A 115,343-nucleotide genomic window follows, 5' to 3' on the forward strand; every position below is an offset into this window, starting at 1 on the left:
ATAAATGAAGGCAAAATAAGCCGTTCTTTTTGTTCTTGATTCACCGACTGAATGTGTAAGTTCATGCCCCGTTTTATTACTTCTTTTTCGATGCTCAAATAAATTTCTCCAAAAAAATTTTTAAAAGAAAATGTTAAATCCGAAGCGATTAATCCAATGTTTCCCGTTTTTCCTTGTTTCTTTTTCTTTCGCGGTCCTGGATATTGATACCCCATTTCCTCAGCAACGCGCTTGATCAGCTGTCGTGTTTCCTCGCTGACTCCCTGTTTTCCCCTTAATGCTTGTGATACGGAGTTCTTCGATATATTTAATCGATCTGCGATATCTTGCATCGTTACTCTCTTTTTCATCTTCACACCTACTATTCTTATAAAACATTCCATGAACCAAAGTATTCCATTTGCTTTCAACTAATATTGTAATAAGAATCAACCAAATTGGAAAGAAAAGAAACCATCCTTCCATCCATGACAAAACGGAGTTTTTTCGTCATCTTCACATGATTCCCGGTCTCAACGAGAAATAAACCAGCCAATGAATACGAATTATGTAACATTACAAAAGTTACATGATTTACATTACATTTGTAATATACATATATTTTTTTGTTCAGGCAAGCTTTTTATTTTTGTATAGAAATTTAGGAAGTTCAAAGTTTTGTAATGTAATTTATAAAAAAGCTATTGACTACAAGAATGAAAGGTGGAATAATCTTCTTGTGAAGTTACAAAGCCAAAATTACATATTTACAGATAAAAAATGTAACGTTACAACATTTTGATGCATCTGCATCCTCTTTTTACACCATCATTTTAAAGCGTTTTCATAATAGCGCGCATCTAACATAGGATTTTTCAAAGGCAAAGATGCGAGACGATGCCATTCGTTTTTCGTTTGTTTTATTCCTCTGGCGGGAAGGAGGATTCGTTCGATTCTTTCATTGCTATAAGTTTATCAATCAATAAAAAGGTTGGAGGAGATTTATGGTGAGAGTCAATCGTTTTCTGGAAAATCCGTTAATCACTCCGAACGATGTGAAGCCATTTCACCGCGACCATGAAGTGATTGGGGTTTTTAACGCCGGGGTCGCCCAATACAATGGCGAAGTGCTGTTATTGCTTCGCGTCGCTGAACGCCCGATTAGCAAAGATCCGAATATCGTCAAAGCTCCTGTCATTGATTTTTCAAGCGGAGAAGGAAAACTGAAAGTGGTCGAGCTGCGTAAAGATGATTCGCGGTTTGATTTTTCTGATCCACGTGCGATTCTTTACAACGATTCGCATCGCAGAGTCGCTTATCTTACGTCTTTGTCGTATATTCGTATTGCCCGCAGCAAAGATGGCCGCCGCTTCACCATTGATGAGAACCCTTTCATCTATCCGGGAACGGAACGGGAAGCATGGGGGGTTGAAGATCCGCGCGTGACGCAGATCGATGATACCTATTACATTCAATATAGTGCGGTGTCGGCCGAAGGAATTGGCGTAGGGCTTGTATCAACAAAAGATTTTGTGACTTACGAACGCCACGGATTGATTTTTCATCCGGAAAATAAAGATGTGGCCATTTTTCCTGAAAAAATTAACGGAAAATACTATGCATTGCATCGTCCAGTGCCAAAAGGAATTGGCCGACCCGAAATTTGGATTGCTGAATCAGACAATCTTCTTTATTGGGGAAATCATCAATATTTGTTAGGCCTTAGCGAAGAAGGCTGGGACAATGGCCGCATTGGCGGAGGCGCGGTTCCGTTTAAAACAGATAAAGGCTGGTTAGCGATTTATCATGCCGCTGATAAAAATGACCGCTATTGTTTAGGGGCTGTGCTCTTGGATCTTCATGACCCGGCCAAAGTTCTCGCCAAAACAAAAGAGCCTATTTTAGAACCCGAAGCGGATTATGAAAAAAATGGTTTCTTTGGCAATGTCGTGTTTACTTGCGGTGTCGTTGTAGAAGGAGATACCGTTCGAATCTACTATGGTGCGGCTGATGAATCCATGGCCGGCGCAGAGCTTAGTCTGCAGGAAATCATGTCGAAATTAACGTATTTATAATAACGATGAAGCATAGCGGCGTTTTTTATGGAAAAAATATCATCTGGCGGATGATGGGGGTGAAAATGCATACTCGGAATACAAAAATGTACAGAAACCATTCTAATTGTCAAACCAATCACCCATTTTGGTATGCTTTTATTGTATAGGTTCATTTAAGCTTGAATAAAGGGGGAGTAAAACATGAAAAAGAAAGGGTTTACGAAACTCATCGCCGCTTTGCTTGCCGTGGCTCTCGTCGGCACGGGCTGCCAAGGGCAAAATGGAAATGAAGGAAAAAATGCCAAAGACGGTGGGGCAAACAATGTGGTGGAAGTGGATTTCTGGGCCGCGCCTAACCCTACCCAACAAGCTTTTTGGAAAAAGATGGCTGATAATTATATGAAAGAACATAAAAACGTGAAAATCAAGGTTTCGCCAATGCCGGAAAGCCCTTCTTCTGAAGCCGGGATCCAATCCGCCATTGCGTCAGGGAATGCGCCTGTGATCTCTGAAAATATTTCTCGCGGTTTTGCCGCCCAGTTAGCAGCGAATCATGCGATTGTGCCATTGGACGAGTTTAAAGGTTTTGATGAGTTAATTAGCAAACGCCAAATGAAGGAAACGATTGCAAAATGGAAGTTTGCCGATAACCATCAATACGTTTTACCTATTTATTCCAACGCGATGTTGTTTGGCTGGAGAATGGACATTCTCAAAGAGCTTGGATATAATGCGCCGCCAAAAACGTATAGTGAGGTTATTGAGCTTGGCAAAAAATTAAAGAAAAAGTATCCTGACAAGTTTCTATGGGCGCGGGCTGATTTAGTGCAACCAACCTGGTGGGCAAGATGGTTTGATTTCTTCATGTTGTATAATGCCGCTTCGAATGGAAACAGCTTCGTAAAAGGAAATAAATTTGTGGCGGATGACGAAGCAGGTGTAAAAACCCTTCAATTCTTTCATGATTTAAGCAAAAATGATTTGCTGTTGACTAGGAAAGCAACGGACCCATTTGAAAATGCGACAGCCATTATGGCAGATCTGGGGCCATGGACATTCCCGTATTGGGCTGAAAAATTCCCAGAAATGAAATTTAATCAAAATTATGTCTTATCTTTGCCGCCTGTGCCAGATGATGTAGATCCGAAAAACGCCAAAACATTCGCAGATACAAAAGGTCTGGTGATTTATGCTTCTGCCACGAAAGAACAGCAGCAAGCAGCATTCGACTTTGTGAAGTGGGTATATTCAGACGCAAATAACGATTTAGCTTGGTTCAAGCAAACCAATTTACCGCCTGCGCGTGATGATTTATCAACCAATAAAGCGTTTGCGTCTTATCTGGAGGCAAACCCGCAATTAAAACAATATGCGGAAAATATTCCAAACGCGATCCCGCCTGTGGATAACGAAAAAGTAGTAGACATTCAAGAATTGATCGGCAAAGAAGCATTAAATCCGGTTGTCAAAGGCCAAAAAACCGCTGAAAAAGCCTGGAAAGATATGAAAAATGCCATTAACGGGGTGTTAAAGTAAATGAATAAAAGCACGGCAAGGTTGGGGTGGCTTTTGGCCAGCCCATACCTTATCTATTCGCTCATCTTCTTTCTGTTTCCGCTGCTATGGGCCGTTTATTTGGCTTTTACCAATTGGAACTTAATTGCTCCTGATTATGAAATGGTCGGACTGCGAAATTTTATCGAAGCGTTTTTTAGTGAAAGCGTCCGAGCTGCATTTTGGGTCACTTATAAATTTATGTTGATGTTTGTTCCTATTGTTATTGCGGGTTCTCTCTTTTTGGCTTTGATTATCCATTCTTTGCCTAGGCTGAAAGGATTGTTTTCTGTAGGATATTTCTTGCCTTATTTGGCATCCGGAGTGGCTTCGGCCATTGTTGTCAAGGGGATATTATCTTACAACAGCCCGTTAAACATTTTTTTGAGGAACTATTTGGGCTTAGATATTGATTGGCTGGATTCTCCGATTTTAGCGCCGTTGATCATCGCTCTAATGATGGCATGGAAATTTATGGGCTACTATGCGCTGTTGTTTTTATCTGGTTTAGAAAGCATACCGAAAGAAGTCTATGAAGCGGCTGAAATAGATGGCGCCGTCGGATGGAAAAGGTTTTGGTACGTCACCATTCCGATGTTGTATCCGTCATTTTATACTGTCACCATTTTAGCGGTAGGCCTGATGTTTGGAATCTTTACGGAACCGTACGTATTAACGGGGGGCGGACCGGATTATTCGACACATACATGGCAGTTGGAAATTTATAATCAAGCATTCGAAAAATTAAGTGCCGGGTATGGAACAGCGATAGCGATCATCAACTCGGTGGTGACATTCGTGTCAGTTCTCGTGTTTAGAAAGGTTTTGGAAAAGTGGGGTGCAAAACATGGTTGGGAGTAAAAAAATAAAAACCACGCTGTTATACGTGTTGGCTTTTGTTGTTCTGATCATCATGGTGTTTCCTTACATATATATGGTTTTAAGCTCTCTAGCCCCATGGGAACAAGTGGACCGTAAAATTATCCCAACTAAACTGACCCTGCGTTCATATGAGTGGCTGTTTACCGGCGGGAATGGCGTTATCCCTAGACCTTGGCTGCGTGCCTTTTTTAACAGCATACTGGTCACCTTATCTTCTACTGCGCTCATGCTGGTGACGGCGGTTTTAGTAGGATATTCTTTAGCGAAATTAAAGTTTAAAGGCAGCCGTTTGATCAACAATGTCATTTTGTTTCAAATGTTTTATCCGGCGATTATCCTATTGATTCCGCTCTTTTTGATTGTTCGTTACTCTGGAATGTATGACACATATTGGGCCATGATCCTGCCAAAGGCTGTGAATTTGTGGGCAATATTTATGTATACGAACTTCTTCCGCAGCATACCTGATGAGCTGATTGAAGCGGCAAAAATGGATGGGGCAGGGCAATTAACCATCATTACAAGAATTGTTTTGCCAATGTCTAAGTCCATCACAACGATTATATTCCTGTTCCTCTTTATGGAAAGATGGGTAGAACTTTTATGGGATATGCTAGTGGTTAGAAATGAAAAATTGCTGACGCTAAACGTATTGCTGGCGCAAATGTTTGGCCCGTATGGAGCATATCCGGGGCCAATGTATGCGGCTTCGGTATTGCTGACATTGCCAATTCTTATCCTATTCATTATCTTTAGCAAAAACTTTAAAGAGGGAATGCAGTTTGTATTGAAGTAATGGCTGGCCAAAAATGCCCAAACGGCGTTGTAGGCCGGCTGCGATAAAAAATTCTTTATATAAGAGACCGCCTGTGAACGATGAATAAGATTCGGTCTCTTTTTCTTTGCGATGATAAGGGGGGAGTGAGCCTTGCTAATCAATCAAAATTGGAAAATACAATATTTTGACGTAGGACAGGCAAACGATTTGACGATTGCGGATCCAAACTATATTGATCACTTTTGGATGTCCGCAAAGGTGCCGGGAGACGTACATTCGATTTTGCGGGAAAAAAATTTGATTGATGATCCCTTTTTTGGCCATAATGACTTGAAATCGAAATGGGTGGAAGAAAAGGTTTGGTGGTATCGTACGGAATTTACCTTTGAAAAAAACTTAGATCAAGATGAACGGCTGGAGTTGATTTTTGAAGGGCTGGATACTTTTGCGACCGTTTATTTAAATGGAGTGGAATTAGGATCGACGGAAAATATGTTCATTTCCCATACTTTTGATGTTACTAGAGAAATCGTGGACGGAAGAAATGTTTTGGCGGTGAAATTCAATCCTGTCTCCTATCAGTTAAAGGATAAGGAGAAGAATTATTGGGCTGGATTCGGCAAAGACCGCATATGGGCGCGCAAGGCTCAATATCATTTTGGCTGGGACTGGGGTCCGCAAATTTTAACGGTAGGAATTTGGAAAGAGGTGCGTTTGGAAAAAAGAAAAATCGCCAAAATCGAAAGTGTTTACGCAAGAACGCTGGATATTCAGGATTCCCGGGCGCTTGTTCAAATGGATATTTACACAAAAAGCTTTGTTAAGGGAAAACCGTTGCGCGCAGAGATTACGTTAAAAGATCAAGAACAGCAATTTTTCCAAACCGTAAATATGGAACAAGACCGGGCGACGCTTACATGGAACATCGACCATCCAAAACTCTGGTGGACGCATGATTTAGGAGAACCAAATCTTTATCAGTTATCTGTCGTTTTAAAATGTGAAGATGAAGTTCTTGATACGTATCAAACAGAAATCGGGATTCGGACGATTGAAGTCATGCAAAGAGATCGCGAAGGGAATCCGCGGTTTACCTTTGTGTTAAATGGAGTAGAGATTTTTGCCAAAGGGGCGAACTGGATTCCTGTGGATAGCTTTTTAGGATCTGCCCCGGAATCGCGCTATCGCCATCTTATTCAACTGGCGAAAGAAGCGAATATGAATATGCTGCGTGTATGGGGCGGAGGGATTTATGAAAAAGACATTTTTTATCAGGAATGCAATCGTCAAGGGATTTTAGTTTGGCAGGACTTTATGTTTGCCTGTGCATTATACCCGGATTACAACCGCAATTATATGGAAAATGTCCGGGAAGAAGTGGTTTCGGTGATTAAGCGGCTGCGGAATCATCCTTCCATCGCTTTATGGTGCGGAAATAACGAAAACGATTGGTTATATGAAGTGGAGCGTGCTGCCGGGAACATTCATACTCCTTTTTACGGGGAAAAAATCTATCATGAGTTAATTCCTGAACTATTGGAAGAATTGGATCCTTCAAGGGTTTACTGGCCAAGCTCGCCATATGGCGGAAATGACCACAACTCGGAAGAGGAAGGCGATCGTCATAATTGGCAAGTTTGGCATGGAAATGTCGAACCCCGGAAATTTGGCCAGAATTTAGGGCAAAACATCAGTGTGGAGGGGGTTTCGTTTCGAAATTATAAGAAGGATCGCACCCGGTTTTGCAGCGAGTTTGGCATGCATGCTTCTGCCAATCGCTATACGCTGGAAAAAAATCTGCCTGAGGGAACTTTTTATTGGGGCAGCGATGAGCTGGCATATCGCAATAAAGATTATCATCATATAAAAGGGATTTTATTAATGGAAGGGTATACCGGCATTCCAAAAAATGTGGAGGAATACATGAATTATTCGATGCTCACGCAAGCCGAAGGTTTAAAGTATGGAATGGAACATTATCGCCGTAATAAACCGCAAACAAGCGGAGCTTTAATCTGGCAATTGAACGATTGCTGGCCTGGAACAAGTTGGTCCATGATTGACTATTACCTTTTGCCAAAAGCTTCATATTATTATAGTAAAAAATTTAATGCTCCACTTTTATTTACGCTTGAACATGACCCTGGTGATGATTTGCATCTATGGATTGTGAATGACCGATTAGAAGATGTGGAAGATATACTGGTGTTTGAAGTGTTTCGTTTTAATGGCGAGTTAGTGTATTCCAAAGAATTTTTTATCGATGTGAAAGGGAATACTTCGACTCGCATTGCTTCCTTAACAGAAGCGGAGGTTTTGCAAGGCCAACCTGCGGAACAAGTGGTTGTCCGCTTAAAATCGCTGAAGAAAAAAGCAGAAGAAAATTATTATTACTTGAGAAATCATAAGGATCTTCAGCTCCCTAAAGCGAAGCTGCAAGTCAAAGTGATCCCGGAAAAACAAGAAGTAGAAATTCGTACGGATTGTTTTGCCCGTTTTGTAAAACTGGAACTTCCGGCTGAAAAAATTATTTTTTCTGATAATTTCTTTGACTTGCTTCCTTCGGAGCGAAAGATCATTAAGATAAGACATTTAGATGGCAAAACCATTTCTTTAGACGGTTTAAGCGTATCAGCCATCAACGGCGGTGCTTGATCGGATGATTTTTTATCCAAGATTAGGGAATCGGTCTTGCCTGCTCCTTTCTTTTTCGACTAATATTTGTAATGTTGCATTTAATTTCTGTAATGTTCGCATAGTAATCTGGAGAAATAGAGGATGATATGATCCTTAAACTGCAAAAATACGAATAAATGGCGATAATTCGTGAATAAGGCAAAAAATGATGATTGACTAAATAAGTTAGGAATGTAGAATTAATGTTATAATTCTTGCTTGTAATTTTGGAGATGGTGTAAAGCGAAGGAGTTCGTTTGAAAGCATGTTTCCACATTTGTTTCATCAAAGCCATCTAGAAATCATCTTATTTGGGAAAGCCTGAATGGGGGGAGATGACTCGCCATTCATTCTGAACGGTTATAGTCAGGCAAACGAGAGCATGGAATATAATCACATGCATCATGTATAAAACATCAATGGCAGGGAGTTGGGGGTTAGCTTTTATGAGGTTGAAGAAAACGGATGCCAAGACATGTGCCATGTTATTAAAAGAATTCGAAAATGCTCCGCAGCCTTTCAATCCGGAAAAATTGATTTTCAAAGGTATAGGGGACCGCGATGTTTATAATATTTCAGCGCCGTTTGAAGATGAAGGGGAACTTGTCATTGCCGGCCGGGTAGAACCTCGGGACAGCGAACATTCGGAAGTATACTTTTTCGTGAATCGCAATGGGGAATGGATACCAAGGGAAGGCGCACCGGTATTTCAGTTACAAGATCCTTTTTTCACCAAAATTGGCGGTGAATTAATCTTTGGAGGGGTTCAAACCTTTTCTAATCCAACAATGGAAGGTTCCCTCGGATGGAGAACTGTCTTTTATAGAGGAAAGCGTATTGCGGATTTAAAAGAGTTTGCTAAAGGTCCAGATGGTATGAAAGATGTAAGGCTTATCGAGCTGAAAGACGGATCGATTGGCGTGCTTACACGACCACAAGGTGAAAAAGGCGGACGCGGTAAAATTGGATTTATCCGAATTCCATCGCTCGATGATTTTACTTGTGAGGTGATGGAGAACGCTCCGCTCTTAGAAGGCCAGTTTATCGACGAAGAGTGGGGAGGAGCAAACGAACCACACTTGCTTTCCAATGGCCTGATTGGCGTGCTGGGGCATATCGCTTGTTTTGATGAAGAGGGACACCGCCATTATTACCCGATGGTGTTTGTTTTGAATCCGGATACGATGGAGTTTTCCGATATTGAGCTTATCGCAACGAGATCTCATTTTTTAGAAGGTGTTTCGAAGCGTCCGGATCTTGCGGATGTCGTCTTTAGCGGCGGCTTAATTCGCAAAGGAGATGGAACGGCTGATTTATATGCGGGTATCAGCGATGCGGAAGCACAAAAAATTACCATTATGGATCCGTTTATCAAATACGAAAGAAATGAGATATATCAGGAAGAAAATAGATTTATAGCAGCGGAAGTATAAGTTAGAAAATATAAGTTTTTCGAGGATGTCCCAAAAGTGTTCGCATAGCGTTCGCTTTTGGGACACTTTTTTGGATAAAAAAGAAGAAAACCGTTCCTCTTTTGGTATAATAGAGTCACCACAACCCTACCAAAGAAAGGACGGTTTTCTTATGTACATTTATTATAACCGAGATCAACTCATTTTGCCAATGGATCTTGAAATTTTCATTCCCAAACATCATCTTTGCCGGATTGTGGATCTGGCAGTGGAAAAAATGGATCCGGCTCTGTTCGTTTCCCTCTATCCTGGCGGAGGGCGTCCAGCCTATCATCCGAAAATGATGTTGAAAGTCATCCTGTATGCCTACGCCAATCGGATCTACTCCTCTCGCCAAATCGCCAAGCAGTTGAAAGAAAACATTTACTTTATGTGGCTATCCGGCCATCAAACACCGGATTTTCGCACGATCAACCGATTTCGGTCGGAACGGATGAAGGACATCATTTACGAAACGTTTTTCTCCATTGTCGATCTTCTGCGTCAAGAAGGGTTGGTCAAGTTAGAGGATTATTTTCTGGATGGAACGAAAATCGAGGCCAATGCCAACCGATATACATTCGTTTGGCGCAAATCAACGGAAAAGTACGATCAGAAACTGGAGGAGAAATTCCGGAAAATCGTTGCCTCGATCGAACAGGTGACGAAAGAAGATGAAGAGGCGGAACAAGAGGGGGATTTTCAAGAAAAGCTGGAAGCTTCACCGATCACGTCCGAAAGGATCGAAGCCGTCATCGAACAAGTGGAAGAGCGCCTAAAGAAAGAGCCGAAGAATCGTACGTTAAAGAAAGCCAAACGGCAATTGGAACAAGATCTTCTCCCCCGTAAGAAAAAATATGAAGAATACAAAGAAAGATTAGGCGAACGGAACAGTTTTTCGAAAACGGATCCGGATGCCACGTTTATGCGGATGAAGGACGACCATATGAAAAATGGCCAGCTCAAACCGGGGTACAATGTGCAGATTGGGACAGAGAACCAATTCATCACTGGATTTAGCGTGCATCAACGGGCAGGGGATGCCGGATGTTTCATTCCGCATTTGGAGCAATTGGCCGCCTATGGGCGTCCAATGCCTAAACAAGCCATTGCGGATTCCGCCTATGGGAGTGAGGAGAACTACACGTACTGTGAGAAAAAGAAGATAGTCGCCCTGATCAAGTACAACACGTTAGATCGGGAACAAACGAAAGCGTGGGCGAAGGAGATCGGCCGAATCGAGAACATGACGTATGATGAGGAGCTGGATGAGTGGATTTGCGCTAAAGGGGAACGGTTGGTGTTTGTGTATGAACGGAAGGAAACGACCGACAACGGGTACGTTACCGTCAAACGGACGTATCGTTGTACGGCTTGTGCCGGATGTCCGTTTCAGGCGACATGCGCCAAAGGCAAAGACACGAAAACCATCCGCGTTTCCTTGAAAAATCAACAACAACGGCAAGAGATCCGTAAACGGCTGTCCACGGAAGAAGGGGCGGCGACGTACCGAAAACGACAAATCGAAAACGAGCCGGTGTTTGGGCAAATCAAGCACAACCAGCAATTTCAGCGCTTTTTGTTAAGAGGGCTCCCAAAAATTACCTTGGAATGGGGGCTTATTTGTGCTGCTCACAATTTGAGAAAGTGGGCGGCCACAACCGATCCAACAAAGAAAAAACAGGATAAAATTCAGAAATAAGGAGAAATTCCTGCTTCAAAAAAGGAATAAATAACCAAATAGTAAAGAAAAGAAACAGAGGCTGTCCCCAAAAGGTCGGTTTAACGACCTTTTGAGACAGCCTCGTTTTTTTATATTTCAAGCAAAAATAACTGTTTTATATCGTAATAGCAAACGAGGATAAGTTAATGGAGCGCTTAAATAAACGAAGCGATGGCCATGTAATAGATCGCTCTTTATTCTTGCCAAAAAGTTTCTTTTCCTCGTTGTTTGTTCCTTGTCAAATTTTTTTCGGAAAGTATTAACCTAATATTCAAGAACGAGATGGGTTTTTCGCTGTTTGTTTTTTTACAATAATTTAGTGGCGTAGCGGGTGAGAGTTGGTATTGTGACCGATGTAACAGCAAGAAATGGCAAGTTTTTATATGATAAGTGACAAAAAGGGTGTAGAGAAACATGAAGTGGATTCCATCTCGATTTAACGCGATTTCGCAAACCAAAAATGGTGAGCTTATTCTTTACAACAGTTATACAGGGGCGGTCGGCGTTGTTGCGGAGGAAGAGAAAAAAACGGTGCTGCAAGCGTTAAAGCCAAGCGGCATCGACCGTGACTTATTGCCTGTTGAAAAAACGCTTGTCGAATGCGGGTTTCTCGTCGCAGAGAGTGTAAATGAAAAACAGCGCGCCCAGTTTTTGCATCAAACTTTACATCGGACGGATGTAATGCATCTGATTGTTCTTCCGACAGAAGCGTGTAATTTCCGCTGTACATACTGCTATCAAGATTTTTCGCGCGGAAATATGAGCCGCGATGTCGTCAATGGGTTAAAACGTTTTTTGGAAAAGAAAATTCCGAGGCTCGAGCATCTTACGGTCAGCTGGTTTGGCGGCGAACCGTTGCTGGCGCTGGACATTATCGAAGAGTTAAGCGAAGCGATCGTCGAATGGACGGAGCGGCACGGCGTCACGTATCAAGCGGAAATGTCCACGAACGGCTATTATTTATCCAAAGAAACATTGCAGCGTTTATTGAAATATAAAGTGAATCGCTTTATGGTGACGCTGGATGGAAGCAAAGACGTGCATGATTCACGCCGGGCCCTTGCGAGTCGGGGGCCGACATATGAGACGATCGTCAATCATTTGCTCGATATACAGACGTTAGATGATTCGTTTGAAATTTACATTCGCATTAATTTTGATGAAGACAATCTTTCCCGTGTTTCAGCGTTTTTAGAAGAGTTGGCCCGTTATTTTGCCGGAGACTCGCGCTTTCAAATTTTCTGCCGTCCTGTTGGAAAATGGGGCGGAGCAAACGATGAAGCGCTGCCGATCTGCGACCATCGTACCGCAGAAACGAAAATATGGGAGTTTACGGAATTAGGGATCAACAAAGGGCTGCAGATGAGCTCGATCATTGAGTCGATGCTCATGCCTTCTGGGGCGGTTTGTTATGCGGCCAAGCCGCATTCGTTCGTCATTGGGGCCAACGGTCAAGTGTATAAATGTACGTGTTCCCTTGACGAAGAATATAACCATGTCGGATGGCTTCATGCCGATGGAACGATGGACATCGATTTTGATAAATTGGCCTTATGGGTTACGTCGGGAGAAGAACAAGATGAAACGTGCCAAGCCTGTTTTTTTCGCCCGGCGTGTCAAGGGAACCATTGTCCGTTGTACCGCATACGTAAAGGAAAGCGTCCTTGCCCTTATGAAAAACGAAAAATAAAACAAGTGCTGCGTTTGATTCATGCGCAGCAATCGGAAATCCAGTGACATCGGCGCGATGATGCCGCGCCGCTAGGCGATTTGAATGCTTAACGGGATGGCAAAACGTTAGCGGCAAAGGAGGTGGTGAAACGATATGCGCATTTTACGCCCAGCGGTATCGCCAGTTGCGGCGTCCAATTCGGGAAGACTTTCTAAATCCGTTCCGGGCAACTTAAAATAACAAATGCCTGGTTTTCCCCCGAAACTTGTCGGAAGAGCGTTGCCGCGAAGGCGGTACGCTCTTTTTTTATTTTTTATTTGGTAAATTCTTTAATTAGGTTGTTTTTGGTGGAAAGTAAGCAATTCTTTGGACATTTTTTGATATGTTTTTTCTGTTCCTGCTATTTAATTCATTTATTTAATTCATTGCTGCCTATCTTTCTAATAGGAAACCGCTTTATTCTTCAAAAAATAACCCAATTTCCTATTTTTAAACGGACAGGAAAATATTTCGTGATATCGAAATATATAGTAGACGGAAATGAAGAGGGGGAGTAAGAAAGGTTGAGTCGTTTACATATAAGATTAGTAGTTTCCTTCCTTTTGGTGTCTATCATTTTTTCCTTTTTTCCGCCTGTTTTTCAAGGGAGAGCAAAGGCAGACAAGGTGATCGTGCAAGGGGATCATTTGAACGTCCGGACAGGGCCGGGGACGTCGTACCGTGCCTTCGCAAAGCTTGATCAAGGCGAAACGTATTACGTCCTTGATAAGAAAGGGAGCTGGGTCAAATTACGGTTGAATCATGGCGAAACTGGTTGGGTGGCGAAGCAATATGTTATTGGTGTGCGGAAGAAGGCAGTGGTGACGGCTGATCGTCTTCGCGTTCGTTCCATCCCAAGTAGCCATGGAAATATCATTGGCTATCTTGTGCAAGGCCAAACCGTTCACATAGCAGAAACAGAGGACGGATGGGCAAAAATTGTAGCACCTTCGTTCGTCGGCTGGGTTTCCTTGGCTTATCTCGCTTCGGATGGTCAGCAGGAAACAGAGATGAGACGAATAGGATGGGTAACGGCTGATTCCTTGAACGTAAGGGCAAGACCGTCGTTGCAGGCAGAACGTGTGGAAAAAGTGACATACGGACAACAAGTGCAAATTATGTTGAAACGAGGAGAATGGTATCAAATTACCACAGAGGATGAAAAGATCGGCTGGGTGTCTAGCGATTATATATCCATTGTTTCTCCTGCGACTTCGCAATGGTTGACGGTATTGTATGACGATGTGAATATTCGTTCGGCTCCTTCGTTGGATGGGAACGTGAAAGCAACAGCGCGGTATGGAGAGCGTTACCGGGTGCTAGGGAAGATCGGCAATTGGTATGGAATTGAAATTCCGGGACGAGGAATCGGTTATATTGCCGGCTGGCTTGTTTCCGTTAGTGCTGATGGCAAGTCGGAGTCCAAAACATTAAAAGGAAAGACGGTGGTAATCGATGCCGGACATGGCGGCAAAGATAGCGGTGCGAGAAGTGTGAACGGAACGATGGAGAAAACCTTAACTTTACGAACGGCAAAGCTGTTAAAGGAAAAGCTGGAACGATACGGGGCAAACGTCGTGCTGACGCGTTCCACTGATCGATACCTTTCCTTGCCCGAGCGTGTGCAAACGGCGTATCGCTATCAAGCCGATGTGTTTATTAGCATTCATTATGATAGTTCGAAGGATCAAAATGCCAAAGGAATGACCGTGTATTACTATGATATGTTTTCCGACTATTTGCTTGCATTGTCGCTTGAACATCCGTTTTCCCGCATCATGTCGATTCCGTTTCGCGGGGTGAGTTTCGGAGATTATCACGTTATTCGTGAAAACAAGCTTCCGTCTGTACTAGTGGAACTTGGATATTTAAGCAATCCGACAGAAGCGGACATCATTGCGACAGACCGTTACCAGCAGGAAGTGACCAATGCGATTGCCAACGGCCTACGCAATTATTTTGGATAATGTCATGAGTGAAAAGGAAGGGAGTTGAATCCCCTGCCTTTTTCTATCTTTTTTGTTATAAAAGTGCAAAGAGGAATGAATAGAAGAATACTTCGATTGGAAAATGGGTTTCTGCCGTTCAAGCCGAAAACGGATGAAGATCATTGTTGGAGTTTTCATATCGAATTCCATGCGATTGATTGGTTGCCGTTTATGGTAACAAGGATGCGGGGAGATTGGGATGAAAGATATTTATCTATAAATGCCACACCAATGATAATAAAAGGAATATACTATCGCTATTGGTGTGAAGACTCCATCTCCCTGCCATATATGGATGACGACTCTCGCGCTTCTTATCGGTTAGGGTGCGGCATAGAAGGGGGATATTCCATTTTTTCTCCCCGCTTTCCGCCAGCTTCATAAAAAAATGTCCACGCGACGGATCGCTGCCCTTCGGCAATGCGCTCATACTAGGCTTTTTTCTATTGTCTTGATTGACGAAATGGCAGAAAAAATGTAATATTAAAAAAGTCGTAATTATACAAAAATAGTAAGTCTTGGTGCAAACCGGGATAAACGACTTCATTTTCGGAATATTTTAAATATCATATGTGGAGGCATCTTAGATGAAGAAAAAAGACATTTTCTTTACGGGGTTGATGCTTTTTGCTTTATTTTTCGGGGCAGGGAACTTAATTTTTCCGCCATATCTTGGCATGGAAGCGGGGAAAGCGGTTTGGCCGGCGATTTTCGGGTTTGTCGTTACAGGGGTGAGTTTGCCGATTTTGTCTGTTGCCGCGATTGCGCTAGCGAAAGATGGGATTCAATCGATTGGCAATTATGTTCATCCTCTGTTTAGTTTATGCTTTTCGCTTACCGTCTATTTAGCGATTGGCCCATTTTTCGGTATCCCGCGAGGAGCGAGCGTCACTTATGAAATGGGAATCAAACCGTTTTTCGACGGGAATAGCGGCGCGTTCTCACTATTGCTATTTACCATTATCTTTTTCGCGGCCGTTTATTGGTTAAGCTTAAATCCGTCAAAGCTGGTCGATCGCATTGGGGAAATATTGACACCTGTTTTGCTTCTTTCTATTGCCGTTCTTTGCGTTGCAGGGATCATCCAGCTAAAAAATCCGCTGCAAGCACCGACGGAAAAATACGCTTCCGTCCCGTTTTTTAAAGGGTTTATGGAAGGATATTTAACAATGGATGCGATCGCGGCGCTTGCGTTTGGGATTGTCGTTGTGAACGCGTTAAAAGATAGAGGCGTACATCAGCAGTCAACAATGGTAAAAGGCACTATTCAAGCAGGATTGATTGCGGGAATGGGCTTGGCGTTAGTTTATATAGCGACTGCGTTGGTTGGGGCAAAAATGTCTGTAAACGGTCCATTTGCCAATGGTGGAGATCTATTGTCGAGTACGGCTGCGCTTTTATTTGGCAGCGGCGGAAAGCTATTGCTTGGCGTCATTGTCGCTTTAGCGTGCTTAACGACCTGCATCGGGCTAACCGCGGCATGCGCGCAATATTTTCATGAAGTGACGCCAAACATATCGTATAAAACCTATGTGACGATTATTACGATTTTTAGCTTAGCCGTTTCTAACTTAGGGTTGAATCAACTGATTTCGATTTCCGCTCCGGTGTTAACGATGATTTATCCTTTAGCTATTGTGCTTGTGATTATGTCGTTTTTCCATCGCTTCTATCAAGGTTCGGCGAAAACGTATGGGATGGCCTTGCTGTTTACCGCCGTGTTCAGCATCTACGACGGCTTGAACGCGTTTGGCATAAAGGCCGAGTGGCTGAAGGCGTTATTATCTTGGTCCCCATTTTTCTCGGTTGGATTAGGATGGGTGGTCCCTGCCATCATAGGAGCAATCATTGGCTTTGTGATGGACAACGTTGCCTTGAAGCAGCATAGGACAGCGCAAAAAAGAAGCACGGCGTCTGCCGTTAAGAGATAAACGAGAAGGAGAGCTTGCCACGGTCAGAAGTGAACGGCTCTCCTTTTTGTCTTTTTTTAGAATCGAAACCGTTCCCATCATACCCACGTAATCGTTGTAAATGAAAGGGAAGTTCATTATAGTTTATAATAACATCATATATGTACGAGAAATAACGTAAATGATCCGATGGTTTGACAGAAATGATGCTTGGTTAGGGAAATGTGTCATTGGATTGCCGCATACTATATTTTTCCTGACATTAGGCACGTTTGGGAACAGAGTAAACAATCAAAGGTGTGATGAAATATGGATATTGCCGTAGCGGGTGCAGGATATGTAGGACTCGTCACGGCCGCGTGTTTGGCGGAAAAGGGGCACAGGGTGGCATGCGTGGATGTCGATATTGAAAAAGTGATGCTGCTTCAGCGCGGAATGTCTCCGATCTATGAGCCTGGTTTGGAGGAGTTAGTAAGAAAAAATCGTGAGCGGTTGTGGTTTACGACCGATTATGCGGCGGCGTATCGGCGGGCAGATGTCATTATCATCGCTGTTGGCACCCCGGAAGAGCGGGATGGATCAGTGAATTTGCGCTATGTGTGGGAAGCGGCAAAGCAAATTGCACGGACGGTGGAAAAAGACTGTGTGGTGGCGGTAAAATCTACCGTTCCCGTCGGTACAGGCGATGAATTGGCGCGCTGGATCGCTGAACATCGCAAACACCCCGTGCATATCGAGGTTGTCGCTAATCCTGAGTTTTTATCGCAAGGAACGGCGGTCAATGATACGCTATACGCGTCGAGGATCGTGTTAGGAGTCGAATCGTCCCATGCCGAGAAGGTAATGAGAAAAGTGTACGACCCGTTTACGCTTCCGTATGTGGTGACGGACCGGAAAAGCGCGGAAATGATCAAATACGCTTCCAACGTCTTTTTGGCATTAAAAATCTCGTATATCAATGACATTGCCAATTTGTGCGAAATCGTTGGCGCTGATATTGAGGCAGTCGCTGAAGGAATGGGGATGGATCCGCGCATCGGCCCCCGTTTTTTGCGCGCGGGGATCGGCTACGGTGGATCTTGTTTTCCGAAAGATACGAAAGCGCTGTGTCACCTTGCAAGTCGCTGCGGCTATGAACTGAAAACGGTACGAGCCGCGATCGACGTGAATGAAAAGCAAAAGCTCAAATTAATAGAAAAGGCGAGAACGTATATTGGCGATTTTCACGGGCGGGAAGCAGCGGTGCTCGGGTTGACGTTTAAGCCGGGGACGGATGATATAAGGGAAGCTCCTGCCCTTGCCAATATTGCAGCATTGCTCGAAGAAGGCGCCAACGTGAAGGTATGGGATCCGGTTGGGATGGATAACGTCAAGCGTATCTTTGCCGAGAATTTGACGTATTGCGCGACGATTGAAGAAGCGATTGCGAACGCCGATTTATGCTTCATTTTCACGGAATGGCCAGAGATTCGGCAATTTGATCTGTGCCAGTATGCTGCTTTAATGAAAACGCCGCTTGTGTTCGATGGACGGAATTGCTATGACCTTGAAAGTGCCCGCAAGGCGGGAATCCTCTACGAATCGATTGGGCGGAAGCAGGTGGGCGCAGCGGAAAGTGCTGTTTTGGTGGAAACGGATGAGCGGTAAAGGGAAAAAGCCCTTGCTGGCCTGCCTTATTTTCGCTTTTTGCCGCTAGAGAGGAGATGATTTTGATAGAATAAGAGAGTAAGAAAAAGGCAATCATGAGGAAAAACAATGTAGTTTGCGGGAAAGGGGACGTCCTGTTCGTGTGATTGCTATCACGGGCAAACATGCTGCAAACAAGGGGAGGGACCAATGATTCGCATCCGGCTAGGAATATTGGGGGCAGACGATTCGTTAAACATTATTCAAACGATTGCGCAGGAATATAAGGAGCTTGACTGTGTGCCGGTTGTCTATTGGGATGAAAGCGAAATTATGGATCTTATTCGTCCGTTGCTTCCTAAAGTCGATATGTGGCTGTTTTCCGGACAGGTTCCGTATTCGATTGTCAAGGAATCAGGCGAGGTCGATGTACCGTTGTTTTACGTCCCGCATACAGGTGCAAGCTTATATCGGACGCTCTTGCAGGCTTATTACGAGCGGCAAATTCCGGTTCATCAGCTGAGCTTTGATACGTACCATCCATCGGAGATCGAACGGCTGCTTGAAGAGGTCGGGATTCGGGACCCCGTCGAGTACGTGAAGCACTATCAAGGCGGGATCTCCGCTGAAGAGTTGGCGGAGTATCATTATACATTATGGAAGCAAGGAAAAATAAAAGCAGCGGTAACCTGCTTGCGGACGGCTCATCTGGAATTAGAAAAGCTTGGCGTTCCGGTGTATCGGGTGCTGCCGGCGCGCGCCACCGTCGAGTCGGTCGTGCAAATGATCATTCGTACGGGTGAAATGCTTGACATTCAAAATGCGCAAATCGCCGTGCAAATGATGGAAGTGGATTCTTTGTCCGCGCTCAACACGGAAGCGTTTTCGACGGATGAAATTTACAAGATGGAAATGAAAGTGACGGAAAAATTGCTTCAATATGCAAAAAAAATCCAAGGGTCGCTAAAATGCGCGGGGCCTGGGCGGTATGTCATTTTTACGACAAGAGGCGCGTTAAAAGAAATGACAGACCAATACAAAACCGTTCCGGCCGCGGATGAAATGGAACACATCCATGATGAGATCGCAACGTGCGGCATCGGCATCGGAAGGACGGCATATGAGGCTGAGATTCACGCCGGAAAAGCGTTTCTGCACGCAAAAAAATATGGAAAGGGCGCTTGGATGGTCGTCTTTGATGATGGGACGATCGCCGGTCCGTTAGGGCGCGCCGAACGGATACATTATTCGCTAGACAGCGAGGAGCTGCAGCAGCTTAGCCAACAAACGAATTTGAGCGTCGCCACGCTAAGCAAGCTGCGCGCCATTTTACGGAAACTGGGGAAAAACGAGATTCAGGCGCATGAGCTGGCTAGGTATATGCAAATTTTGCCGCGCAGCGCGAGACGGATTTTAAAGGAACTCGAGGACGCCGGCATCGCTGAGGTGATTGGCGAAACGAATCCGTATCCGCGCGGACGGCCGCGGAAAGTATATCGTATTTTTTTATGATGTAGGTGAGGCTGGTTCCATATCGTTTTTTGAACGATGTTGGGCCAGTTTTTTTATTGGATGGAGAAGATAAACATCATGGTTCATAATATGTTTTAATAAATTTTAATAAATAAAATAATTTAAAATTTTTCATAACTATATTATAATTAAGGACATAACCGAAATTCACCCGTAAATCGCAATCATGGTGAAGGGAGGGAATGCCGTGATTCAGGAAGAACGGCTTTGGCAGCGGCTCATGGAATTAGGGGAGATTGGCCGGCAGCCGACGGGCGGGATTACGCGTTTGTCGTTTACGAAAGAGGAGCGCGCGGCAAAAGAAAAGGTTGCGGCCTATATGAAAGAGGCGGGGCTTTTTGTCTATGAAGATGCAGCCGGAAACTTAATTGGGCGGAAAGAAGGAACAGACAAAGACGCGCCGGTCGTGCTGGTCGGTTCTCATCTGGATTCGGTGTACAATGGCGGCATGTTTGATGGCCCGCTTGGCGTGCTTGCCGCTGTGGAAGTAGTACAGACGATGAATGAAAACGGGGTGGAAACCAAACATCCGATTGAGGTTGTCGCATTTACCGATGAAGAGGGGGCGCGCTTTCGCTTCGGGATGATCGGCAGCCGCGCTATGGCGGGGGCGTTGTCAACAGACGAGCTAAACTATCAGGATGCAAACGGCGTGTCGGTTGCCGAAGCGATGCAAGAAGCGGGGCTGAATCCGCATCACATCGGAAAAGCAGCGCGAAAACCGGGATCGGTCAAAGCCTATGTGGAACTACATATTGAACAAGGACGGGTGCTTGAAGAAGCGAATCTTCCGGTTGGCATCGTCACCGGCATTGCCGGACTCGTGTGGGTCAAATTTACGGTGGAAGGAAAAGCGGAACATGCAGGGGCGACGCCGATGCCGCTGCGCCGCGATCCGCTTGTGGCGGCAGCCCAAATCATTGAAGTAATCGAGCAAGAGGCGAAAGAAACGGGAACGACCGTCGGCACCGTCGGACAGCTGCACGTCTTTCCGGGCGGCATTAACATCATTCCGGAGCGGGTTGAATTTGTTCTTGATTTGCGGGATTTGGACGCGGCAGTGCGCGATAACGTATTACAGTCGATTAACGAACAAGCGCAAAAGATTGGCAAAGAGCGAAACGTGAAGGTCACTACCGAGCTATTGCAAGAGATGCCTCCTGTATTATGTTCCGAACTTGTACAAAACGCAGCGAAAGAGGCATGTCAAAAACTTGGTTTAGATGTTTTCTCACTTCCTAGCGGCGCTTCCCATGACGGAGTGCAGCTAGTGGGGCTTTGTCCGATCGGGATGATTTTTGTCCGCTCGCAAGATGGGGTCAGCCATAGTCCGGATGAATGGAGCACGAAGGAGGACTGCGCGGCCGGAGCGAATGTTTTGTATCATACGGTGCTGCGTTTGGCGACGGGAGAATAAGCGAGAAAAAGGGGGAAGAACGCATGACCAATGAAGAAATCAAACGGCTTGTCGATGAAGTGAAAGAGGAAGTGATTGCCTGGCGCCGCCACTTGCATGCGAATCCAGAGCTGTCGTTTCACGAAGAAAAAACGGCGCAGTTTGTTTATGACACGCTGCAATCGTTTGGGAATCTAGAACTCTCGCGGCCGACCAAAACGAGCGTGATGGCGCGGCTGATCGGGCATCAGCCGGGGAGAGTGGTGGCGATTCGCGCCGATATGGACGCGCTTCCGATTCAAGAGGAAAACACGTTTGAATTTGCTTCAAAAAATCCGGGCGTGATGCATGCGTGCGGGCATGACGGACATACGGCCATGCTTTTAGGGACGGCGAAAATTCTTTCTAAACTGCGCGATCAAATCCAAGGAGAAGTCCGCTTTCTTTTCCAGCATGCCGAAGAATTGCATCCAGGCGGCGCGGAAGAAATGGTGCAGGCCGGCGTGATGGATGGGGTGGATGTCGTGATCGGCACCCATCTTTGGTCGCCGCTTGAACGCGGCAAAATTGGCATTGTGTACGGGCCGATGATGGCGGCTCCGGACCGTTTTTTCATCCGCATCCATGGCAAAGGCGGGCACGCGGCGATGCCGCACCAAACGATTGACGCGATTGCGATCGGCGCCCAAGTGGTCACCAACTTGCAGTATATCGTTTCGCGCAATGTCGATCCGCTCGAGCCGCTTGTTGTTTCGGTGACGCAATTTGTTGCGGGCACGACGCATAACGTCATTCCGGGAAGCGTCGAAATTCAAGGGACGGTGCGCAGTTTTGATGAAACACTACGGAAAAACGTGCCGAAATTAATGGAGCGGATTATTAAAGGCATTACCGAAGCGCACGGCGCGACATATGAATTTGAATTTGAATACGGTTACCGTCCGGTCATTAACAACGACGAGGTGACCCGCGTGATGGAGGAAACGGTGCGCGAGGTGCTTGGCGAAGAAGCGGTTGACCATATGAAACCAAACATGGGCGGCGAAGACTTTTCCGCTTTCTTGCAAAAAGCGCCGGGAAGCTTCTTCTATGTCGGCGCGGGAAACAAAGAAAAAGGCATCATCTATCCGCATCACCATCCACGCTTTACCATCGACGAAGATGCGCTGGAAATTGGCGTGCGCCTGTTTGTCCATGCGGCGTTTAAATTATTGGCGGAAGCCCCGTAAAAGCTTCCGCTTCCTAATATTCCATGGGGGAGGAAATAACGATGAAAGGAATTCGCTGGCTGATGGTGCTGCCGTTTCTTGGCATAATTGGCGGCATTCCGTTTGCCAATAAAGTGACTCCATATGTGTTTGGCATGCCGTTTATTCTCTTTTGGATTGTCGCTTGGGTGATTCTCACTTCCGTCATCATGGCGGTTGTCTACCGCTTTGATCCGGAAGTGCGGGAGGAGGAGCGTACATGAATGGGGCGCTAATCATTATTTTTGCCTTTCTGCTTCTCTCTTTATATTTAGGGGTGCAGGCGCGAAAAGGAAAAGATATGAACTTGGAACAGTGGACGGTCGGCGGCCGCGGATTTGGCACCATCTTTGTTTTTCTTCTCATGGCCGGCGAAATTTATACGACATTCACCTTTTTGGGCGGAAGCGGCTGGGCTTACGGCAAAGGCGGACCGACGTTTTACATTATCGCGTACGGCTGCTTGGCGTACGTGCTGTCCTATTGGATGCTTCCGAAAGTATGGAAATATGCGAAAGAACATCAGCTTATGTCCCAGTCTGACTTTTTCGCCAGTAAGTACAACAGCCCGCTGTTGGGGGTGCTCGTTTCCCTGGTCGGGGTGGTTGCGCTTATTCCGTATTTGGTGCTGCAGTTAAAAGGGTTGGGCATTATCGTTTCAGAAGCTTCATACGGCACGATTTCGTCGACAGCGGCGATTTGGATCGGCGTCCTTGCCGTTACGGTGTACGTGATGATTTCAGGAATTCACGGCTCGGCGTGGACAGCGGTAGTGAAAGATATCATGATTCTGGTTGTTGCGGTCTTTTTAGGTCTTTATCTTCCATTCCATTATTATGGTGGAATCGAGCCAATGTTTACGGCGATTGAAGAAGCAAAGCCGGGATTTCTCGCCTTGCCGGATAAAGGCATGAGCGTGTCTTGGTTTATTTCCACTGTGCTGTTAACGGCGCTTGGTTTTTATATGTGGCCGCACACGTTCGGTTCGATTTATTCGGCGAAAAGCGCCAATGTTTTTCGGAAAAATGCGATGATTTTGCCAATTTATCAGTTAGTGCTGCTATTTGTCTTTTTTGTCGGCTTTGCGGCGATTTTGCAAATTCCGCATTTGGAAGGCTCTGATGCCGACCTGGCGTTATTGCGCTTGTCCATTCAGACGTTTGACCCTTGGGTCGTCGGGCTGATCGGCGCGGCCGGGCTGTTGACGGCGATGGTTCCAGGTTCCATGATTTTAATGACGGCGTCGACGCTGCTCGCGAAAAACGTCTATAAAGTGTTTTCTCCTTCCGCCACCGACGAGCAGGTCGCGAAACTCGCGAAATATCTCGTTCCTGTCATTGCCCTCATTTCGTTATATTTTACGTTCCGCGGCGGAAATACGATCGTTGCTTTGCTTCTCATGGGGTACAGCCTTGTGACGCAGCTGTTCCCGTCGCTTGTGCTCAGCCTGATGAAAAACAACTTTGTAACGAAGCAGGGAGCGTTTGCCGGTATTATCGCTGGGGTTGTGACGGTAGCTTATATTACATTATCCGGCAGCAGCATCGGCACGTTGTTCCCTTCCTTGCCGCAGGCAGTGCAAGATCTGAATGTCGGAATTATCGCGTTGATTGTCAATATCGTTGTCACGGTGGTGGTGAGCTGGATTCCAACCCGCTCCGTCAGCGTTGACACGGAAAAAAGCACGATGTAGGGAGAAGAAAATGCTGTTGTTCGTACTGGACATGGTATTGGCGGTAGGAAGCCGATAGGGATAGTGAAAAAGAAAGGAGACATGAGTCGAAACATTCATGTCTCCTTTTCGGGTTTTTTCTTATTTGTGGATATATCTTCTTGCGCCGGCGAACTCTTCGCCATATCCAGGAGCTCGGTAATCATCAATGCGTACGGTTGTGCTGGTGTTTGGCGAGTGGATCATTTTGCCGTTGCCGATATACATGCCGACGTGGTGGATTTTCCCTTTTCCGTTATTATACGCAAAGAACAGGAGATCCCCCGGCTGCAGTTCGCTTTCCGGGACAGGTGTACCGAATTGGGCCTGTACGGACGAATCGCGGGGAATGGTAATGCCGTGCGCTTTATAAATCGTATGGGTAAACCCGGAGCAGTCAAACCCAAATCCGGATGTTCCTGCCCATAAATAAGGCAAGCCTAAAAACTGTTTTGCGGTATTTACTAAGTCTTCTCCGGTTGGTGCCGGAATGTCTGCTTCCGTCCGGAAAATTTGGACATCCTCTTTTTTCAGCCATTTGGCACCATCACTCGGTGTCATCACTTTGACTGCGTTTTTGGTTGATTGAATCACAGGAAGGCGAGTGTTAAAGCTGATTTCCATAAATTTATGGTTCCCTTTTGGATCTTTGTAAAGCCATGCAGTTGGCGAAGTGACTTGGGCAAATGGTTTCGATTGAAATTTTGCAAATGCGTTTCCTTTGGTCAGTTGGCGAATTGGCACCCAGCCTGGATATCCAAGCGGATGGCGCGGCGTCGGTTGACCATGGACGACAACTTTCGCCCAATCTCCTTGTTTTTCTAGTATCGTGACTTTCATGCCGTATAACGCTTGTGTTTCGAGATTCCCCACTAACCATAGTTTTTCTTCGTACGTCATGCTTTTTGTCCACTTCCACATATCGACCGGGTTGGATAGCGATGGACTGTCAATGTCTCTTGCAATGTTCGGTTCTGTCCAAAGCGTTGCGACAGAAACGTCAATATAAGCCGTTTCCTCCTTGTTCGTTTTGGCACTTGCTGGTGAAAGAAAGACGAAAACCATGCAGAAGCAAAGGAATGCGGTGAAGTACCTTTTCCATTTTTTCATTGCTAATCTCCTTTCTTATGATCAATGATTGGGTATATAAGGAACATAACCAATACCCGGTAAGTCAGGAACGTGAATCTTGCTTCCTTGAAAGAAAGAACGGCTGCTGTCATCGTCTATCCATAGAGGGGCATCCAAATCGATTTTGGTAATGTTCGGATGAGCCATGGCTAAATGGGTTGCTGCCAATACAGAAAGAGTTGGTTCCATCATGCTTCCGATCATGCATTCGATGCCAGCTGCTTCCGCCAAACTAGCAATTTTGTAAGCTTCCCGTAATCCTCCCGTTTTCATCAGTTTAATGTTGATCAAATCGACAGCGTGATGACGGATCAGTTCTAGCGCATCTCGCGCAGAAAATATACTTTCGTCCGCCATAATCGGTATGTTGACTCGTTCACGGATAAACTGAAGACCTTTTATGTCGTATTTAGGAACAGGCTGTTCAATAAATTCGATCGGAAGTTGAAGTTGTTCCAGCGATTGAATGATTTTCACCGCTTCTTTCGCTGTCCAGCCTTGATTAGCGTCGATGCGAAGTGAAACGTTTGGACCTACTTCTTCATAAATTCGTTTGATTCGTTCGATATCTTTTTCGGCTTCTTTTCCTACTTTAATTTTTAAAATCGAAAAACCTTTTTCTGTGACTTTTTTTGCGTCATTGACCATTTCTTCAACACTATTTACGCTAATGGTCATATCGTTAACATGGTGGTTCGTTTTTCCTCCGAATAATTGATAGAGCGGAATGTTTAGCAGTTTGCAAAGCGCATCGCACATGGCCATTTCTAATGCCGCTTTTGCACTCGTATTTCCAACGCAGCTGGTTTGAACATCTTTATCGTTTTTTGCTATTTCTTCGATTTCTTTACCGATGATTTTAGGGATGAGTACATTTTCTAAAATACCGATGATTCCTTGTTTCGTTTCTCCTGTGATAGCTTCGGTCGGGACGGCGGCCCCATACCCTTCCATTCCGTTATCCAGCGTGATTTTTACGACGATGCTTTCCATTTGCGTAGCCGTCCGCAGTGCCGTTTTGAAAGGTTTTATTAATGGAGTTGATTGTGTGGCGATGGCTGCGTCTTTGATTTTCATGAATAGACATCCTTTCGGTTACAGTGATGATAAAATATGAGCGGTGAGCAATCCGTAATAGGTTCCAAGGAGATTGCCTAGTAAAGCTGTCAATATGCCGACAGGAATGAGTGACTGATGATATGCGCCCGCAAGAATGGGAGTGGAAGCTACTCCGCCGATATTTGCCAGGGAGGTTACCCCCATTGTAAATAAATCAAGTTTGCATACTTTGGCGATCATTAGCATTAATAATGCGTGAATCAAAAGAATAAGAAACCCCGAGATGATGTAAATGGGAGCTTGGAACAATTGAGAAAAGTCTGCTTGCGACGCGATTAATGCGATGACCACATAAAGCATGACTTTCGATACATCGTTGGAGCCGGGAATTTTCGCTATTTTTGTCATCGCCAATACTAAACCGATGACGGTTGCGAATACAATCGTCCATGTGGTTCCATTAAATACGGCTCCCACCTCAGGCAAAGCATTTCCGATTTCCGTACAAATCGTCGATAAAAGAATGCTGAATCCAAGCAAGACGATTAATTCGGTAAATCCCATTTTTCCTTGATGATTTTCGTTGGTTGCCGCTGCTTCATCGTTTGTAATGGGTATATCTACCATTTTTGCCTTTGTCCAACGGTTGAATCTGTCGGCAAACGGTACAAGCCAAAACATAAACATGACCCAAATAGAATAGTTGACCGTATCCATCATTAAGGCGTAGCCGAAAATGTTTTCTGGAACATCTAAAATTTTTTGCAGAATAACCATGTTGGCCGACCCGCCTGTCCAGCTGGAGCTGAGCGCGGCAAAGGCCTTCCATGTATCTTTCGCGTAGAGTTCTTTGAATAGCAGATACGTAATGGTAAATCCAATAATGATCGTGAAAGATGCCGCAAAAAAAGTAAGAAGAATTCTTGGCCCCATTTTGATGATCTTTCGCAAATCGCAATGCAGAAGCATAAGAATGAGCATGGCAGGAAGCAGTACGTTTCGAACGGTATTGTACGTATTGTCGATCGAATCCGTTTTCCCGAAAACGCCAAATGTTTGCATCAGCGCTCCCCCGACATAAATAAAAATAATGCCGGGGACGACTTTAAAAAGTTTGGATTTAGACTTTTGCTCTGCAAAAGCAATAAGTGCGACGTAAGCTAGTAAAATACTTAAGAAAACAACGCCGTCTTGAATCATTGTTTCTCCCCCTTATTTGGTTTATAGAAAATACAAAACCCAGCAAATAGAGAGAAACAATCGCTCTATTCGCTGGGTTTCATCTGCGTGATGAGGGTACAGATGAAGCAGCTGACGAAACGATATTTTGATATTTTAAGCTGGCGTTTTTAAAAGCGACGATTAACGCCTTTTGTGAAGAGCCGAAATAGCGGGTTTGAATTTCTTTTTTTACTGTGTCAATATCCAATATCGATCGGCCGACCAATAAACTTTTGACAAAGGATTTCGTCAGCTCAATCGTCGCTGAGCAATCTGCATCAACAATGATACCGCTTTCTTTATTGACCACTAATCCGATGAAAAACGCGTTATATTGCTGGGTAATCGGATTGTTTGAAGGCGCTTTTGCGTCCCCGATGATATATACGGTATTATTCTCAAACATGCTAATCCTCCAACCAAATACAGCTATTACGAGGGGCATTTATGATAGACATCATAAATGTTGCTCGTAATATGTATTTGTTTTCAAATTTTATTATATTAAATAATTCAGAAAATGGTCAATAATTTTTATTTTTCTTTTGTCAAAAATTAGCTCGAGTGTAGAAAGGATAGAGATAGATTAAAACAGCGTCTGTAAAAATAATCTATAAGGAAGCTGAATAGCTACAAATAGCGAATGTAAAAAATTTTCATTGTGAGTTTTCGTAAATTTTTGTATAATGTATGTAACCGGTTACAGATGAGAAATGGAGACGAATAATGATGGCAACGATTAGAGATGTGGCAAAGTTGGCAGGTGTGTCTGTGGCGACTGTTTCCCGCGTGCTAAATCAAAATGGTTATGTGAATGAAGAAACGGAAAAGCGCGTGAGACAGGCGATGAAAGAGTTGAATTATAAACCGAGTGAAGTGGCACGGGCACTGTTTAAAAAGACATCGAAAACCATCGGGTTAATCGTGCCGGATATAACCAACCCGTTTTTTCCAGAGCTTGTTCGCGCTGTGGAAGATGTCATGAATATTTATGACTATACCGTGATTTTATGCAATTCTGATGAGAAGACGGAAAAAGAAAAAGAGTATATGGAAGTGCTTAAACAAAAATATGTGGACGGCATTATCTTAACGACCAATCAATTAGAGTTGGAGGAAGTATCGGAATGGGACATTCCGATAGTCGTGCTAGACCGTCCGCTAAATCATGATTATCCGTCGGTCATTGCCGATAATTATGGAGGAGCCCGGTTAGCAACGAAACATTTGTATGACATCGGTTGCCGTAAAATTGCCCACATCCAAGGACCTCTTCACGTTGTGAACGCGATGGAGCGTTTTCACGGTTACCGTGATGAAATGATGGCACTTGGCCTTTGGGATGAGAGGCTTGTCATTCTTGGAAACTATCAGTTGAAGCAGGCGAAAGAAGCGGTGATCGAAGCATTGAATAAATACGATATCGATGGTATTTTTGCTGGAAATGATGCGATGGCAGTGGGAGCGTTGAAAGCGGTTCAACAGCTGGGGCTGCGCGTTCCAGACGACATTGCGATTATTGGATATGACGGTATTCCGCTGACGGAAATGACGACACCGGAACTATCGACGATTTCCCAACCGATTTATGAGATGGGTGCAATAGCTGCGAGAATTTTAATCAAACAAATAGAAGGGAAACCGCTTGAGAAGCTTCATTATGTGCTTCCGATTGAACTAGTGGTACGACAATCGACGCGTAAGGGGGAATGAAAGTGGCAAAACCAGTGATTACCGTAGTCGGCAGTATCAACATGGACCTTGTGACGATTGCTTCTCGCTTTCCGTCACAAGGGGAGACGATTTTAGGGGAGGAGTTTCATCTCGTTCCTGGCGGGAAAGGAGCAAACCAAGCGGTGGCGGCCGCTCGTTTAGGTGCTGATGTACATATGATTGGAGCGGTCGGAGTGGATGCGTTTGGAACGGAGTTGCTTCGCTCATTGGAGCGGGAAGGTGTTCATATCGATAATGTGAAACCGGTTACAGATAAAGGGACCGGCATTGCTTCGATTACGATTTCGGAACAAGATAACCGAATTATCGTTGTTCCGGGGGCAAACCATGCGCTTCGTCCAGAAGACATCGATCGATGCGAAGAAATGATTGCCAAAAGTGACGTATGTGTACTCCAGCTGGAAATTCCGCTTTCCGTTGTAGAAAGAGCCGTCTTTTTAGCGAAAAAACATCATGTGCGTGTCATTTTGAATCCTGCGCCAGCTCAGCCGTTGCCGCAGGAATTGATGGAGGCAGTCGATTTTCTCACACCAAACGAACATGAGCGGGAGATTATTTTCCAACAAGTCGAGGTGAGCTCGTTTGCTGATAAAGTGATTGTCACCGAAGGAGCACGCGGCGTAACGATTCGAAAGGATGGAAAATCAGTGCTTATCCCAGGGTTTCGCGTTCCGGTCGTTGATACGACAGGAGCAGGAGATACGTTTAACGGAGCATTGGCGGTAGCGCTAAGCAAAGGAATGAGTTTAGAAGATGCATGTCGTTTTGCCAACGCGGCGGCGGCGCTATCGGTGACAAAGCTAGGCGCGCAAGGTGGGATGCCGAAGGAAGAAGAAGTGGAGAAATTTTTGCAGGAAAAGGAAGGGTGTTCATCATGAAAAAACGGGGTATTCTCAATAAAGAGTTAAGTACGCTATTAGCTTCTCTCGGTCATACCGATACGATTGTCATCGCGGACTGCGGCCTGCCGATTCCGAATGAGACGACCCGGATTGATTTATCACTGGTGAAAGGATTTCCACCGTTTTTATCCGTGCTGGATGCGATTTTAGAAGAGTTAGAGGTGGAAGCAGTCACATTGGCGGAAGAAATCAAAACAGACAACCCTGCGATATATGAAAAAATTCAGCAAAGATTGAGCGATGCACCGATGCAATTTGTTCCACACGAACAATTTAAAGAGATGACAAAATCAGCGAAAGCAGTCATTCGTACGGGGGAAGCGACGCCTTACGCCAATATTATTCTTCGCTCCGGTGTGAACTTTTCGTAGCGTTCATTTGAAAAAAAGGAGGGAGAGCGATGACGAAACCGTTTATTGAGATGCGGGGCATTAAAAAAGCATTCCACCAGCATGTCGTCTTAAATGGCGTCGATTTTGAAGTACGAGCCGGTGAAGTACACGCGCTCATGGGCGAAAACGGCGCCGGAAAATCGACGTTAATGAAAGTATTAACCGGCATTTATGAGCGCGATGCCGGGACGATCTTGGTGGATGGCCGAGAAGTCCATTATCGCCATCCGAAGGAAGCGGAACGTGATGGGATTTCGGTCATTCATCAGGAGCTTACTATCATTCCTACGTTGTCGGTCGCAGAAAACATTTTCCTTGGGCGGGAGAGCACAATTGGCCGGACAGGTATTATTCGATATAAAGAAATGGAGAAGCAGGCAGAAGTCTATTTGAAGAAGCTAGGGATCCATATTGACCCTAGTGAATTGGCAGGCAATTTATCGGTGGGAAAACAGCAAATTGTTGAGATTGCAAGGGCGCTTTCTACCAATGCGAAATGTTTAATTATGGATGAGCCGACCGCGGCTTTGACAGAACGGGAAATTCAAACGTTATTTGAAGTAATTCGAACATTAAAGAAGCAAGGGGTTGCTATCGTCTATATTTCACATCGGATGGAGGAGATTTTTACGATTTGCGACCGTATTTCCGTACTTCGGGACGGACAGTTTATCGGCACGAAGCGCATCGCTGAGACAAACTTTGATGAGATTGTTCACATGATGGTCGGTCGGCAAATTGGAGAGCGCTTTCCAAAACGGAATGCAGTCATTGGCAAGGAACGGCTGCGCGTGGAAGGCTTGACACAGGAAGGTGTCTTTGAAAATGTCTCGTTCTCTGTACGTGCCGGTGAAATTCTCGGTGTGGCAGGATTGATGGGATCAGGACGCACCGAAATTATGGAGGCGATTTTTGGAGCGAGAAAAACGAACAAGGGAACGATTTATATTGATGGCCGACCAGTTCATATTACATCGCCAAGACAAGCGATTGAGCACGGCATCGCAATGATTACAGAAGACCGCAAACAAAAAGGGCTCATTTTAAGTATGAGTGTGCGGGAAAATCTAACGTTGCCAAAATCAGAACAATTGGCAACAGCCGGTGTCATTCAGGCGACGAAAGAGCAGGAGTTAGTTTCGTCGTTAATTAAGAAATTAAACATTAAAACGGCATCTCCAGAATTAGAGGTAAAAGCGTTAAGCGGAGGGAACCAGCAAAAAGTCGTATTCGGAAAATGGCTGACAATGGAGCCGCGCATTCTCATTTTAGATGAACCAACGCGCGGGGTTGATGTTGGGGCCAAAAAAGAAATTTATGAAATTATGAATGAACTGACGGCTCAAGGGGTCGCAATTATTATGGTATCGTCTGAGCTCCCGGAAGTACTTGGGATGAGCGATCGCATTATGGTCGTCCATGAAGGGAAAGTTCGCGTTATTTTGGAGAATGAAGGAATTGATCAAGAAACGATTATGCGTGCGGCAACAGGGGGGAACGCATGATGGAAAACAAATGGAATTTTGATATAAAAAAGCTTGGCCCGCTTATCGGCTTCTTCTTGTTATGTATTGTGCTGTCGATATTAAGTGACAGTTTTCTAACGGTCAATAACTGGATGAACGTTTTACGCCAAGTATCGATTAATGCGTTAATCGCGTTTGGGATGACATTCGTTATTTTAACGGGAGGCATTGATTTATCCGTTGGTTCTGTGTTAGCGCTCTCAAGTGCGATTACTGCGGGAATGATGGCAAGTGGAATGAACGGCTTTACCGCCATCATCATCGGATTGCTTGCCGGATTTCTCATGGGTGCGATTAACGGTGTGGTAATCACGAAAGGACGCGTTGCTCCGTTTATTGCCACCTTAGCAACGATGACAATGTTTCGTGGGTTAACCCTTGTTTATACAGATGGCCGTCCTATCACTGGTTTTGCCTCAGACGATATTTTGTTTCAAATGATGGGACGCGGATACTTTCTAGGTATTCCTGTTCCAGTTGTATTTATGCTCATTGCGTACGCTGTTCTGTACTTTGTGTTAAAGAAAACGACGTTTGGCCGCCATACGTATGCGGTTGGCGGAAATGAGGAAGCGAGTCGTTTATCCGGGATTCGCGTCGACCGTTTAAAAATTTGGATTTATTCTTTAACAGGCGGATTATCTGCATTAGCGGGAATCATTTTAACCTCCCGCTTAAACTCGGCGCAGCCAACGGCAGGAACAGCATATGAATTAGATGCGATTGCTGCTGTTGTTCTTGGAGGAACCAGTTTATCTGGCGGACGCGGTTGGATTTTCGGGACGTTGGTTGGTGCGCTCATTATTGGTGTATTGAACAACGGGCTGAACTTATTGAATGTATCTTCATTTTACCAGCAAGTCATTAAAGGGGCAGTCATTCTTCTTGCGGTGCTCCTTGACCGCCGCAAAGAAGCTTGATGAATAAAAAAATAATAAAATGAAAGGAAGAGGGCGATGAAAAAGTTAGCTAGCATGTTGTTGGCGTTTTTGTTAGTTGTAGGCGTATTAGCAGGTTGTTCGTTAGATAACGGCGCAACCGGTGACAAAAAAGAAGAAGCGAAAAAAGACGGGAATATGAAAATTGGTTTATCGATTTCAACGTTAAATAACCCATTTTTCGTGACATTAAAAGAAGGAGCTGAAAAGGCGGCGAAAGAAGAAGGTGTGGAATTAATCGTTGTCGATGCGCAAAACGATTCTGCGAAGCAAATTAATGATATCGAAGATTTGATTCAGCAAGATGTTGATTTGATTTTAGTGAATCCAACTGACTCCAGTGCTGTCACATCGGCAATTGAATCGGCTAACAGCGCAAATATTCCTGTGATCACTGTTGACCGTAGCGCGGATGGTGGTAAAGTAGTCACTCACATCGCTTCTGATAACGTTGCTGGTGGAAAAATGGCAGGAGAGTTCATCCTTGAACAATTAAAAAATGGTGGCAACATTGTAGAACTTGAAGGAATTCCAGGTTCATCAGCAGCTCGGGAACGTGGAGAAGGATTCCATCAAGTCATTGATAAAGCATCCAATGTGAAAGTAGTAGCGAAGCAAGCAGCGGATTTTGATCGTGCTAAAGGGTTATCTGTCATGGAAAATATTTTGCAAAGCCATAAGGACATTCAAGCTGTATTTGCCCATAATGATGAAATGGCGCTAGGAGCATTAGAAGCTTTAGAGGCACGCGGTATGAAAGATGTGATCGTCGTTGGCTTTGACGCAACGGAAGACGCCGTGAAAGCAGTAAAAGAAGGAAAAATGGCGGCGACCGTCGCTCAGAAGCCAGAGCTTATTGGAGAGAATGCAGTAAAAACCGCGTTGAAAGTATTAAATGGAGAAAAAGTGGATAAATTTATTCCTGTTCCATTGGAGTTAGTAAAAGGAAACGAATAATCGATTGATTTGCCTTCTGTCCATGTACGGGCAGAAGGTATTTTTATTTATGTTGCCACGGTTTCATAAAGATAGTAAGGTAAATAACAGGTGATGAAAATGAAGGGAAAAATTCAACGCTGGATCCCCGTCATCGTTTGGTGCATGATCATTTACTGCTTCAGCGAATTTTCTTTGTTTACCGGGGAGAATACCAAACTCATTTTAGATATGATCCTGTCGTACTTGCCGTTTGGCGGTGGCAAAGAAGAAGGACCGTCTTTGCTGAATTTTATCGTTCGGAAGCTGGCGCACTTAACCGAGTATGGCATATTGGCGGTGCTTGTCTGGCGGGCGCTGTCGCCAAAGCGGACGGCGTATGCCGGCGCCTGGCTGTTTGCGACGCTGTATGCGATGACGGATGAATGGCATCAATCGTTTGAGCCGGGGCGCACCGCTACGCCGAAAGATGTGGCGATTGACTCGTGCGGCGCGCTGTTGGCCGTTATCGGTGTTTTTCTTTATACACGTTGGACGAAAAAGAGGCATGATCCGGTGAAATACGACGTATCATAATAGAAAACAAATTGCTGGCTCTCCCAAGTATGTTTTTCGACCGAAAAGGAAAGAATGGGAATAGCGAGTTTGCGAGAAAAGGGAGAGGGCGCCAATGGTTTTGTTTATCGCTGGAATGTTTGTCGGATCGCTTGTCATGCTTGTTGTCATGAGCATGATGTTTGTCGCTAAACAGGCAGACGAGAAGAGTGCCAATTGGCAGAAAGAATGGCAGAAGAAATGAGAAAGCTTCCTGCGAGCATGCAGGAAGCTGTTTTTATTGATCGGCAGGAAACACGATTCCCGTTTGTTTGCGGGCTTCTTCCATCAAGGCAATCGTCAGCAGCGAATGCTCATGCGAATTGACTTCGGATTCGCGTTTTCCGTTTTGGATCAGCTCGATAAATTCTTTCGCTTCATAATACATCGGGGGCTTCTCTTGCGGGACGGTAATGTCTTCTACGCGCCCATCGCGGTAGCGGATTTCCACTTTCGTCGGCGTGTGGATTGCGTCGATGAGCATGCTTCCGTCCTCCCCTTGAATTTCCGCGGGCAGATAGGAGTTTGTAATTTTCGAGTACATAACGACGGCGTCCATATTCTCATAAGTAAAGATAATCGTCCCTTCGCCATCCACGCCTGATTCGAGTTTCAAGCTGCTGGCTTGCAGGCGGTTTGGTTTTCCAAACAAGACGACCATCGGGTAAATGCAATAGACGCCGATATCCATTAACGCGCCGTTGGAAAAGGCAGGGTTGAACGCATTTAATACGGTGCCTTGTTTATACGCGTCATAGCGCGACGAATATTGGCAATAGCTTGCAAAATAGCGGCGGATTTTGCCAAGTTTATGCAAGTGCTGGCGGATCGCCTGAAAGTTCGGGAGCAGCGTCGTTTTCATCGCTTCCATCAACACGACGCCGTTGCGCCGCGCCGCCCCGATCATCGCCTTCACTTCTTTTTCGTTTGATGCGAGCGGTTTTTCGCATAGCACATGTTTGCCGTGGTTCATGAGGAAAACCGCCTGCTCGGCGTGCAGGGAGTTCGGGCTGGCGATATAGACGGCGTCGATTTCATTGCTTTTCGCCAGTTCTTCTAGGTCGGTAAACGTGCGCGCTGCCCCTGTTTTTTGCGCAAATTCCCGCGCTTTCTCCTCCGTCCGCGAATATACGGCGGCGAGGGTGAAATCTTCTACTTCTCTAGCCGCTTCAATAAATGCCTCCGTAATCCAGTTCGTACCGATCGTCGCAAATCGAATCATGCTTGTCCCTGGTTACTAAAATCTATAAAAATCGACTCATCGCGATGGAACCAGCCAAACTGCTTGCCGCTCAGGAAACACCCGAGTTCCATCAGGAAGGGAATTTCCCTTGTCATTCACCTGCTGTGAAAGACACCCCGTGGATCGCTGTCAGCGACGGCACCTGCCGTGCACCATTCCTTCCATCGGTCAGTACACGACAACGATTTTAGCAACCAGGTCTACACCTCCTTCAGTTGAATTTGGTACTGGTTCAGCCAACAACATTTGCGCAAGATATTCCATAATGACCATTCATGTTCCTCTTTGAAGTTCTCTATCTTTTTCAACATCATACCTAGATATTGCCGTTGTTTTGTTCCGCTTTTCGATTGCTTATAGGATTCTTCCATCGACCCTAACACAGCAACCAAATGGCGTTTCACTTTCGTTTTTATGGTGTCCATGAGTTCTTTTGGCAATCGTTCCTGATACCCTAATCCCCGTCTGCCAATCACCAAAGCGGCGCTTTCATGAACGGATAAACCGTATTTCTTCATATACTTAAAACGCCCGATGACACTTGTGTACGCCGGATTCACTTTTTTGACGCGAAACCCAAGCCGCATCCCCCGGCGAAGGATGGTGTCAGTCAGTTTTTTCTTTTTGAAATGGTGTGCCAAGCGATTGAATCGTTTGTCCGTATCGTGCCGCTGTCTGAGTTGGATGTTTTCGATGACCACTGCCCCAACATTCTCTTGAAGCAGCCAATCATATACATCTCGTACGGTTTCTCCAACGATGTTGTTTCGTTTATTCGCCCGCACATATTCGAGTTCATGACAGTAAAATACTTTCGATTTAATGAAGTTTCCTTGTTTCGAAACAATGCTTACGGCGATGCGGTCAATATTGATGTCAATCCCTGCGATTCGTTCCGCTTGAATTGGTTCATCGTAGGTAAGTTCCCTGCCATATACCTCTTCTTCATAGATGAGTTGGACATAATATTCCCCGTTTTTGCGTTGGATTTCGACGGTGTATGGTTGATATTCGATTATCGGCTTGCCTTTTGCGCTTACTCCGACTTGTTCTCCCATGACGACATCGATGATTTCCTCTTCATATTTTTCAGGAACAGACACAGGAAATCGTAAACGGGGAGCGTGTTTTCCTTCTTGTTGTCCAAGTGGATTCGCAATTTCTACATAACATTCATCAGTGTGATCGTCATACAGGAGGCGAATATTTAAATTTCCTTTTTTGCTTTTATCGCCTCTGGCGTACAACTGATTCGAGCGTAAGTCTTTCCATTCTTCGTTCGTAATTTTTCCTTTCAAGCGCTTGTAAAAGTTTTGTTTTCCGCCAAAAATCACACGTGGAATCGTCCCATGGTCGAGATGGTGCTTTAGCTCGGCTTCTTTCGCTTTGAGCTTCTCTAACCGTTGGTGCAATCCACCTAGACATGTTGGAAGATCGACGTTCTTCGGTGTTTTTCTTCCATGTTGGTACTCATCGATTTTCTTTTCGGTTTTTTCGATTTTCGCTTGCACATCCTCCAGCCTTATTGGAAGCAACTCACGTTGGGAAGAAATCAGCGATTGAGCAAGCAGGACCGCGTCTTCGGCATACCGTTTGTTGAGCCGAAATTGGTGCGGAAGGTGCTTGATGATTTCTTTTGCGTTCCTTCCCTCCAGCAAACGGTTGAACGCGTATCGCTTCGCGGAACAAAAGACGCGCATTAATTCATCCAATGAACGAAGTTGCGATTCGTCATGAGAAACGATTTTCATCACTCGAACCGTTTTCATCCCCTTGCCTTCCCCCTATGTTTGGATCCTTTAGAACATATATTCGCCAACTCTTCTTCATTTCCTTTTTAAATGAGGAAGGAATGATTTTTTAGCACAACTAAGGGGGGAAGGCTCAGAAAATAGTCGAAATCCATAGATTCAGGGAAAAAAGTAAGAGATATTTACATAGTTTGATACATTTTTGTTGATTTTAAATGAACTGGTTATACCTCCTTTGTTTTGGTAACTACCTTATTTTACCGCTCATACAACTCAATCGGCAATTCATCCGGATCGCGGAAAAACGTGAACCGCTTTCCTGTAATCGGGTCAACGCGGATTGGCTCCGTCTCGATGCCGTGCGTATGCAAATAGGCGATTGCTTCCTCGATATTTTCGACTTCCAAAGCGAGATGGCGCAGCCCGCATGCTTCCGGATGGCTTGGCCGCTTCGGCGGATGTTCAAAGGAAAACAGCTCGATTTGCGTATGTTCGCCGACTTGCAAATCCAATTTGTACGAGCGGCGTTCTTCTCGATACTGTTCGTGAATGACTCGGAATCGGAGTATGTTCGTATAAAAATGTTTCGACCGTTCATAGTCGGAACAAATAATGGCGATATGGTGAACGCGAGTGAAGTGCATCGTTTTCCTCCTTGTCGGTAAGCTATTTTGCAATAAAAATAGATTTGCGGCAGTCCGCAAGCTTTGGCGGGAAAAATGTCTTCCCTATCTATATTGACATGGAACAAAATGTATATTATCATGAAAACAATAAGCGATACAATTCAGAATATTTATGCTAATTTGTTTTATTAAAAAAATATCTGTATGGATGAAACCGTTTGCTTCAACAAGCTCCTTCCATCTAGCAAAGCCCCAAAGCATATCTGCACCAAGTGCTGCCCGCATCATATTGCTTCTAGAATTATACTACATCATTTTCCAATGAAATAGTAGAAAGGGAGAAGGGGATATAGTCATGCGCTATGAATTTAAACTGCCCGATATCGGCGAAGGATTGCATGAAGCGGAGATTATCCGCTGGTTGATCCAAGAAGGCGACGAGGTGGCGGCTGACCAGCCGATTGCCGAAATTCAGACGGATAAGGCGATGGTGGAAATTACAACGCCGGTGGCCGGAAAAGTGGTGGCGCTTGCCGGACCGGAAGGCGCGACGGTGAAAGTGGGAGAAGCGCTGATCGTCGTTGAGCAGGAGACTGGCAGTGCCGGTCAGCAGGAGGCGGATAGCGTGGAGCCTGCGCCGCTTCAGCGGAAAAAACGGGTGATTGCCGCTCCGTCCGTACGCAAGCGGGCGCGGGAAATGGGCGTTCCGATTGAAGAAGTAGAAGGAAGCGGGGAAGGAGGCAGGGTGACGCTCGCCGATTTGGAGCGGTATGTCAAAGAACGGGAGTCGGCGGCCGCCGCGGCTGCTCCTTCGCTGGAAACCGCCAAGCCATCGGCCGGCGGAAACGACGGCGCCGTGAAAGAAGAACGCCTTCCGATTCGCGGGCTGCGCAAAAAAATCGCCGAGAAAATGGTGAAGTCCGCCTATACGGCTCCGCATGTGACCGGAATGGACGAAGTCGATGTCACGAAACTGGTGGAAATCCGCACTGTCCTTGCCAAACAGCTGGAGTCGGAATCCATCAAGCTGACGTATTTGCCGTTTGTTATTAAGGCGGTGACGCGGGCGCTGCAAGAGCATCCGATTTTTAACGCCATGGTGGATGAAGAAACGAATGAAATAGTCTTAAAGAAAGAGTACCATATCGGCATTGCGACGGCGACGAAAGAGGGGCTTGTCGTTCCCGTCATTAAGCATGCCGATCAAAAATCGATTCGCGAGCTGGCGATGGAGATTGCCGACCTTTCGGAAAAAGCGCATCGGCACACACTGCGCATCGATGAGCTGCAAGGAAGCACCTTTACGATTACAAGCACCGGCGCGGGCGGCGGCTGGTTCGCGACGCCGATCATCAACTATCCGGAAGTGGCGATTTTAGGCGTTCACGCGATTAAGCGCCGGCCAGCCGTCGTCGGGGATGAGATTGTGATCCGTAATATGATGGGGCTGTCGCTGACGTTTGACCATCGCGTCATTGACGGCGAACCAGCCGGACGGTTTATGCGGACGGTCGCTCGCATTTTAGAACATCCGGAACAGCTGTTATTAGATGTTCGCTAAACGGAGGGGAGGAAAAAACGATGTTTGATCAAAACGAATTGCGATTTGAGATGGTGCAGCTGCTTGATGAAAATGGGAATGGGGATGAACAAGAGCTGGCGTCTTTCTCCGATGAGTTTCTCGTGACGCTGTACCGCTGGATGCGCAAAGTGAGAGTCATCGATGAGCGCCTGCTAAAAATGCAGCGGCAAGGGCGGATTGGTACATACGCGCCATTCAGCGGCCAGGAAGCGGCGCAAATCGGCAGCGTGCTGGCGCTGAGAAAAGACGACTGGATTTTTCCAAGCTATCGGGAAATCGCCGCCTGCTTGGCGCATGGGCTTCCGCTCGCGCAAATTTTTCAGTATGTCCGCGGCCGCGTCATGGGCAGAAAAATGCCGGAGGATTTAAATATTTTTCCGACTCAAATCATTATCGGCGCCCAGACGCTCCACGCGACGGGATGCGCATGGGCGACGAAGCTGAAAGGGGAAACGCAAGTATCGGTCTGCTATTTCGGCGATGGTGCGACATCGGAAGGAGACTTCCATGAAGCGTTGAACTTTGCCTCCGTTTATCAGGTTCCCGTCATTTTCTTCTGCCAAAACAATCACTATGCGATCAGCGTTCCGGTGCATAAGCAGACAGCGAGCCGGACGATCGCGCAAAAAGCGCTCGCCTACGGCATGAAAGGCGTGCTGGTGGACGGCAATGACGCGCTTGCTGTGTACAAAACGATGAAACAAGCGGTGGAGGCGGCGCGCAACGGCGAGGGGCCGATGCTGATTGAAGCGCTGACGTATCGTTTAGGGCCGCATACGACAGCGGACGATCCGACGAAATACCGCAATGCCGAAGAGGTAGAGCAGTGGAAGCGGAAAAAGGATCCGCTTCATCGCCTGCGGGTGCTGCTAGAGAAGCGGGGGCTGTGGACGGAAGAAAAAGAGGAAGCATGGGTCGAGCAAGTGAATGAGGAAGTGACGGCGGCATATGAGGAAGCGACGGCGAACGAAACCGGGTCGATTGTTGATGTATTTGACTACGTATACGGCAAGCCAAGCAAGCTCTTGCAGGAGCAGCAGCAAGAAGCCGCGCGGCGGAAACAACGGAAAGAGGTGAGGTAAGATGGCGGAAATCACGATGATTCAAGCGATTAATGAGGCGATGCGCCAAGAAATGGAGCGGGATGAGCGCGTGATCGTCTTAGGCGAAGACGTCGGCACCAACGGCGGCGTGTTTCGCGCCACCGATGGCTTGCTGGAACAGTTTGGCGATCAGCGCGTGTTTGATACGCCGCTTGCCGAATCGGGCATCATCGGCACATCGATTGGGCTCGCGGTCAACGGCTTCCGCCCAATTGCGGAAATTCAGTTCCTCGGCTTTGTCTATCAGGCGATGGATCAGCTGGCAGCTCAGGCGGCCCGCATTCGCTTCCGTTCAGCGGGGCGGTTTACGTGCCCGATCGTCGTGCGCAGTCCATATGGCGGCGGGGTGCGCACGCCCGAATTGCATTCCGACGCGCTGGAGGCGCTGTTTACGCATTCGCCGGGGCTGAAAGTCGTCATGCCATCGAACGCGTATGACGCGAAAGGGTTGCTGATTGCTGCGATTCGTGATGAAGATCCGGTTTTGTTTTTAGAGCCGATGAAATTGTACCGCGCCTTCCGCATGGAAGTGCCGGAGGAGCCGTATGAAATTCCGCTCGGCAAAGCGCGCATCGTCAAAGAAGGGGAAGATGTGACGATCATTTCATGGGGGGCGACCGTTCCGCTTGTCGCGAAACTCGCCGCAGACATGAAAGCGCAAGGCGTGGATGCGGAAGTGATCGATCTGCGCTGCCTGCAGCCGCTTGATATCGATACGATTATGCAATCGGTCGAAAAGACAGGCAGGGTGATGATTGTCCATGAAGCGGTGAAAACGAACGGATTCGGCGCGGAAATTGCCGCGCTCATCAGTGAGCGCGCCTTGTTCTCGCTGTCGGCGCCGATCGTGCGCGTCACTGGCTATGATACACCATATCCGGTGCCATCGGTCGAAGATGATTGGCTGCCAAACGCCGCCCGCATCGTCGAAGGAGTACAAACGCTCATGCGCTACTAATGAAAAAAGGAGGTATAAGCAGTTTGTTAAATATCTACATGGGAGAACCAGTCGGAGTGAATGCAAAAGGCAAGCCGATTATCGAATATCGACCATATACCGTCGAAATCAAACGCAAAAACGGGGAATATTACATTCATCTCATCTATGAGGAAGAGGTATATGGCAGAGAACTTACTTACGATGAACCGATTCAAGCGGAACGAATCGCAGGGATGGATATCAATATTGACCGCATCGCCGTAAGCATCGTTTCAAAACAAGGAAACTTTCTTCAATCAAAGGTGTTTTACTGTCATGAACTCGAATATGTGAAAGCGAATAAGCGAAACAACATCGTTGGCGAAACCGTACGAGATGTGTATGACTGGCTGCTTCAAGAGAATGTTGGGGCAGTGGTCATTGAAAACATTCAACTAAGACAGCAGCACGATACGGACAAACGATTCAATCGTTTGACACACCATTTCAAAAAGAGAAAACTGACTGACACCATCATTCGCTGGGGGATGCGGCTTGGGTTTCGCATTAAAAAAGTGAATCCGGCGTATACCAGTGTCATCGGACGTTTCAAGTATATGAAAAAGTATGGGTTATCCGTTCATGAAAGTGCCGCTTTGGTCATTGGCAGGCGGGGATTAGGGTATCAGGAACGGTTGCCAAAAGAACTCATGGACACCATAAAAACGAAAGTGAAACGCCATTTGATTGCGGTGTTAGGGTCGATGGAAGAATCCTACAAGCGATCGAGAAGCGGAACAAAACAACGACAATATCTAGGTATGATGTTAAAAAAGATAGAGAACTTCAAAAAGGAACATGAATGGTCATTATGGAACATATTGCACAAATGTTGCTGGCTGAACCAGTATCAAATTCAACTAAAGGAGGTGTAGACCTGGTTACTAAAATCGTTGTTGTGTACTGACCGATGGAAGGAATGGTGCACGACAGATGCCGTCGCTAACAGCGAACCACGGGGTGTCTTTCACAGCAGGTGAATGACAAGGGGATTCCCTTCCTGATGGAACTCGGTGAGAATCCGAGCGGCAAGCGATGTTTCCTGGTTCCATCGCGAGGAGTCGATTTTTATAGATTTTAGTAACCAGGATCGCAATGGGACTGTATGAAGATTTGCTGGAACGGATTGGCGACCGCGAACGGGTGACTATAAACGAGACAATTCTTGAGCAGCACAGCAAAGGCATCGCCTATCATGCACCGCGAAAGCCGGATGTCGTCGTGTTTCCGAAAACGGCGGCGGAAGTAAGCGCGGTATTGTCCTACGCCAATGAGCGGCGCATTCCGGTGACGCCGTTTGGCGCCGGAAGCAGCCTTGAAGGGCATGTGATTCCGGTTGAAGGCGGCATTACCCTTGATTTTACCATGATGAACGAAATTATCGAGATTCGCCCGGATGACTTTCTTGCCATTGTCGAGCCAGGAGTCACACGGATGCAGCTGAATCAGGCGCTGAAACAATACGGCTTGTTTTTCCCGGTCGACCCGGGCGCCGACGCGACGATTGGCGGAATGGCAGCGACGAATGCGAGCGGCACGAATAGCGTCAAATACGGAGTCATGCGCGACCAAGTGCTTGGCTTGGAAGTCGTATTAGCCGACGGAACGACCATCCATACCGGCGGGATGGCGGTGAAATCGTCAGCGGGCTATGATTTAACAGGTCTGTTTGTCGGCTCGGAAGGAACGTTAGGAGCGTTTACGCGCATCATTGTCCGTCTGCAAGGCATCCCGGAAGCGACGAACGCGATAAAAGTCAGTTTCCCGACGCTGGCGGAAGCAGCGCAGGCGGCAGCGTCGATTTTAAAGGCGGGGGTTTCGCCAGGGAAAATAGAGCTGGTCGACGAACAAACGATCGACGCCGTCAACCGATATAAAAAGACGGATTACCCAGTGAAGCCGACATTATTTATCGAACTAAGCGGCAGCGCCGCCAGCATCCAAGACGGCACCGCGCTGGTCAAAGAATTGTGCGAGTCGGAAAAAGCGGTAGCGTTTGAGGTCGAAGACGATTCCGTCGCCAGGGCCAAACTATGGGAGGCGCGCCACCATGCGGCGTTTGCCATTCAAGCGGCCTACCCAGGGAAAGCGATGCTATCCACCGACGTATGTGTGCCGATTTCCAAACTGCCGGCGGCGATTGCCGAAACGCGCAAGCTTGTCGATGAATACGGCATGACGGCCGCGATTTTCGGCCATGTCGGCGATGGCAATTATCATACCGTCTTAGCGTTTGACCCGAACGATGCGGAAGAAATGAAACGGATCGAAGAAGTAAATGCCCGCATCGTCCGCTACGCCTTATCGCATGGCGGCACGTGCACGGGCGAGCACGGCATCGGCATCGGCAAGCGGCGGTTTCTATACGAAGAACATCGCGATTCCGTTCCGTTGATGAAAGGGATTAAGCAGCTGTTTGACCCGAACGGTATTATGAATCCAGGAAAAATTTTCTTATAATGATGTTCCCCCACTGATTCCTACTCAGTGGGGAATTTTTTTGAATCTATCAGAGTAACATATTGTTACGCGTATGAAACAAATTTTTTTCGTTTTGTGCGAATTACGGAATTTTGGCAACATATTTACTTTTTGTGGGGAAACCCGTTTATTTAGTAAGCAGGGAAATAATGAAAAAAAATAATGAAGAAAAGGAGGAAAAAGAGATGGAACATAAGCAATTGCGCCCATTCCCCGACGGCTTTTTATGGGGCTCCGCCTCGGCTGCATATCAAGTCGAAGGCGCATGGAATGAAGACGGAAAAGGACCGTCGGTTTGGGATGTCTTTGCCAAACAGCCAGGCAGAACGTTTAAAGGAACGAACGGCGATGTCGCGGTCGATCATTATCACCGCTATAAAGAAGATGTGGCATTAATGGCGGAAATGGGGCTAAAAGCGTACCGCTTCTCTGTCGCGTGGAGCCGCGTATTCCCAAACGGGAAAGGGGAAGTGAATGAAAAAGGGCTGCAGTTTTACGACAATCTGATCAATGAACTGTTAACGCATCATATTGAACCGATTATCACACTGTATCATTGGGACGTTCCGCAGGCGCTGATGGACGAATATGGCGCATGGGAGTCGCGGCAGATCATCGATGATTTTCATGATTATGCGGTGACGCTGTTTCAGCGGTTTGGCGATCGCGTCAAATATTGGGTGACGCTCAATGAACAAAATATTTTCATTACGTTCGGCTATCGGTTAGGGCTGCATCCGCCAGGAGTCAAAGACGTCAAACGCATGTATGAGGCGAACCATATTGCCAATTTGGCGAACGCGAAAGTGATTCAAGCGTTCCGCCATTATGTGCCGGACGGCAAAATCGGCCCGAGCTTCGCCTACTCGCCGATGTATCCATATGATTGCCGGCCGGAAAATGTGCTGGCGTGGGAAAATGCCGAAGAATTTCAAAACCATTGGTGGATGGACATATACACCTGGGGCACGTATCCGCAAGCCGCTTGGAACTATCTCGAACAGCAAGGATGGGCTCCGACGATACAACCCGGCGATATGGAATTATTGAAAGCAGGAAAACCGGATTTTATGGGCGTCAACTATTATCGATCACAAACGGTCCAATACAATCCGCTTGACGGCGTCGGCGAAGGGGTGATGAACACGACCGGGAAAAAAGGAACGTCGACGGAAAGCGGCATTCCTGGGCTATTTAAAATCGTTCGCAACCCGTATTTAGAAGCAACGAATTGGGATTGGGAAATTGACCCGGTCGGGCTTCACATCGGATTGCGCCGCATCGCCAACCGCTACGGGCTGCCTGTTTTCATTACCGAAAACGGCCTCGGCGAATTTGACAAGCTGGAAGATGGCGATATCGTCAACGATGATTACCGCATTGACTATCTTCGCCACCATATTCAAGAAATCCAGCGCGCGATCACCGACGGCGTCGATGTCATTGGCTATTGCACATGGTCGTTTACCGATCTTCTCAGCTGGCTGAACGGCTATCAAAAGCGGTACGGGTTTGTGTATGTCAACCGTGATGACGAATCGGAAAAAGATTTGCGCCGCATTAAAAAGAAAAGCTTTTACTGGTATAAACAGGTGATTGCTTCGAACGGCAAAGAGCTTTAAGCGTTTGCCGGCTGTTTTCTGCATTATGCAAGCGGCTCGTTCAGCATCCGGTACATCTCTTTTGCCAGGCTTTCCAGCAAGTAAATGACCGGGATTTGCGTCGTGACATTCGTTTGTTCGACAAATTCGGTATTGACGTAATACGTCAAGTTGTAATCCGACATTTTCGCCAGCGAACAATGTTTGCGGTTGGTGATGCTGATGATGGTGCTCCCTTTTTCTTTTAAGCGGTGGACCTGCGATAGCGTATAGGACGTTTCGCCCGATACGGATAAAGCGATGGCTACGCAGTTGTTGAAATAATGGCCGTAAATTGGGAAAAACGGATCTTTAATGTAAACGGAAAACTTTTTCAGCGCGGAAAAATAGCGGGAGCCGTATTCCGCCAAAATGCCGGAGCTGCCGGAACCGACGAAAATGACGTTGTCGGCGCGGGCGATCGCGGCGGCCGCTTCGCGAATCGTCTGCTGGTAATCGGTTTTTAAGGTCCGCTCAAAAAATTCGACGAGCGTATCTTGGGCGTTGGTGATAAAGGACCGCTCGTTTTGCTGCAAATATAGTTTCAGTTTCGTTTTAAACTCGGAAAAGCCGTCGCAGCCTACCTTTTTGCAAAAGCGCAGAATTGTCGGCGGCGAAACATGCACCGCATCCGCGAGCTCGCGAATGCGCATATATACTACTTCATTGGCGTGTTTCGTGACATAGTTGTAGATGATATAGTCCAGTTCAGAAAAACGGGCGATTTGTTCGGGCGTAAACATAATGACACCTCGGTTTGTTTGCTTTAAGCGGATTATTTTTATTCATTATAGCATGCCGAGCGGCCGCAGGCGCATTTAGCAAATCAAATCGTTCGAACGTGTCGCAGCCGAAGCGGCGGTAACCGGCGATTATTGAACAGCGCTTGTCGCGATGGCCATTAATCCGCTTGTTCCGTCGGATACGGCCGCCAAACAAATTTTCGATGAAATGCTGGAGGCCCATAAAGAGGATTTGCCGCAATTTTTCCAAAAACAAGCGGCAGCGTTAAATAACTAGCCTTTATTAGAAGCTGGCTCAAAAGCCATAAAATATGGCCTTTCGAGCCAGCTTTTTTGTCCTCTTTTCCGCTTTTGCTTGGAAAAAGAGGTTAGACCGATGGCGCAAAAAGCATGTACAATAACATTAGATCATCATGTCTTATCAAAAAGGGAGGTTGCCTATGCGGCAATGGTGGAAGTGGGTCATTTATGCCGGCAGCATCGCCGCGCTTGTTGCAAGCGCTTCCTTTACGATTTATTGCGCGTGGAAAGTGTATGCCTATCATCAGCCCGGTGAAGGGGCAACAGTGAGAACGGAAAATAATACGTATCATTTTGTCCTCGTTCCGGAGGAGCTGGATAACGATTATTGGCGGCTCGTAGAAAAAGGAGCGAAAGCGGCCGCAAAGGAATTGGGGGTAAACCTTGAATATGTCGGGCCGCGGCAGGCTAACATGGATGAGCATATTCATATTCTTGAAAAAGCGGCCGCTTCCAAAGTAGATGGAATTATGACACAAGGATTAACGGAAAAAGAGTTTACTCCGGTCATCAATCATATAGTGGAAAAAAATATTCCGGTGGTGACCATTGACACCGATGCCCCAACAAGCCAACGCACGGCGTATATAGGGACGGATAACTATTACGCCGGTTTTATCGCCGGACGGGCATTAGCCGAAGATATGCACGGAAAGGCGAATGTGGCGATCATTACCGGCAGCCTTACTGCCTCCCACCAACAGCTGCGCGTGCAAGGATTTAAAGATGCGGTGAAGAGAGAAAAGGGAATTCGCATCGTCGCCATCGAAGAATCGCATATTACGCGCGTGCAGGCAGCGGAAAAAGCGTACAACATTTTAAAAAAGCATCCGGAAGTCAATGCGTTTTATGGGACAAGCGCGCTCGATGCGATTGGCATCGCCAAGGTCGTCGAGCAGTTTCGCCGCGAAAAAGGAACATATATTATCGGATTTGATACACTGCCGGAGACGATTCACTATTTGCAAAAAGGAACGATTCATGCGACCGTGGTGCAGGAGCCGTACGAAATGGGGTATCGCGCGGTGAAAATGATGGTCGATATTAGGAAAGGAAACGATGTTCCATCGGTCACGAATACGGAAACGAAAGTGATTCGCAAGCAAGATTTGCCGCTGCGGCCATCCCGCAACTACGAGGTGAAACATGATTAAAATCCGCACGAAAGTATTGCTCTATTTTAGCATTTTCATTGTGCTGCTAAACGGCACGGTCTTCTTTTTCTACCAAAGCAGCGAAGATATTGTGACCGACTATGACTACAGCATGCGCCGGCTGCTTTTGTTTAATGAAATTTCGCAGCGGACAAACCGGCTGGTAGAACAGTTGAACGCTTATTTGACGGAAAAAGATGAGCGCTATTTTCGGGAGTATGAGCGCCAATACCGGTGGCTGCAGCAGCACCGCAGACAAGCAGGCGAGGCGCTTTCCAACCGGAATAATCGCCTTTTGGTGGAAAACTACCAACATATGATTGAAAGTTTGCTAGAGGAAGGAGTGCTGACGGTTTACCATTTTCAAGCAGGCAATATTAGCTTGTATTCTTCCCATCTTCATGAAGCAATGAAGATCGCTTCGTTTATTCAAGAGACGACCCTTTCCCTCATTGACGAGGAGTTAACAACCTATCAACATTTTTATAATGAAGTAGAAGCGCGGAATCGTTATTTTCGTTATATGGGAATCGGATTGTTTATGACGACGTTTTTGCTTGGCGTCCTTTTAGCTGTGTGGTTTTCCGGGGGGCTGACAAAGCCGGTTGCGCGCCTTTCCCGGGCCGCTCGGGAAATCGCCAGCGGAAAGCTGGATGGCCCCGATGTCATCAGCGCCACCAATGATGAATTGAAGCTGCTGACTGATACGTTTAACGATATGCGCCGCAACCTGAAGCGGCTGATCGAGGAAATGAAGCAAAAATCAGAGCTGGACCGGCTTGTCAAAGAGTTGGAGTTAAAAAGTTTGCAAAGCCAAATTAATCCGCACTTTTTATTTAACACGTTAAATGCCGTTGCGAAAATGGCGTATTTAGAAGAAGCGAATCAAACATCAAGGCTGATTGAAGCGATTGCCGCCATTTTGCGCTATAACTTGGGAGATTTGCAGCGAACGGTCACGTTGGCCGACGAGGTGCACATCGCGCACGAGTACTTTTTTATTCAACAGACGCGTTTTTTTGACCGCATTAAATTTTCCATGGATGTAGAGGAGTCATGTTTATCGCTGCCGATTCCGCCGCTGACGTTGCAGCCGCTCATTGAAAATGCGTTTATTCATGGAATTGAATCGTATGAAAAAGGAGCGGTGCTTTCGTTAAAAGTGGAAAAAAGGAAGGATCTTGTAGTCGTTGAAATAAGAGACAACGGAGTGGGGATGAGCGAAGAAGTGAAAGAAAAGCTAACCGCCTTTATCAAAGGGGAAGAAACGGATTCCATTTCTCATGGAAAAACGCACGGCCACTCGACTGGCATTGGGATGCGGAACGTCATTCGCCGGCTGCAGCTGTTTTACGGGATACAAGATGTCATCGAAATTGAATCAGCGGTTGGCAAAGGAACAACGATCCGCTTGCTTTTGCCAATGACAAAAGGGGGGAAAGACGCATGAGGATCGCCATTGTCGACGATGAGGCGCTGGAGCGGAAAGCGTTGCAAAAAATGATTCGCGACCACTTCCCAACGATGGAAGTGATCGCGGAAGCGGCCAACGGAAGAGAGGCGGTGAAGGTTGCTGATCAATATAAGCCGGATGTGATGTTGATGGATATTAAAATGCCCGGAATCGACGGGCTTGAGGCGATCGAATGGATTCGCCGAAAGCATCCGGATATCAAGTTTATTATCGTTTCCGCGTTTGATACGTTTGACTATGCGAAGCAAGCGATGCGGCATGGGGTAAAAGAATATTTATTAAAACCAAGCCGAAAAGAAGAAGTGATCGGCGCGCTGCGGCGGGTGTATGACGAATTAATGGAAGAGCGGCGGAAAGAGGAAGAAAATCGGGAATTACAAAAGCGGGTGCACCAATTGCAAAAGCTGGTCGAAAAAGAGTGGCTATCCGTGCTTATGTTAGAAGAAGTGTCTTCAGAAGAATGGAAACAGTGGGAGGCGCTGCTTCCGTTTTCGATCGACTCAGGAATGTTTATGGTGATTCAGTTTCCAAGCGGCGGAAAAAGGGAGGATTGGAAGCACTGGATCGAGCAGACGCTTGGCGAAAAAGCGGCGGTGCGTTATGTCATTGGCAAAATGATGGACGGGCAAATGCCGGTGTTGTTTTTTCATGATGCCGCGGATAAAGCATTTCCATGGAAGCCGATGATCCAGTCCCTCTCCCTCGAACTGATTCAGCAGTTCGAACAGCAGTATGGACAAACGCTTTATATTGGTCTTGGCTCCCCAGCGTCTCAACTAGCGGGATTACGCCATTCCTATTATGAAGCACTTGCCGCTGTGCAATATTATGCCTTGCAAAAAAAGGCAAAGAGCGGGTTCCTGCCGAAAAAAGCGGTATTCGCATCGGCAACCATCGATCAAACGGAAAGAGAAAAACGATTGTTGGATGCCGTGCGCCAAGGCGATTTGGAGCAGGCGCTTCCGCAATGCTTCTCGTATATCGAGGAGGCCGCCGCCCATCATCCGCTTTCGGTCGTGCAGCAGAAGCTGGAGGAAACGTTTATTTTGCTTGGCCGCATGTTGGCCGATTTCGGCATTGCGTATGAGCGGACCACCACTTTTCATTCATGCCGTTCCCTTGAAGAATTGAAAAAAACCGCTGCGGAGCAGCTGCAGCACATGACCCGCCATATCCAGGCGTGGCGCCACCAGCAGGCAAACGGAAAGCTTGGCAAGGCAAAAGAGTATATTGACGAACATTACCATCATCCGCTGACACTGGAAGAAGTGGCGGAATATGTCGGCATCAGTCCATACTACTTTAGCAAACTATTTAAAGACCGCTTCGGCAAGACGTTTATTGACTATGTGACCGATGTGCGCATCGCCCGCGCGAAAAAGGAAATGGCCAATCCAAATAAAAGCCTCAAAGAAATTTGTTTTCTCGTCGGCTATAATGACCCGAATTATTTTAGCCGCGTTTTTAAAAAGCATACGGGCATGTCCCCGAGCGAATATCGGAAAAAGCTCCATTTGGCCACGTGATCGTGGCCAGGAGCTTTTTTTTGCTGATGGACAAAAAAGTGAAGAAGATCGCAAAAAAGTACAGGGATTTATTCGCGGAAACGGCGCAAAAACATGCTACATTCATATTGAAAGGGTTTTCAATGATGAAATGAGGGGGAGGAGAGCGTGAAGAAAAAAGGATTATGGTTGTCTTTAGCGTTAGTGTTTGGTTTAACGTTATCTGGCTGTAATTCTGATTCCGCATCCAACAATAACAATAAAGAAGATCAAGGCGGAAGCAAAGGACATGAGAAGCTAGAAATATTCAGCTGGTGGACGGGCGCCGGCGAAGAAGATGGATTGAAAGCGCTGCTCAAGCTGTTCCAAGAAAAATATCCAGATATTCCAGTGGAAAACGCGGCGGTAGCCGGAGGAGCGGGAACGAACGCGAAAGCGGTACTAGCGAGCCGCATGCAAGGAAATGACCCTCCTGCGACATTCCAAGTGCACGGCGGTGCGGAGCTCAATGAAGGATGGGTCGCCGCTGGCAAAATGGAACCGCTCAATGATTTGTATGAAAAAGAAGGCTGGATGGATAAGTTTCCGAAATCATTGATCGACATGGTCAGCAAAGATGGAAAAATTTATTCCGTTCCTGTCAACATTCACCGCGGTAACGTACTTTGGTATAACAAAAAAATCTTTGCGGAAAACGGCCTCGAGCCGCCAAAAACGTTTGATGAGTTTTTCCAAGTTGCCGAAAAGCTGAAAGCAAAAGGCATTACGCCGCTTGCGTTGGGGGATAAGGAGCCGTGGACGGCAACGCATATTTTTGAAACCGTTTTATTGGGCACACTCGGTACGGAAGATTACAAAAAGCTTTGGACAGGAGAATTGTCGTTTGACGATCCGAAAGTGAAAGAAGCGGTCAACACGTTTAAGAAAATGTTAAATTACGTCAACGAAGACCACAGCTCCCGCAACTGGCAAGATGCCGCTCAATTGGTCGGCAAGGGCGAAGCGGCGATGAACATTATGGGAGATTGGGTCAAAGGCTATTTTGTCAATGATTTGAAATTAAAAGTGAATGAAGATTTCGGATATGTGCCGACGCCAAACACAGAAGGCAAATTCATGGTCATTACCGATACGTTTGGCTTGCCAAAAGGCGTGAAAAATCCGGATGATGTGAAGAAATTTTTAGCGGTGCTTGGTTCCGTGGAGGGACAAGATACGTTCAACCCTCTCAAAGGCTCGATTCCGGCTCGCATTGATGCGGATCTATCTAAATATGACGAATATGGAAAACAAACGATCCAAGATTTCAAAACGGCGGAGCTGGCGCCAAGCTTGGCGCACGGATCGGCGGCTCCGGAAGGATTTGTGACAAAAGTCAATCAAGCGGTCAATATTTTCGTGACGCAAAAAGATACGAAAACGTTTATCGATACACTTGTATCAGCTTCGGCAGAATTGAAGAAATAAAGAAGAAAAGGGGGACGGGAACCATTCTCTTCCCCTTTTCGTGTTACGACGGGAGGAATCAAATGTGGAAACGGTAAAGACAGTATCGGAACGAAGCGTGACGGTCGTACCGGCACCGCGGAAAAAACGGAAATGGACCGTGGACCATTGGCTTGCGGCTGCGTTTCTCACGCCGTCGGTTGTGCTTATTTTCATTTTCGTCTATGGCTTTATCGGCTGGACGGGATATGTCTCCCTCAGCAACTGGAATTCACTTGTACCCGATTTATCGTTTGCCGGGTTGAAAAACTATATTTATTTGTTTCATGATTTCCGCTTCCAGGCCGATTTGCGCAATACGCTGGTATTTACGATCCTGTTTATCGGCGTGGTGATTGTGCTTGGCCAATTGTTGGCGATTTTGCTGGATCAAAAACTGCGCGGAGAGTCGATTTTCCGCAATATTTTCTTTTTCCCGATGGCATTATCGTTTGTGGTGACGGGGGTTGTCTGGCAATGGTTATTAAACCCGTCAACCGGTGTCAACTTGTTTTTAAAAAAGTTTGGATTGGACTCGAAGTGGTACACGGATACAACGATTTTAGGAGGTTTCCACTTAGGGAACATTGAATTTGGCGTGCCGGTGGCGATCGTGGCGGTGGTGATTGCCGCCGTATGGCAAATGACAGGATTTGCTGTTGCCATGTATTTGGCCGGATTAAGGGCGATTCCGGAAGAAGTGCGCGAGGCGGCGCGGATGGACGGCGCGACGGAGCTGCAAATTTACCGCAAAATTATTATTCCATTGCTGCGGCCGATCACCGTCAGCGTCATCATCATTATGGCCCATATTTCGCTGAAGATTTTTGACCTGATTTACGCGATGACGGGCCCTGGGGCGAACTTTGTTACGGACGTGCCGGGGGTATATATGTTTGAGACGACGTTCCGCGGCAACTATTATGCGAACGGAGCGGCAATTGCAATGATCATGCTCCTTTCTGTCGCCATTTTTATCGTTCCATATTTGATTTCCAGCCGGAAGGGGGGATCGTGATGAGACAACGGGCATGGTCGAGGCTGTTGTTATACGTCATTTGTATCTTCATGAGCCTGTTTTTCTTAATGCCGGTCTATGTGATGCTGGTGACAAGCGTCAAGCCGCTTGATGAAGTGACGCTCGCCGATATGTGGAAGCTTCCAACTACCTTTGATTGGAGCAACTATCAAACCGCGTTTGCGAAATTGGCGCCGAACTTTTGGAATTCCGTTTATTTAGTGGTTCCGGCGACATTGTTGTCAGCGATGTTAGGGGCATTAAACGGCTATGTCTTGTCGAAATGGAAATTCAAAGGGGCGAACACGATTTTTACGCTCATTTTGTTCGGCATGTTTATCCCGTACCAAAGCATTTTGATTCCGCTGATTCAGTTTTTGCGCGAAATAGGCCTGTATAATACGATTCCGGGGCTCATTTTTGTGCATGTCGTGTACGGGATTCCGATTACGACGTTGATGTTCCGCAATTTTTACGCGGCGATCCCGGATGAAATGATTGAATCGGCGAAAATCGACGGAGCCGGGTTTTTACGGATTTTCCGCTACATTATGCTTCCGCTCTCGATTACCGGGTTTGTTGTCGTAGCGATTTGGCAGTTTACGAATATATGGAATGAATTTTTATTCGCCGTCACGATTACCACTTCTGCACAGCAGCCGATTATGGTCGCTTTGCAAAACTTATCGGGCAGCCAAATTGTGCAATGGAACGTGCAAATGGCGGGAGCGCTGCTTGCTGCTTTGCCGACCTTGCTTGTCTACATTTTTCTAGGCAAATACTTTGTTCGCGGTTTATTGGCTGGTTCGGTAAAAGGATAATCAGGCATGACGGCAAAGGCATGGGTAAAATGTCTGGGGGAGAATCCCTGTTTTAAGGGAGAGGAGTAGAGGAAAGAAGGTAGAAAAAACAATGACATGAAAAAGGGACTCTCTTCCTGTGCCATGATAAATGGGAAACAAAACATAAACAGGAGACAAGAGAGTCCCTATGATTCAACAAGATCCGAAAAATTTTGCTTTCTTCACTCAGAGGTTGCGAAATGTGAGATGGCCCCTCTATTCCTGGCTGCTTTAAGGCTTGAAGTGATATTGTTCTCTTTACGAAATAAATGTTTTAATACGATAAGCACTACCCGGATGATCTTCTGGTAATAATCTACTACCATGATTAAATAACTTTTCTCTTAACGTTCCTTGTTTGTATTCAGTCTTATATAAACCTCTTTTTTGGAGGATAGGAATAACCAATTCAATAAAATCCTCTAGGCTAGAAGGTGTAACCAGATGATTAAGATTAAATCCATCCACACCTGACGCTTCAAATCGATATTGAATGGCATCTGCTACTTCCTCTGGATTTCCCACAATGATAGACTCTCGATCTAATTGTTCAAGCTTTCTAAGTGCTTCACCTATCGAAAGTTTTTTAGAGGCATCTTTTGTAAGAGAAGCTGCTTTATAATGACCATGCTCTGTATTTTTAAATTCAAAAGGAGCATGGAAATCTTTTTGTTCATATTCTGCTAGATCATAGCCGCTTGCTCCGCTAAATTGAGCTTTTGAAGCATCTGGACTCCACAAATGATTTAATTCTGCAAATTTTTGTTCTGCTTCTTCTGTTGTCTTGCCAACAATAACCGTTAAAAAAGCAAAGACTTTTATATGATCTGGATTACGGCCATACTTTTCCGCACGTCTTTTTATGTCATTTGTATAGTATTTAATTCGTTCTGGTGTAGGTCCTCCAACAAAAACACACTCCGCATGCTTAGCTGCAAATTCCCTGCCTCTTTCTGAAGTACCTGCTTGATAGATTACTGGTGTACGTTGTGGAGATGGTTCACAAAGATGTGGGCCTTCGACGGAAAAAAACTTTCCTACATGATTTATTTCATGTACTTTTTCTGGATCAATTAATATACCACTCTGTTTATCTTCCATGAATGCATTGTCTTCCCAGCTGCCTTCCCAAAGTTTATATGTGACTTCCAGAAATTCGTCTGCTATATCGTAACGTTGATCGTGTTTGATCATCTCTTGAAGACCAAAATTCCTCGCGGCATTTGGTAAATAAGAAGTGACAACATTCCAGGCAATTCTCCCTTTCGTCAAATGGTCAAGAGTAGAAAAACGTCTTGCGGTACTAAAGGGATGTTCATAAGTAGTACTAACTGTTAAAGCAAAAGATAAATGTTTCGTAACACTCGCCATAATAGGAATAACAAATGCTGCATCATTAACCGGAAACTGAAGACCATCACGTATAGAAGGAGCTTTACTTTGACGATATGTATCATATACTCCTAGTACGTCCGCGAAAAAAACCGCATCAAACTTACCACGTTCAAGGAGTTTCGCCATCTTAATCCAGTAATCCATATCTTTATATCCTCTTTGTCTTTTGCTTTCAGGATGTTTCCATAATCCATGTGAATTATGCATCGCACTCGCCATTTCAAACGCATTTAAAATAATTTGTTTTGTCACACTCTCTTCCTCCTCTTATTTTAAAAAATGGTGTAGAATAAGAAACTGCTTTTATCATTCGTGAATGGCGCGTTGAATCTGTGATGCAGGCATTGTTTCTTGAGCAATCGTATCATCCGTCGCAATCAAGACCGGGTCATTCTTTTGCCTAGAGAATGGGGGAGTGTGGCGAATGATCCACTATTGAATGTGGTAAAGAAGCTTTGTTTCATCCTATTGAATATTTATTGAGAAATGCTTTCGTGTCGTTTGGTAATTAGAATGATCTCTCAAACGTGGACATCCGTCAGCGTTCCCTCAAATCCTTTCATCATCATGATCACCGATTCAAGTAATACCATGTAAGTCCAAAAACGGATAAGAAACAGATCGTTTTCTCAAGTACATGCTTTTATTTAAACCAATCAGGCCATACATAGCCTTTATATTCTTCGTCCTCTTTAATCAGCTTTTTAAATTCCTCTGATTTGTAAGCTGCCACGATATCTTTTACAAACTTAGCATTTTTATCTTTCTTTCGTACGGTAACACCATTTAAATAGTAAGAAGGTGTTTTTTCTAATGCGACTGCATCTTTCAATTTTAATCCAGATGATATAGCAAAATTTCCATTGATAAAAGCGTAATCGACATCTCCAAGAGCTCGTGGAAGCTGTGCTGGTTCTAAAGGTTTTAGAACAATTTTTTTATTATATTTTTGAATATCCTTTTCTGATACTTTTGTCGGATCTATTCCTTTTCTTAATTGGATCAATCCTAGTTTTTCCATCATAGCAAGAGCTCGTGCTTGATTTACCGGTTCATTAGGTAAAGCTATTGTCGTTCCATCTTTCATCTCGTCTAATGATTTATGCTTTTTGGAGTATACTCCAATAGGAGCAGTTGGGATTTTAATGACTTCGTAAAGTTTCATATGTTTAGTTTTTGCAAAATTTTTCATATAAATTTCATTTTGAAATACATTTGCGTCTATTGAACCTTGGTCTAAAGAGATATTGGGTTGAACATAATCGTTGAATTCAATTAATTCCACTTTATATCCTTTTTTCTCGAGATAAGGCTTTATTGCTTCCTTTATTTGATCGCTATACGGTCCAGATGTCGCTCCAAGTTTAATGGTCTTAGTTGATGAACTATTTGTTTTTTGAGTCAAGTTTGAGCATCCTGACAATATAAGAAATACTAACGCAATGAACAATAATGGTATTTGATATGCTTTCATTGATCTTCCCACCTTAGTCGTTTATGATATTTCAAACTCTCTTAACGTTTATTGACCAAGCGGGCAATGCGGTCGCCGACAAACTGAATGATTTGGACAAGACAAATTAAAATGACGATCGTTGTAATCATAACGGTATTGTCGTAGCGGTAATATCCGAAGCGAATGGCAAGGTCGCCGATGCCGCCGCCACCGACAATGCCAGCCATGGCCGAATATCCAACTAAACTAATCGTTGTAATGGTAATTCCATGCACAATGCCAGGGCGTGCCTCAGGCAGCAGCACATCTTTGATAATCATCCACGGTGTCGCCCCGACGGCAACCGCCGCTTCGATGACCCCTTTTTCGATTTCTCGCAACGATGTTTCTACAATTCTTGCAAAAAACGGAACGGCAGCGACCGATAAGGATACAGAGGCGGCGGTAGGCCCAATCGTTGTTCCGGTAATCAGTTTCGTAAGCGGCAACAGCCCGACGAGCAAGATGATAAATGGTATCGAGCGTATCATATTGACGATAAAGCCGAGGATGGATTTGACCACTGTGTTCTCCAAAAACAGACCGCGGTCGGTGACGAATAGAAGAACCCCTAATGGAAGGCCGACAAGAACCGCGACAAAAAGGGCGATCGTCACCATATAAATCGTCTCTAAAAAGGCTTTGTTCAGTTCGGGAATTAAGCTGATCAGCGCATCAAGCAGCATGTGCAATCACTTCCAATGCGTTCGTTCTTTGCGAAATGTAGTTAATAGCCCGCTCGATTTCTTCCGGTTCGCCGGTCAACTCCATGACAAAAATTCCAAGCGGTATTTCTTGAATATACTCAATTTTTCCATGTAGAATATTTCCCTTTACTTTAAAGGTTTGCAACATATCAGAAACAATCGCTTCCTCGGCGGTCTCTCCTTTGAAGTGAATTTTAACCATCGTTCCTGTCCGCTTCTGCAGCAGATGATCAGGGAGTTCAAACTGCAATACACTGTTGATAAAGGATTTCGTTAATTCTTCTTTCGGATTTGTAAAAATGTCATATACGGTTCCTAATTCGATGATTTTCCCGTTTTGCATGACGGCGACGCGGTCGCATATATCCTTGACCACTTCCATTTCATGCGTAATCAGCACAATCGTAATGCCAAGTTCACGGTTGATTTTTTTCAACAGTGCCAAAATCGATTTCGTTGTACTTGGGTCGAGTGCCGATGTTGCTTCGTCACATAAAAGGATAGTCGGGTCGTTGGCAAGCGCCCGCGCGATGCCAACCCGCTGCTTTTGACCGCCGCTTAGTTGGGAGGGGTACGCGTCCCGCTTATCGGAAAGCCCGACCATTTCCAGAAGTTCATTTACTCGCTTTTTGATTTCGTCTTTTGGCTTTTTTGCCGCTTTTAGGGCAAAGGCGATGTTTTCAAAGACTGTTTTGGAACTGACGAGATAAAAGTGCTGAAAAATCATGCCGATTTTTAAGCGGGCCTGCCGCAGCTGTTTGTTGTTCAACGTTGTTAAATCGACACCATCAATGATGACTTGGCCAGATGTCGGGCGTTCCAAAAGATTTAAGCAGCGCAACAACGTGCTTTTGCCGGCACCGCTATAGCCAATGATGCCAAAAATTTCCCCGTCTTGAATGGTTAAGGATACGTTGTCGACGCCGACAACTTGCTTTTTTTTCGTGGAATAGATTTTTGTTACATTTTTTATTTCAATCATCACTTCTTCCCTCCCGGTTTATTTGCAGAGTTTTTTGTAATTTTAAAGAATTTCTTATGGAAGAGAAACTTTGTTGAAATGGTTCTTCTAGTTCTTGGCGCTCACGAGTTTAATTGAAACTTTGTAATGCTTGTGTTGCCAGTAAAGAAATAACGGTATCATCCATTGGTGGATTATGGATTCCAGATCTAACATCTCTATAATATCGTTGCAGGGGATTAGATTTTTGTAGACTTCTAGCTCCTACGATTCTCATCGCTAAATCAACTACTTTATTGGCGCTATTTACTGCAATATGTTTAGCTGCGGCTAATTCTCCGCTCATTTCCATGCGCTTTTCTGGGTACGTATCCCACCGGTGTGCGACGAAATAAAGAGTATGTCTTGCTTTTAATAACTCTAAATCCATCTCTCCAATTTTTCTTTGAACCTCTGGAACATCTTTGATTGGACTAGGCAGACTATTCGGTTGATATTCAGAAGCAAAGGAAATGGCATAATTTCTAGCTGCAATCGCAATCCCAAGATAGCAGGCCGGAACATGAAGTAACCATGCCCTCCCCATATTGCCATTCGATGATTCCAATTGATCCAATTCTACCAGTGAATCTTCTGGTAACTCAACTTGATCCAGTACCAGATCATCACTCCGCGTACCTCGCATTCCGATCATATCCCAAGTTTCTTCGACTTTAACCCCATTAAGGCGATGGTCAACTAAAAAAGATCCAACTTTCCCTGATTCTTGAATGGTGGCTGTAACTAATGAATAATCAAGAGCTATTGCCATAGATGCAAAGGATTTCCTTCCTGTAATCACCCATTTGCCATTTCTTTTGACAGCCACCGTTTCGGGTTTTCCACCTCTTGTAGGACTTCCTGTTCCATTCTCTGTTGCCAATCGATTAATTAGCACTTTATTTTGTACAATTTCATGACAAAGCCACTTAAATTTTTCGCTATCCCATGTTTGTCTTTCCCTTAGATCATAAATAACACCAAGATGCCAACCGATGCACAAAGCGGTGGAAGCATCTCCCTGACTTAATCGCTCTTGCATAAGAAGAAATTCATAAAGTGAAATTTCTTCTCCGCCATATTGCTTAGGGACAGTAAGTGATTGGTAATTATAATCTTTTAATTTTTGGAAATTTTCGAACGGGAACCTTCCTTCTTGGTCTATATTGTCCGCTGTTTCGTGAAATTGTTCAGCAAGCTCTGATGCTAGATGTAAAAGAAATTCTTGGCGTTCATTTTGTACAAACTTTCTTGATAACTCATCAGATAAATAAGAGTGATAAGTTTTTTTACTTGCAATGCTCAAAATTATTTCTCCTTTCTTGTATTTCTGATAGGAGTACAAAAGAATTTTTGGTAAAAAATCTACATGTAATCAACATTCCTGAGTAACGTATTTCTTTCGCATATTGCCCAGTTTAAAGGGGGGAAGAAAAACTGTTTCGACCATTACAGGATGCTTTGCGAAATTACTAGCGGAATTGCTGGGGGAGATCGATGAGTACATCGCCGAGGCGTTCCCCCAGTTGTTCTTCCATTTGCGCCTCGAGGATTTGATGCAAGATGTGTTTCAACGTTTGGTCAAATCCTTTATCTTTCGTTAATAAACGTGCGTCACTACGACAATAGGGTTTTTATTGTCATTGACTAGGTACCGATATATGAGAATATCTTGATTTAGGTTCAGGCAATCCTAGATGCTCTCGTAACGTTGTTCCTTCATATTCCTTTCTGAACAATCCTCTTTCTTGAAGGATTGGAATTACCTGATCAACAAATTCAGATAAGCCGTCAGGATAATACGGGAACATAAGATTAAAACCATCTGCTCCTTCATTTATTATCCACTCTTCTAACTGGTCCGCTATTTGCTCCGGCGTACCAAAAATGATTCGATGTCCTCGCGATCCGGCAACTCGCTTATAAAGCTCTCTTATAGTTAAGTTTTCTCTTCTTGCAAGATCAATAATTAACTTTCTTCTGCTCTTATTTCCGTTGGTTTCTGGAATTTCTTCTGGCAAAGGATCATCTAATGAGTAGTTAGAAAAATCGATGCCCCCTAAGTAGTCAGAAAGAAAAGCTAAGCCGATTTCAGGAACAATAAGCTCTTGTAGCTGTTCATATTTTTCTCTGGCTTCCTGTTCCGTATTTCCTATATATGGAGAAACACCTGGCATAATTATTACTTCATCAGGCATTCTACCGAATTCCGCTGCTTTCTTTTTCACTTTTCTATAGAAATGCTGAGCTTCTTCCAATGTTTGTTGAGCAGTAAAGATAACGTCTGCAATTTGTGCTGCAAAATTTATTCCGTCTTCCGATGATCCTGCTTGGATAAGGACTGGCCTTCCTTGTGGAGAACGTGAAGAATTCAATGGACCTTTTACAGAAAAATATTTGCCTTTGTGGTTTAAAGTATGTAACTTTTTAGGATCAAAATAAACGCCCGATTGTTTATCCCGAATTAGTGCGTCCTTTTCCCAGCTATCCCACAGTCCTTTAACCACCTCAACAAACTCTTTTGCCCGCTCGTAACGAAGATGATGCTCTAAATGAACGTCTTGACTGAAATTTTTAGCTTCGTCTTCATAGTATGAAGTCACTACATTCCATGCGGCTCTTCCTTTGCTTAAATGATCTAGAGAAGAAAATTTTCTCGCAATATGGAAGGGTTCGTTATAGGTGGTCGTCGCCGTTGCTGCCAGCCCAATATGGGATGTGACAACAGACAGCGCAGCCAATAAAGTAATAGGTTCAAATCTCACTAATTCAGCCGGATGCGAAAGTTCATTAAAAGATAACCCGTCGCTTAAAAATAACATATCTAATTTTCCTTTTTCTGCTATTTGAGCTATTTTACAAAAAAAGCGGAAATCCTCACATCCATCAGCTTGAACATGAGGATGTCTCCAAGATGCAATATGATGGCCTGTTCCCATAAGAAAAACGCCCAATTTCATTTGCTTTTTTTTCATTCTTCAATCCCCCTATAATCTTTCGATGCTTACTTTTTCTGATACGCTGGATTCCATTTAAGAAAATATTGTTCCAAAAATTTTGCCAACGAGTCCGCTAGCTTGCCTAGTAGGGCATATAACAATATGGATAACACCACAACATCCAATTGCATGAATTCACGGGCATTCATCGCCATATATCCGATTCCAGAACTTGCCGCCACGGTTTCAGCGACAATCAGTGTCAACCACATGACACCAAGGGCATAACGTAAACCAACTAAAATGGAAGGTAATGCACCAGGGAAAATTACATTCGAAAACAAGATCCACTTAGATAGACCATATACTTTTCCCATTTCAATTAAATCTTTTGGAACGGAAATGACGCCATGGTAGGTATTAATATAGATTGGGAAAAATACACCAATGATTACGAGAAAAATTTTTGCTTCCTCTCCTACACCAAACCATAAAATAACGATTGGAATTAAGGCTAAATGCGGAATATTACGAAACATTTGAATAGTTGTATTTAAGTACTTTTCAGCTACAGGATAGATTCCATTTAATAATCCAAGAATTAATCCAATTCCACCTCCAATCACAAATCCAATAAAAGCACGGGTAAAACTAACTCCAATATTCGTTAATAACTCTCCATTTTTCGTCAAAGCAATCCCCGCTAATACGACTTCAAGAGGAGACGGTAATACTTTTTCTGAAATCCACCCGATTGCAGAGAATAGCTGCCAAGCAATTAACAGCAGAATGGGAACCATCCATGGGGCAATCTGATCGTAGATTTTCCTTATTTTTTTCATCGATATTTTCTCTCCTCATCCGTTTTCCTTATGGATACCATACATGATCTTCGATTTGTACTTGTTTTTTGATAAGACCGATTTTTAACAAATCATCTGCTTCTGCTTGCAAATCATGCACAGCTTTTTCATCCATAAAGTGAACATCCGACTTTTTATTTTTTAACACTTTCTCCCACGTTTCTGCCGGGATATTGGTTGCTTTTTGCAACAACGAGGCAGCTTCTGTAGGGTCATTATTAATTTGTTTTCCTGCATTGGATAAATGTTCTACAAATTTTTTTACTATTTCAGGATGTTTTTTCGCCATTTCAGGAGTGCTGAAATAAAAAGTGCGATACGGAACAATTCCAGTCGCATCCTTTAAAACGATGTTCCCTTTGCTTTCAGCAACCGTCATATAAGGATCCCACACGACCCACGCATCCACTTCACCTTGTTCAAAAGCAATGCTTGCTTCGGGAGGATTAAGGTACACCGGCTCCACATCATCCATAGATAAACCTACTGACTCTAAAGCTTTGGTTAATAAATATTGAGCAATCGAAGCCTTATTAAAGGCTATTCTTTTTCCTTTTAAATCTTCAAGTGATTTAATTCCAGAATCCTTTCTCACCAATATTCCCTCTGAAGACGGGGACGATGGCTCACTGGCAATATATTTAAAATTACTACCTTTCTCAAGCGCAAATATTGATGGTATATCCCCTGCACCTGCAAAATCAATGCTTCCAGCATTTAAGGCTTCAAGGATAGAACTTCCGGTGTTAAACTCTGACCATGTAACTTTATATCCTTCTTTTTCTAACTCTTTTTGAAGTTCTTGTTTATGTTTTAACAATAATGTAGTGCCATTTTTTTGATATCCAATATTAATTTCTTTGTTTTTCCCGCTCGTTTCTTCCGTTTTACCGCAGGATGCTAATAAAAGGGAAAATACTAGGAAATTAATGATCAAAAGAATATTTTTACTTAGCTTCATTGACCTCATTGTCTATTCTCCAATCAATTTTGTTTTATAACATCACCTAGAGTTCCGTGTAATGGAGGGCCATTAAACAAACTGTTTTTGTGCGAGTTTTTCTCGCACTTTCGGAATTACTAACTCTCCCAATTGTTCAATCGTTTCCAAATGCGGAAAGCCTCTCAGCAACACTTTATCGAATCCTAATTCCACAAATTCTACAATCCGTTCAGCTATTTGGTCTGGAGTACCCACAAGGGCAATAGAATTTCCAGACAAAACTTGAGTCAGTCCCGCCCATAAATTTGGACCAATTTTAAAATTATTTTCTTTACTGCTTTCCATTAGTTGATGTAGGCGTTTTGCACCAACTGAATCTCCTTTAACAATCATTTCCTCTTTTTTTTCTAATATAGGTGCTGACACCTTGCTTATTAGCTTGTTCGCATTTTCCCAAGCTTCTTCTTCCGTTTTCCCTAGTATGACTTGAAAAGAAATACTATAACTCAGCTTTCGGTTATATTTGGCAGATTTTTGTTTCATTTCTTCAATTCTCTGTTTTGTATTTTCAAGAGTTTCCCCCCACATCATATAAACATCCGCTTCTTCCGCCGCAACTTCTTTTGCTATTTCCGATGCCCCTCCAAAGTAGATTTGTAGTTTTTTTACTGGTTTTGGAAATAATGAAGCGCCTTTTAATGTAAAAAATTCTCCATGGTAGTCAACGTTTTCTTCAGTAAATAATTTTTTTAATATTTGAATGTATTCGCGTGTCCGCTTATAACGAGTATCATGATCTAAATAATCACCCTCGCTAGCTAACTCTATTGGCGAACCTCCAGTAACAATATTCACCAGAGCTCTCCCGCCTGACCAATAATCCACAGTTGCAAACTGTTTGGCAAAGGTAGTAGGTGCAATAAAACCAGGGCGGATTGCAAATAGGAATTTTAATTTGTTTGTATGGGCGATTAAATTTGCAGCAACTGCTAGAGAATCAAGGCATCCTGCACCGGTCGGCAGTAAAAGAGTCGAGAATCCGCTTTTTTCAGCAGCCTGGGCAATAGCCTTAATATATTCTAAGGTAGGGGGACGTTCTGCGTTTTCATCTGTTCCTGTCCAGCTATTCAGTTTTGATGAGTTATTGACTAATCCTACAAGTGTACTGTCCCCTGATGTAGGAGCCATTGTGATAAATTCGACCATGTAACATTCCTCCAATGTAATTTAATGTTTTTATTTGTGATAGTTCGGCGTTACTTCGATGCATAAAACTGCAATTCATCAATTAACAAAAACAGCCTGCTATTCATTCACGGCGCTTTTTAGATTCTCTATTTCCTTTTTAGATGATGTTTTTCCCAATACATTTGCCAAAACTTTTTCTTCTAATTCAACAAAAGCTGAATCAGACCGGTTTCGAGGTCTTGGGAGGGGAATTGGCAAATCCATTTTTATCGTTCCTTTTTCTATTAAAATAACGCGATCAGCTAAAGTAATAGCTTCATTTACATCATGGGTAACCAATAATGCAGTGAATTTTTGTTGCTGCCAAATCTCCTCTATAAGTGTTTGCATCTCCATGCGAGTTAAAGCATCCAAAGCTCCTAAAGGTTCATCTAGCAATAACAATTGTGGTTGAGCTGCTAGAGCTCTTGCTAACGAAACTCGTTGCTTTTGTCCCCCTGATAAAATGGAAGGCCAATCGTTAGCCCGTTCTTCTAACCCGACTTGTTTCAATGCCCAAATTGCTCGTTGCTTCCACTCTTTTTGGAGACCAAGTCCTACTCCGACATTTTCGAGAACAGATTTCCAAGGCAGTAAACGTGCTTCCTGGAACATAATTCGTGCTTGAGGATTTAAACCCTTAATAATTTTTCCATTTTGTCTAATTTCCCCAGAAGTTGCTTTTTCCAGTCCGGCAATGAGTCTGAGTAATGTGCTTTTTCCACAACCGCTTTTCCCAACAATAGCAACAAATTCACCTGAGGCTATTTGTAAATCAATCTTACGTAAAACGTTTAAATGACCAAAGGATTTCTCCAATTGATGAATACTTAGCTCTACACCACTCGTTTCGAGCATATTCTTTTCCCCCCATGTTGGTCGGCATTTTATTGTTTCTCATCCAATAGCTAGCTTGGTACAATTTCTTGGGCTGGAAGGTGATTTTTTATAAGAACTTTTCCATTGTTTAAGAGTTCCTGAAAAGTATGGAACTTTATTTGTCCATGGAGTTGACAAAATTGAATATTATTTTCCTGAGCTTTCGCATATGAAAGCTCGCAAAAAGTTTTAGGAGGGGAAGCGAAAACTGTTGCTCCTTTTTCTTGTGCAAAACGCAAAACCGCTCCACGTCGTCCTTCTTTCAAATGAAGAGCTGGATTGGGATAATCTTGATACTTTCCTGATTCTGTGTCATAGATTCTGATAATTGTTCCATCAATGATGGGCAAAATATTTTCATCTTGATCTAATACTAAAGCAATGATCATTTAGCTGATCTAACCTCCTTTTTTACGTTTTATATCCGAGTAAATACATATGATTAGTATTTATTAAATACTATAACTCCATTTTGATCATTTGTATAATTGAAAAAATAGAAGAAATCGTTCAAAAAAAATGAAGAGAAATTTATAAGTCTTTTTTTTCATGGTCGCTTGCCAAATTCATATATAGAATCTCAATCAATCTTTCAATTGATTTATTATTGTAGAACCTTTCAGAATTTCTCAGTATTCCTACTGTTAACCCTTTATGAAAATCGGCAATTGGTTTTATAACAGTGCCTTTAGGAGGGTTTTTTACTGTTATCCGGGGAACTACTGCTATTCCTAAAGCAGATTGAACATAATGTTTTAAGGCAAGCATATTGCTTATTTCAATTCCGTAGACAGGATTAATACCTAATTCAATCATTTTCTTTTCCAGATTATTACGGAAGGGACACGAGGAACTAGTCATTAGTAGTTGTTCATTTTTTAAATCTTCTAAATAAATGATTTCTTTTTGACTAAGATGATGTTCAACTGGGACTAACAGTACCACTTCTTCTGAAAACAACGGATCAAAGACTGTATTTGTAGCCATTTCAGGAGCCGTACAAATAGCTAAGTCAACTTCATCATTCATTACCATATCAACCAAAGACTTGCTGCTATGAATTTGAATGTTTAATTGAATTTTTGGATATTTTTTTCTGAAAGAGGCTAATAGGGGTGGCAATCGATAGCTTGCTGTTGGTTCCATTACACCGATTCTAATTATTCCGGATTCACCTTGTACTAATTCTTTCAGTAAACTTTGGAGATTTTCAAAGCCTTTTAAGAGGAATTCTCCTTTTTCGCTTAACAATCTTCCTGCTTCTGTAAGCTGCAATGTTTTGCCTCTTTTAAGCAAAGTAACACCTAACTCAGCTTCTAAGTTTTTAATATGAGTAGTAATAGTTGATTGAGCATAGTTTAATTCTTCTGCTGCTCGTTGGAAACTCCCATATTTTACAACAGTTTTAAATGTCTTTATTGTTCTTAAGTCCATTGTATCGCCTCCTTTGCGTTGATATAGAAAAATGCAGATTGCCAAAGAATGGTCAATCTGCTATCTACATCATCAAAAATGTTTTGTACGTACTACTGAAAGTGCCTGTTCAATATCGGCGATAATATCGTTAGCGTCTTCTAATCCAACTGATAAACGAATCTGCTCTGGAGTGACACCTGCCTGAAGTTGCTCTTCTGGAAGTAAGCGCGAGTGGGTGGTAGTTGCCGGGTGAATAACCAATGATTTAGAATCGCCTACATTAGCGACATGGGAGAGAAGCTTGACTGAATTTATAAATGTTTTAGCTGCTTCTAATCCTCCCTTTATTCCGAAAGTTAAGATGGATCCAGCTCCCTTAGGAAGGTATATTTTTGAAAGTTCGAATTGTGGATTATCTTTTAATGATGGATAATTTACCCATTCCACTTGTTCATGTTGGGATAAATATTCCGCCACTTTTAAGGTGTTGCTTACATGCTTTTCGATTCTTAGTGAAAGTGACTCCAATCCTTGTATAAATAACCAGCTGTTAAAAGGTGATAATGATGCTCCTAAATCATGACCAAGCTCGAATCGAGCTTTTGCAATAAAAGCATTTTCTTTAGCTAACTCCAGAAAAGAGTGATGATTCAAATAAGGTTTTTTTTCTGTGAATTCTGGAAACCTGCCGTTATTCCATGGGAATCTCCCAGAATCGACAATGGCACCGCCGATAGATGTTCCATGGCCTCCTATAAATTTAGTAAGCGAATGAACAATAATATCTGCTCCGAAGTCAAACGGTTTCTCTAAGTATGGTGTAGTGAAAGTATTATCAACGACTAACGGAATTCCGTGTTTATGTGCAATCCTGCTGAGATTTTTCAAATCAGCAATTTGCAGACTAGGATTTCCAATTGTTTCGGTAAATAACGCTTTTGTCTTTTCATTGATTGCTGCTTCCACAGCATCAAGATCATGGCCGTCAACAAAATGAACCTTAATACCGAAACGTTGAAAGGTGTTCGCAAAAAGGTTATATGTGCCGCCATATAAGGCGTTTGTAGCAACGATTTCATCACCTGCTTTTGCCAACGTATTTAACGCTATTGTAATAGCTGCCTGTCCAGAAGATACCGCAAATGCTCCGCTCCCGCCCTCTAATTGTGCTAAGCGTTTTTCCAAAACTGTATTTGTTGGATTGGCATTTCGCGAATATATGTATCCTTCTTTTTGCATTTGAAAAAGCTCATTTGCATAGTCTGCATCATCGAATACATAAGAGGTAGTTTGATAAATTGGTACCGCTCTGGAACGAGTAGTTGGATCAATATCCTGTCCCCCATGTAACGCAATGGTATCAAAATTAAAAGATCTACTAATTTTTTCTGTAGTCATTTCTCCTCATCCCCATTAATCAATTTTTGTTAAAATTTTAAATTAAAATATTATAAATAAATTCTGAAAAAATATTTCCCTCTTAGTCGAATAAAGAATGAAGATTTATATAACATAAACTTTATGTGATTCTGTCTATCGATAATCAGTTTCTTCGATTGATTAAATCAGCAAATTCCGCAACTGCTTCATCCAATCTATGGAGCAGATCTTCTGATAGACTATAACCTTCTTGTTCATTTCGGGTTATCCAAGTATCAACCGCATACACTCCCCCAAGAATGTATCTGCCTCCCAATGCGGACAGCACAGGTTTCAATGCATAGTCAATAGACAAAAGGTGAGCAATTGTGCCTCCGATAAACAGCGGAAGAATGATTTTTCCTAACAAACCTTTTTGTGGAAGTAAATCAAGATATGCCTTCAATACTCCTGTATACGCCGCTTTATACACTGGACTTGCGATGATGATGCCTTCTGCTTCTTCCACTTTTTTGTTAGCGTGCAGAATGGCTTCACTATCGAATTTCGCTTTGATTAAATCTTCCGAGGGCAATTCCGCGACTTGGATGTGTTCGATTTCAATACCCGCTTGTAATAGCCGTTGTTCTACGTATTGAATCATTCCATTAAGTCTTGATGTTAAAGAAGGACTTCCGTTGATAATGACTACTTTGCTCATATAGTTTGCTCCTTTCTACTATACTGATCTAAAACATATAAATCATATTGGATTAGTATGTTTTATGTTCGTAATCATATCACCATATTTATTTACTGTCAATATCGTCGTAGAAATGAATGTTTTTTTGTTGTCTGTCACGCATCGATGCGATGAGCTTCCTTGAGATGGATTCACATGGCTGTAGAAGGAGTTCGCTTGCACTGCGGCTTCTTGGAATGAACCGAGCGTCGGGCTTTGGAGGCTCCAGCCGGACTGCCACAGGCAGGGAGGCGGCCAGCCGAGAAGACCGGCGCAGGCTTGATGAATGGTCTAATGGATGGCTTATCAGAGGCACAAAAAATAGCGCATTTAGATAAATCCAAGGGTATACGATGTAGACATGGGGAAAAGCGACGGAAATTTGTCCAGGAGCATAAATCTATTTGTCTTTTTTGATGCTATTTCATGAAAAATGAATCAGAAAAAACAAGGGGAGTCCTCCTCTCCGGTAAAACTAATCATTCGACGTTATTGAAGGAAGGCTTCTCCGTTATTTAAATTAGTTTCTAGAATGTCTGCATCTAATTGCTTGAACAAGGCATTATTTGCAAAGTTCGCCCCCGCTTGTCTGTCAATTTTATGATACAATGAAATCGGAAATCATAGAGACGAAAGCGGGGAGAAATGCGTGTATCTTGGGGCGATTGAAGCAGGCGGCACGAAATTTGTATGCGCTGTCGGGGATCGTGACGGAAATATAAAAGAGAGAGTGACATTTCCAACGACGACACCAGAAGAAACGATGCGCCATGTCGTCGATTTTTTTAGCCGATATGAATTAGAGGCGATCGGCATCGGTTCCTTTGGTCCGATTGATTTGCATCCCGATAGTGCGACATATGGCTATATTACAAGCACACCGAAACAAAAATGGGTGAATTTTAATTTTGTCGGTGAAATGAAACGGCATTTCCAAGTGCCGATCGGATTTGACACGGATGTGAATGCGGCAGCGCTCGGTGAACGGCGCTGGGGTGCCGCAAAAGGGATGCGAAGCTGCATTTATATTACGGTTGGAACCGGAATCGGCGTCGGGGCGATTGTTGAAGGGAACCTGCTCCATGGTCTTATGCATCCGGAAATGGGACATATTCTTATTCGCCGTCATCCGGAAGACACATTTGCCGGTGTTTGCCCATATCATGGAGATTGTTTAGAAGGAATGGCGTCCGGACCGGCGATTGAAAAGCGCTGGGGGAAAAAAGGCGCGGAGCTGGCCGATCGCTCGGAAGTATGGGAGTTAGAAGCGTTTTATTTAGCGCAGGCGATTGCCAATTATATCTTAATTTTATCGCCGGAGAAAGTCATTATCGGCGGCGGTGTCATGAAGCAAAAACAGCTGTTGCCCAACATTCGTCATCATGTCATGGAGTTTCTCAACGGATACGTACAACACGAGGCGATTTTACAAAAAATAGACGAGTATATCGTCCTGCCTGGATTAGGGGATAACGCTGGAATTTGCGGTGCACTTGCGTTAGCGAAACAAGCGCTTGATGAATAATCGGAAGCAAAATGCGACCGTTCGTTGCGGAAAAGAATGCAACGAAAACGGTCGTTTTTTTATTATAATCAGGCGAAAAAACATTCTTCTGATGGCACCGCATCCATTGGCTTGTTAATGGTAATATGGCGCATAAGGCTTGTGAGATTTTAACAATCGGTACAGGAAGGTGTTAGTAGCAGATTGCTTGTTTTATCCAACGATAGAACCATATAAGAGCAATGAAATCATGCCATATTTATTGACAAATATATTTTTTTATGATATTATAAAACTTTTATTTATTTACATTTTGTTTAGAACTATGGTAAATAATATATTACGAAATGTTTAGCATCAAAACTAATATTAATATTATTCATTAAGGGAGAGGATTCCATGAAGATTTCGAATGGAGTGGCCATGCTTGAATTAAAAGTTCAAGGTTTTGTTTTAAATCCTACGCTGGTTTGGGATGATGAAACCGCCGTTTTAATTGATGCCGGCATGCCTGGGCAATTGGAACAAATACGTGCTGCCATGAGTGAGGTCGGCGTCTCCTTTGATAAATTGAAAGCAGTCATTCTGACGCATCAGGATTTGGATCACATAGGGAGTCTTCCTGAAATACGAAAAGAATCCAATAACCGCATTGAAGTGTATGCACACGAGCTTGACAAACCATATATTGAGGGGGATTTGCCTCTGATCAAAACAGACCCCAACCGCATGAGTAAAGAAGAATGGGTGTCTCTTCCGGAAGAAATGCGGATTTTATATCAGAATCCTCCGAAAGTGAAAGTTGACAAGACGGTGGATGACGGCCAAGAGCTTCCTTATTGCGGGGGGATTCGTGTTATTTTTACGCCTGGGCATACTCCAGGACATATTAGTCTGTATTTAAAACAAAGTAAAATCCTTGTTGCCGGGGATGCAATGATATGTTTAAATGGCTCTTTGCACGGACCGGTTCAGCGAACCACGCTAGATATGAATACAGCGCTTCGTTCATTGGAAAAATTTTTGGACTTAGATATAGAATCTGTGATTTGTTATCACGGAGGTATTTGTAATGGCAACGTGAAAAACCAGCTCCAACACCTTGTAAGGCAGGACGGCAACATAGCAGAAAAGAAATGAAAGTGGATACATTCAAAAAATAGCAGTTTGATAGGCAGTGAAAAAACGCTTTCTATTCAGCTATTAGGAATCGTGGGCTTCATCAATAAGCAGCTTTGGTTTGTGAAACCATCATCCGCGGTGAAGCCTGCCTCATCGTCGAAAGGATCGGCAGGGAAGGCAGCAGCAAAGAAGAAAGACAAAAAAGCAAATGGACGATTTTTATTATTTTTTTTTTGACTATTAAGTCAACAAAAATTTGACGATATGGTCATTTTTTTGTGAACATAATTGTTGATAAAAAATAAAAAGGTGCTTATAATGGTGTTTGTGATGTCGGTGACCATTCGGTCAAATTTGCGGCATAGGAATCGAGGTGCCTTTCAATGGACAAATGTAACAAACCCATTCGCTTTGAACGTGTAGTGGAGGCGTTGCGAAAACATGGGGTGCACGTCGAGCTCGTCAAACCGCGCTCGCAACTGTCTGTATATAAGCATATGCTACAAAATGCATGCCCTCGTGAAATTTCCTCTATCTAGGAGATGAAAAAAGGAATGGCCGATGAACGTAAAGTCCAGTTTATTGAAACAGCTATGAAATTATTTGCGGAAAAAGGGTATTACTCTACATCGATTCAAGATATTGTCGATGCCTGGGGTATTTCGAAAGGAGCATTTTATCATCACTTTTCGTCCAAAGAAGATTTGATGCTTGCCATCATTCAGCACCATTTTGAAAAAATGATGGAAAGTTTCACCGTCATTCCACAGGATAGCGGTTCGGAAAAAGAGCGGTTTATTCAACAAATCGCTGCGCATTTTGCGAATATGCATGAGCATAAAGAATTTTTGCAAATGATGATGACCGAACAAATCCCAAAAATTAGCAGCGATATTCACCTTTATTTATTGAAGCAGCGTGCTTATATCTTTTCGTGGTATTGCGACCGCCTCATCGAAGTATATGGAACAGAGGTAGAGCGGTACGTGTTTGATGTGGCGACGATGCTCAACGGCATGATTCGCCAATATATGTTTTGCTTCTTTTTGCGGCCAGGCAAGCTGCATGCCGAAGAAGTGGCGCGTTTTCTCGTGCGGCGTTTGGATGCGATCATTGCGAGTTTTTCTCATGAAGAAGCGCCGATTTTAGACAAAGAAATGGTAGAGCCGCTGATCAAAATGGAAGAAAAAGAGCGGTGTGTATTGCAAGAAAAGATTAGCGACCGCATTGCCCATATGCAAAAAAAGATTCTATCGCTTTCGCTCGATAAAAAGATACAGCACGAGCTTCATGCTGCGCTGGATACGTTAGAAGCAGAATTAATGAATGAAGAGTCGGCGCCGAGGGAATATGTCGTGCAAGGGATTTTATTATATATCGAGAACCGGCATCTTCCGCTGCTTGCGGATGATTTGGCCGCATTAAGAAAGGATATTGAACAATATCGGAAAACGAATAATAGATGGGAGAGAAGTAAATGGAAAAAGCATTAGAAATGCCAACTAGCACCATTCGACATCGGAATATATTAATTACGGGTCTTATCATTGCCATGCTGTTTGGCGCGTTAGACGGAACGATCGTCGGAACGGCGATGCCGCGCATCGTTGGGGAGCTTGGCGGATTAAGTTTAATGACATGGCTGACGACCGCGTATATGTTGACATCGACAACGGTTGTGCCGATTGCCGGCAAGCTTGCGGATTTATTAGGCAGGCGAGTCATTTATGTGACAGGACTCGTCATTTTTATGGTTGGCTCTGCCCTTTGCGGCATGGCAAATGACATGACAGAGCTCATCATTTACCGAGGACTGCAAGGAATCGGCGGGGGAATTATGATGCCTATGGCCATGGTTGTCATCGGAGATGTGTTTACCGGAAAAGAGCGTGCGAAATGGCAAGGGGTTTTTGGTGGATTATATGGTCTTGCCTCTGTCATAGGTCCGCAAATCGGGGGATTTATCGTCGACCATTTGAATTGGCGCTGGGTATTTTATATTAATCTTCCTGTCGGGATTTTGGCAACGATTTTTATTGCGATGGGATTGAGCAAATATAAAGCGGAAGGACCAGTGAAGTTTGATCTTGCCGGGATGTTCACGATGGTTGTCGGCGTGGTTAGCTTGCTTTTAGCGTTAACGTTTGGCGGGGATAAGTATGAATGGACATCATGGCAAATCATTACCTTGTTTGCGGTGGCACTCGTCTTTTTAACGCTGTTTGTATTCGTAGAGAGGAAAGCGGAAGAACCGATTTTGCCGATGCATTTATTTAAACACCGTACGTTTACCGTGTTAAATGGAATTGGCTTTTTAATGAGTGTCGGCATGTTTGGTGCGATTATGTTCGTTCCGTTTTTTATGCAAGGGGTTGTCGGAGTAAGTGCAACCCAGTCCGGCACGATTATGACGCCGATGATGATTACGATGATTATCGGAAGCATCGTTGGTGGCCGAATGGTTTATAAAATTGGTGTAAAATCACAGCTGTTCATTGGCATGGTCGTGATGGCGGCAGGGTTCGGTTTATTAAGCACAATGGACGTGGATACGTCCCAATTCACCGCCACGTTGTATATGATTATTCTAGGGATTGGAATGGGGTTAGTGATGCCGATTTTAACGCTGGCTTTGCAAGAAAGTTTTCCAAAGTCGGAGCTTGGCGTCGTCACCTCCTCCAGCCAGTTTTTCCGTGCGATCGGCGGAACGTTCGGTATGACGGTGTTAGGGGCGATTATGAACCATCGGTCGAGCCAGCTGCTAGATGACCGTCTCATGCCAATGCTTCGGTCGCTTCCTGCACAAGCAAAAGGAATGGTGGACCGGTTTGCCCATATGATTCATGATGATCCGCAAGGGCTTTATTCCGTTTTGCTTAGCCCGGAAGCGCTGGCGAAAATACCGCCGCAAATGCGGGAAACGTTTGTGCCGATTTTAAAACAGTCGCTTGTGGATTCACTTCAATCTGTTTTCCTATTTGGACTTATTTTTGTCATTGGCGGAACAGTGCTTGTATTTGGGCTGAAGAAAATCACACTGTCTGACCGCCGGCAATTGCAAGAAACGGCGAAAAACGAAAAACTGCCGCAGAGCTAGCTCTCTGCGGCGGTTTTTTTTGTGCTGCGAAACGAGGAAAGACGGCGGCAAATAGATGCGTTCTGCTTGATCGTTTGACCGACAAGGAATTAGGAAATTTTTCGACTATCGGAGGCAAGCTGATGCGTGATGGAGAACCGCACCACCACCGCTGGAGGAGTCCGCACATTGTATGGCTGTGCGGCCACGGAAGCCGAAGAGCAAGATGATTTGCTAAGGGGAAGGGGGTGGTTCGCCAACCATCAAGATCCGCTGCCAAACACTCGCGAGCGGGTGAGAAAGCGGACGCCTTCCGGCCCTTCAAGCGAAAACATGCCGCCGCGTCCGGGCACGACGTCGATAATCAGCTGGGTGTGCTTCCAATATTCGTATTGCGCCTTGGAAATGTAAAACGGGCAGCCGCCGATTTCGCCAAGCAGCACATCGGAATCGCCGACGATCAGCTCTCCTTGCGGGTAGCACATCGGCGAACTGCCGTCGCAGCAGCCGCCGGATTGGTGAAACATAAGCGGCCCGTACTTTGCTTTTAATTTTTCAATCAGGGCAAGCGCGGCATCGGTCGCAATCACTTTTGGCTCCTCATTCATGTTCATGACAATCCCTCCCTGCAGGAATATGGATAGGCAGAAAAGGCAGCGCGGATGGTGCGCTGCCTGCATGATTAGAACAGTCCTAGTTTTTTCGGCGAGTAGCTGACGAGCAAGTTTTTCGTTTGTTGATAATGTTCGAGCATCATTTTATGTGTTTCGCGGCCGAATCCGGACATTTTGTAGCCGCCGAATGCAGCGTGTGCAGGATAGATGTGGTAGCAGTTCGTCCAGACGCGTCCTGCCTGGATGCCGCGTCCGAAGCGGTAGGCGGTATTAATGTCGCGCGTCCAGACACCGGCGCCTAAGCCATACAATGTGTCATTAGCAATCGCAAGCGCCTCGTCCTTATCTTTAAATGTGGTGACAGCGACGACTGGCCCGAAAATTTCTTCTTGGAAAATGCGCATTTTATTATGGCCTTTGAAAACCGTCGGTTTGACGTAATAGCCATTTTTTAAGTCGCCTTCTAAGTAGTTGCGTTCGCCGCCGATGAGCAGTTCAGCCCCTTCCTGTTTGCCAATGTCAATATAGGAAAGGATTTTTTCCAATTGCTCCGAAGACGCTTGCGCTCCAATCATCGTTTCCGTATCGAGCGGATTGCCTTGTTTAATTTGTTTCACACGCTCTAACGCGCGTTCCATAAATTTGTCGTAAATCGATTCTTGAATGAGAGCGCGGGAAGGGCATGTACATACTTCTCCTTGGTTTAAAGCGAAAAGCGTAAAGCCTTCAATGGCTTTATCGAAAAATTCATCATCTTTTGCCGCTACGTCTTCGAAGAAAATGTTTGGCGATTTTCCGCCAAGCTCCAATGTTACTGGAATAATGTTTTGCGATGCGTATTGCATGATGAGTCGTCCCGTTGTTGTTTCACCGGTGAACGCCACTTTAGCGACGCGAGGGTTGGAGGCAAGCGGTTTTCCGGCTTCTAAACCAAATCCGTTGACGATGTTGACGACACCTGGAGGAAGTAAGTCTTGAATGAGTTCCATCAGTACGAGGATCGAAGTCGGTGTTTGTTCAGCAGGTTTTAAGACAACGCAGTTTCCAGCGGCTAACGCCGGCGCCAGTTTCCATGCTGCCATTAAAAGCGGGAAGTTCCATGGAATGATTTGTCCGACAACGCCGAGCGGCTCTTTAAAGTGATAGGCAACTGTATTATGGTCGATTTCTGCTAAAGTGCCTTCTTCCGCACGGATGCAGCCGGCGAAATAACGGAAATGATCGATGGCAAGCGGGATGTCTGCATTCAACGTTTCGCGAATCGGCTTGCCGTTTTCCCATGTTTCCACGACTGCGAGCATTTCCAAATTTTCTTCCATGCGGTCGGCAATTTTGTTGAGGATTCGCGCGCGCTCGGCAGGGGAAGTACGGCCCCATGCATCTTTTGCAGCATGAGCAGCATCCAACGCAAGCTCGATATCAGCGGCTTTGGAGCGTGGTACTTCGCAGTAAGCTTGCCCCGTCACAGGAGAAATATTTTCAAAATACTCTCCATCAACTGGTGGGACCCATTTGCCGCCGATGAAATTTTCATAGCGTTTTTTGAAAGTGACAAGTGAACCAGGCTGCCCAGGTTGAGCGTAAATCATCCAAGTTTCCCCCTTTGTATCTTTTTTATATACGCTTACAAAAAAGCGTATACATTATAGAAAAGTGAAAAATTCCTCCCAGTGATTAGGTTAGCATTATATGACAATTTTGTCAAAATAAAATTTTGAATTATTTAAAATTCTATAAAAATGAAAATTATGCATCTAGTAATGCAGTTCGAGTCCTTCCAGCCAGCGGCTTGCATATACGCTGCTTAAATGATGGAACGCTTCCAGCACATCGCTCGGATTGGCGTTGAAAAATTGTCGCGCCACTTCTTGGTTATGTTCTTGGATAAACTGAAATAAAAAATCTGTTTGGATGCGATTGACAATCAGAAGCGCGCTGTAAGAACGTTCGAGCTGCTCTTTGCGTTCCGTCCGGTCCACAGTTTGTTTGAAATGTTCACGGTAACGGTCTGTGAGTTCTAATAGATGATCGCGGATGTTCGCTTGCGCTTCGTTGAACATGTTTTCCACCGCTTTCGGGGAAAAAAGCGATTGTTTCTCGAGCATCGCACCGAATATTTGTTGCAGTGCGTGCGCCGATTCCGTTGCGAAGGTGACGTTCATCAGCAGTCCATGTATATATTCCTGTTCGTCCGCAGACTGAATTCGCAATTTCATAATCGTTTCGAGCACATCAGAATGGATTTTTTCTTTCGTCCAATGTTTCGTTAGTTCATGAAGCAAAACCGATAAGATATGAGCCGCTTCTTTTTTCGTCATGGCGGTTAGTTCCTTTCTATGTTGTTTATTTGTATATTTCAAGGATGCCATGTCTTCTTCACGTCCGTCAATGTCCATGTTGTAGGACGGCGCTTCTTCAAGTAAGATGGAATTATGGAAAAAGGGGAGGAGAGAAGCGATGAAGCCGCTGCGCTTACGGGGACATCATTTATTATGTGTGCACGGATTTCGCGGAATGGGATATAGCCCATCGTTTGTGGAAAAGATGTGGGAAGTCGTGACGAAAATTCGCGATGAAGAGCAAGACTTTCCAATTCAAGTCGTCGCTGCTCTGGATGATGCGTGCATGGCATGTCCACACCATGGAGAAACGGCGTGCCAAGCCGATCCGAATTCCAATAAACATGTGACCTTCATGGACCAAAAAGTAATCCGCCATTTAGGCATTGAAGAAAACGGGGTTTACTTAAAATCGGAACTAGTGAGGCTCACCGCACAAAAGGTGCGTCCTGACGATTTAGATTACTTATGCGCCAAATGCTCCTGGCTTCCGTACGGTGTGTGTAAAGAAGGCATTGCCAATGTCCGGGCCGGAAATGTTGCACAAAAGGAAGCGGAGTAATTTTTTTGTCAGAATTCCGAAAAAATAATGACACCGCCCATAAAAAAGTGTGGTATGATAAACAAATATAAGGGGATTTTCGAACAGAAAGGGTTATGGACATGAAAGTAGCAAAGTTCGGTGGAAGTTCTGTCGCAAGCGCCACGCAGTTTCGCAAAGTGGCGGATATTGTCAGCTCCGATGTTGAGCGCCGCATTGTGATCGTATCGGCACCGGGGAAACGGTTTAAAGATGATGTGAAAGTGACCGATATGCTTATTCAGCTGGCACAGGCGGCGATCGACGGGAAAGCGTACGATGAGGTGCTTGACGAGATCGTAAAACGGTATGCGGAAATCGCGAATGAGCTCGAATTGCCAGCAGAGGAATTTTTAGCGGAACTCCAAGACGATCTGCGTTGGAAAATCAGCGAGTACCGCAATGAGCCATGCCGCTTGATGGATGCGATCAAAGCGAGCGGGGAGGATCATAACGCACGGTTGATGGCGCTGTATTTACAGGAAACCGGGCTTGAAGCGAGCTATGTCAGTCCCCGGGAGGCGGGAATTTTCGTTACGGATGAACCGGGCAATGCGCAAATTTTGCCGGAGTCATATGAAAAGTTGTATCAGTTGCGCAACCGGCGCGGGGTGTTAGTGATCCCAGGGTTTTTTGGTTACTCGCTCGACGGGCATATCGTGACATTTCCGCGCGGTGGCTCCGATATTAGCGGCTCGATTGTCGCAGCAGGGGTAAAAGCGGATGTGTATGAAAATTTTACCGACGTCGATTCGATTTATTGCGTCAACCCTTCGATTATTGCCAATCCGCGCAAGTTGAAAGAAATTACTTATCGTGAAATGCGCGAACTTTCCTACTCTGGGTTTTCCGTGTTTCATGATGAAGCGCTGGAGCCGGTGTACCGCGCGGGAATTCCGGTTTGCGTCAAAAATACGAATAATCCTGCGGCCCCAGGCACTTGGATTGTCGCCAAACGCAACCATCAGGAAGAGCCGATTGCCGGCATTGCCAGCGATACGGGATTTTGCAGCATTAACATTAGCAAATATTTAATGAACCGGGAAATCGGATTTGGCCGCCGGGTGCTGCAGATTTTAGAGGATGAAGGAATCTCCTACGAACATACTCCTTCCGGCATCGACAATATGTCGGTGATTTTACGCGCCAGCCAACTGGAAGGGGAGAAAGAAAAGCGTATTTTAGACCGCATTCAAACGGAATTGGAAGTCGATGAAGTAAATGTGGAATACGGGCTTGCGCTTATTATGGTGGTCGGCGAAGGCATGGAGCGCACCGTTGGAATGGCAGCAAAAGCGACGACGGCGCTGGCGAAGGCCAACATTAACTTAGAGATGATTAACCAAGGCTCATCGGAAGTAAGCATGATGTTTGGCGTCAAAGAGGAAGTCGTTACCAATGCGGTGCGCGCGCTGTATGAGGCGTATTTTCAAGAATTACCCGTCGGAAACAGCGTCAAATAAGAAGCAGAATACATAGGAAGCGGAAACGAACAAAACAGATTCGTTTCCGCTTCTTTTTTATACATAAGACGCCGCCCTTCGGAAAATACTACCAATGTATCTTACTTGATGCAATGGAAGGGAGGAAATGGTATTGAAGCGCTGGTTGTCCGCCATGATTGTTTGTTCTCTGTTTATCATTGCTTCCAATGGGACGCGCGCATTTGCCCAAATTCAAAAACAAGAACTGGAACAGTACATCGAAAGCATAGGCTGGTCGATGAGCGATTTGCTGAATTATTTGGACAAGTACAAGATGACGGTGGCTGATTTTCAAAGCATGGAGGAATTAAAACAATGGCTTGGCACGCCGATTACGGAAGAAAACATGCAGCGCTTGCTCAAGAAGCACCAACTGACGCAAGAAGAGCTGGAGGCGCTGCTCGGGCAGTTTGGGGAAACGATGCAAGATTATACGTTTATCGAAGATTTGGATACAGCGGTCCGTTTTTATTTGCGCCATAACGAAAAGATGCAGCAAATTAACGATATGCTTGGCGCGATTGGTTTTACTGAAAGCGAAGCAAAACGTCTGTTTGACCATATTGCCTCGCTGCCAAATCCGCATGTAGGGCAGCAGTTAGCCGAACTAGACCGCCGTCTGCAACCGTTTCTGCAAGTAGAAGATGTGACACAGCTGACAGAAACGCAGCGCCGGCAGCTGCTTTCCATTTGGGAAGACGTATTGTCTACTTTGCAAATGAAAGCAGCATTTTATTTGGAGGAAAACGGGAAAAAACAGAAAATCTCTTACCATGAGCTGGCAACGGCAAACATGCCGGAAGGACGCGAGTTATTGGTCGAACTATATAACGAAGCAGGGGAATTGCTTTCTGATGTGCGGTTGTCGAAAGAAATGTTTACTTCCGGCTATGTCGTGCGGGCGGGGGAAAGATGGATAGCAGCAGGGGAATTAGCAAGTGAAATGAAAGAAACGATGTATGGCGAAAAAATGCCGGATACCGCTTCTCCGTATCTTGCCCGTACGCTTTCCGGTGTTCTCCTCGCTTTGTTTGGCTTTTACGTTTATTGGAGCAGCAAAAAGAAATTGACGGAGTGAAAACGAGTGTTTCGTCGCGCGAAGACGTACGTTGCAGCTGTATGTATTGTGGCCGGCTTGGGGATGGCGCTTTGGAACGGTTATTGCTACTGGATGGGATATCATGCCGTACAAAATGTAGAAGCGGAAGGTAAAAAACCAGCGTCCCGGCAGGCGTCCCGGCCGCAGCAGGCGGCGCTGCCGGCAAAGCCGAAGATCGGAGAGCAAATCGGCACGCTGTTTATTCCGAAACTGAGCGTATCGATCCCGATTTACCACGGGGTGACGGAACAGCAGCTGCGAAAAGGTATCGGCCACTATCCAAAAAGCGCTCTGCCGGGGGAACCGCACAATATGGTTCTATCGGGCCATCGCGATACCGTATTTCGGCAGTTAGGGCAAATCGGCATTGGTGACGAATTAATGGTGAAGACAGCAAGCAAACAATTTATTTATCGCGTAACGAAAGTGCGCATTGTTGATCAACATGACCGGACGGTCTTGGTCGAAAAACCGCGCCCAACGTTAACGATGACGACCTGCTATCCATTTCATTTTTTCGGAAAGGCAAAGCAGCGCTATGTGCTGATCGCCCGGCTCGTTTCCGTACAATAAAGAAAAGGGCTAGAAGCGTTTTTCTAGCCCTTTACTGTTTCTTCATTATTTTTACTTTTGATCCCGCGACGTTCGTCTAGCTGATGTTTAAATTCTTTCAATAACGCCTCGCCTTGCAGCCCCTTTTTGACAAGACCCGCTAGTACGACTTCCGCCAAGTGCGTTCTGCTTGGAACGATGAATCCCTCCATCAGCACGCTGATATGGTTGTTCATTCTTGTGATGGAACGAACAGTGACGAGCATATTGGCCGGATCATTGCTGCGATTGGTAATCGTCACTTGCAGACGAAATTCATCTTCTTTGTGCTGCAAATCCGCAAAAATGGGTTCATACTGTTGGTCTAAATAGGCTTCCACGAGCCAGCGGTTTTTTCCGTCTTCTTTATTAATAATTAGGCCATCAATAAACGGAATATCCTGCGGGTCCGAATCGTCATGAACGACCGAGAGCCCCACAAGCTTGAAGGTTTTCATTCCATCCACCTCGTCAGCATTGTCTTGTAGAAATTATAGCATATTCCCATCGCAAAAGGAAAACGGATCGTATGTCTGTCCTCCATTTACTATTTTATACAGGAAAATGAAATGGGTTATGTCCATAAAATGGTGTCATGAACAAAAATATCACCACTGCCATTTTTCGTGAAAGCATGCCAAAATTTAATTTTGCTGGCCGGTTTCTTTTCTTTGTACAGATGCTAGTCATTATTGTACCAATAAATATCATGTAAAAATTCAAAAATCGCCATTTTACGATGGGAATCGATGTCATTTATGATGAAAATGCAAGGAAATGAAGGGGGAGATGTGGAGAAACATGATTAATCAAGTGGTGCTCGTCGGCCGGTTAACGAAAGATCCGGAACTTCGCTATACCGCCGATGGAGCAGCAGTCGCTAACATTACGTTAGCAGTAGCAAGAAATTTCCGCAATGCAGAAGGGAGGGTAGATACTGATTTCGTCCCGTGCGTCCTTTGGCGAAAGACAGCAGAAAACACGGCCAATTATTGCCGAAAAGGCTCGATGATTGCGGTGACGGGACGGGTCCAAACGCGAAACTATGAAAACAAAGACGGACAGCGTGTCTATGTCACTGAGGTAGTAGCGGAATCTGTCCGCTTTATCGGCACCAGCAAAGTGAATGAATGGTTCGAGCACGCCTGAATTTCCTCTGTATTTCCCCATGTTTTCCTTTCCAAATCATTGTCCCCAAGAGAAAAAGAATATATTTTCCCCAAAAAGTCCCCAACGATGGCGCTAGCACGATTATGTTAGCGCTTTTTTTCTGCAGACATAGCAATGCGCGGCCAGAAAAAATGATATGGGAACGCCCTTCTTTATTTGATGGCGTTGGAAAACTCTTTGATGATGGTGGAAATCATTACTTCAGCATGTTTTCGTTTTTTGTTTGGCAATTGTGCCAGCGAATAAATCGCTTCTTCGATGTTGGGGTTTTGCTTCAAATAATTGATAATATCGAGCGTTTTTTCGCTAATATCGTCCGTTTGGTACCATCGTCTTACCTCGCGCAACAGCTCCTTTTTGGAAGAATCCCTGCCGATTAAAAAGTCGATGCTCACGTTGTACAAGTTGCTTAGTTTTTGCAGGGACTGCACATCGGGAAGCAAGTCACCATTTTCCCATTTGCTAATTTGCGAGCGCGATATATTCAAGTATTGCGCTAATTGTTCCTGCGTCCAGTGCTGCTGTTTGCGCAAATATTTTAGCCTTTCGCCTAAATCCATCATTATTCACCACGCTATCAGAAAATCCATCAATAACTTAGAGATAGAAAAGCGTGGCGGAGACTTGTGTTCTGTTTATAACCGTTTTCCGATTTGTTCCGATAAAGAACAAAACCATTCTTTACCCCAAGGTTCGACATCTTTTTCATTTACTAGTTACATGGTATAATAAGTAAAAATGGGTAAATATTTACTATAATTAGAAAAAAAGGGGGATGATGGTGAATATTTATCTCGCTGATTTAATGGTTCGTGAACGGAAAGGCTCGAAACGGAAAAAGGAAACGTATCGCATATTTATTAAAGAGATGAAAAATCCGTTTTCGATTCGGTTGAAAACGATTGCACCGACGAATTTTACCGATTCGCTGCGGTTTTTAAAAAGCGAGGAAAACCGTGATCGCTTTTTAGGAGAGGATACGCTGTTCCGTACGATTATGTGTTCTAGTGATGCTCAATTATATTTTGTGTTTAAATGTGTCAATCAATTATATATGTTTATCGTAAAGCTGGATTTGCAAAGGCAAAAGTTTGAAATCACCCTCTACGAGTGGAACCAGCTGCAGCAAAAATATCTCCGCGTTCATACCAATGAACTATTGGCGATGGAAAGAAAGCTGATTTATGAAATCTTGCAGTCTATTTATATTTTTGATCATAAGCGCATTTCCTACTTGTATACGTGTCCGGCGAGAAAAAACAACAAAATGCTGTAGTTGGGTTGCCCCAAATGCTTTCCCTGATGGCACGCATCTTCCATGGCATGGCGATAATTTCGTCAGCATCACCCTGTTTCGTTGCTTTGTCCCGTAGGTGTTACAGCTGCTTTTCCGAAAGTAAAAAAACTCCTTCTATTAGGAAGGAATTTCCGTTATACTAGTAAATAAGAATTATAGATGAATAACATGTATAGTCAATTTTTAGCTTTTATGCGTGTCGAAAAAGGGAATATAGCTACGAAGGTTGTCGTTCTTTTGTATGATGTAGGAGCCTGGTTTTACATCAATTCCTTTTTTTCGACATGATCACCATGGCGAATTCTACTTACCGCGTGAAAGCAAAAGAGGTAAAGCGAAATCGGCGCGTGGACGTTTGATGTTGTGAATGTTCAAGAAAAGATGCGAGGGATGAAAGCAGGAAAGGAAGAGGGGGATCGCTGTGAGTATCAGGCCAAGAGATGTTGTGTTAACGACCGCTTTCGTTTCGGCGTTGTTTTTGATGCCAGATGACGGGAAAGCAGCAGAATGGAAGGTTGGGATGAGTTCGCCGCAAGTGAAAGAGCTGCAGCAGCTCTTGAAAGAAAAAGGATTTTTCACATATCCGACTGCGACGGGATATTTTGGACCGATTACCGAGCAGGCCGTTAAAGCGTTTCAAGCATCTGTCCGCCTGCCGGCGACCGGCATTGTCGATGATGCTACATATGCGAAATTGAAAGGAAGCCTCGCTGCCAATGCGGCCATGAAAATCGGCTCGCGTGGAAACGAGGTAAAAGTGCTGCAGCAAAACTTAAAACTTCTTGGTTATTTTAAGTACCCGGAGATTACCGGCTATTTTGGCGTAATCACCCAAGACGCGGTGAAACGGTTCCAGCAGGCAAACGGGCTTTCCGCAACCGGGGTGGCTGATGCTCGCACGTTGCAGCTGATTCAAAACGCCATGCGCCATCCGTCTGCCACATCGGTCAAACCGCCTCAAGCCAATGTGCTGAAAATCGGCTCGCGGGGGCGGAAGTAAGCAAACTGCAGCAAAACTTAAAACAGCTCGGTTATTTTACATATCCAAAGATCACCGGTTATTACGGAACGGTGACGGCCACCGCGGTCCGGCAGTTTCAAAAAGAATATCAGCTGCCAGTGACCGGCGCGGCTGATGGCGCGACAATCGCGAAGATCAATGAGGCGCTGAAGAAACAAGCTCCATCCTATCCGCCTGCTTCGCAAGGGACCATCTATCTAACGATCGGCTCGGCAGGCGATCAGGTCAAACAGGTGCAAGCGAAATTGAAACAGCTCGGTTATTTTACCTATCCGGAAATTACCGGGTATTACGGGGCGATTACGGCGGACGCGGTGAAGCGATTCCAGAATAGCGCCGGCCTCAAAGCGACCGGCGTTGTCGATGCGGAAACATATGAGCGATTGACGGGGCAGGCGCCGCAGCGGAAACTGGATGTCATCGAGCTTGTCGCCGATGCGTCCGAGCTTCTCGGCAAGCCGTACGTTTGGGGCGGCCAAACGCCGGAGGTGGGCTTTGACTGCAGCGGGTTGATTGTATATTTGTTTAAAAAGCAAGGCATTTCTTTGCCGCGCACGGTAGCGACGATTTGGAACGTCGGTACGCCGGTTTCCTCTCCTTCGGTTGGCGACATTGTCTTTTTTAACACCAGCCAATCCGGTCCGTCCCACGCGGGCATTTATATCGGCAATAGACAATTTATTCATAGCGGCTCTTCCACTGGCGTTACCATCAGCAGCCTGGATAATTCTTATTGGAAAGCGCGTTACTTGGGCGCAAAACGATACTAAATGGGAAAAGATGATGGACGGTTTATCCAATGAAAAGGGATGGCTTGGGGTTTTCCGGAGCTGTCCTTTTTTTACGAAGCGTTGTTCGTTTCTAAATATACGCGTAGCAATGCATGTTTGCCATCTAGAATGCTAAGCTATGGATATGAATCATTTTTCGAGCATGATGGAAAGCTTTCGACCTTAGGAGTTGTCGCGATCGCACCAAACCTACCTCCTAAATTTTACCAAAAACTTGCTTTCCCCGACTCAAGTCCCCCTCATAGCTATCTAATCAGTAAAGAAGAACCAATTTTTCTATTGGGACGCCTTCAAGTTTATGGAGAACGAATGCGCTAATGGTTGAGAAAATGGAAAGGTTATGATAATGTAAGGAATGAAGTTTGCACCGGATCTAACATTTTACATTGTAGGTGAAAGTAATGGCAGATAAAATTAAAGTAATGACTATTTTCGGCACAAGACCGGAAGCAATTAAAATGGCACCGCTTGTATTGGAGCTGAAAAAACATTCGGAACTAATTGAACCGATTGTCACCGTAACGGCGCAGCATCGGCAAATGCTAGACCAAGTGCTAGAAATTTTCCATATAAAGCCCGATTATGACTTAAATATTATGAAAGACCGCCAAACGTTGACGGATATCACCGTCCGCGCTTTAGAAGGGCTCGATGACGTGATGAAAAAGGTGAAGCCGGATTTAGTGCTGGTGCACGGGGATACGACAACGACGTTTGTCGCCAGCCTCGCGGCGTTTTACAATCAAATCGCTGTCGGGCATGTCGAAGCCGGGTTGCGCACGTGGAATAAATATTCACCATTTCCGGAAGAAATGAACCGTCAGCTTACCGGTGTGATCGCCGATCTTCATTTTGCGCCAACGAAAAAAGCGTACGAAAACTTAATCCATGAGAATAAAAAACCGGATTCGATTTTTATTACGGGAAACACGGCCATCGACGCGTTAAAAACGACGGTGACCGAAAATTATAAGCATGATATTTTAGCGAAAATCGGCAACGACCGCATGATTTTATTGACTGCCCATCGCAGGGAAAATCTTGGCGAATCCATGCGCAACATGTTCCGCGCGATTAAACGCATTGTTCAAGAGCATGAAGATGTGCAAGTCGTTTATCCCGTTCATTTGAATCCGGCGGTACGTGAAGTAGCCGATGAAATTCTTGGCCATGATCCGCGCATTCATTTAATCGAACCTTTAGATGTATTTGATTTTCATAATCTTGCCGCGAGAGCGTTTCTTATTTTAACGGATTCCGGCGGCGTGCAAGAAGAAGCGCCTTCGTTGGGGGTTCCGGTATTAGTGCTTCGCGATACGACGGAACGGCCGGAAGGCATCGAAGCGGGAACGCTGAAATTAGCGGGAACCAATGAGGAAACGATATACCGCATGGCCCGCGAGCTGTTGAATAATCGAAACGAATATGAAAAAATGGCGAAAGCTTCGAATCCATACGGAGATGGGCAAGCTTCCAAACGCATCGTGCAGGCCATTCTTTATTATTTTGGCAAGGCAGAATCTGCTCCAGCTCCTTTTACTATTTAGACAGAATATGGATCAGTAATGGAAAATAAACGTTGTATCGAATATAAGGTTGTTTTTTGATGAAGATATAAAAATGAATCATCACTTTAGGAGGTAATTATATCGCTATTATGTTCAAGAGCCTTCCGAACGGAATAAAAATAAGCATTACGAGGTCTATTTCGGCCGCCTTTGAGAAATATATGGAAATGATTCAATGGGATGAAAAAAAATATAACTTAGAGGATTTTATTGCGTACTGGCGGGATTATGCGCAAAAAAATGCTTCTTGGTTCAAGAAAATAGATGATGAGATCAAGTCTAACCCAGATTTTCACGAAGAGTTGGCTGCAAAAATAAACGAAGTGATTGAAAAGGCATTGACAGAACCACCGACAGAACAGGAAATGAAGGCGCTGGACAGTCTTATTGCTCAATTGGGGATGGATGATATTGACTATACGTGTAGAATGGAAGCGAAGTACCATATCGAACGGCTGAAGGAAAAATTAACATCGCAATCGTAATTCTCAAGGAATGAACATATCATGAACAGGCTCCCTTGAAGTAGACAGAAAAAGCTGGCGGTTTGCAAAAGTATTAGCCACGAAAGTCTGTGGCTGAAGTGATTGGGATGAAGCGGAAAACGGTTTTGACCCAAGCCGACAGGGAGCTAAGCGCCAATGAGGTGTTTGTCCATGATATTTAACGGAACAAGAGTGAATGCCTGCACGCAGGTGCAGGAAAAACTCTCTAGTACGCCAGAACCTGCCGACTTGAATGGTGCAAAAGTTCAGTTTGAGGGGTTTTTTTCATATTTTTCCCGAGAAGTCTTCCTCTTCTAATCGAAGGGAAGGGGAGATGAATCGGGAGATTTTTATTTATGAAAAACAAACATATGTTCTATTTCGGACTATCCTATCAGGCAGGGAAAGGAAGAGTTCTCCTGTTTTGCGGCCAAAACGGATTCGGATCGATGGTGTGCCCGCATCACAAGTCTGCCTGTGTTTGGATGAATGTCTTTGATGAGTGAAGGAACATCTTTTCTCTAATGCGGCTGCTGGATACTAAAAGCTAACTGCAAAAGCAAACAAAAGGAAAGCTTTCCCCTTTACAGCCAATCGATTCAAGCGGTCTGCCACGAATGCCTCTTCGCAAGAACCTCGCGCACCAAGCCATCCAACAAGGACATGCTGATGGTTATCCCTACAAGATGAAAAAGTACTTCCATACGAAATGTGAGAAATATGGCTCAAAGTCTATGATAAGGAAAAGGAACCATTTTTTATTTAGAAAACATGAAGTTTGTGGTAGAATAGTAGAAAAATATATCAAAAAAGGGAGAAAGGATGTATGAGAAAAGGAGTATTTGTCGCTTTTTGTCTGTTGTTGGCCGCAGTACTCATCAGTCCTGTTGGTCATACTAGCGCTGCTCCATATTTTCGTGATGTTGGCACGACTCATCGCGCTGCAAAAGAAATTTATTATTTAGCGCAAGGGAAAATGGTTCAAGGCAGTTCATCTGGATATTTTTATCCATCTAAAAATGTGACAAGAGCAGAGGCTGCGGCCATTATTGGAAGAACGCTTAATTTCGATGGAACACAGAGAGCAACAAAATTTAAAGATGTAGGCAAAGGGAATTTTGCTTCGGGATACATACAAGAAGCAGTTGAAAAAAACATTATTAGCGGTTACAATGATGGTACTTTTCGTCCTAATCAGTTTGTTACGCGGGGAGAAATGGCGCTGCTTATCAACCGCGCTTATTCGCTTGGCGGAAACACGATATCGACAGCGATCCAGCAACTAATGGCGAAAGGGATTGCCCAAGGGCTTGCGGATGGAACGTTTGGTCAAGATCAACCGATTATACGTGCCGATTTTGCGGTGTTTATTGCAAGAGCCATTAATCCAAAATTCCGGGTCCATTATCAATTCACAGCTGTTCAACAAGCAACGGTAAATGCGTCAATTTTGAATGTCCGTCAAGGACCATCCACCAACTTTAGTACTGTGGCTGTATTGAAAAAAGGAGAAAAAGTAGAGATCTTACATATTGTTGGTAATTGGGCATATGTTCGCGCTTCGGGAATAGAAGGTTTTGTACATACTGCTTACCTTAGTGGAATGAGTCCATCTAACCCAACGGACCGGCTGTTGCAATATGTAAAAACGCAAACCATTATCATCGATCCTGGACATGGTGACTATGACCCTGGAGCAGTGGCAAATGGATTAAAAGAAAAGGATATTAATCTCAGCGTCGCTTTAAAAGTAAAGTCATTATTTGAAGATACAGGATTTCGTATTGCTTTAACGCGCGAAAAAGATGTATTTGTCCCGCTAAGCGGCAGGGTTGATTTTGCGAAGAAGATGAATGGAGATATATTTGTCAGCATCCATACGAATTCAGGCGGCGGAACGGGCACGGAAACGTACTATTATAGTGCGGCAGCGACAAATCCATATGTAGAAAAAAGCAAGAAGCTCGCTCAATGTATCCAAAAACGGTTAGTCGAAGCATGGAATGCAGCGGACCGTGGAGTGAAAAAAGGAGATTTGCACGTTCTTCGGGAAAATAATATGCCTGCGGTTTTAGTGGAGTTAGGTTTTATTGATCGTAAAGAAGATGCCAAAAAGTTAGGCTCTTCATACTGGCAGGGAGAAGCAGCGAAAGCTATTTATCTCGGAATATTAGACTATTACGCATCCGAATCAGGATTGAACTTTCAGCCTTTATACGACCGTGTTCAATGAAATATTTATACCGCCGTGTTCAATGAAATAGTAAAATAGAGAATAGTAGCAGATTTTCTCGCATGAGAGGTTATTTCATATGAAAAAATGGTGTCTCGTTTTTTTCAGTGCTGTTCTCGTGATGATGAGTTTTCTGCCCGCTGCTTCCACTTTTGCATCTGAAACAAAGCGGATCAATGTGATTATTCTTTTTAAAAAGCATGTCGACGAAAAAGCAGTGGAACAGCTGCAAGGAAAAGTGTATCAGCGGTTTGACGTGATTCCAGCTTTATCTGCCAATGTGCCGTTGGCTTCTATGGATCTTTTGCGGCAATTACCGGGAGTAGAATACATTCAGCAGGATGAAACCGTTACGATTGACGGACAGGTGGTAGGCTGGGGCATAACGAAAACAAAAGCAACCGGCATGCACGTCCGTGGCGTTACGGGTAAAGGCGTGAAGATCGCCATTTTAGATACAGGAATTGATACGAATCATCCTGATTTACATGTATCGGGCGGTGCGTGCATGTTATCCTATTGCCCTAATGCTTATAATGATGATAACGGACACGGCACCCATGTGGCAGGTATTATCGCGGCGAAAAATAATCATATTGGGGTGCTTGGAGTAGCTCCGGAGGCAAGCATCTATGCGGTGAAAGTATTGGACCGCTTCGGCGAAGGAACGATATCGACTGTTTTAGCAGGGATTGAATGGGCGATACAAAACCATATGGATATTATTAACTTGAGTTTTGCTGCTTCAGAAGGTTCTCCTGTGCTAAAAGAAGCCATTGATAAAGCATATCAGAAAGGAATTTTGGTGGTCGCGGCGGCTGGAAACAACGGCAACGAAAAAGGAACAGGAGATACCGTCGAATATCCTGCGAAATATGACAGTGCGATCGCCGTTGCAGCCATCAACAACCAAAACGTTCGCGTTGCTTATTCTGCAACAGGCCCAGCAGTCGAGGTTGCAGCGCCTGGTGAAAACATTTACAGCACCGTTCCTGTTGCCTGTGATTTGGACGGCAATCCGGACGGATATACATGGATGGCGGGGACGTCCATGGCAGCTCCATTTGTCAGCGGTATATTAGCCTTATATAAGCAGCAGTATCCGAATAAAACGAATGTCGAACTTCGCCAAATGTTAAGGGCAAATGCGATGGATTTAGGCACGCCTGGAAAAGATGATTGGTACGGCTATGGATTAGTACAGGCAGAACAAAATAAACCGCCGCAGCTGAAAGTGAAGCTGCAATCCAATGCAGCGGGAGTAGTAAACTTTTCTGTTACGCCGCTTGCTGACAGTATTCAAGGATATAATGTGTATCGCGATGGAAAGCAAATAAAAAAGCTGCAGTCTAGTTCGTCATTTACAGACTACGTGCTCAAAGGAACTTACCGCTATCAGTTTTCTTCTGTATATAGCGATGGAACAGAATCAGCATTGTCTAATCCGATCACCGTAACCCTTTCAGAACCAGATTACAAAGATTTGACAAACGGCATTTGGTACACGCCCCACATTGTTTATTTATTCAGCAAGGGAATTGTTACTGGATATAATAACGGTACGATCAAGCCTAATGATTTTGTAACGCGTGCCGAAGCGGTAACGATGTTAGGACGGGCGTTGCATTTGGATTCGACAAAACGGTCTACCGTTTTTAAAGATGTGGGCTCTGCTAATTCCGCGTCTGGATATATTCAATCTGCATATGAGCGAGGGTTGGTAAATGGGTTTCCAGATGGTACGTTTCGTCCGCAACAGCCTATCACCCGCGCGGAAACAGCAATGCTGTTAGCGAAGGCGTACCAACTCCCTAGTGCTTCTTCCATTACGTTTAAAGACGTTACCGACAAGGTGACGGGGCATGCGGAAATTTATAAAATGGCTGCAGCAAACATTACAAAAGGATATCCTGATGGTACGTTTAGACCTTATCAGCTTGTGAAGCGGCTAGAGCTTTTCGTTTTCATCGCCCGTGCTGAAAATGACATATTCAAATAGAAGGCTGCCTCCCTAATGGAAGGCAGCCTTTCTTGACTTTGTTATTCTTTTCGCACAATGAGTTTATATGGGTTAATGCTTGCATTGCCAAATGCATCTTCCACTTTGATAAAGTATTTTCCTTTCTTTAATTTTAATTTCAAATATTCGGCGTCCCCGCTGATATAGTAATCTGCTTTTCCAACTTGTTTGCCTTTTGCATCATAAACGCTGATCACCCCATCAAGGTCGGAAGGCAGTTCGAGCTTAAATTTATATGCTCGTTCTTCATTCGCCGTAAACACATAGTAATCAACATCGCCGTTATTGTTGGTAACATTCATATAACCGGTATTATAGAATGTGTTTTTATTCGGTTTTTTCAATGGAAGCGGTTTTGATGGAATGTTATTTTTCACCGTCGAATTTTTGTCTTCATCTTGCAAGGCAGCTTTTGCCAATGTAAATTGGTATGGCATTAGCGAAGTATCTCCGAAATAATTCAGAGTAACGATAAAGTATCCTTTCGGTTTCACCGCTTTAAAGGCACCACGCTCTGCTTCATTGGAAAAGCCGCGGTCGGTTATCCATTCTTTTCCTTCCTCTTCCTTGTCTAATTTTTTGTTGCCATTCGTATCTTCGATGACAATCACTACCGGGTCAATCGGCGTTAACAGTTCTTTTGGCAGTTTGGCGTATTTCGCAGGAACGCTTAGCGGAGTCATCGCAAATCCGTAAAGCCCGTTTTGGTCTGGTTTGAAGTAGTAAATATCTATATCTTGGGCGGAAGCAAAGTTTCCTGTAATTGCTTTTAGTCTGATGTTTGTTGCTTTTTCAAAGTCATCGTTATTCTCCAATTTATCTGCTGTATTGCTTGCCAGCAGCGTCGACGTAAACGTATAGGCTTTCACGGATGGACGATACATTTTTTCCGTTAGTTGAATATAGTAAGTTTTCCCGCCTTTTAGACCGATTTGATAGCGATCTTTTGGTTCAAAGCCGTAATCAGAAAGGTTAGAACCGAGATGGGAGAATTCTTTTTGTTTTTCGTTATAAACGAATATGCTCATGCTTGGAACCTCATGGTTTTCATCTGCGGCAAAGCGGAACTCGTAAATTCCGTTTTGCTTAGGCGTAAAGGCAAACCAATCTTCATCTCCGCTGTATTGAAAATATCCGCTTACCGTTTGGCTTAAATCATAAGGTTGTGCCGCGTTAAGAACGTTTTCGATCCCATCGTCCTCGCTAGAGAGCATCCCTGGATCCGAGATAACTGCGCTTCGTTTCTCTTTTAATGCTTCTTTTTTCGCTAAATATGCTTCGATGTTTCCTTTCGTTAGCTCTTCTTCCGGTATTTCCTCTGCCATTGGAAAACCATCCTCATCTGCTGGCAAAGTGGTTGCATCAATCATTAACTGGTAAGGCAAGTGAGAAGAGAAGTTTCTTGTTAAATCCATTTCCGGTTCTCCAAAAAGGGACGTCATCAATGGATCAAGGGTTGGTTTATTCGTAACCTCAATCATATATTCCATGCCCGGTATCGCATTAAATGTGAGTTCCTCCCCTTCGCCGTACCCTTTCATGTTGACGGAATCAATCATAAATTGATTTTCCGCCGGCTGTTCACCAGGTTGTTCTCCAGGCTGTTCTTCGGGTTGTTCTTCAGGCGTTTGCTCCGTTTCTCCGTCAGAGCTTGGTTCTTCTTCCAGTTTTTCGATGGCATATAAGTTGATGGTGGAATCAATTCCAGGCACTCCTGTTAGCGAAACATGAACCGTTTGCTCCGTTCCATCCTCCGATTCTGGTACTGTAAAACGGAAGTAATCGCTGTCTCCCGGCAGCGGTTTTGTTTCTTCTTCCTGCTCTGTATCTTTCGGAGCTTCTTCTTTCGCAGGTTCTTCCGTTTTTATACTTTCATCTGTTGGGGTTTCCGTGTCTGTCAGCTCGTTTGTAAAGAAAAGTGGTCCATGTTCGCGTTGCGAATGATATGGCAATGATTGAATAATGAAAGGATTTTCTGCATTGTTGCCATCGTCGAGTTTGTTCTTTGTTCGGTCAATGGAAAGGGTATAGCGCGATTTTCCGCTTTCGCTATAGTTGCCGAGCGCGTCTTTTACACCGATCACCAGCGTTCCGTCTTGCGGGGCTTCAAATAAGTAGCCTTCTTCTTTACCTTGCAATGTATCATTCACTGGCACTTTTGTAGACGGTGCTGCTTTGCCGGCAGGGAAGAATAAGATGTCCAATTTATAGTCGTAGTCGGCGGATCCTTTCAATTTTGTTTGAATGTAATCTCCTTTTTGAACTTTCAATTGATACCAGTCCGTTTGATTCAACTTCTTAATGGTGCCAGTTTGTACAGAATAGGACGTTACGTTGATGTTTTTTGCCTTCTTTAACAAATCTTTTTCCGCAATATTCGGATTGGCTGGGATGTTTTTGGGATTAAACTGCAGCGCCGCAACCGGATTGACTAAGCCATAACCGTATTTGAGGTCGTATCCTTTTTCCCCCAAATCTTTCGCCGTCTTATTTAAAATATAATTAATTTCATACGGTGTCAGCTTTGGATTTTTCGACAGCAGCATCGCTACTGTTGCCGTCACCATTGGCGTTGCCATGGACGTTCCGCTTAGTTTTGCAAACGTTGATTTTTTGTCGATATCGTAAATGGAACTGTAAATATCTTCCCCAGGGGCGACGACATCGACAGCAGGGCCATAAGTAGAGAAATCAGCGAGTTCATTCTTTGCATTGGTTGCTCCCACTCCGATTACACCTTCAAAAGCAGCTGGGTATTCATATGTATTGATCCCGGAGTTGCCAGCTGCGGCGACAACGGTAATATTTGCGGCAACGGCCTTTTTAATCGCTTCCTCGACAATGGGAGAAGGGACAGGGGAACCTAAGCTTAAATTGATCACTTGTGCCTTTTGGCGAATCGCTTCTAAAATTCCTTCTGCCACAATGTAATCGGAACTGAAAAAGGAACGGTTAAACACGTCGATCGAGATAATTTGCGCATTTGGGAACACGCCATATCCACCGATCCCGTTTCCTTTCTCCCCTGCGATGATTCCGGCAACGTGCGTGCCGTGAACATCAACGGCTCCTTTTTGCATAGGATTCATAACATTATAGTTTGAAATAATTTTATTCTTTAATTCAGGGTGATGGACGTCGATTCCGGTGTCGACGACTGCTACTTTGACAGGATGCTTGCCGGCTAGTGCAAGAGCTTTGTTTACTTGCAATGTTGTAAGATGATACATGTCGTAGCTTTTTGCATCATCGACAGCGGCTCTCGAAAAATATGCGCTGCGTGATACAGAAATGACATTTGGATTTTTTGCATAGGCGCTAACAACATCTTCTAACTTTTTCTTTCCCGTTATTTGCACGACATCATAATGCAAAGAAGAAATTCGTCTGACAAGTTTTGTTCCAGCTTTTTGGTGTTCTGTTGATGAAAGTACATTTTTATACTTGACAATCAGCACAGTTTCGCTAAACAACTGTTTTTCCTTATCCTTTTGCACCGTGCTTGCTTTTACTTCGTTTGTAGAATGATAAAGGCCAAATCGATTCAACAGTTGGTTAGCGGTTTCTTGTTGTTTTATTTCCGCGGCAGAGACAGAGACGTTCGCATAAGGGAGAATTCCCCCAAATGCTAAAGATAAAGCCATTCCTAAGGTAAGTAGTTTTTTAGATTGGTTTCTCTTCTTCAAAAAAATTTCTCCCTCCTAATTTAATTTATAAAAAGATTATCACTTTTTTATAATATTATCATATTTTTGAAGAAAATTCCTCTATTTTTTCAAAGAATTCATTTTGAGTAATATATTTGTAATACATATGTAAAATAGTAATTCGCTAAAATTTGTTAAAATTTCTTTATAATTGTTAAAGTTTGAGAAAAATCGTCGAGAATAGGCAGGTGATGATGGTGAAAAAAGCGCTTTCTTTTTTGCTGATGCTTACATTCCTCATTAGCGGCCTTCCGAGAGCTTACGCGGAAAACAACCGCGATGAAGTTGTAAAAATGGCAAAAGAACAGCTTGGCGCTCCTTATCGATTCGGTGGTACTACCCCAAGCGGATTTGATTGCTCCGGGTTTGTTCAATATGTATTTGATGCAGTCGGAATTGCACTGCCGAGAACAACCAGTGAACAATATGAAACGGGAGTTGCCGTAAACAAGGAAGATTTGCTGCCTGGTGATTTAGTATTTTTTAAGAATACATATAAGTCCGGAATTTCTCATTCAGGCATATACATAGGAAACGATGAATTCATCAGCGCAACAACGAGCCAGGGCGTCTCCATCGCATCCATAAACAACCCGTATTGGGGGCCAAAGTTTGCTGGCGGTAGACGCGTCATTGAGGAGCCGCTTCCACCTGGGCAATTTTATGATGTCAGTCCGGATCATCCGGCATATCAAGCGATCAGTGAGCTAGGCAAAGCCGGAATCATCCATGGATTTGAAGGTTCTTATTTCAAACCGGACCTTTCCGTTACAAGAGGACAAGCAGCTGCGATATTAAATCGCTATTTAAAACTACCTGCCCCTTCGACAAAATCGTTTTCCGATGTTTCGTTAGGAATGTCCTTCGCAAAAGACATTGCCGCTATGAAAGAAGCGGGAATTATATTCGGATATAAAGATGGTACGTTCCGCCCTTATGAAAATATTACAAGAACGCAAATGGCTGTCATTATCGACCGCGCGTTTCGACTTAGTCAAAGTCCAGCCATTGCCGGAGCGGCGGTCAAATATAATGATGTACATCCAAGCTTTTGGGCATATCCGTCGATTATTGCGATCAAAGCGGTCGATCGTACGGGGGTATTTAACAGCTCCAGCTTCCACGGCGGCATGGATGCAACAAGAATGGCCTTTGCATCGGCGGTTTACAGCGCGATTCAGGCCTCTCAAAAATAAGCAAAACGGCACGGAGCTTCATGTGGGTTCACTTCGTGCCGTTTTTTTGTCCATTTGTCACTTATGAATGACACCATAGCAATCATGCAAAAGGATAGAAAATCCAGATGATGATGGATTTCGCAGAAAAAATAGGTCGTACAGGAAATATTTAAATTTCGATTCTTACATATTTTTGTCATATTTGATAGAATAAAATAGAATGATGTAGGAATCAATTTCTTTCATATACATATTTATCGAAATCTACTAAAACATAGCAGGGAGGAGTAGAAACATTGAGGTTACTTGCCAGTCTTTTTTTAGTTTTTGGTTTATTGTTTACTAATATTTCCGTTTCGTTCGCAGATGATATTACAGGAATTGCGCTTGAAGAAGAAATGCGCGCGATGGTGAACCAAGGAATCGTTGAAGGATATCCTGATGGCCATTATCGTCCTAACGACCCTGTCACTCGCGGCCAGTTTGCTACGTTTGTTGCCAGAGCGTTACAGCTTCCGGAAGGATCGGGACACTTTTCCGACGTGTCGCCATCTTCCAAATTAGCCGATGGCATTTACAAAGCGAGCGCGGCGGGAATCGTTCAAGGATATTCGAACGGCACGTTTGGCGTGTACAATAAAATTACAAGAGAAGAAATGGCGGTAATGATTGACCGCGCGCTAGATTATTTAGGAATAGAGAAAAAGCAGGCACCGCTCGACCATTTTACTGATGTGGATGGGCTCTATTCGACTTCAAAAATTGCAATCTCTCATAATGTGTATTATGGCATTATTCGCGGAATTCCAAACACGGATGGAAAAACGTTCCGCTTTGACCCGAAAGCGTATGCGACAAGAGCGCACGCCGCTGCTTTTCTTTATCGTTTGCTTGAAGTGTGGGCGGAGCAGACGCCGGAAATGGCGTATCAAGTCGCTGTCATTCAAAACGGGCAATTAACGCCGCTGCCAAAGCGCTACGCTACGTTTGCACAGGCAGAAGCAGCCGTTACGAATTGGGCTTCGCAAGTGATTGTGCAAGGCACCAAAATTGTTAAAATGGCTAGCGGAAACGTCATTGCCCAACCGTCTCCTGGAAAATCAACCACAATAATCTATGAATCTACTTTAAGCAAGTCCCTTACGTATGTTGCGCCAAATACGGAAATGAAATATTTAGGCGCGGACGAAGAAAAAGTGAAAGTGCAAATCGCCAATACGATTGGGTATGTGAAACAGTCAGAAGTGATGCTTGTGCCAACTGCCTTGCTGCAAGGCCGGTCGTATTATATGGCGGAAAAAGGGGAATTGTATCATTACATTTATAATACGACAAGCAACAAATACACAAGCTATCTGTACGGAAAAGCGCCGTCATTCATGCAAGATGGGCAAAAGTATTACAGTTGGGACGGCGAAACGTTTTATAACGGAGCAGGCAAGCTCGTCGGCACGGCATATCAATACTTTAACGTCCTGCCAATTCGTACGAAAACAAATTATACAGCTGAAGAATTGAATAAGTTTGTCGCCGCGAATCGCTCCGACAGTCCGCTGAAGACGTTAGGAGAGGCGTTTAAAAAGGCAGAGAAAACATATAACGTCAATGCGCTTTATTTGTTGGCGCATGCGATTCATGAGAGTAATTGGGGAACTAGCCAAATTGCGAAAGAGAAGAAAAACTTATTCGGCATTCAGGCGGTTGATAGCGATCCGCTCAACAGTGCTATGACATTTAATTCCTTTGAAGATTGCATCAATTATATGGCACAGACGATGATATCGAATGGATATGCCAATCCAAAGAGCTGGAAGTATAATGGAGCGGTTCTTGGTGATAAGACGATTGGCTTTAACGTTCTTTACGCGTCTGACCCATATTGGGGGCAAAAAATTGCTGGACTTATGTATCGGGCTGACAAATTTTTAGGCTGGAAAGACTGGGGTAAATATACCATTACGGGAACGACAACAGAAGGAGTCAATGTTCGTCGTGAACCGAATACGAATGAGTCTCCATTGTACACATATAAGTTGAATAACACTCCGGTTATTAAGCTGGGGGAAACAGCGAAACAGCCAGACGGCTACGTTTGGTATAAAATCCACACCGATTTGCCTACTGGTGAGGACGCATATATCCGCAGCGACTTATTAAAACCGCTGCCAATCGCAAAATAAACGAGGCAAGCAAACAGCTTGCCTCTTTTTTTTGTTATACTGCCCTCTGTTTTGTTTTGACCATACGGAGAAGACGGTAAAAACCATCGCGATAAAAGAAGTAGGTGCCAACCATATAGAACACGACTCCAATCGGCACCAGAACGGCAAGTTGAAGAAGGGAGTACCAATGTCCAACGGGTGTCCAGTATTTTACCACATATAATGGAACGGCCATGATGGCAGTTGGCAGACTGACGCGGGCAATCAACCAAAATAGTTTTTTTGTTTCCCCCTGTTCAAACTCTTTATATACGGAAATGGTGCACGCTGTTAAATAATAGAAGGAAACAAGCGAACTAGATAAAGCTAGTCCAGGGTAGCCAAGCGGTTTCACCAATAAATAATCTAATAATGCGTTTAATATGATGGTCGTAACGCTAATTCGCAGGACAATCGCCGTTTTTCCCTTCGCGTACATCGATTTTGAAACAATATATTGCAGCCCTTGCGTAACAATAAGAGGTAAATAAAACAGCAAAGCGATGTACGTGTTATGGGTGTCTTCCGCTGTAAATCTGCCTCGTTCGTAGACAAAGGAAATGGCGGCGTCACCTACAAACAGCAAGCCTGCCGCAATCGGCATGAGTGTCATGAGAGACAATTCCATTCCCGTAAAGAACGTTTGTTGAAACTTACGTTGATCGTCTACCTGCTCGGATAACAGTGTAAACAAAATGGCGGCGATGGTCGTACCGTAAATGGTATGGGGAATGCTGACTAACAATGATGCGTTGTTTAAATATGTCACTGCTCCTTCTATGGTTCCAGAAGCAAACATTTTATCGATAAACATGTTCATTTGTCCGACAAACGCGTTTAATAATGACGGTACAAGCAAGACGAGAAACGTTTGGCGAAATTCTTTATCCACTGCAAATGTCGGTGACCAGCGATAGCCGCTTTTTTGTAAGTAGAAAAACATCAGCACGATGCCTAATATAATGCCAAACACAAACCCGTAAGCAAGGCTGTATATTCCCCACACATCCGAAAAAAGAAGAGCAAACACCGCTCCCATTAAGGTGGCAAGCAGTTTCGAAATTTGCGATGGTACGAAAATGCGCCGTCCTTGCAAATAGGAGTCAAGAATTCCGTTTAAGGCAATAGCGCTCATAAATAGGAAAAAGATTTGGGTAATCTCGACAGCGACTTTTTCTGTCGTCGGCGTCATATTGCCAAAAATAATCGGGACGAACGAAGGAACGAAGAAATACCCAATGACCGTAACGAGAAGGAAAATCGCCACTGTTGCGTTCATAATGCCGTTGGCGTTTTGTTCCGCTGCTTCAGGATCCTTTTTTTTCTTCTGTATATATAAAGGAAGAAACACGTTATTAAATCCGCCGGAAATGATCGCCAACACGAGTGTAATAAACGAAAATGCCAATAAATAGCCGTCTGTGTATTCATTTGCCCCAAACTGTTTGGCAATAATGCTTTCGCGAAGAAAACCGGATAATTTGACGAGCAACGCAAGCAACGTAATCCAAAGCGCCGTTCGTTTTAATGATGACATCTGTCTCACTTCCTTATAAAAAAATCGAAAAAAGGCTGTCTCTAAAGGGCTACGAGACAGCCGCATTTTTATTGCTGTAACGCTGCTGCATAGATTTCTTCATACTTTTTCGCTGCAGCCAAGTGGGAATATTCCTCTTCAATTTTTCGTCTTGCTTCTTTCGCAAGCCTTTGTCCGATTTCCGGATGATCAAGCAAGTAAATGATAGCTTGGGCAAGCTGATCGACGTTTTTTTCTTCCACCAGAAGACCATCTTGTTCATGGCGGACAATTTCTTTTAGACCGCCGACGGCGGAAGCGATGAGCGGGGAGCCAGATCCCATCGCTTCGAGAGCGGAAATGGACGTCGCTTCCTCTACGCCCGCTGAATGAACGCTTGGCACAAGAACGATATCCGATAGCGCATAATATTCTTTAATCGCTTCATGCGGAATCGCTCCTAACAACTTTGTTTTCTCTTCTAATCCTTTTTCGTGAATCAGTGATTTTAATTCTTGAAAGGCTTCGCCCATGCCGGCATAGACGAGCATCGTATTCGGATATTTTTCGAGCACTTGTGGAAGCGCGAGTACAGGATAAATGACGCCGTTTTTCTTCGTCAGACGCCTTGGAACAAAAATAATGTTCGTATCTTCGGCAAAGCCGTGTTTGCGGCGGTAAGCAAGACGATTTTCTTTATCTGGCTTAAAACTGTTAATGTCAATAAAGTTGCGAATCGCTGTCGCCTCTACGCCTGCTTTCTCAAAAACATAATTTTTGATGCGCTGGTCGACCGTAACAATTTTTCTTGTTTTTGTATAGGCTTCGACTTCTTTTTGCAATAAATAACGGGCTTGCCGGCTTCCTTCTACAACAGAGCCGCGGCTAATTGCTTCATATGTCATATATCCATGCACGGTCGTGACGGTCGGAATCCCCGTTTCTATCGCCGCAAGCGTTGCGAATACTTCTTGGGCGTTAATGATGTCATATCCTTTCGATTTATGCTGTTCGATCAAGCGATAAAGCATTTTTTGCCGGACGTGATGGCTCCAAATAATTCCACTGCCTTTCGATAGTTTGTTCAAAATAAAACTTGGCCCTTTTGCGAGTAGATTTTGGCTTACAGGGCTAATATCGCTGAAGGAGAGAACATCGACTTCATGTCCTCTCGCTTCCAATCCAGCTTTTAATGTGGTGACATGGGTCGATAATCCTCCAGCGTGAGGATAATCGAAGACGGTAGCTAATAATATTTTCATCTTTCATCTTCTCCTTAAGAGAATTAATGTACGAGAAATTTTTCCTTTAACAACCGAATGTTTTCCATCGCATCTTTGCGCATGGATTCGGCGTTTTTCTGCACGATTTCGCTTAATTGGTCGCGATGGCTGAGCACGTATTTGGCGTTCGCAATCAAACGTTCCACGTCGATTTCTCCTAAGCGGAAAGAATATTCCCACATTCCCGAGCGTTTCAATAAACTTTCCACTTTTTTATCATAGCTGATGCCGATGTGCGGGACTCCAGTAAGTGCGGAGAAAATGAGTGAATGCAGTCGCATGCCGATTGTCATCCGGCAGCGGCTAATAAAGTGCAAATATTGGTTTGGCGTAAAGTCCGGACCAAGAAGATGACATGCGTCTTTCCGCTTCATTTTTTCTATTACTTGTTTGGAGGCTCTCACGTCATGATGACCTTCCATCGGCACGAAAACAGGGGTAATAGTTTCTTCCTCTATTAAGCGATCGAGCGCTTCCGCCAACTGTGAATAATATTCCTCATGGTGAAACCATGGCCGGACGGAAACAGCAACGAGCTTTTCGTCTCCTTTTAACGGAAGGCTATCAAAGCAGGCATCATCCACTTTATGTTTAAACGCAAAGACGATATCCGCTGTGACGACTGTCTCTGGTTTGGTGACTCCGAGTTTATGCAGCAATTCTTTCGAATATTGGTCACGTACGGTAATAAAGTCAGCCATATTGGCGAAAACTTTCATTAATATTTTTCCCCATGTCGTATTTACAGGACCGATGCCTTGCGAGAAAAACATTACTTTCGTTCCACAAAGCTTTGCAAGAAAGACAATTAATAAATAATAAGGAAGAGGTCCGAATAGAAATCTCGTCGGATATGTATCTTGCAGCAATCCTCCTCCTCCGCTAATGAGCAAATCCGCTTCGCGTAATGCTTTGATTTTTTTTCTATTATCATGACGCCATCCGCGGTAAACACTTTTCACGTTATGCGTTTTTGCCGTTTTTTCTGGAGAAAGAGAAAATACGGTGATTTCCGGATGATCCAATTCTGCGCGAAGATTGTCGATAATCGCTTCCAGAATCGCTTCATCCCCAGTATTTCCAAGACCGTAAAAACCTGAAATAACGATTTTCAAAGAAACGTTTCCTCCCTCTATCCAATATCGTTTTTTCTTAAAAATAATTTCTGCCACAAAAATCAACCTTAATTGTAGCATTTGCCTATTCTATATTCAATGATGCAAAATATGTCGTAATTTGATATACTATATCATGATTGACAAAAACGGCTTGCAGTGAACATAATGAAGCGTGGCAAGTACATTTGCCAATTTCTAAACCAAAGAGAGGTTTTTTTGCGATGAAAAAAGTTTGTGTAGTTGGACTAGGATATATTGGACTGCCGACATCAGCGATTTTCGCGAATGCTGGCTTTGAAGTCGTCGGTGTGGATGTAAACGAAAAAGTCGTACAAACATTGAACACAGGCGAAATACATATTGAAGAAAACGGGTTGCCTGAACTTGTCAAAAAAGTAGTGCAAGAAGGCAAGTTCCGAGCCTCACTGGTTCCCGAAAAGGCAGATGTGTTTATTATCGCCGTTCCAACACCGATTCACGAAGACTATACAGCAAATATTGATTATGTCGTGGACGCGACGAAATCGATCGTTCCTTATTTAGAAAAAGGAAATGTCGTTATTGTGGAATCGACGATTCCGCCTCGCACGATGGATGATGTCGTCGCGCCGATTATTCGCGAACACGGGTTAGATCCAGAAAAAGACATTTATTTGGCTCATTGTCCTGAACGGGTATTGCCAGGTCGTATTTTAATTGAACTTGTTGAAAATACAAGAATTGTCGGCGGTGTCACGAAAGAAGCGGCGAAAAAAGCGGCTGACGTATACCGCGCCATCGTCAAAGGCGAAGTGATCGAAACAGAAGCCGTCACCGCCGAAATGTCGAAGTTAATGGAAAACACGTTTAGAGATGTCAATATCGCACTTGCCAATGAACTGGTCAAAATTTCGCAACGGATTGGCGTTGATGCGCATAAGGTCATTGAGCTGGCAAACAAACATCCTCGTGTCAACATCCATTTGCCGGGCCCTGGCGTCGGGGGCCACTGTTTGGCCGTTGACCCTTATTTTATTATCGAAAAAGCGAAAGAAGAATCACCGTTAATCCAAACGGCTCGACGCATCAATAATTCCATGCCGTATTTTGTCGTGGAACAAATTCAACGCATGACCGCTGAACTTGCGTTCCCAAAAGTGGCGATTTTTGGCTTGACGTATAAAGGAAATACGGATGACGTGCGGGAAAGCCCGGCGATTAAAATCTATGAATTATTAAAGCAGCACAGCCGGTTCGAAGTGCGCGCATACGATCCGCATGTCAAACAAGAGCAAGTATCTTTTCCGCTTTCTACGTTGGAAGAAGCCGTTCATGGCGCGCACTTAGTTGTCGTTCTCGCTGACCATAACGAATTTAAAAACATGAAAGCGGAAGATTTTGCAGCGATGAAAACAAAGGTCATTTTCGATACGAAAAACTGCGTGCATCTTAACGATGAAAGCATAACGGTATATAAAATAGGAAATTTATATTCTGTCAAAGCAATCCAAGAATAACAGCCAAAGAGAGTATGATCGGTGATGGGGAAAGAAAAATATTTAGACGTGTATGTTTCCACGCTAAATTACGACGAAATTCTTGCCGATATCGAAAAGAGGATGGCGGCAGGAGAAAAATCAACGATTGTTGCGGTGAATCCGGAAAAGCTCATTGCCGCCAGTAAAGACGAAAACGTCAAACAGCTCATTAACTCGGCGACGTATCAAATTCCCGACGGCATTGGGGTCGTGCTCGCATCAAAGCTGAAAGGCGGACGCATCACCTCGCGCGTGACGGGGATTGATATGATGGAGCGGTTAATTGAGCTTTCCGCAAAAAAAGGGTATCGCGTGTTCTTATTTGGCGCGAAAGAAGAAGTCGTCAAAAAAGCGAAGGAAAATCTCGAAGCAAAATATCCTGGATTGCAAATCGTCGGTTACTCCAACGGCTACGTCAACGATTACGATTCGCTTATCCAAAAAATTAATGAGTCGAATGCCGATATTTTATTTGTGGCGCTCGGAAGCCCGCGGCAAGAGCTGTGGATCAAAACATATATGAACGATTTGAACGTGAAAGTGCTGCAAGGCGTCGGCGGAAGTTTCGACGTGTTCGCAGGGCATGTCAAACGGGCGCCAAAACTGTTCCGCAATCTTGGGTTAGAATGGTTTTACCGCCTTGTGACAGACCCGAAACGGTTCAAACGGCAGCTTGCATTGCCAAAGTTTTTATGGAAAGTATTATGGGAAAAACCATCGGTGGAATGACCGGCTTGGGCCAATGAAGTCGTATCTCGTTCATTCCAACAGCAAGGGGAGATTCGGTTGAAAGTATTGCACGTCATTAGCGGCGGGGAAACGGGAGGGTCGCGCAAACACGTCGTCACACTGTTATCTAAATTCCCGAAGGAGACGGCAACGCTCGTGGTGTTTCAAGAAGGGCCGCTCGCGAAAGAAGCGCGGGAACATCATATTGATGTCCGCCTTCTTCCGCAATCGTCCCGCTATGATTTATCCGTATTGCATAAGCTCGTGGAGCTTATTCAGCACGAGCGCTATGATTTGTTGCATACGCATGGTCCGAGAGCCAATTTATATGGCGCGCTGATCAAGCGGAAAATCGGGATTCCGTGGATGACGACGATTCATAGCGACCCGCGCCTTGATTTTATGAAATCGGGATTAAAAGGCTTCCTTTTTACCCGCTTAAATTTATGGGCGCTAAAAAAAGTCGATTATTTCTTTGCCGTGTCCGAGCGGTTTAAAGACAATCTCGTCGCCTTTGGCATTCCGAAAGAGCGGATCAAGACGATTTACAACGGCATCGACTTCAACGAAACATCTCCTGACCATCTGCTGCAACGAACCCATGTTGGCGTGAACGAAGACGACTTTGTCATCGCTATGGTCGCAAGATTGCATCCCATTAAAGGTCATGCGCTTGTATTCGAAGCGCTCCAATCGCTGCCGTATCGTGACATCAAGCTGCTAGTCGTCGGAGACGGCCCGCTGGAAGAGGAGCTGAAAGAAAAGGCGGCGGAGCTGCAAATCGAAAATCAAGTGAAATTTCTTGGGTTTCGTCGCGATATCGCCGCCATTTATTCCCTCTCTGACGTCGCGCTCATGGCTTCTTACAGCGAAAGCTTTCCGTTAGCCTTGCTCGAAGCGGCCAACGAACGCATTCCCGTCATTTCCACCGATGTTGGCGGAGTTAGACAGCTCATTGCCTCTAAGGAGATGGGATGGATCGTTCCTGTCGGCGACAGTGCAGCGCTGGCTGAGGCAATCCAAGAAGCGCGCGAAAAAAAGCAGCAATTAAAACAAATGGGGCAGACGTTGTACGAATATGCCTCTTCCCATTTTTCGTTACATCGCTTGTACAAAGAAACAATCGCTACTTACCAAAATGTGCTGGAGAAACATCATCAAAAATGATTTTCGCAAATCGAAGTGAGTAAAAAGGAGTTTAAGCGATGCGTCTTCAACAACCGTTTACTTATTATGCTGTGATTTTATCTCTGTTTCTCGTTCCGCTTGTTTCTTATAAAACGTATATCGGTCCTTTGCCGCTGTCAGCGGAAGTCGTGATGATTCCGCTGTTAACGATTGCCGCTATCATCGATTATGCGCAAAAAAGGATCACGTTGAATGATTTGAACATAAAGCCGATTGCAGCGGCGTTTCTGGTATTTTTCATCATTGCGGTTATTTCGTTAACGCAAGCGGTCAGCCTTGCTCCAGCCGCAATGGAGCTTGCCCGCTATCTTTCGTACGTTGTTTTGTTTCTCATTGTCGTGAAAGTTCGCTTTACGCGCGAACAATATATCCACTTTGCAAAAGTGTTTGGCCTATCCGTCTTGATCATCGGTGTTTACGGAATTGTGCAATACATTTTCGGCATTTCTTTGAATACCGCCGGGTTGTATGCCCTAAAGGAAGCGAAGGGACGCGTAGACTCAACGTTGGTGAATCCCAATTACTATGCCTCTTTTCTTAATTTTGTCATTCCGACTTTAGTGTTACTAGCGGTTGTATATTTCAAAGATAAAAAAGCGCAGCTATTGATGTTCGCGCTGTATGGCATTTACGTAATTAATTTGGTGCTCACCTATACGCGCGCGGCCTGGGTGGCGATGATCGGCGGTTTCGTATTAATGGTCTTGCTCATTCCGAAAGATTTCATCAAAAACGCCGTTCGTCCGCATATACTTCTCTCTTTCGTCGTCTTGCTTACGGTTGTCTATTTCATGCCAGATGTCCAGTCTCGTACGTATTCGGCGCTGTATGCAATGGAGAAAATTCTCGTTCGCAACCTTCCAGGCCATGTCACCGGTACTGATCATTCACAAGGGGAAGGCGGAGGATTTTTTACACAAGAACCGGAAGAAGAAGGAAAAGCAGAGGATGAAGCGACGACGAGCCGCGCTGTTGTCTCCCGTGTCACACTATGGAAAACGGGATGGGTGATGATGAAAGAAAACCCTATCCTTGGTGTTGGCATCGGAAATTATCTGGTGAGATACAAAGACTATGTTACAAAATATCCAGAACTGTATATCGGGCATGACCAGTATTCCGTGCACAACTCATATTTAAAGGTCGGCGCGGAAACAGGATTTATTGGGCTAGCCGCATTTTTGGCCATCTATGTCATCTATTACGTGTACTTGCTCCGCCTTTATTTTTCCGCCGCCAACCGGTTAAGCAAGATCGTTGTCATCGGGTTGATCGCCGGAAGCGCTACGTTCATGGTGCAAAACTTGTCTAACAATCTCATTTTCATCCCGCAGTTGAACACGATCTTTTGGCTTGTGTCGGGACTGGCAATCGCTTTTGTGCATCAAAATAAAGAAAAACCAGCAAGCATGCAGCAATAAGCTGCATGCTTTTTTTTTACAAAAAACATCCATGAGTAAATTTTACTCCCCGCCAGACATGAAAATAGCCCTAACCACGCATGGATCTGTTATTTTCACAGAAAAGTAATTTACAATTTTTCTATTTATGTAGAATGTCTGTTATGGAAAATTAACGTTTGTTACCCAAATAAAGCATTTGTTACATAAAAAACGTATGTGATGAGAATTTTGTAAAAAAACAGTTGAAAAATCCTATGGCTTTGGTAGAATAGTAGTAGAGTTTGGGAGTTTTGGAGTTTTTATGTTTATGATTCATGCCTTTTCTACTATGAAATGGCTCATAGAAAGGCTTTTACAGCTCCTAATCTCGGTAACTGATCGATGGTATTTATGATACCTTCGATTCATCATAAAAATATACACAAAACGGGGAGGAAATCATTCATGGCTTATCAACCTAAGTCCTATCGCAAGTTTGTTGCAACAACTGCAACAGCTGCCATGGTCGCATCTGCGGTAGCTCCTGTAGTATCCGCTGCAGCAGGCTTCACAGATGTTGCATCGCAATACAAAGATGCAGTTGATTTCTTAGTATCAGCAGGTGTAAAAGGTAAATCTGAAACAAAATTCGGTGTTTACGATGAAATCACTCGTCTAGATGCAGCAGTGATCCTTGCAAAAGTATTAAAACTGGACGTTGACAATGCAAAAGACGCAGGCTTCACAGATGTGCCAAAAGACCGTGCGAAATACGTCAATGCGCTTGTCGAAGCTGGCGTACTAAACGGTAAAGCAGCTGGCAAATTCGGTGCATACGACAAACTAACTCGCGCTGAAATGGCAAAAATCATTGCGAATGCTTACAAATTAAAAGGTGACGATGTAACACTTCCATTCACGGATGTAAACGATACATGGGCACCATACGTAAAAGCGCTTTACAAAAACGGAATCACAAAAGGTAAATCTGAAACTAAATTTGGTGCTAACGACAACATCACTCGCGGTGATTTTGCGGTATTTGTATATAGAGCGGCGAATGTTGATGTAGCTCCACAAGTGGTTTCGGTAAGTGCGATTAACGCTAAAGAAGTTCAGATTAAATTTAATAAACCTATTAAAAAAGATACTGTCATCGAAAGTAATGGTTCTTTAGTTGATGGCGTAGTTACCTTTAACGCTTTAGATGGTGCTACTGCTGTAGATGGTAATACATCAACTGCGGTTTTAAGTGAAGACGGCAAAACTTTAACTATTACTGCTAATACAACTTTTAACGGTAAGTATGTTGTAACTGTAGCTGCTGATAGTGTGCAAACAACTGATGGTAAATTTGTAGAAAAATACACTTCTGAAGTTTTAACTTTTAAGGATGAGGTAAGACCTACTTTATTAGGTGTTTCTTACCCTGTTAATGGTGTAGCTACATTCACATTCTCTGAACCACTCAATGTAACTAATGCTGCTGACATTGAAGCGGCTCTTGAAATCAGAGACGCTAATGGCAATGTTGTATCTGATACAGGACTAGTAACTCTTGCATCTGATAAAAAATCATTCGATTTAGATATCAGTTCCTTCACTGTAGATAAAAACTATACAGTAACTCTTGCTGGTTTGAGTGATTTTGCAGGAAACTTAATTACTCCAAACCCAATCTCAACTACTGTTGTTAACAAAATACTTGATAACGTAGCACCTACAGTTGAAAAGGTTGAGGCTGTTAAAACTGGAGTACTTAAAGTAACACTTTCAGAAAAAGTTAAAGTTCAACAACCAGGAAATGTGCTTGGAACTTATGACGTAAACAACAGTGGTACTCCAACTAACATTGTATTAGGAACAAACGCAACTTTAGATTCTACTGGTAAAGTTATAACAATTACAGACGCGACTAACTTTACTGGAATTAAAACAATCACTTTAAATGGATTCAAGGACCTATCTGGTAATACTTTGGCTTCTCCAGTTAGCAAGCTATTAGAATTCAAAGCAGACACAACTAAACCTGCGTATGTAAGTCATGAAATTAAGCAAATCTCAGGTGCACAATACTTAATCGTGAAATATAACGAAGAGATTTCAGTGGATAACAGTGTTGGCGACTTATCGTATACTTATGTTGACTCTAACCAAGTCACTCGCTCTGGTTCAATTACTAATGACGCTACAAATGTGGTTGCTTATGATACTGATGGAGATTCAGTAAATGATGCAATTAAAATTTCTCTTGCAGGTTTAAATCCTGGTAATTACACATTATCACTACCAGCTGGTTTAGCTGTTGATACTGCTACACCAACAGCTAATACTTCAGATGCTAAGTCAATTTCTTTCACTTTAGGTACACTAAATGATACTGGAAAACCTTTTATTGTTGATGACGATTCCAATCCAGATAATGGTTATTCTGGCATTACAGTTCAGTCTAGCGAAGACTATGTAACTGTAGTTTTCAATGAAAATCTGTCAGCTGCAACAGCGTTAAACGTTGCAAATTATACTGTTGAAGGCCAACAAGTATTTGAATCTGCAATCTTTGACGGAAACCAATACACTGTAAAATTAAAATTAAAACCTAATGTAATCACTGTAACTGGTTTAAGAAACTTCACAATTCAAAATGTTACTGACGTTGCTGGTAACGTTATGAATCCTGTAACTACAAAAGTACTATTTAAAGAGAATGTTAAACCAGTAGTAACTGGAGCATCGCTAATTGCTGCTGATACTATTAAGGTTACTTTCTCTGAAGATATGCTTGAAGCAAATCTTGAAGATACTACACCTGACTTTAAGGTTCTTGTTGATGGAGTGGAGAAATCAGTTTCAAATCTAGCGTATGATGCGACTACAAAATCTCTTAATATTACGTTCACACCAGCTGTAAGCGACCTAAGCAAACCAATCTCACTTGAGGTTCTTTCAGGAAATAACGTTGTAGATGCAACTACACCTGGAAATAAACTTGCTACAACTGGTACTATTGTAGTATCTAAGTAATATGTGGGATAGGCACCTATCATTGGGGTGCGTGTCAGTCACCATCCGAAGTTTATCAAAATATACAGAAAAACCCTGCGGAGAGAAATCTCTGCGGGGCTTTTCTTTTTGCCCAAATCTGTATCAAGCATGATTCCAAATATATATTATGACTTTGAACCTATCATCAAGCCTCCATTCCTTTCGGGGAATAGAGGATATTTTTGTTTTAAGAGGGAAAAGGATGTGCAAGTATCAAATCATCAACCACCAACAGCTAGAGTTGCTAGAAAGAGAGGTGTCTGTCAAGCAGCCAGCCAAGCGTGTCAACATCGTGAGCCTGAAGCTCGTTCGGGAGTCGAGCGTGCTGTACAAGGAGAGACAAATCAAGTCGCCGGAGGACGTGTACAAGCTGTTGCAGTCGTTTCTTTCTTGTGGAAGCCGACCGTGAGAAGTTTGTCGTTGTCTGTCTTGAAACGAAAAACCAGCTGACTGCCATCAACATTTGCCATGTTGGAAGCCTGAACGCTAGTATCGTGCATCCGAGGGAGGTGATGAAGGCTGCCATTCTCTCCAACTCGGCTTCCATCATCGTCGCTCATAATCATCCCAGCGGTCGTTGCGAGTCGTCGAGGGAGGACATTGAAGTAACGAAACGGTTAGTAGAGGCAGGAAAGGTGATTGGCATTGATGTGCTAGACCATCTGATTGTTTACCTTGAACGATATTTGTCGCTGAAAGAAAAAGGGTATCTCTGAGAGGAAGAGAAAGGATGTTACACATTGATTGGTTCGTAAGGACAATGAAAAGAACGTTCAACGTAGCAGTTGCCATTGATGAGGTGGGCTATGAAGCATATGAATTCTATCACGAAGAGCTGGACAACTATCTTGTGCCTGAAAGAACATCTGGAAAAGCTTCCGAATCCGTTGCTTTTGGAAGCATTGATGTACGTGAACAAATAAGGATACGAATGGATAGCAGGAGTGATCGTCGATGAAGAAACAACGTGTCGTTTGAAATAGTACAATGTTTGTTGAGTGTCACGAGGAAGTTCAAACGAAAGCATATGTCTGTGTCTATCGTTGGTTATGATGGGAGTATGCTCATTTTTACTGAGCAAACCAAACGCAATGTGATCAATTATTTAATTTTATCCGCATTGCGAGAAGGACTTTTGGAAAAACGTGAGAATAAAAAGATAGCCCTTTCGGAAGAAGAAAGTGGATAAAAGGTGTTTTGTTTTTAGAAAGTAATAGGGGGTAATATTGATGAAAATTAAAAAAGACGGTTTTAGTCTATTAGTGTATCTGGTGTATTTCTATGTAATAGGATTGGCGTTGGTCAACATCTTATTAAAAAATCCGAATAACTTAGAGTTATTCGGCTATGGATACGTGTTTGCTATTGTTTTAATCTTGATGGATGTACTTTATGTCACATTTACAGGAAAAGAATTACCTGTTAAAACTAAGTTAACTAAAATAACTGCATTGATTTTAAGTGCTTATGCGATATTTGTTATGGCTAAAATTATGTACGATTATAATGAAAATCAACCTGGTGCATTCGAACATGGCGAGTTTTTGACAGCTATTGGAGGGCTTGGAGTGGGGCTATCTATTCTAATGTACGTTGAGCAAAAAGAAAGCTTCCTTTTCCGAAAAGATGAAGAGAGAGAAGAAAAAGAGGACAAGAACAAATAACAAATTAAGAAATTGGGGTAACTATGTAAACGTTTTGCAGCACAAAGAATAAAAATATTGTTTACCAAGCAAGGTTTGTTAAAAGGAAGTTGAGAAAACAAACAATTAAACTGAGTGCCTGTGCATTGCGATCCTAAAGGTAGACAGTACAAAATTCAGTTAAGCAAGGGGAATCAGAGCCTAAATAGCTCTGATTTCTTTTTCTGCTCTCATTTTTTTTGTAGTGTCTCAGAACCTTGGGAGACTGTCATGGAATAGTTCCTGTCACCGCACGGGGTTTATCAAAATATGTCAAAGGGTTCTGCAGGGTCTTTTCTCGTGACGATCCCTGCCGCGAAGGCAGAAAAAACTGGCCTTTCCTGCATGTATTAGGAAAAGGCCAGTTTTTCTTTTTAGAAAACCCTTATCAATAGAAGGAACGGAAAAATCCGTCGAGGAAGTGTTTGACGATGTCCCATTTCGATAATTGCTTGATTGTTTCTTTTCTTGGTTTTTCCACTTCCAACGGCACGATGACGTCCATTCCGTGTTTCATCTGTTTCGTTGGATGGGACACAATGTATTCGTTTTGGCGCAGGCCTTGCTCGATTTCTTGTTTCTTTCCATGTTTGATTCCTAGTATTACGTTTCGTTTTTCGAGTTTGCCGTTATGAATGACATAGACAAATGCTTTCGTTTTTTCATGCCACACCGCTTCGGCAGGAACGGTGATCACGCCGTTTTTTTCTTTTGTCACTACGGTGATGTTTACATGATACCCGAAAGGAAGTTGCTTCGGTTGTTCGTTCAGTTGGATGGTAAACGGATATTCGCTTTTTTCTTGAAAGCTCGCTTCTTTGATTGGAAATTTGCCGATATCGGCAATCGTACCGGCAAATGACTCATGTTCGTTCGGAACGTTGATGGTTGCTGTCTGTCCGACAGCGAGTTTTCCGATGGTTTCTTCTTTCACTTTTCCGCGAACGACAGCGGAAGGGGAAGCGATGGTGATCAGCGGTTTGGACTTGTTATAGCTGATTTCTTCGACTACGCCAGCTGTGTTGCTTTCCACGATCAGTTCGTCTTTTTTCTCTGTGAGTTCATGTTGTTGTTCCTCATATTCCTTCATTTGCCATTCCAGCAGCGTTTTTTCCCGCTCCGCTTCCCTTGCTTTTTCCTCCCATTGCATCTTCTCTATGCTATCTTCTTTGGCAGAAGAGGACATGGCTGTGTAATCATCGATATCTTTAGAAAGCTGCTCGATTTGCGCGTTTAATTGTTCTTTTTTTCGTGCGATTCGATGAATCTCCCGGTCGATTTCTTCATCCACGTAGCGTATCAGTGGTGTGCCGACTTGTATTTCTTGTCCCTTTGTGACAAGGATTTCATCGATGGCGCCAAGCTGAGGATTATAGTAAATGAATTTTCGCTCTGTTGGCACGGTCATGCCGGTAGTGTGGACGGTTTCTTTGATATTTGTTTTTTCTGGTTTTGCCCGTTCGTTCACATAGACCGATTTTGGAATTTTGCTTTGGGCATGAAACAAGATGTAAAAGTTTGCGCATATACATAGCACGATGACGATGAATATGTATCGTTTCCATCGTTTCATTGGTATTCCTACCTTTCATTAAAATCCATTAAACGGAAATTCTGTGCCTGCTGCTGCTAATAAAGCGAAAAAGAGGTAGACGGCGATGACGATCATCGCGATGCGTTGAACCGATTTTTCCGTCAAGGAGCGAAGAGCAATGATTTGTATCGATATGGCCCAGATGGAAAAGAGTGAAACGGTTCGCAACAGCGCCCATATAAAGGCATGTTTCGTTATGTAAGGCCCCCACACACCAAGGGAAAATGGGGAAAAGAGATCCTTTACGCCGAAAAATAGTTGGAATGGAAAGAGAAACAAATCTTCGAGTAAGAAAATGAGCAAAATCGGCAGTTGAATTGTTAATAGTTTCACAAAATCTATATCAAAAAGCAAATAATAAATGATAGAGGATATGAATAAAAATAATAGTGGAACGCACAGACCGCCCAAGGCATGGCCAAACGCGAATAAAAGCTGCAAGAAAGCAAATTGTTCGCCGGTGTACCGATCGAGATGCTTGGTCAGTTCTTCCGTGCCAATGCCAAAATAAGCCCGCAGCAACGAAAGGATGACGTTCATAAGCAAGAGAAGAAGGGCGACCAATATTACATTTTTCACCCGTTCCGCTTCTCTAAGCTGGGCAAATGCGATTTTCGGATGAAGAATTTCCTTTAGCGGATTGCTTTTATACATCATAGACTA

At 44.2% G+C, this 115,343-nt stretch carries 96 protein-coding genes and 2 pseudogenes (1 of these 98 only partly in view); 64 read left to right on the plus strand and 34 right to left on the minus strand.

From position 1 onward, the window contains the following. Window positions 1-350, minus strand: partial view of a substrate-binding domain-containing protein gene (locus tag BV455_RS09925; RefSeq protein ID WP_218687993.1) — the beginning only. It extends 670 nt beyond the left edge of the window; only the first 350 of its 1,020 coding nucleotides appear in the window; its start codon is at window positions 348-350; its stop codon lies beyond the left edge, outside the window. 633 nt (window positions 351-983) lie between these two features. Here BV455_RS09925 and BV455_RS09930 point away from each other — a divergent pair. The 17 genes from BV455_RS09930 to BV455_RS10010 all read left to right on the plus strand — a co-directional run bounded on the left by BV455_RS09930 (window position 984) and on the right by BV455_RS10010 (window position 24,204). Beyond that, the gene (locus tag BV455_RS09930; protein WP_081160430.1) at window positions 984-2,054 is read left to right on the plus strand and encodes a BtaManbiosPhlase; all 1,071 of its coding nucleotides are present in this window, start codon (window positions 984-986) and stop codon (window positions 2,052-2,054) included. A 183-nt stretch (window positions 2,055-2,237) separates the two neighbouring features. After that, complete coding sequence (locus BV455_RS09935) at window positions 2,238-3,572, plus strand: extracellular solute-binding protein (protein ID WP_218687994.1); 1,335 nt, start codon at window positions 2,238-2,240, stop codon at window positions 3,570-3,572. After that, window positions 3,573-4,451: a carbohydrate ABC transporter permease gene (locus tag BV455_RS09940; RefSeq protein ID WP_218687995.1), complete on the plus strand. Its 879-nt coding sequence runs from the start codon at window positions 3,573-3,575 to the stop codon at window positions 4,449-4,451. It begins immediately after the preceding gene. Further along, on the plus strand, window positions 4,438-5,268 hold the full coding sequence (locus BV455_RS09945) for a carbohydrate ABC transporter permease (RefSeq protein WP_218687996.1): 831 nt from the start codon (window positions 4,438-4,440) through the stop codon (window positions 5,266-5,268). Before BV455_RS09940 ends, BV455_RS09945 begins: the two co-directional genes overlap by 14 nt. Window positions 5,269-5,400: 132 nt before the next feature. Further along, entirely contained in the window at window positions 5,401-7,905 is a 2,505-nt protein-coding gene (locus BV455_RS09950) for a glycoside hydrolase family 2 protein (RefSeq protein WP_218687997.1), read from the plus strand. Window positions 7,906-8,372: 467 nt separating this feature from the next. Then, on the plus strand, window positions 8,373-9,359 hold the full coding sequence (locus tag BV455_RS09955) for an MTP-1 family protein (protein WP_017437821.1): 987 nt from the start codon (window positions 8,373-8,375) through the stop codon (window positions 9,357-9,359). A gap of 151 nt (window positions 9,360-9,510) precedes the next feature. Continuing rightward, window positions 9,511-11,079, plus strand: a complete 1,569-nt coding sequence (locus tag BV455_RS09960; protein WP_218687463.1) for an IS1182 family transposase — start codon at window positions 9,511-9,513, stop codon at window positions 11,077-11,079. A gap of 435 nt (window positions 11,080-11,514) precedes the next feature. Further along, a complete protein-coding gene (locus tag BV455_RS09965) occupies window positions 11,515-12,837 on the plus strand; it encodes a radical SAM/SPASM domain-containing protein (RefSeq protein WP_218687129.1) in 1,323 nt (440 codons plus the stop codon). A 498-nt stretch (window positions 12,838-13,335) separates the two neighbouring features. Continuing rightward, window positions 13,336-14,778, plus strand: a complete 1,443-nt coding sequence (locus BV455_RS09970) for an N-acetylmuramoyl-L-alanine amidase family protein (RefSeq protein ID WP_218687130.1) — start codon at window positions 13,336-13,338, stop codon at window positions 14,776-14,778. 96 nt (window positions 14,779-14,874) lie between these two features. Continuing rightward, window positions 14,875-15,183, plus strand: coding sequence for a hypothetical protein (locus BV455_RS09975; RefSeq protein ID WP_218687131.1), 309 nt, complete (start codon window positions 14,875-14,877; stop codon window positions 15,181-15,183). Between the two features lie 203 nt (window positions 15,184-15,386). Further along, window positions 15,387-16,730, plus strand: coding sequence for a branched-chain amino acid transport system II carrier protein (brnQ, locus tag BV455_RS09980; protein ID WP_218687132.1), 1,344 nt, complete (start codon window positions 15,387-15,389; stop codon window positions 16,728-16,730). Between the two features lie 288 nt (window positions 16,731-17,018). Continuing rightward, a complete protein-coding gene (locus tag BV455_RS09985) occupies window positions 17,019-18,356 on the plus strand; it encodes a UDP-glucose dehydrogenase family protein (protein ID WP_218687133.1) in 1,338 nt (445 codons plus the stop codon). Window positions 18,357-18,545: 189 nt separating this feature from the next. Then, window positions 18,546-19,847, plus strand: coding sequence for a winged helix-turn-helix domain-containing protein (locus BV455_RS09990; protein ID WP_218687134.1), 1,302 nt, complete (start codon window positions 18,546-18,548; stop codon window positions 19,845-19,847). A gap of 208 nt (window positions 19,848-20,055) precedes the next feature. Then, window positions 20,056-21,285, plus strand: a complete 1,230-nt coding sequence (locus BV455_RS09995) for a Zn-dependent hydrolase (RefSeq protein WP_218687135.1) — start codon at window positions 20,056-20,058, stop codon at window positions 21,283-21,285. Between the two features lie 23 nt (window positions 21,286-21,308). Then, window positions 21,309-22,493: a M20 family metallopeptidase gene (locus BV455_RS10000; protein ID WP_042408314.1), complete on the plus strand. Its 1,185-nt coding sequence runs from the start codon at window positions 21,309-21,311 to the stop codon at window positions 22,491-22,493. 41 nt (window positions 22,494-22,534) lie between these two features. Continuing rightward, window positions 22,535-22,735 (plus strand): DUF3311 domain-containing protein, encoded by a 201-nt coding sequence (locus tag BV455_RS10005; protein WP_061579787.1) that lies wholly within the window; start codon window positions 22,535-22,537, stop codon window positions 22,733-22,735. Continuing rightward, window positions 22,732-24,204, plus strand: a complete 1,473-nt coding sequence (locus BV455_RS10010) for a sodium:solute symporter family protein (RefSeq protein ID WP_081160474.1) — start codon at window positions 22,732-22,734, stop codon at window positions 24,202-24,204. The genes BV455_RS10005 and BV455_RS10010 overlap by 4 nt, the downstream gene beginning before the upstream one ends. Window positions 24,205-24,324: 120 nt before the next feature. On the opposite strand, the gene BV455_RS10015 is transcribed toward BV455_RS10010, so the two are convergent. The 4 genes from BV455_RS10015 to BV455_RS10030 form a co-directional block, all read right to left on the minus strand. After that, the gene (locus BV455_RS10015; RefSeq protein WP_017437836.1) at window positions 24,325-25,332 is read right to left on the minus strand and encodes a C40 family peptidase; all 1,008 of its coding nucleotides are present in this window, start codon (window positions 25,330-25,332) and stop codon (window positions 24,325-24,327) included. Between the two features lie 21 nt (window positions 25,333-25,353). Next, entirely contained in the window at window positions 25,354-26,430 is a 1,077-nt protein-coding gene (locus tag BV455_RS10020; protein ID WP_061579789.1) for a dipeptide epimerase, read from the minus strand. 18 nt (window positions 26,431-26,448) lie between these two features. Next, window positions 26,449-27,612 (minus strand): DUF819 family protein, encoded by a 1,164-nt coding sequence (locus tag BV455_RS10025; protein ID WP_061579790.1) that lies wholly within the window; start codon window positions 27,610-27,612, stop codon window positions 26,449-26,451. A gap of 79 nt (window positions 27,613-27,691) precedes the next feature. Next, entirely contained in the window at window positions 27,692-28,039 is a 348-nt protein-coding gene (locus BV455_RS10030; protein ID WP_017437839.1) for a DUF3870 domain-containing protein, read from the minus strand. A gap of 323 nt (window positions 28,040-28,362) precedes the next feature. Between BV455_RS10030 and BV455_RS10035 the strand changes: the two genes are divergently transcribed. From BV455_RS10035 to BV455_RS20330, 8 genes are all read left to right on the plus strand, one after another. Next, window positions 28,363-29,346 carry a LacI family DNA-binding transcriptional regulator gene (locus BV455_RS10035; RefSeq protein ID WP_081162252.1) on the plus strand — a complete coding sequence of 328 codons (984 nt, stop codon included), beginning with the start codon at window positions 28,363-28,365 and terminating at the stop codon, window positions 29,344-29,346. Window positions 29,347-29,348: 2 nt separating this feature from the next. Next, a complete protein-coding gene (gene rbsK / locus BV455_RS10040; protein ID WP_081162250.1) occupies window positions 29,349-30,245 on the plus strand; it encodes a ribokinase in 897 nt (298 codons plus the stop codon). Then, on the plus strand, window positions 30,242-30,640 hold the full coding sequence (gene rbsD, locus BV455_RS10045; protein ID WP_175244020.1) for a D-ribose pyranase: 399 nt from the start codon (window positions 30,242-30,244) through the stop codon (window positions 30,638-30,640). The genes rbsK and rbsD overlap by 4 nt, the downstream gene beginning before the upstream one ends. Before the next feature lie 29 nt (window positions 30,641-30,669). Further along, window positions 30,670-32,166, plus strand: a complete 1,497-nt coding sequence (locus BV455_RS10050) for a sugar ABC transporter ATP-binding protein (protein WP_081162247.1) — start codon at window positions 30,670-30,672, stop codon at window positions 32,164-32,166. Further along, a complete protein-coding gene (gene rbsC / locus BV455_RS10055) occupies window positions 32,163-33,107 on the plus strand; it encodes a ribose ABC transporter permease (protein ID WP_081162245.1) in 945 nt (314 codons plus the stop codon). The genes BV455_RS10050 and rbsC overlap by 4 nt, the downstream gene beginning before the upstream one ends. Window positions 33,108-33,143: 36 nt before the next feature. After that, complete coding sequence (rbsB, locus tag BV455_RS10060) at window positions 33,144-34,082, plus strand: ribose ABC transporter substrate-binding protein RbsB (protein WP_081162242.1); 939 nt, start codon at window positions 33,144-33,146, stop codon at window positions 34,080-34,082. Between the two features lie 99 nt (window positions 34,083-34,181). Further along, window positions 34,182-34,637 carry a VanZ family protein gene (locus tag BV455_RS10065; protein WP_081162239.1) on the plus strand — a complete coding sequence of 152 codons (456 nt, stop codon included), beginning with the start codon at window positions 34,182-34,184 and terminating at the stop codon, window positions 34,635-34,637. 94 nt (window positions 34,638-34,731) lie between these two features. After that, the gene (locus BV455_RS20330; RefSeq protein WP_221198314.1) at window positions 34,732-34,860 is read left to right on the plus strand and encodes a DUF3789 domain-containing protein; all 129 of its coding nucleotides are present in this window, start codon (window positions 34,732-34,734) and stop codon (window positions 34,858-34,860) included. A 33-nt stretch (window positions 34,861-34,893) separates the two neighbouring features. On the opposite strand, the gene BV455_RS10070 is transcribed toward BV455_RS20330, so the two are convergent. The 3 genes from BV455_RS10070 to gloA2 form a co-directional block, all read right to left on the minus strand. After that, the gene (locus BV455_RS10070; protein WP_061579793.1) at window positions 34,894-35,877 is read right to left on the minus strand and encodes a Gfo/Idh/MocA family protein; all 984 of its coding nucleotides are present in this window, start codon (window positions 35,875-35,877) and stop codon (window positions 34,894-34,896) included. Window positions 35,878-36,098: 221 nt separating this feature from the next. Beyond that, window positions 36,099-37,667, minus strand: coding sequence for an IS200/IS605 family accessory protein TnpB-related protein (locus tag BV455_RS10075; protein WP_218687136.1), 1,569 nt, complete (start codon window positions 37,665-37,667; stop codon window positions 36,099-36,101). A 239-nt stretch (window positions 37,668-37,906) separates the two neighbouring features. Continuing rightward, the gene (gene gloA2, locus BV455_RS10080; protein WP_218687137.1) at window positions 37,907-38,293 is read right to left on the minus strand and encodes an SMU1112c/YaeR family gloxylase I-like metalloprotein; all 387 of its coding nucleotides are present in this window, start codon (window positions 38,291-38,293) and stop codon (window positions 37,907-37,909) included. A 337-nt stretch (window positions 38,294-38,630) separates the two neighbouring features. On the opposite strand from gloA2, the gene BV455_RS10085 reads away from it, so the two are divergent. The 6 genes from BV455_RS10085 (at window position 38,631) to BV455_RS10110 (ending at window position 46,042) form a co-directional block, all read left to right on the plus strand. Further along, window positions 38,631-39,836 carry a dihydrolipoamide acetyltransferase family protein gene (locus tag BV455_RS10085; RefSeq protein ID WP_042408291.1) on the plus strand — a complete coding sequence of 402 codons (1,206 nt, stop codon included), beginning with the start codon at window positions 38,631-38,633 and terminating at the stop codon, window positions 39,834-39,836. Window positions 39,837-39,856: 20 nt separating this feature from the next. Next, window positions 39,857-40,939, plus strand: coding sequence for a pyruvate dehydrogenase (acetyl-transferring) E1 component subunit alpha (pdhA, locus tag BV455_RS10090; protein ID WP_218687138.1), 1,083 nt, complete (start codon window positions 39,857-39,859; stop codon window positions 40,937-40,939). Window position 40,940: 1 nt separating this feature from the next. Then, window positions 40,941-41,918: an alpha-ketoacid dehydrogenase subunit beta gene (locus BV455_RS10095; RefSeq protein WP_017436804.1), complete on the plus strand. Its 978-nt coding sequence runs from the start codon at window positions 40,941-40,943 to the stop codon at window positions 41,916-41,918. Between the two features lie 23 nt (window positions 41,919-41,941). Further along, window positions 41,942-42,814 carry an IS200/IS605 family accessory protein TnpB-related protein gene (locus tag BV455_RS10100; RefSeq protein WP_245005271.1) on the plus strand — a complete coding sequence of 291 codons (873 nt, stop codon included), beginning with the start codon at window positions 41,942-41,944 and terminating at the stop codon, window positions 42,812-42,814. Window positions 42,815-43,034: 220 nt separating this feature from the next. Then, window positions 43,035-44,399 (plus strand): FAD-binding oxidoreductase, encoded by a 1,365-nt coding sequence (locus BV455_RS10105; RefSeq protein ID WP_218687140.1) that lies wholly within the window; start codon window positions 43,035-43,037, stop codon window positions 44,397-44,399. Window positions 44,400-44,605: 206 nt separating this feature from the next. Next, entirely contained in the window at window positions 44,606-46,042 is a 1,437-nt protein-coding gene (locus BV455_RS10110; protein ID WP_218688034.1) for a glycoside hydrolase family 1 protein, read from the plus strand. 23 nt (window positions 46,043-46,065) lie between these two features. Here the strand turns inward: BV455_RS10110 and BV455_RS10115 are convergent, their stop codons facing one another. After that, entirely contained in the window at window positions 46,066-46,803 is a 738-nt protein-coding gene (locus tag BV455_RS10115) for a MurR/RpiR family transcriptional regulator (protein ID WP_218687141.1), read from the minus strand. 79 nt (window positions 46,804-46,882) lie between these two features. Here BV455_RS10115 and BV455_RS10120 point away from each other — a divergent pair. From BV455_RS10120 to BV455_RS10150, 7 genes and pseudogenes are all read left to right on the plus strand, one after another. After that, window positions 46,883-47,080: pseudogene (locus tag BV455_RS10120) on the plus strand (6-phospho-beta-glucosidase); the annotation flags it as partial. A gap of 163 nt (window positions 47,081-47,243) precedes the next feature. Then, the gene (locus BV455_RS10125) at window positions 47,244-48,257 is read left to right on the plus strand and encodes a sugar-binding protein (RefSeq protein WP_218687142.1); all 1,014 of its coding nucleotides are present in this window, start codon (window positions 47,244-47,246) and stop codon (window positions 48,255-48,257) included. Beyond that, a complete protein-coding gene (locus BV455_RS10130; protein WP_218687143.1) occupies window positions 48,250-49,707 on the plus strand; it encodes a sensor histidine kinase in 1,458 nt (485 codons plus the stop codon). Before BV455_RS10125 ends, BV455_RS10130 begins: the two co-directional genes overlap by 8 nt. Then, complete coding sequence (locus tag BV455_RS10135; RefSeq protein ID WP_218687144.1) at window positions 49,704-51,257, plus strand: response regulator transcription factor; 1,554 nt, start codon at window positions 49,704-49,706, stop codon at window positions 51,255-51,257. Before BV455_RS10130 ends, BV455_RS10135 begins: the two co-directional genes overlap by 4 nt. Window positions 51,258-51,404: 147 nt before the next feature. Continuing rightward, window positions 51,405-52,703 (plus strand): ABC transporter substrate-binding protein, encoded by a 1,299-nt coding sequence (locus tag BV455_RS10140; protein WP_017436469.1) that lies wholly within the window; start codon window positions 51,405-51,407, stop codon window positions 52,701-52,703. Window positions 52,704-52,800: 97 nt separating this feature from the next. Beyond that, on the plus strand, window positions 52,801-53,739 hold the full coding sequence (locus BV455_RS10145) for a carbohydrate ABC transporter permease (protein WP_026078576.1): 939 nt from the start codon (window positions 52,801-52,803) through the stop codon (window positions 53,737-53,739). Continuing rightward, on the plus strand, window positions 53,739-54,560 hold the full coding sequence (locus tag BV455_RS10150) for a carbohydrate ABC transporter permease (RefSeq protein WP_218687145.1): 822 nt from the start codon (window positions 53,739-53,741) through the stop codon (window positions 54,558-54,560). Before BV455_RS10145 ends, BV455_RS10150 begins: the two co-directional genes overlap by 1 nt. 279 nt (window positions 54,561-54,839) lie before the next feature. Here the strand turns inward: BV455_RS10150 and BV455_RS10155 are convergent, their stop codons facing one another. The 14 genes from BV455_RS10155 to ssuE all read right to left on the minus strand — a co-directional run bounded on the left by BV455_RS10155 (window position 54,840) and on the right by ssuE (window position 69,525). Further along, window positions 54,840-56,228, minus strand: coding sequence for an LLM class flavin-dependent oxidoreductase (locus BV455_RS10155; protein ID WP_218687146.1), 1,389 nt, complete (start codon window positions 56,226-56,228; stop codon window positions 54,840-54,842). A gap of 391 nt (window positions 56,229-56,619) precedes the next feature. After that, on the minus strand, window positions 56,620-57,450 hold the full coding sequence (locus BV455_RS10160; RefSeq protein ID WP_218687147.1) for a MetQ/NlpA family ABC transporter substrate-binding protein: 831 nt from the start codon (window positions 57,448-57,450) through the stop codon (window positions 56,620-56,622). A gap of 41 nt (window positions 57,451-57,491) precedes the next feature. After that, window positions 57,492-58,157 carry a methionine ABC transporter permease gene (locus BV455_RS10165; protein WP_218687148.1) on the minus strand — a complete coding sequence of 222 codons (666 nt, stop codon included), beginning with the start codon at window positions 58,155-58,157 and terminating at the stop codon, window positions 57,492-57,494. Then, a complete protein-coding gene (locus tag BV455_RS10170) occupies window positions 58,147-59,160 on the minus strand; it encodes a methionine ABC transporter ATP-binding protein (RefSeq protein ID WP_218687149.1) in 1,014 nt (337 codons plus the stop codon). Before BV455_RS10170 ends, BV455_RS10165 begins: the two co-directional genes overlap by 11 nt. A gap of 109 nt (window positions 59,161-59,269) precedes the next feature. Continuing rightward, on the minus strand, window positions 59,270-60,484 hold the full coding sequence (locus tag BV455_RS10175; RefSeq protein ID WP_218687150.1) for an acyl-CoA dehydrogenase family protein: 1,215 nt from the start codon (window positions 60,482-60,484) through the stop codon (window positions 59,270-59,272). 334 nt (window positions 60,485-60,818) lie between these two features. Beyond that, a complete protein-coding gene (locus BV455_RS10180; protein ID WP_218687151.1) occupies window positions 60,819-62,153 on the minus strand; it encodes an LLM class flavin-dependent oxidoreductase in 1,335 nt (444 codons plus the stop codon). A 29-nt stretch (window positions 62,154-62,182) separates the two neighbouring features. Beyond that, window positions 62,183-62,959, minus strand: a complete 777-nt coding sequence (gene ssuC, locus BV455_RS10185; protein ID WP_218687152.1) for an aliphatic sulfonate ABC transporter permease SsuC — start codon at window positions 62,957-62,959, stop codon at window positions 62,183-62,185. A 28-nt stretch (window positions 62,960-62,987) separates the two neighbouring features. Continuing rightward, window positions 62,988-63,950 (minus strand): aliphatic sulfonate ABC transporter substrate-binding protein, encoded by a 963-nt coding sequence (locus BV455_RS10190; protein ID WP_218687153.1) that lies wholly within the window; start codon window positions 63,948-63,950, stop codon window positions 62,988-62,990. A 63-nt stretch (window positions 63,951-64,013) separates the two neighbouring features. After that, window positions 64,014-65,129 carry an LLM class flavin-dependent oxidoreductase gene (locus BV455_RS10195; RefSeq protein ID WP_218687154.1) on the minus strand — a complete coding sequence of 372 codons (1,116 nt, stop codon included), beginning with the start codon at window positions 65,127-65,129 and terminating at the stop codon, window positions 64,014-64,016. 99 nt (window positions 65,130-65,228) lie between these two features. After that, window positions 65,229-66,008, minus strand: a complete 780-nt coding sequence (locus BV455_RS10200; RefSeq protein WP_218687155.1) for an ATP-binding cassette domain-containing protein — start codon at window positions 66,006-66,008, stop codon at window positions 65,229-65,231. Window positions 66,009-66,058: 50 nt separating this feature from the next. Then, a complete protein-coding gene (locus BV455_RS10205) occupies window positions 66,059-66,418 on the minus strand; it encodes a NifB/NifX family molybdenum-iron cluster-binding protein (protein ID WP_218687156.1) in 360 nt (119 codons plus the stop codon). A gap of 142 nt (window positions 66,419-66,560) precedes the next feature. Continuing rightward, the gene (locus BV455_RS10210; protein ID WP_218687157.1) at window positions 66,561-67,463 is read right to left on the minus strand and encodes a LysR family transcriptional regulator; all 903 of its coding nucleotides are present in this window, start codon (window positions 67,461-67,463) and stop codon (window positions 66,561-66,563) included. A gap of 72 nt (window positions 67,464-67,535) precedes the next feature. Continuing rightward, window positions 67,536-68,843, minus strand: a complete 1,308-nt coding sequence (locus BV455_RS10215; protein WP_218687158.1) for an O-acetylhomoserine aminocarboxypropyltransferase/cysteine synthase family protein — start codon at window positions 68,841-68,843, stop codon at window positions 67,536-67,538. Window positions 68,844-68,988: 145 nt separating this feature from the next. Further along, window positions 68,989-69,525: an NADPH-dependent FMN reductase gene (ssuE, locus tag BV455_RS10220; RefSeq protein ID WP_218687159.1), complete on the minus strand. Its 537-nt coding sequence runs from the start codon at window positions 69,523-69,525 to the stop codon at window positions 68,989-68,991. Window positions 69,526-70,195: 670 nt separating this feature from the next. Between ssuE and BV455_RS10225 the strand changes: the two genes are divergently transcribed. The 4 genes from BV455_RS10225 to BV455_RS10240 all read left to right on the plus strand — a co-directional run bounded on the left by BV455_RS10225 (window position 70,196) and on the right by BV455_RS10240 (window position 75,269). Then, window positions 70,196-71,071: an ROK family protein gene (locus BV455_RS10225; protein ID WP_218687160.1), complete on the plus strand. Its 876-nt coding sequence runs from the start codon at window positions 70,196-70,198 to the stop codon at window positions 71,069-71,071. A 378-nt stretch (window positions 71,072-71,449) separates the two neighbouring features. Next, window positions 71,450-72,190: an MBL fold metallo-hydrolase gene (locus tag BV455_RS10230; protein WP_017436465.1), complete on the plus strand. Its 741-nt coding sequence runs from the start codon at window positions 71,450-71,452 to the stop codon at window positions 72,188-72,190. A gap of 536 nt (window positions 72,191-72,726) precedes the next feature. After that, window positions 72,727-73,665 carry a TetR/AcrR family transcriptional regulator gene (locus tag BV455_RS10235; RefSeq protein ID WP_218687161.1) on the plus strand — a complete coding sequence of 313 codons (939 nt, stop codon included), beginning with the start codon at window positions 72,727-72,729 and terminating at the stop codon, window positions 73,663-73,665. Next, a complete protein-coding gene (locus tag BV455_RS10240; protein WP_218687162.1) occupies window positions 73,650-75,269 on the plus strand; it encodes an MDR family MFS transporter in 1,620 nt (539 codons plus the stop codon). Before BV455_RS10235 ends, BV455_RS10240 begins: the two co-directional genes overlap by 16 nt. Before the next feature lie 242 nt (window positions 75,270-75,511). Here BV455_RS10240 and BV455_RS10245 read toward each other — a convergent pair whose 3' ends face one another. The 3 genes from BV455_RS10245 to BV455_RS10255 form a co-directional block, all read right to left on the minus strand. Then, a complete protein-coding gene (locus tag BV455_RS10245) occupies window positions 75,512-75,856 on the minus strand; it encodes a DUF779 domain-containing protein (RefSeq protein ID WP_026078575.1) in 345 nt (114 codons plus the stop codon). A 74-nt stretch (window positions 75,857-75,930) separates the two neighbouring features. Continuing rightward, window positions 75,931-77,451: an aldehyde dehydrogenase gene (adh, locus tag BV455_RS10250; protein WP_017436460.1), complete on the minus strand. Its 1,521-nt coding sequence runs from the start codon at window positions 77,449-77,451 to the stop codon at window positions 75,931-75,933. Between the two features lie 165 nt (window positions 77,452-77,616). After that, entirely contained in the window at window positions 77,617-78,180 is a 564-nt protein-coding gene (locus BV455_RS10255; protein ID WP_081160546.1) for a hypothetical protein, read from the minus strand. Window positions 78,181-78,319: 139 nt separating this feature from the next. On the opposite strand from BV455_RS10255, the gene BV455_RS10260 reads away from it, so the two are divergent. The 4 genes from BV455_RS10260 to BV455_RS10275 all read left to right on the plus strand — a co-directional run bounded on the left by BV455_RS10260 (window position 78,320) and on the right by BV455_RS10275 (window position 81,937). Beyond that, window positions 78,320-78,763, plus strand: a complete 444-nt coding sequence (locus BV455_RS10260) for a DUF1284 domain-containing protein (RefSeq protein ID WP_081160501.1) — start codon at window positions 78,320-78,322, stop codon at window positions 78,761-78,763. 101 nt (window positions 78,764-78,864) lie between these two features. Further along, window positions 78,865-80,244: an aspartate kinase gene (locus BV455_RS10265; RefSeq protein ID WP_081160543.1), complete on the plus strand. Its 1,380-nt coding sequence runs from the start codon at window positions 78,865-78,867 to the stop codon at window positions 80,242-80,244. A gap of 133 nt (window positions 80,245-80,377) precedes the next feature. Then, window positions 80,378-81,343: a processed acidic surface protein gene (locus BV455_RS10270; RefSeq protein ID WP_409993877.1), complete on the plus strand. Its 966-nt coding sequence runs from the start codon at window positions 80,378-80,380 to the stop codon at window positions 81,341-81,343. 63 nt (window positions 81,344-81,406) lie between these two features. Further along, the gene (locus BV455_RS10275; protein ID WP_409993898.1) at window positions 81,407-81,937 is read left to right on the plus strand and encodes a class D sortase; all 531 of its coding nucleotides are present in this window, start codon (window positions 81,407-81,409) and stop codon (window positions 81,935-81,937) included. 23 nt (window positions 81,938-81,960) lie between these two features. Here the strand turns inward: BV455_RS10275 and BV455_RS10280 are convergent, their stop codons facing one another. Then, entirely contained in the window at window positions 81,961-82,413 is a 453-nt protein-coding gene (locus BV455_RS10280) for a YwpF-like family protein (RefSeq protein WP_017436454.1), read from the minus strand. A gap of 343 nt (window positions 82,414-82,756) precedes the next feature. On the opposite strand from BV455_RS10280, the gene ssb reads away from it, so the two are divergent. Continuing rightward, a complete protein-coding gene (gene ssb / locus BV455_RS10285) occupies window positions 82,757-83,104 on the plus strand; it encodes a single-stranded DNA-binding protein (RefSeq protein ID WP_017436452.1) in 348 nt (115 codons plus the stop codon). 173 nt (window positions 83,105-83,277) lie between these two features. Here the strand turns inward: ssb and BV455_RS10290 are convergent, their stop codons facing one another. Next, on the minus strand, window positions 83,278-83,688 hold the full coding sequence (locus tag BV455_RS10290) for a helix-turn-helix domain-containing protein (RefSeq protein ID WP_061579130.1): 411 nt from the start codon (window positions 83,686-83,688) through the stop codon (window positions 83,278-83,280). A gap of 212 nt (window positions 83,689-83,900) precedes the next feature. Here BV455_RS10290 and BV455_RS10295 point away from each other — a divergent pair, with 212 nt between their 5' ends. The 7 genes from BV455_RS10295 (at window position 83,901) to BV455_RS10320 (ending at window position 92,519) form a co-directional block, all read left to right on the plus strand. Beyond that, window positions 83,901-84,401: a hypothetical protein gene (locus tag BV455_RS10295; protein ID WP_218687165.1), complete on the plus strand. Its 501-nt coding sequence runs from the start codon at window positions 83,901-83,903 to the stop codon at window positions 84,399-84,401. A 442-nt stretch (window positions 84,402-84,843) separates the two neighbouring features. Further along, on the plus strand, window positions 84,844-85,422 hold the full coding sequence (locus BV455_RS21060) for a peptidoglycan-binding domain-containing protein (RefSeq protein WP_245005272.1): 579 nt from the start codon (window positions 84,844-84,846) through the stop codon (window positions 85,420-85,422). Window positions 85,423-85,427: 5 nt separating this feature from the next. Further along, window positions 85,428-86,213, plus strand: coding sequence for a C40 family peptidase (locus tag BV455_RS21065; RefSeq protein WP_245005356.1), 786 nt, complete (start codon window positions 85,428-85,430; stop codon window positions 86,211-86,213). Between the two features lie 422 nt (window positions 86,214-86,635). Continuing rightward, window positions 86,636-87,781, plus strand: coding sequence for a non-hydrolyzing UDP-N-acetylglucosamine 2-epimerase (gene wecB / locus BV455_RS10305; protein WP_017436448.1), 1,146 nt, complete (start codon window positions 86,636-86,638; stop codon window positions 87,779-87,781). A 182-nt stretch (window positions 87,782-87,963) separates the two neighbouring features. Beyond that, window positions 87,964-88,287, plus strand: coding sequence for a hypothetical protein (locus tag BV455_RS10310; protein ID WP_223845336.1), 324 nt, complete (start codon window positions 87,964-87,966; stop codon window positions 88,285-88,287). An 826-nt stretch (window positions 88,288-89,113) separates the two neighbouring features. Continuing rightward, a complete protein-coding gene (locus BV455_RS10315) occupies window positions 89,114-90,520 on the plus strand; it encodes an N-acetylmuramoyl-L-alanine amidase (RefSeq protein WP_017436443.1) in 1,407 nt (468 codons plus the stop codon). A gap of 79 nt (window positions 90,521-90,599) precedes the next feature. Then, entirely contained in the window at window positions 90,600-92,519 is a 1,920-nt protein-coding gene (locus BV455_RS10320) for a S8 family serine peptidase (protein WP_042408206.1), read from the plus strand. A gap of 41 nt (window positions 92,520-92,560) precedes the next feature. Here BV455_RS10320 and BV455_RS10325 read toward each other — a convergent pair whose 3' ends face one another. After that, complete coding sequence (locus BV455_RS10325; protein WP_218687166.1) at window positions 92,561-96,226, minus strand: S8 family peptidase; 3,666 nt, start codon at window positions 96,224-96,226, stop codon at window positions 92,561-92,563. A gap of 212 nt (window positions 96,227-96,438) precedes the next feature. Between BV455_RS10325 and BV455_RS10330 the strand changes: the two genes are divergently transcribed. Together BV455_RS10330 and BV455_RS10335 are read left to right on the plus strand one after the other, a co-directional pair. Then, complete coding sequence (locus BV455_RS10330) at window positions 96,439-97,443, plus strand: C40 family peptidase (RefSeq protein WP_218688035.1); 1,005 nt, start codon at window positions 96,439-96,441, stop codon at window positions 97,441-97,443. A gap of 278 nt (window positions 97,444-97,721) precedes the next feature. Beyond that, window positions 97,722-99,605 (plus strand): S-layer homology domain-containing protein, encoded by a 1,884-nt coding sequence (locus BV455_RS10335; RefSeq protein ID WP_017436439.1) that lies wholly within the window; start codon window positions 97,722-97,724, stop codon window positions 99,603-99,605. Between the two features lie 34 nt (window positions 99,606-99,639). Here the strand turns inward: BV455_RS10335 and murJ are convergent, their stop codons facing one another. The 3 genes from murJ to csaB form a co-directional block, all read right to left on the minus strand. Beyond that, window positions 99,640-101,163, minus strand: coding sequence for a murein biosynthesis integral membrane protein MurJ (gene murJ / locus BV455_RS10340; protein ID WP_218687167.1), 1,524 nt, complete (start codon window positions 101,161-101,163; stop codon window positions 99,640-99,642). A gap of 68 nt (window positions 101,164-101,231) precedes the next feature. Further along, window positions 101,232-102,404 carry a glycosyltransferase family 4 protein gene (locus tag BV455_RS10345; RefSeq protein ID WP_218687168.1) on the minus strand — a complete coding sequence of 391 codons (1,173 nt, stop codon included), beginning with the start codon at window positions 102,402-102,404 and terminating at the stop codon, window positions 101,232-101,234. A 23-nt stretch (window positions 102,405-102,427) separates the two neighbouring features. After that, window positions 102,428-103,540 (minus strand): polysaccharide pyruvyl transferase CsaB, encoded by a 1,113-nt coding sequence (gene csaB, locus BV455_RS10350; RefSeq protein ID WP_042408269.1) that lies wholly within the window; start codon window positions 103,538-103,540, stop codon window positions 102,428-102,430. A 224-nt stretch (window positions 103,541-103,764) separates the two neighbouring features. On the opposite strand from csaB, the gene BV455_RS10355 reads away from it, so the two are divergent. The 8 genes and pseudogenes from BV455_RS10355 to BV455_RS10390 all read left to right on the plus strand — a co-directional run bounded on the left by BV455_RS10355 (window position 103,765) and on the right by BV455_RS10390 (window position 113,068). After that, entirely contained in the window at window positions 103,765-105,039 is a 1,275-nt protein-coding gene (locus BV455_RS10355; RefSeq protein ID WP_218687169.1) for a nucleotide sugar dehydrogenase, read from the plus strand. A 24-nt stretch (window positions 105,040-105,063) separates the two neighbouring features. Further along, window positions 105,064-105,789, plus strand: coding sequence for a WecB/TagA/CpsF family glycosyltransferase (locus BV455_RS10360; protein WP_017436434.1), 726 nt, complete (start codon window positions 105,064-105,066; stop codon window positions 105,787-105,789). A 57-nt stretch (window positions 105,790-105,846) separates the two neighbouring features. Next, entirely contained in the window at window positions 105,847-106,956 is a 1,110-nt protein-coding gene (locus tag BV455_RS10365; protein WP_017436433.1) for a glycosyltransferase family 4 protein, read from the plus strand. 38 nt (window positions 106,957-106,994) lie between these two features. Next, a complete protein-coding gene (locus tag BV455_RS10370; protein ID WP_017436432.1) occupies window positions 106,995-108,398 on the plus strand; it encodes an O-antigen ligase family protein in 1,404 nt (467 codons plus the stop codon). Window positions 108,399-108,824: 426 nt separating this feature from the next. Further along, window positions 108,825-111,383 (plus strand): S-layer homology domain-containing protein, encoded by a 2,559-nt coding sequence (locus tag BV455_RS10375; RefSeq protein WP_218687170.1) that lies wholly within the window; start codon window positions 108,825-108,827, stop codon window positions 111,381-111,383. 223 nt (window positions 111,384-111,606) lie between these two features. Then, window positions 111,607-112,120 (plus strand): annotated as a pseudogene (locus BV455_RS10380) (JAB domain-containing protein). Between the two features lie 14 nt (window positions 112,121-112,134). Continuing rightward, on the plus strand, window positions 112,135-112,362 hold the full coding sequence (locus tag BV455_RS10385) for a hypothetical protein (protein ID WP_218687171.1): 228 nt from the start codon (window positions 112,135-112,137) through the stop codon (window positions 112,360-112,362). Between the two features lie 271 nt (window positions 112,363-112,633). Next, window positions 112,634-113,068 (plus strand): hypothetical protein, encoded by a 435-nt coding sequence (locus tag BV455_RS10390; protein WP_218687172.1) that lies wholly within the window; start codon window positions 112,634-112,636, stop codon window positions 113,066-113,068. Window positions 113,069-113,474: 406 nt separating this feature from the next. On the opposite strand, the gene BV455_RS10395 is transcribed toward BV455_RS10390, so the two are convergent. Together BV455_RS10395 and BV455_RS10400 are read right to left on the minus strand one after the other, a co-directional pair. Then, complete coding sequence (locus BV455_RS10395) at window positions 113,475-114,659, minus strand: efflux RND transporter periplasmic adaptor subunit (protein WP_218687173.1); 1,185 nt, start codon at window positions 114,657-114,659, stop codon at window positions 113,475-113,477. 18 nt (window positions 114,660-114,677) lie between these two features. Further along, on the minus strand, window positions 114,678-115,337 hold the full coding sequence (locus BV455_RS10400; RefSeq protein ID WP_061579118.1) for a hypothetical protein: 660 nt from the start codon (window positions 115,335-115,337) through the stop codon (window positions 114,678-114,680). Window positions 115,338-115,343 lie beyond the last annotated feature (6 nt).

Source organism: Parageobacillus caldoxylosilyticus, assembly GCF_019272935.1.
Lineage (GTDB): Bacteria > Bacillota > Bacilli > Bacillales > Anoxybacillaceae > Saccharococcus > Saccharococcus caldoxylosilyticus.

Coding starts and splice junctions, on each gene's coding strand:
- BV455_RS09930 (WP_081160430.1), top strand. CDS start 984: ATGGTGAGAGTCAATCGTTTTCTGGAAAATCCGTTAATCACTCCGAAC.
- BV455_RS09935 (WP_218687994.1), top strand. CDS start 2,238: ATGAAAAAGAAAGGGTTTACGAAACTCATCGCCGCTTTGCTTGCCGTG.
- BV455_RS09940 (WP_218687995.1), top strand. CDS start 3,573: ATGAATAAAAGCACGGCAAGGTTGGGGTGGCTTTTGGCCAGCCCATAC.
- BV455_RS09945 (WP_218687996.1), top strand. CDS start 4,438: ATGGTTGGGAGTAAAAAAATAAAAACCACGCTGTTATACGTGTTGGCT.
- BV455_RS09955 (WP_017437821.1), top strand. CDS start 8,373: ATGAGGTTGAAGAAAACGGATGCCAAGACATGTGCCATGTTATTAAAA.
- BV455_RS09960 (WP_218687463.1), top strand. CDS start 9,511: ATGTACATTTATTATAACCGAGATCAACTCATTTTGCCAATGGATCTT.
- BV455_RS09965 (WP_218687129.1), top strand. CDS start 11,515: ATGAAGTGGATTCCATCTCGATTTAACGCGATTTCGCAAACCAAAAAT.
- brnQ (WP_218687132.1), top strand. CDS start 15,387: ATGAAGAAAAAAGACATTTTCTTTACGGGGTTGATGCTTTTTGCTTTA.
- BV455_RS09985 (WP_218687133.1), top strand. CDS start 17,019: ATGGATATTGCCGTAGCGGGTGCAGGATATGTAGGACTCGTCACGGCC.
- BV455_RS09990 (WP_218687134.1), top strand. CDS start 18,546: ATGATTCGCATCCGGCTAGGAATATTGGGGGCAGACGATTCGTTAAAC.
- BV455_RS10000 (WP_042408314.1), top strand. CDS start 21,309: ATGACCAATGAAGAAATCAAACGGCTTGTCGATGAAGTGAAAGAGGAA.
- BV455_RS10005 (WP_061579787.1), top strand. CDS start 22,535: ATGAAAGGAATTCGCTGGCTGATGGTGCTGCCGTTTCTTGGCATAATT.
- BV455_RS10010 (WP_081160474.1), top strand. CDS start 22,732: ATGAATGGGGCGCTAATCATTATTTTTGCCTTTCTGCTTCTCTCTTTA.
- BV455_RS10015 (WP_017437836.1), bottom strand. CDS start 25,332: ATGAAAAAATGGAAAAGGTACTTCACCGCATTCCTTTGCTTCTGCATG.
- BV455_RS10020 (WP_061579789.1), bottom strand. CDS start 26,430: ATGAAAATCAAAGACGCAGCCATCGCCACACAATCAACTCCATTAATA.
- BV455_RS10025 (WP_061579790.1), bottom strand. CDS start 27,612: ATGATTCAAGACGGCGTTGTTTTCTTAAGTATTTTACTAGCTTACGTC.
- BV455_RS10030 (WP_017437839.1), bottom strand. CDS start 28,039: ATGTTTGAGAATAATACCGTATATATCATCGGGGACGCAAAAGCGCCT.
- BV455_RS10035 (WP_081162252.1), top strand. CDS start 28,363: ATGGCAACGATTAGAGATGTGGCAAAGTTGGCAGGTGTGTCTGTGGCG.
- rbsD (WP_175244020.1), top strand. CDS start 30,242: ATGAAAAAACGGGGTATTCTCAATAAAGAGTTAAGTACGCTATTAGCT.
- BV455_RS10050 (WP_081162247.1), top strand. CDS start 30,670: ATGACGAAACCGTTTATTGAGATGCGGGGCATTAAAAAAGCATTCCAC.
- rbsC (WP_081162245.1), top strand. CDS start 32,163: ATGATGGAAAACAAATGGAATTTTGATATAAAAAAGCTTGGCCCGCTT.
- rbsB (WP_081162242.1), top strand. CDS start 33,144: ATGAAAAAGTTAGCTAGCATGTTGTTGGCGTTTTTGTTAGTTGTAGGC.
- BV455_RS10065 (WP_081162239.1), top strand. CDS start 34,182: ATGAAGGGAAAAATTCAACGCTGGATCCCCGTCATCGTTTGGTGCATG.
- BV455_RS20330 (WP_221198314.1), top strand. CDS start 34,732: ATGGTTTTGTTTATCGCTGGAATGTTTGTCGGATCGCTTGTCATGCTT.
- BV455_RS10070 (WP_061579793.1), bottom strand. CDS start 35,877: ATGATTCGATTTGCGACGATCGGTACGAACTGGATTACGGAGGCATTT.
- BV455_RS10075 (WP_218687136.1), bottom strand. CDS start 37,667: ATGAAAACGGTTCGAGTGATGAAAATCGTTTCTCATGACGAATCGCAA.
- gloA2 (WP_218687137.1), bottom strand. CDS start 38,293: ATGCACTTCACTCGCGTTCACCATATCGCCATTATTTGTTCCGACTAT.
- BV455_RS10085 (WP_042408291.1), top strand. CDS start 38,631: ATGCGCTATGAATTTAAACTGCCCGATATCGGCGAAGGATTGCATGAA.
- pdhA (WP_218687138.1), top strand. CDS start 39,857: ATGTTTGATCAAAACGAATTGCGATTTGAGATGGTGCAGCTGCTTGAT.
- BV455_RS10095 (WP_017436804.1), top strand. CDS start 40,941: ATGGCGGAAATCACGATGATTCAAGCGATTAATGAGGCGATGCGCCAA.
- BV455_RS10105 (WP_218687140.1), top strand. CDS start 43,035: ATGGGACTGTATGAAGATTTGCTGGAACGGATTGGCGACCGCGAACGG.
- BV455_RS10110 (WP_218688034.1), top strand. CDS start 44,606: ATGGAACATAAGCAATTGCGCCCATTCCCCGACGGCTTTTTATGGGGC.
- BV455_RS10115 (WP_218687141.1), bottom strand. CDS start 46,803: ATGTTTACGCCCGAACAAATCGCCCGTTTTTCTGAACTGGACTATATC.
- BV455_RS10125 (WP_218687142.1), top strand. CDS start 47,244: ATGCGGCAATGGTGGAAGTGGGTCATTTATGCCGGCAGCATCGCCGCG.
- BV455_RS10130 (WP_218687143.1), top strand. CDS start 48,250: ATGATTAAAATCCGCACGAAAGTATTGCTCTATTTTAGCATTTTCATT.
- BV455_RS10135 (WP_218687144.1), top strand. CDS start 49,704: ATGAGGATCGCCATTGTCGACGATGAGGCGCTGGAGCGGAAAGCGTTG.
- BV455_RS10150 (WP_218687145.1), top strand. CDS start 53,739: ATGAGACAACGGGCATGGTCGAGGCTGTTGTTATACGTCATTTGTATC.
- BV455_RS10160 (WP_218687147.1), bottom strand. CDS start 57,450: ATGAAAGCATATCAAATACCATTATTGTTCATTGCGTTAGTATTTCTT.
- BV455_RS10165 (WP_218687148.1), bottom strand. CDS start 58,157: ATGCTGCTTGATGCGCTGATCAGCTTAATTCCCGAACTGAACAAAGCC.
- BV455_RS10170 (WP_218687149.1), bottom strand. CDS start 59,160: ATGATTGAAATAAAAAATGTAACAAAAATCTATTCCACGAAAAAAAAG.
- BV455_RS10180 (WP_218687151.1), bottom strand. CDS start 62,153: ATGAAAAAAAAGCAAATGAAATTGGGCGTTTTTCTTATGGGAACAGGC.
- ssuC (WP_218687152.1), bottom strand. CDS start 62,959: ATGAAAAAAATAAGGAAAATCTACGATCAGATTGCCCCATGGATGGTT.
- BV455_RS10190 (WP_218687153.1), bottom strand. CDS start 63,950: ATGAGGTCAATGAAGCTAAGTAAAAATATTCTTTTGATCATTAATTTC.
- BV455_RS10195 (WP_218687154.1), bottom strand. CDS start 65,129: ATGGTCGAATTTATCACAATGGCTCCTACATCAGGGGACAGTACACTT.
- BV455_RS10200 (WP_218687155.1), bottom strand. CDS start 66,008: ATGCTCGAAACGAGTGGTGTAGAGCTAAGTATTCATCAATTGGAGAAA.
- BV455_RS10205 (WP_218687156.1), bottom strand. CDS start 66,418: ATGATCATTGCTTTAGTATTAGATCAAGATGAAAATATTTTGCCCATC.
- BV455_RS10210 (WP_218687157.1), bottom strand. CDS start 67,463: ATGGACTTAAGAACAATAAAGACATTTAAAACTGTTGTAAAATATGGG.
- BV455_RS10215 (WP_218687158.1), bottom strand. CDS start 68,843: ATGACTACAGAAAAAATTAGTAGATCTTTTAATTTTGATACCATTGCG.
- ssuE (WP_218687159.1), bottom strand. CDS start 69,525: ATGAGCAAAGTAGTCATTATCAACGGAAGTCCTTCTTTAACATCAAGA.
- BV455_RS10230 (WP_017436465.1), top strand. CDS start 71,450: ATGAAGATTTCGAATGGAGTGGCCATGCTTGAATTAAAAGTTCAAGGT.
- BV455_RS10235 (WP_218687161.1), top strand. CDS start 72,727: ATGGCCGATGAACGTAAAGTCCAGTTTATTGAAACAGCTATGAAATTA.
- BV455_RS10240 (WP_218687162.1), top strand. CDS start 73,650: ATGGAAAAAGCATTAGAAATGCCAACTAGCACCATTCGACATCGGAAT.
- BV455_RS10245 (WP_026078575.1), bottom strand. CDS start 75,856: ATGAATGAGGAGCCAAAAGTGATTGCGACCGATGCCGCGCTTGCCCTG.
- adh (WP_017436460.1), bottom strand. CDS start 77,451: ATGATTTACGCTCAACCTGGGCAGCCTGGTTCACTTGTCACTTTCAAA.
- BV455_RS10255 (WP_081160546.1), bottom strand. CDS start 78,180: ATGACGAAAAAAGAAGCGGCTCATATCTTATCGGTTTTGCTTCATGAA.
- BV455_RS10260 (WP_081160501.1), top strand. CDS start 78,320: ATGAAGCCGCTGCGCTTACGGGGACATCATTTATTATGTGTGCACGGA.
- BV455_RS10265 (WP_081160543.1), top strand. CDS start 78,865: ATGAAAGTAGCAAAGTTCGGTGGAAGTTCTGTCGCAAGCGCCACGCAG.
- BV455_RS10275 (WP_409993898.1), top strand. CDS start 81,407: ATGGCGCTTTGGAACGGTTATTGCTACTGGATGGGATATCATGCCGTA.
- BV455_RS10280 (WP_017436454.1), bottom strand. CDS start 82,413: ATGAAAACCTTCAAGCTTGTGGGGCTCTCGGTCGTTCATGACGATTCG.
- ssb (WP_017436452.1), top strand. CDS start 82,757: ATGATTAATCAAGTGGTGCTCGTCGGCCGGTTAACGAAAGATCCGGAA.
- BV455_RS10290 (WP_061579130.1), bottom strand. CDS start 83,688: ATGATGGATTTAGGCGAAAGGCTAAAATATTTGCGCAAACAGCAGCAC.
- BV455_RS10295 (WP_218687165.1), top strand. CDS start 83,901: ATGATGGTGAATATTTATCTCGCTGATTTAATGGTTCGTGAACGGAAA.
- wecB (WP_017436448.1), top strand. CDS start 86,636: ATGGCAGATAAAATTAAAGTAATGACTATTTTCGGCACAAGACCGGAA.
- BV455_RS10310 (WP_223845336.1), top strand. CDS start 87,964: ATGGAAATGATTCAATGGGATGAAAAAAAATATAACTTAGAGGATTTT.
- BV455_RS10315 (WP_017436443.1), top strand. CDS start 89,114: ATGAGAAAAGGAGTATTTGTCGCTTTTTGTCTGTTGTTGGCCGCAGTA.
- BV455_RS10320 (WP_042408206.1), top strand. CDS start 90,600: ATGAAAAAATGGTGTCTCGTTTTTTTCAGTGCTGTTCTCGTGATGATG.
- BV455_RS10330 (WP_218688035.1), top strand. CDS start 96,439: ATGATGGTGAAAAAAGCGCTTTCTTTTTTGCTGATGCTTACATTCCTC.
- murJ (WP_218687167.1), bottom strand. CDS start 101,163: ATGTCATCATTAAAACGAACGGCGCTTTGGATTACGTTGCTTGCGTTG.
- BV455_RS10345 (WP_218687168.1), bottom strand. CDS start 102,404: ATGAAAATATTATTAGCTACCGTCTTCGATTATCCTCACGCTGGAGGA.
- BV455_RS10355 (WP_218687169.1), top strand. CDS start 103,765: ATGAAAAAAGTTTGTGTAGTTGGACTAGGATATATTGGACTGCCGACA.
- BV455_RS10360 (WP_017436434.1), top strand. CDS start 105,064: ATGGGGAAAGAAAAATATTTAGACGTGTATGTTTCCACGCTAAATTAC.
- BV455_RS10370 (WP_017436432.1), top strand. CDS start 106,995: ATGCGTCTTCAACAACCGTTTACTTATTATGCTGTGATTTTATCTCTG.
- BV455_RS10375 (WP_218687170.1), top strand. CDS start 108,825: ATGGCTTATCAACCTAAGTCCTATCGCAAGTTTGTTGCAACAACTGCA.
- BV455_RS10385 (WP_218687171.1), top strand. CDS start 112,135: ATGTTACACATTGATTGGTTCGTAAGGACAATGAAAAGAACGTTCAAC.
- BV455_RS10390 (WP_218687172.1), top strand. CDS start 112,634: ATGAAAATTAAAAAAGACGGTTTTAGTCTATTAGTGTATCTGGTGTAT.
- BV455_RS10395 (WP_218687173.1), bottom strand. CDS start 114,659: ATGAAACGATGGAAACGATACATATTCATCGTCATCGTGCTATGTATA.
- BV455_RS10400 (WP_061579118.1), bottom strand. CDS start 115,337: ATGATGTATAAAAGCAATCCGCTAAAGGAAATTCTTCATCCGAAAATC.